This window comes from Formosa algae (assembly GCF_001439665.1).
Classification (GTDB): Bacteria; Bacteroidota; Bacteroidia; order Flavobacteriales; family Flavobacteriaceae; genus Formosa; species Formosa algae.
Window position 1 is genome coordinate 57672 of sequence record NZ_LMAK01000004.1, and the last position, 115343, is coordinate 173014.

The window sequence follows — 115343 nt, forward strand, 5'->3', positions numbered from 1 at the left end:
ATAACATCAAATAAGTATTAATGAATACCCGGAAGATAAAGTGAAGTAACCGTCTCTTCCAAAAAAAACTAAAAAAGTATTATGAAAGTAAAAGGATTAAGGTGGTTTATTATTGGGCTAATATTTTTAGCCTCGGTAATTAACTACATCGACAGAAGTGCACTAGCAGTAATGTGGGGGAATGAAAATCTTCCAGGTTCAATTTCTTACGATTTAGGTTTAACTAAAGAACATTATAGTTACATTCTTAACATCTTCATGGTAGCATATGCTCTAGGACAATTGTTTTCTGGAAAGTTGTTTGACAAAGTTGGAACACGTATAGGTTATGTACTTAGTATTGGTATATGGGGATTATCTTCTTTCTTACACTCTACAGTTAGAGGATTTCTTGGATTAGCATTTTTTAGAAGTACTTTAGGTTTGTCTGAAGCAGGTAACTGGCCAGGAGGAGTTAAAAGTAATGCAGAATGGTTCCCTATTAAAGAACGTGCTATTGCACAAGGTTTGTTTAATGCAGGAGCATCTATAGGTTCTGTAATTGCGCCACCGTTTATCGCAATGCTTTTTGTGGCATACGGATGGAGAACAACTTTTATGGTAGTTGGTTCTTTTGGTATTCTTTGGATTATCCCATGGTTACTTATTAACAAAGCAGGACCAAAGAAACACCCTTGGATTACAGCTGAAGAACAAGAATTTATCTTAGATGGTCAAAGTCAAGCAGACCGTGATGCAGAAGATAATGTAAAAGGATTAAGCTTAACACAAATTTTATCTCACAGAGAAGCGTGGTCTATTGTTGTTGGTCGTTTCTTTTTAGAACCAATCTGGTGGTTATTTGTAGGTTGGATGCCAATTTATCTATTCGATGTTTATGGCTTTAATGTAAAAGAAGTAGGAATGTTTGCTTGGGTACCTTACGTTGGTGCTGCCATTGGTAGTATTGTTGGAGGATATGTATCAGGTCAGATTATTTCTAAAACAAACTCTATAGATAAAGGAAGAAAGTATACCATTTTAATTGGTGGTATAATTATGTTCTTAGGTCTTGTAGCAACCATATTCTTTGGTAATACACCAGAACGTTTTGTTGGTATTGTATTCGTAGTATTATTTGGTTTCCAATTTGCTATTGGTAACGTTCAAACTTTACCAAGTGATTTATTTAGTGGTAAAAACGTAGGATCGTTAGCTGGTTTAGGTGGAATGGTAGGAGTATTTTCTGTTATTATCATGAACTTTATTGTACCAATAGTAGCTAAAGTATCTTATACACCAGTATTTATTGCGATTGCATTATTTGTGCCGCTAGGAATTGGAGCGATTTATTATTTCGCAAAAGAGATTAAATCAGTAGAATAAAAATAAATAAGTTAAATATTAAATAAATTAAAGATGAGTGATTTAAAAGATAAGATTGCTGTTATTACTGGAGCTACAGGTGGAATCGGTTTTGAAGTAGCAAAAAGATTAGGTCAAGACGGTTATACTGTTATTTTAAACGGTATTGAAGATGAAGTAGGTGCAAAACGTATTGAAGAACTTACTGCTGAAGGAATTACTGCTGAATATATCGGATTTGATATGACAAAAGACGAAGCAGTTACTGAAAATATTACTAAAATTGGTGAAAAATATGGGAAAATCGATGTTCTTGTAAACAACACTGGTGGTATTGGTGTAAGAGCTAGATTTGAAGAAATGACAACTGAACAATACAGATTTGTTATGGCTTTAAACTTAGATTCAGTATTCTTTGCTTCAAGAGCAGCTATCCCTTTCCTTAAGAAAAGTGATAACCCAAGCATCATTAACTATACGTCTAATGCAGCTTGGAATGGTGCAGGACCTGGAGCTGGAATCTATTCAGTATCTAAAGGTGGAGTACAATCTATCACTAGAGCTTTAGCTAAAGATTTAGCTGAATACGGAATTAGAGTAAATGCAGTATCTCCTGGTACTATTGATACACCTTTCCACGCTCAAATTAAAGCGACTAAACCAGAAGTTTTTGCTTCTTGGGCTAATAGTGTTTTATTAGGTAGATTAGGTCAGCCAGAAGAAGTTGCTGGTGTGGTTTCTTTCTTAGCTAGTAAAGATGCTTCTTTTATTACAGCTGAAACTATCCAAATTGGTGGTGGTCAAGCTTTAGGTATCTAAACAAATAATAATATTGCTTTTAGTAATATTTCAATGTATTTAGAAGGCCGTTTACGGTCTTCTATTTTTTTATAGTAACTCGTGGTACTACGTGTTACTCCTTATTTAAACTTTAGTGTTTATTGTACTTACCGAGTGTCGAGATTAATCATTTTACTGTGTTTAGTTCCTAATTTAATCTCACAATATAACGTCTGCTTTTAGTAGTTGCTATATGTCTCACTCTTTTAAGTCCTGTAAATGCTAAAGTTTTTTGTTTTAATAAAGATTGTACCTTTATCTATTTCTACTTAAAGGCATTATTTTTATCTTCAACTTTATAAAAATATATTCTAGTTCTCTAGATACATTTTCAATGTTTAGTCATTAAATTTTAATACAACATATGTACGTAATAGCACAAATATTAACAGCTTTGGTTGCTGTAGAACATTTATATATTTTATGGATGGAAATGTTCGCGTGGGAAACTGCAGGGCAGAAAACGTTTAATACGCTCCCAAAAGACTTATTTAAACAGACTACGGTTTTAGCAGCCAATCAAGGATTATACAATGGATTTTTAGCAGCTGGTTTAATTTGGTCTTTCTTTATTTCTGATCCCATTTGGGTGAAGAACATTCGCATTTTCTTTTTAAGTTGTGTTATAATCGCCGGACTTTATGGCGCTAAAACACTGGTAAAGAAAATATTTGTGGTACAAGCCATACCTGCTATTTTAGCTCTAATCTTTGTGTTTCTAGCTTAATATAGCCATTATAAGACATAAAAAAAGCGAGGATTTATCCTCGCTTTTTTTTATAATATATTTATCTAAAATCTATTCTGTTTTAGATTTTCCTTTAAACTTGTAAGTCACACCAAAATTAAGTCCGAAAGACGAATAAGGTACTTTTACAGCAAGCTCTTTAGCATCAGTATTAGTATGAGCTAACTCATCTACATATTCTGTTTTAATATCGTAACCGTCAGGTAAATTATCAATAGTATAAACACCTTCAGCAGCAAGTGTACCATCTGCTAAGAAAAAATCTGTGTTAAATTCTTGAATTTCAGAATCTTTACGTTTTAAACTTATCCCGTAATATTCTGCTTCAACAAATAAGCTAATGCTTTCATTAAGGTCATATTTGTATCCAAGAGCAGCTACAAATCCAAGAGGGAATACACCATGAAAATCTTCAACATAATTTGTTTCAGAATACGAACCGCTAGGTAATCCAATGTATGTCGCTTCAGCATCAGAAAACACTGAAGTACTACTTACAACCGCTTCTGTTTTTCCTCCAACTTTAATTAAAGCACCAAAACGGCCATAAATATTATTTGTAAACTTATAAACTACAGATGCAGATGCACCAAAAGCACGCGCTCTAGCAATGGCATCTACTTGTTGAGTATCAAGATCTACTTTAGAAACTGTTTGATCTGATCCATGTAAATAACCAAAACTTAAATCGGCACCAAAACTATCGTTAAAAAAGTAAGTACCTCTTATCTGGAAGTTTACACCTTCTCCATAACTACCATATGTATTCTTTGTACGAGATGAATTTACTTCTTCTCCTAATTTCATACCGGCACTACTAATAGCATATCCGGTACTTGCTGATATTTGAAATTGTGCATAAGACATCGTACTTAATAGTAGGACTCCTAAAAATAGTATCGTTTTTTTCATAAATTTTGAATTTAGTTTAAAGCAAAAATAGAAATTAAATCATATTACGCAACATTCTTTGAATAATATTTAATTTAAAAGGGGTAAAATTGTAATAAATGCATATTTAGACGATGTGGTGCATTCTTTTTATTAATTAAAAAAATGTACGAAGACCGTTTTTAAATGCTCAATGCATTAAAAGTTTAGTTACTTTTACATAAACAGATTTTTATGTCTAATCGTATTTTTATCTCTCTGCTAAAAAGCATAGATAAACAGTTTATAAAAGTTCTGGCACCAGAGATTGCTCTTAACGATTATGTGTCTATAGATTTGTCTACGTCTAATGAATCTTTGCAATATGTTAACGTCTCTTCTTCCCAAGATTTAAATCAGTATATAAATTTGTACATGGCAGAACATGGTGCGCATATTGCCTATGGTGGTTACATGGAAGTGCGCGATATATATAAACGCAGTACATATTTTAATACAGCTGTTAATACGTCTATCAGGAATATACATATTGGAATGGATTTGTGGTGTAAAGCAGGAACTCCAGTATTAGCGGCTTTAGATGGCGAAGTGCATGGTTTTAAAAATAATATGAATTACGGAGATTATGGCCCTACTATTATTCTGAAACATACAATTTCTGATGTTGTGTTTTATACGTTATATGGCCATTTAAGTTCTGAATCTATTGCTACATTAGAAGTCGGACAACAGGTTAAACAAGGTCATAAAATAGCCGAATTAGGTACTTCTGACGTGAATGGCGATTATCCACCGCATTTGCATTTTCAAATTATACACGATATTCAAGAATATTTTGGAGATTATCCAGGAGTTTGTAGTGAAACCGATTTAGAATTTTACACTGCCAATTGTCCAGATCCTAATTTATTATTGAAAATGTATTAATTCATCTTTAATATGAATACAATACTTGTAAGCAGTACATGGCTAAATAATCATTTAAACGATTCGGATTTAATTGTATTAGATGCTAGCCAAGCGAAGACTGCGACTGGTGAAAAATCGGATTTAGAAAACATCCAAATTCCTGGAGCGCGTATTTTTAATTTAAAAAAAGATTTTAGTTTACAGTCTTCAGATTTACCAAATATGTTACCAGAAGCACGTACATTTGAAGCATCTTGTAGACGTTTAGGTATTAATAAATCGAGTAAAATAGTTGTTTACGATAATTTAGGAGTCTATTATAGTCCTAGAGTTTGGTGGATGTTTAAAACAATGGGGTACGAAAATATAGCTGTGTTAGATGGAGGTTTACCACATTGGGTTAGTAATCGATATAAAACAGAACCTAAAGTTTGTTCACGTTTTAACACAGGTGATTTTACGGCAACGTTAAATAGTAAGCACGTTAAAACCTTCAGTTTTGTAAAACAAAATATAAAAAATCAGGATAGTATACTTATAGATGCCCGATCTGAAAAACGTTTTAAAGGTCTTGCTCCAGAGCCACGAGAAGGGTTAGCTTCTGGACATATTCCAAATGCCATAAATATACCGTTTACAACTGTACTTGACACGGATTGTTTTAAAACAAAAACAGCACTCAAAGCCGTTTTCGCTGCTTATAATATTAAGGATAAACCTTTAGTGTTTAGTTGTGGTTCTGGTGTAACGGCATGTATTGTTTTACTTGGCAGCACTTTGGTTTTAACTCAAGAAACGGCTGTTTATGATGGATCTTGGACGGAGTGGGCACAACATAAAGATTCCGAAATTATCTGCTAAAACAGAAACGTAAATAACGTTTACTTTATTTTTTCAAATTCAAAAGGAATAGTAATCTCTTTATTTGAAACTTCGGCATGAGCTACTGCGCCTTCAGTCCAATACTTAATCAGATTTGGGAACTCTATCTCGGTGTTCTCAAAAGTGAAAGATGTATCATCATGCTGAATATTATTAAATGTAACCCAATCGGCTTCATCAGGTGTTTTAACTTTTAAAATCCATCCTTCAGACGCTTTAATAAATTGCATGTGTTCTTGTTGTATTGTGTCTCCATTATGCATAGTAAAACCAATGCCGTCGTAGTGCGATACGTCTATTTTTTTCCAATGTTCAAAAGTGTCTTTGCCATCTTCTTCATTTAAACGTTTCCATTCTCCTAATAACCAATCAAAATCTTTAGCATCTTCAGCTATCGTTATTGGCGTATCTTCAAGTATTTTGTCTTGCTTTTTACTTTGATTGCATGCGCTCAGGACAACCCCTAAACAAATAATGATAAGTTTTTTCATAAGTTATAGTTGGATTTAAGTTTCTAATTTAAACTAAAAACATGATAATCACCTGATTTTAAGTTGGTTTTACTGTTTGTGTTAGCGTTTACAGTGATGGTGGTTTCTGTGTCTCCAAGGTTATATACTTTTAATGTTCCGTTAATAACTTCGAGATGTAAATCCGATTTTTCAGTAGCTTCTAATATTATCCCATTATGATTCATTTTCTGTATTCCAAAGGCATAACATGCGTCTTTTTGGCTAATAATAGTAGTCTTTTCGCCTTGTTCTCCCCAATCAGCATAGTTTACAATCCAATCTTTTAATGCTATTTCTTTTTGTCTAGGATCTATGCCATTGTTATAACCTTCGTAAGGAAAAATAACGGTTATAAAACTGAAATCTGTTTGCTGTTTTTTAGAAATTACAGTCCATTGTTTACCATTTGCTCCATTACTAATAGCAGTATCTGTTTGGTGTAATTGAAAAATATCTGTACCTACAGCATCTGGAAACGAGGCACGAATTAAATCTGATCCCAATTCTGATGTATAATGTCCTTGCCATACTTGTTTGTAATCATGAGCAGTAGGTGCTTTAAAGTTGTCTTTTACAATCCAAAAGGCATCTTTTAAATAAATGACTTGGCGTGAATAGGTTACATCTTTGTTTTTAAATCCATCATGACTTCCTATAAAAAGATCGAAATTATCATTTGTATTCCACGTGATAACCTTAGGTTTTGGCAACTGTTTAAATTTACCAAATCCGCTACCTCCTTTATTAGAAGTCCATGCTTTTCCTTGTAATTCATCATCAACCAGAGCTACATTTTTAACCATAGAGTTTTTAAAAAGATCGAAATCTTTAAGCGAGTATCTCACTTGGTAGTTTGGTAAAATAACATGTCCGTTAGCCATAGCCTGTATGCCTAGCACATCGCCATGTTGGTGGTCTGGTTTATCGGCATCTACTCCAGCACTTATAATCATCATATTATCTTTAGCATCCCAACCTTGTCTAGATATGTAATAGTGCGTGTCCTCAAAAGCAAGTGAACCATATTCAGGCGCTTCCTTCTCTATGTTTTCTAATTGTTTTACTTGCGTATTGCTTAAAAACCAATACATGCCAGCATCTACTTTATTAGTTGCAAAGTATCCAAATTTCGGATCGTTATATAATAAATAACCAAGCGTTAAGGCTCCTGAAATATCATTGCTTTCTGCCCAAGGGTTATCGGTATCGTCTTGAAGTACTGGAGCACTTTTGTCTGGATACGCAATTTTAGGTAAGGTGGTAAACAGCGATAAGAGTTTGTCTTCCCAAGCCTGATCTACTTTTATACTATTGATTTTTGTAAGTTGATAGGCATAAAAATAGTTGTTAATATCTGCCATATGGTAATGTACAGAACGTTCAAACTGAAATCCGTCTGGGTTTATTTCTTTATCTAAATGTTCACTTAACCTTTGCATAGCACGCTCATACCATTGGTCTGTGCCTTTAAAATCTCTAAGCAAAATGGAAATTGCAGCCAAAGCAGACATCCCTTTTGTTTGATGATTTCCAGCACTAAATTTTGTATTGTTTTCGTATAAATTTTGTCCGTGTTGTAACAGCGTAGCTATGGTTTGTAATTGGTCTGTATCTGTATACGCTGTATCACTTAAAAACATATTATGTATCCACAGCCAATTGGTAATTCGGTATCCGGCTCTATACACTTCGTAAACGCCATTCCCGTCTTTAATAGTCTCGTATTGATTTGCTGCAAGTGCATCATTTAAAGAGTGCATTTGGTTTACAAAATATCTAATGTACTCTGGATTTTTGCCCTCGTTAAAATAGAGTAGGGCAATATCTACCATTTTGTGCTGTCGGGCTAAGTGTCTTAAGGCATAAGCATCTACAGTCTCTCCGTTTTTATAATTAAACGGTAATTTCCATGGGGTTTGAGCTTCAAATTTATTTAGATGATCTAACGCTCTGCTTTTATGATTCTCTTCATTATTATAAATGCTGTTATAATTTTTCAGGCGTTCATCAAAAGATTTATAATCGTAATAAAAGCGTTCAGAAAACTTTGCTCTAAAGTAGTCTGCCAAACGTGCTTCTGTAATAGTACCTTCTTTTTTTAATTGTTTTTTTACTTCAGGTTTTAAGTAGTTCTTAAGCCTGTTTTGCTCTACAACATGTGTGCTAGAAATAGACTGAGACCAAAGATTTGGCATAACAGCTATAAATAATATACAAGCTAAACTGAAGGTGCGAATGGAATTAGAGGCATTAAAAAAAGATTGTGGTTGGGTGTTGTAAATCTTTGTCATGTAGTTGTGTTTTCTGATGTCAATCTGAAATTGTAAATAAAATGTCTTAGTTCCTTCAAATATAAAAAATATGGCGCAGAATAACCGTAAATACGAGGTGTTATCATGTTAGGACTCATGAATTTTTTAAAGACGGTTTTTTAATGATTCAAGTGCTCATAAACTGTATTCTTAAGATTAATTGCGGTTAGTTTTTTTATCTGATAAGTGATTGTATTCAAATTACAATTCTTAAAATTTTAACATTTAGTTAAAGATTTACTAACTCTCGATGAGCTGAAATGGAGCATTTTTGAAAAAAAAAAATATGGTATCAAAAGATAATGGCAGACGTGGGTTTCTAAAAAAAGCCTTAATCGCTACAGGAGGGATTATATTAGCTCCCAATTTTATTAGTTGTAGTGATGACGATATAAACTATGAAAAAGCATATGATGAAGAAGGACTAACAAGCAAAAACTTCGAACAAGGTGTGGCGAGTTTCGATCCGAGTAGTTCTAGTGTTATTATTTGGACGCGTTATGCTACTGCGAATAGCGAGATTATTTGGGAAGTCGCTACAGATTCAGATTTTACGACCATTATTAGAACAGGAACCATTACAACCGAAACTTATAGAGATTTAACAATATCTGTAGAATTAACAGAATTAGACGCAGATCAAAAATTATATTATCGCTTTATAAACAGTACAGATCAGGCTATTTCTGCTATTGGAGAAACGATAACATTGCCAGAAAATGCTTCCGAAGTAAAGCTGGCCGTATGTTCGTGTTCCAACTATCAAGCTGGTTTGTTTACTGCATACGATGCTATGGCAAATTCTGAAGCCGACATAATTGTACACTTAGGTGATTATTTTTATGAATATGAAGCAGGCGGATATGGTGCAACAGATGAAAATGCTTTTTTAAATAGACAGCACGAACCTGCGCATGAAATTTTAACTCTAGATGATTACAGAACACGTTATAAACAGTATAGATCTGATGAATCTTTACAATTAGCGCATCAAAAAAAGCCATTTATATGTATTTGGGACGATCATGAAATTGCCAATGATACCTATAAAGATGGTGCCGAAAATCATGATGAAGCTACAGAAGGTGCATTTGAAACCAGAAAACAAGTTGCACTTCAGGCTTATAGTGAGTTTTTACCGTTCTCTAGATTATCTGAAGATGAAAATGATATCATTTATAGAACCATAAATATCGGAAATCTAGTAAGTTTAATTATGTTAGACACGCGCGTTATTGGTCGTGATAAGCAATTAGATCTAACCGATTATTATACTGCTACAGGATTCGATGCTACAGCATTTCAAACGGCATTAACAGATACTTCGCGTTCATTATTAGGTGTAGAGCAACGCAATTGGGTAATTAATGAAATTCAAGGGAGTGCAGCTAAATGGCAAGTGTTAGGGCAGCAAGTTTTAATGGGGAAAATGTACATTCCTGCAGAACTACTTTTAGCATTTGGAAGTTCTAATTTTACAGAGATTTTAACCGAATTGGTTACCATTAAATCTAGAATGCAAGCCGATGATCCAACACTTACTACAGAAGAAATAACACGTGTGTTAACCGCCATTCCTTATAATTTAGATGCGTGGGATGGTTATCCTGTAGATCGTGAAATTATTTACAATGCTTTAAACGGAAAAAAAATAGTGACGCTAGCTGGAGATACACATAATGCCTGGCACAATATATTAACTTCGGAAGCCGGAACAGAAGTTGGAGTAGAATTAGCAACTTCAGGAATTAGTTCGCCTGGATTTGAAACTTATTTGGGAGAAACCAATGCAGAGCTACTTGCTGGTTTTGAATATGCAATGACTACATTAGTGGACGGATTACAGTATTTTGATGCGTCTAGACGCGGATATTTAATGGCTACATTTACGGCTTCGGAAGTCACTTCTGAATGGGTTTTTGTAGATACCATTTTATCTGATGCTTATGCTACAACTGTTGGGCATACGGCTACGTTTTCTTAATCACAACACTAAACATAAAAAAACCGTTACTAATTACATAGTAACGGTTTTTTTATTTCAAATTGTTATTCTGTAACCTTAAATTCAGATTTTAAGGTTGTAGCAGAGTCACCGCCAACCCAAACATGGAACGTTCCAGGCTCTACTTCCCAAATTTTATTAGCCGTATAAAACTGAAGCATTTCAGCATCAATTGTAAAGGCGATTGTTTTTGTTTCTCCAGCTTCAAACTTTATTTTTTTAAATCCTTTTAATTCTTTTATAGGGCGTGTTACACTAGCGGCTATATCTCTAATATAAAGCTGAATGACTTCTTCTCCATCTACATCACCAGTATTAGTAACCTCAACAGTGAGATTAATTTTACCGTCTTTCGATATTTCTGAAGTATTTAAACTTAAATTATGATAATCGAAACGAGTATAACTTAGTCCATAGCCAAACGGATATAAGGCTGTTTTTGCTGTGTCTGTATAGCCCGAATACGTCACGATTTTGGAGTTATAAGGACGACCTGTGTTTTTATGATTGTAGTATAAAGGTTCTTGCCCTACATGTCTTGGAAATGAAACTGGTAGTTTTCCAGACGGATTATAATCTCCAAATACCACATCTGCAATGGCATGCCCAGATTCAGATCCTAAAAACCAACATTCTAAAATAGATGGGATCTTATCATTTATAGCAGATAAATCCATAGGTCTGCCGTTCATCAAAACAACTACCACATTTTTATTAACCTTATAAACGGCATCAATTAAGTCTTGTTGTCTTCCGAAAAAACTAATGTTTGTCTGACTGCGACCTTCGCCAGATTGATACGCATCTTCTCCAACAGCCAATACGACAATATCTGCTTTTTTAGCAGCTTCTAGAGCGGCATGAATTCCCCAGGTATCTGTATTATTGAATTTTAAGGGGTGAGAAAATTGATTGTCACCAGGCTTTACAGTCGGAATGGTTAATGCCACACCTTTTTCGTAATATATTTTAGTTGACGGACTAACCGCATTTTTAATTCCTTCTAGGAGTGAAACGGCCGAATTATATTCGCCTTTAGCTCTCCAATTTCCTAGTGGTTCGTCTTTTGAATCTGCAAGCGGCCCGATAACTGCAATGCTTTTTACTGTTTTAGAAATTGGTAAAAGCTTGGAATCATTTTTTAATAACACAATAGATTTTTTGGCTACGTCTCTGGCAATTTCTAAATGTTCCGTGGTGTAAATGTCGTTTTTTTCGCGCGTTTCATCACAATATTTATAAGGATCATCAAAAAGACCCAATTCAAATTTTACTCTCAAAACACGTCTTACAGCATCATCAATATGAGCTATAGAAACTTTGCCTTCGTTAACTAGTGTTTCCAAAAAGCCTTCATAACTAAACGATTCCATATCCATGTCACTTCCTGCGTTTAAGGCTAATTCTGCAGCTTGTTTTTTGTCTTCTGCATAGCCGTGCACTTGCATTTCGGCTATAGAACCCCAATCTGAAACGACAAATCCATTCCAATTCCAATTGCCTTTTAATAGATCTCGTTGCAATACTTTATGTCCTGTAGCGGGAATACCATCAATTTCATTAAAGGCATTCATAAATGTGGCTACTCCAGCATTTGCGGCAGCTTTAAAAGGGGGCAGAATGGCATTGTGTAATTCGTGCTCGCCAATGTTAACCGTATTGTATTCTCTACCAGATTCTGCTAAACCATAACCTGCAAAATGCTTTGCACAAGCGGCAATGGTGTGGGGTAACGACAAGTCTTCACCTTGAAACCCTTTAATACGCGCTACACCAATCACGGAATTTAAATAGGTGTCTTCTCCAGCGCCTTCCATAATACGTCCCCAACGGGCATCTCTAGAGATATCTATCATAGGCGCGAAAGTCCAATGTATACCAGAAGCCGCTGTTTCTTTAGCAGCAATGGCTGCCGATTGTTGAATGATATCTAAATCCCAACTCGCACTTTCGCCCAACGGAATAGGGAATATGGTCTTATAACCGTGAATAACATCGTAAGCAAAAATTAATGGAATTTTTAATCGAGAATGTTCCATTACAATTTTTTGTGTTTCACGAGTAGTCGCCACAGAAGTAATATTAAGCATTGAGCCGACTTCTCCTTTTTTAAGTTTTTCTAGTTTATATTGATCACTTTTATTTGCACTAGGTCCGGTCGCATCCCATCTTCCGTTATACTGTACCAATTGCCCAATTTTTTCATTCAGATGCATTAAGGCCAATACTGAATCTACACGCTGTTCTAATTGAGTATTTACTGGGGTTAGAGTTGTTTTTGTTGGTGTTTTATCTTTGCAACCCAAATATAATAAAGAAATTAGTAGTAGTGTTGGAGTAACTAAAAGGTTCAGTTGTTTCATTTAAATCGTTTTAATAGTTGCCAATATTTGTTTGACACCAATTATTATAGTCAGCCTCTAACGCTTTAACCTTATCAGGATATTGTGCAGATAAATCCTTTCGTTCTCCTGGATCTTCCTTAACATTGAAAAGTTTTAGAGCATCATTATCCACTATAGGTTTAATATAAAGTGGCGTTGGTTCTCCCTTCCAGTGGTTTTCATTGGTATTGGTGAGTTTCCAATCGCCTTTGCGTACAGCCCAAGTTTTTTTCCACTTCCAAACCAATATACGGTCTTTTATAGGATGTAATAAACTCTTCCCATCCAAGGTGTTGTCTGTTAATGTTATTCCTGCTGCTTGGGTTATGGTTGGTAAAATATCTGTAGCCGATACATAGGCGTTTTCTACAGTGCCAGGAGCAATTTTATTTGGCCAGCTAAGGGCTAAAGGGACACGAATTCCTCCTTCCCAAAGCGCATATTTCCCACCGGTTAACGGACTATTATTTGCACCTGTTAATGGCGAACCTCCGTTATCTGAAATAAAGATTATCAATGTGTTTTTAATCAAGTCTTCATTTTCAAGAGAAGCTAAAATTCGACCTATATTATCGTCTAAACAATTTAAATTTGCTAGGTAATACCCACGTAAATCTGAAGCAGAAATAGCTCCTGCTCTGGAATATTTATCGTAATAGGCAGCATAACTTCCTGCTTTATGTTTACCATAAGCCATTAAACTATCGGGACTGTAATTTTGAATGGGCTTAACCTTGTATTTGTCTAAATATTTTTGTGGCACTTCGTGTATTAAATGGTGCACAGCATTATACGCTAGCGTCAAGAAAAAGGGGGTGTCTTTGGGAGTTTTAAAATACTGAATAGCTTCATCTGTTAAGATGTCGGTGAGGTAACCGTCTTTATAACTTTTTGTGCCTTCGTTATGCATTAACGGACCAAGTAATGCGCTTGTGCCTTTAGGGTCTGGAGTTTTTTCTTCTATATTTTTTGAAAGTAACCAATAATCATGTGCATGCGCACTAAAGCCTAAAAATTCGTCGTAACCATGTTTTAGCGGATACTCTCTAGTATCGTATTTGTGGAAATTTCGTCCAAGATCGTTTTTACCAATTCTAGCCGTTGTATAGCCTACTTCCTTTAAATATTCTGGAATGGTTTTTACAGTTTCCGGCAATCCTGGTCCCCAACTGGCATGTTTATCCCACCTAAACTGATTTTTACCAGTAAGAATTCCTGCTCTAGAAGGGCTACAAACCGGAGCTGTTGTATACGCTTCTGTGAATATTTGGCCTGAATTTGCAAGTTTACTTATGTTAGGGATTACAACTGTGGTGTCATGATTTTTAAAAGGTTGAAAATCGGCATAACCTTGATCATCTACCACAATCAAAAGAATATTAGGTAAATTGTTTTGAGTTGCTTTTTGAGATCTAAGTGTATTGGAAGCTAAGAGGATTATAATTAAAGAGGCAAAAATTTTAGTCATATGGCGAGAGATGTAAATGCTGAAGCAAGTTTATTTAAACGCGAATTCTATAAACACAGGAAAGTGATCTGAAGGATATTTTAGATTATCGAGAGTGCTAATAACCGCATGTTTCAGTACAGTGATTGATGCGGGTTTAGATGTAAAAATATAATCTATCTTACGCGTTGCCGCTTCGTAAATATTAAAACCGTTAAATGTGCCTTGAGGTCCAAATTTAATTTGTGCAAGTGTCTCGGTATTAGACATGTCTTTAGATAGATTTATAATGGCAGAACTATTTGGCTCAACATTAAAATCTCCCATTAAAAGTACAGGATCGTCATTTGTATTGAGTGCCGCAATTTTATCGTTAATAAGCGTTAATCCTTGAAGTTGAGCTTGGGTGCCTTTATGATCCAAATGCGTATTAAAGATCCATATTTTTTTAGAAGTTAACTTGTCTATAAACAAGCCATAAGTGCAAATTCTGGGGTAGGCAGCATCCCAACCTTTAGACTGTTTTTTAGATGTATTTGATAACCAAAATGTGCCACTTTTTTCAAGATTAAATCGGTTGGTATTATAGAAAATAGCAGAATATTCACCTTGATCTATGCCATCACGACCTTGACCAATACTTTGGTAATTACTTAATGCCTGTTTTAAAAATGACATCTGACTTGGTAAAGCTTCTTGAACCCCTAAAAAATCTGGTGCATAAAATAATATCTGATTGCTTAACAATTGTTTTCTATTTGGCCAAGCGTTTGCACCATCAGAAGCGACATCTAATCTGATGTTATAAGTCATTGCTTTTATGTTTTGTCCGCGACTTTTAGTAAAGCATAGGAGCAGGCATAATGTTATTAAAAGATGTTTCATATTAATAATTGTCTTTTTGATAAACGCGAACATAATCTACAGTCATCTGTTGAGGGAATACACTATTGTCTATGCCTTCTCGACCACCTAACATACCGCCAACAGATACATTTAAGATGAGGTTAAATTTTTGGTCGAATGGCCACTCGGCAGTAGTTTTATGTTCGTTTGTAATTTGATTGTATACGGTGTTGTCTAAAATAAAGTCCATTTTTTCAGGAGTCCATTCTAATGCAAAGACATGAAAGGTATCGTACGGTTTTTCGATGTGAATTTTTTTACCTTTTTCAGTGTTGTTCATGTGGTTGTATGCTTTGGTGTGTATGGTTCCGAAAATAGAGTCCGGATTAAACCCTACATGTTCCATAATATCTATTTCTCCACATTCGGGCCAACTTACTTGGGCTCTGTTTTCTCCCAACATCCATATGGCAGGCCATAAGCCTACTCCTTTAGGTAATTTTGCTTTTACTTCTATACGGCCATATTGCCAAGCGGCAAGCCCCTCCGTTTTTAATCGGGCAGATGTGTATTGTGCTGTGTCTATTTTAGTGATGTATTGTAACCAACTTTTATTTTTAAAAGCGGTGCTTTTGTAATCTTTATTTGCAATTTTCTCTTTGTGGGCTTCAATAATTAAATGACCTTGCTCTACGCGTGCATTTTTTAAACTATCTGTAAAATATTGTGATTCTTGATTACTTAAAAACCCGTAATCGAATGCCCATTTTGTAGAGTCTACTTTGCCTTTTGTATTAAATTCATCACTCCAAACAAGTTTCCATCCCGTTGCTGTTGGATGGTGTTTTAATCGTTTAAAAGCAAGTTCAGGCTCGTCTGTTGTAATATAATCAAAGTGATTTGCAATAAGCCAATCCATGTCTTCAGCCTTATTTACAGTCCATGCATTTAACGTAAGTTGATTTGCTTTTGCACTAGAAATCCATTCCGGTTTATTTTTTAGCTTATACACCAAATAATCCAAACCAGAAATGCCATCTGATTTTAATTCGTCTGGAGCTTTAGATCCATCTAGATATTGTGTTTTAGCTGTTTGATCCAAGGTTCTAATTTCTTTTAAAATATCGTAACTAAAACTGATGTAAGCGAGTATATAGGGGTCTGCTTTGAGTTGTTTTACAAGGTCTACAACCTTTTTAGCAAGTAGTGTATTGCGCCCAGGTATTTTAGACGGTTTTATTTCGCAGACTAAGCCGGTTGTTGTATTATTTGTCATCCCAGCTTCTAAGTATTGTTTTAGCGTAGGTAGGGTTTCTCCGTTTTTCAATTTATATTTAGACAAGTCACTGTAAGTCGTGCTGTCTACAATCAAGTCATTAAATTCGGCATCGTGTGTAACTATTAAAACCTCATCAGAAGTCATTCTTACATCAAATTCGCTTCCAGTACATCCTAATGCTATAGCTTCTTTTAATGATGCTATAGAGTTTTTAGGGAGTCCTTTTGTTTTCCAAGCGCCTCGATGTGCAACTATAGGATTTTCTGCAATTACGAGATTTGCTTGAGGTGTATCTTTAAACTGACAAGCATTTAGACTTAAAATGAAGAGTAGTAAATAGAGGTAGCGCATGTGTTTAAAAGTTGAAATGTTAGTATGGTTTATAAATAGATATAAACCTAAGGCAAGAGACTGCGCTTAGGTTTATGTATGTTAGTTGACAATTTAAGAATTTAATTAATAGCCGTCGTTTTGTGGATATCCACTTCCTAATAGATCTAAGTCTATTTGTGCTATTGGCCAATTTATAAAGTGTGATTGCCAGTTGGTACGCGGATCCTTACCGTCTAAATTTGCAGGGAAATATTCGCCATCACCCGCATAAGTTGTCATCTGAAAATCTAGAATATCTTGTCCCATGCGTTTTAGTGTAAACCAACGCTGACCTTCAAAAGCCAATTCACGAGCACGTTCATCTAAAATGGTTTGTAAATCTACTGTGCTTACCGGAGCAGCTCCAGCACGCGTTCTAATAGCATTAAGATATGGAAGCGGATCTCCAGTAGACCTCAAGATAGCTTCTGCTGCAATTAAATACGTTTCCGCCAATCTGTACACCGTGATGTTACTTCTGTTTAAATACGAATCTGGGTTATCATCTTCTTGAGCAAATTTAATACAAGATGGGTGCATTCTTTGGTAGTAAGTGGTGTAGTTCGTACTCGGATTAGCTAAATCTGTTATGGGTTGGTAATCGTCTACTTCTTCACCAATTCGGTCTCCAGAAGTGTAATAATACTTTAATCTGAAGTATGTATTATCATCTCTAGTGTCATTTGGGTCTTGTGCTAATAAGTCTAACAAATATAAATTTGGTAAGATACGAGCAAACCCTCTTCCGCCTTGTTCTATATTAGCTTCAATTCCAGAAATATTAAAGTATTGTGCTACATAATTGGCATTAATCATGGTGTTGTTTCCGCCTCCTGATAAGTCGTCTTCAGATTGTATTACAAATAACGATTCAGAATTATTTCTATCGCCAGCAAAAACATCTGCCGTTGTAGCTACTAAGCTGTGAGGACTATCTGAACCTTCAATAACATCTAAAGCTTGCGTTTTAGCTTCTGTATAATCGCCTTCCCACATTGCGACTTTAGCTTTTACATGTTTTGCCGTTCCTTTAGTAATGCGACCAAAAGTATCTGTCCATTCTAAATGTTCGATTGCAAAATCTAAATCACTATTTAGAAGCGCGAAAATTTCGTCTTCTGTCGATTTATCATTTACCACATCAAAGGCATTATCTACCGTTACCGTTTCTGTGGTAACGTATATGTTATTATACATTCTGTATAAGTAGAAATACGAGTGGGCTCTAAAAAACTTAGCTTCTGCAATGGCTTGATTTTTTACATCTTCATCTATACCTTCTAAAGCTTCTGCTGCATTAATAATAGATGTCGCTTTGTTGGCTACATTATAAAAATGCTTCCAAAATAAAGACGAGGCCAATTCTGCACCATAATCTACAGATGAAATTGCTCTTTCGTAGCGACCAATTAAACCGGTATATCCAGATCTGCTAAAGGCTAAATCACTTCTAGACGACATTAATACACCACCCATATAATCTTCCGTACTCGTATCGTAACGCCCTCTATTAAGCGTGTATAAACTTACAACTCCAGATTTTAAACCTTCTTCTGTAGTGTAGATGTAATCTGAATCTATTAAGGTGCTTGGTTGTTCTTCTAAATAATCGTCGCAGGATACCGAAATGAACAATATTAGAAGTAGTACACAACTTCCTTTTAATTTTGAATAAAAAATATCTGTATTCATAATGTCTTTTTTTAAAATTTAATTCTTACTCCAAAAGTGAAACTTCTTGAATCTGGATAACCGGTGTCTGCAGTAGAGTAGGTATCTCTAATATTAACTTCTGGGCTATACCCGATGTAATCTGTTTTAGTAAATACATTTGTAGCTGTAACGTAGAATCTCATTTGAGATAAGTTGAGGTGATTGCTAAGTTGATCTGATAACGTATAACCCAAACTCACGGTTCTTAATCTAATGTAAGATGCATCTTTTACAGCCAATGAATTTAAGTACAATGGTGTTGCATCAAAATTGGGTCTTGGGAATTCATCTGATGGATTTTCTGGCGTGTAGTAATCGACCTTTACACCATTCACTTTTCCTTGTAAGGTCCCACCGTTATTATACGTATTTAAAAATGGGTTCACTTTTGTAGCACCTTCTACAGCATAAAAGTCTACAAATAAATCGAAGCCTTTATACGCGAAAGAGGTCGATAGCGATCCGAACCAATCTGGATTAGAATCTGTAAAGACGCGATCTTCTGGCGTAATTTTTCCGTCAGGAACTCCTGTAGCATTACCGTCTGCATCTACACCATTGGTGTCTTTAACACGAATATCTCCAGCACTTAAACTTTCTTGAGACAGCGTAGACTCAGGATTGGCTTGTGGTGCATTTTCAAAATCGTCTCCTTCTTGCCAAATGCCATCAAATTGATAATGATAAATAACGCCTACAGATTGTCCAACGTAATACCCATATGTATCATCACTAAGAATCGGGTTACCATCACCGTCATCATACAATTCTAAAATTTTGTTTTTGTTATTAGACCAATTGGTGGATACCGACCATTTAAAATTGTCTGAATTAATAATATTTGCAGTTAAACTTAACTCGACACCTGTATTTTGCATTTCTCCAGCATTAAAATAGGTGTAGTTATAACCTGTTGTTGATGGTACACCACGTTTTAATAATAAATCGTTTGTTCTTGCATCGTACCAGTTAATATTTCCGGTTAATATATTATTGAATACAGCGAAATCTAATCCGACGTTTGCTGTGGTAATTCTTTCAAATTTTAAATCGGTGTTAGGAAGAATTACTGAAGGAGAATACCCTGAAGCAGACTCACCATCAAAAATGTAATTCTGACCTTCAGCCGTAAATAACGATGTATATGCACGACCTAAATCGTTTACTAAAGACCCGTAACTTACTCTAAGCTTTAGCTCTTGTACAGCATTAGTGTTTTTTAAAAAGTTCTCTTTATGAATTTTCCAAGCAAAAGATGCTGCTGGGTTAAAACTCCATTTATTATCTGCAGAATTTACTGAAGCACCGTCGGCTCTAGCAGTAGCTTCAAAAGTGTATTTGTTTAATAAACCATAACGTGCTCTGGCCATAAAAGAGGCTACATTTTGTTGACTTTTTTCACGTTCTACCGTTATATTTCCAATAGCATCTGTAATACCATTGTAACCTAATGTTTCATTAACAAACCCTTGTCCTTCTGTAAAGGTGCTTGAAAATTTATATTCTTGGGCAGATTGTACTAAAGTGACGTTTAAATTATGGTCTGCGTTAAATAACTTATCGTAAGTTAAAATGTTCTCTACCAAATATGATTCTGTAAGTTGATTTTCAATTCTTGCAATACCATCAACATCGTCTCCAGCAGAGCTCAATGACGATAAATATTGACCACGTTCTGATGTACGTCGTGTTAAATTTGTTTTTAATTGATAAGTTAAATGTTCTGTAATGTTCCAAATAGGCGTGATGTTGATAACGTAATCGTTTCCTTTTTCATCATTATCTTGTTCTCTAAGATTCCATAATGGGTTAACTGTAGAAGATTCTTCACCACTAGGAAACTGAGTAAGATTACCTTCATCATCGTAAGCACTTCCTAAAGGAGATGTTGTAATAACGTTTATGCTAGCTGCTCTTTCTGTATCTTCGTTTAAAAGGTTTAGATCAAAATTCACAGAGAATTTATCACTAATTTTCTGATCTACATTTAAACGCAATGTTTTTCTCGTATAGCTAGAAGTTGGTATCATACCGTCTTCTTTAAAGTAATTTATACTTGCAAATACTTTAGTTAAATCTGTACCGCCAGAGATGCTAAGTGCTTGACTGTTTACAAAGCCATTTCTCATTAATTCATCTTCCCAATCTACAAATTCATTATTGGCGATGTTCTCTAGTTCTACTTCAGAAAATATTTCTTCATCATTTGGGTAAGAATCGTCTGCAATTGTAGATCTTACAGCTTCACGTCTTAATTGCGCAAATTCTTGTCCGCTATACACATCAAAATTACGTTCAATAGATTTAGAAGTAACATAACCATGGTAGTTTACGCTTACTTTACCCGATTCACCACGTTTAGTTGTAATCAATACCACACCGTTTGCTCCTCTAGAACCATAAATGGCTTGAGCAGAAGCATCTTTAAGGAATTCTATAGACTCGATATCGTCTGAGTCGATGTCTTCAATACCACCTTCTCTTATAATACCATCTACCACATAAATGGCACTTACATTTCCTTCTATAGATCCTTGACCTCTAAAAATAATGTCTGATGTTCCTCCAGGTCTTAACGTTCCACCACCAACGTCTACTTGTAAACCCGAAATACGACCTCTAAGCATTTCATTAACATCTGATGTTGGAGATAATGTTGCTTTGTCTAAGTCTGTAATGGCTACAGCATTAACAATATCGCTCTTTTTTTGTGTACCATATCCTACCACAACAACTTCGTCTAAGGTACTTGTATCACTTGCTAATAATATAGTGAGTGTGTTGGCATTTATAGTAACCTCTTGAGTTTTGTATCCCATAAAAGATACGATTAGGATATCTGATTGTTTAGCCCCGTTTATTTTAAAATTTCCATCAAAATCTGTTGAAACACCATTAGAGGTGCCTTTTAGTACAACAGAAGCTCCAGGTAAGGGCATATTATCTTCTGCCGAAAGTACTGTCCCATTGATAGAGGTTTCCGACTGCGAAAACATAACAACAGTTGTAAATAATAACATGAAGAGGGTTATTATTTTAATTTTTTTATTGCATAATTTTAGTTTCATTAGAAAGGTATTTTAGTTTGGACTCAAAAGTATATTTCTAATTTTTTTTTAGGTAAACTTTCAAATTAAGTGTTTGTAAACTTAATTTTTGATGTAAATAATAGTCTGTTTTATATGTGCGAAAAAAATTGGACATGCTACAAAAAAGTGTTGAATTGGATGAGAATTAAGTAAGAAAGGTACACTAACACTGTATACTGGGAAATACAAGTAGTTTTTTAATAACCTCAACAATAACGCGAGTTTTGAGCTGTTGTCGTGGTAATGACGTAGTGAAAAAATACGGCCTAATGTTACTAGAAGTTTAAGATATAGTTAACTAGACTGCTATCTTGTTCTAAGCCTAGTTTTTTTCGTAATCTGTAACGTTTGGTCTCTACACTCCTTAAAGAAATGTTAAGCAATGGTGCCATTTCTTTAGAAGATAAATTGAGTCTTAAATAGGCACAAAAGCGTAAGTCGTTTGGAGTTAAATCGGGATGTACTTTTTTAATCTTTTCTAAGAAATCTTTATCGGCGTTATTGAAGGCTTGTTCGAAAAATGACCAATCTTTAGAGTCGTTTAAATTGTCGTTAATGAGTTTAATTGATTTAGATTCTTCTACCAACTTATTTTTCTTAAGCTCTTTTTTTAATTCTTTTTTAATGCCATTAAGGACTTCATTTTTTTTAATTAAACTCATTGTAGAAATGGCGAGCTCTCTATTTTTACTTTCAATTTTCTGGTTTAATTTTTCGTTTTTCATACTTGTAATTAAACGTTCATTTTCAAGTTCTTTATGTTCATGTAAACGTTTAAAGTATTTTTTATAACTTTTATGAATGCAGTAAGCCAATAAGAAGACTAAAATAATATAACAACCAATAGCAAAGTTAGATAGAAACCACGGACGTTTAATGGTGAAATTATAATGTAAAGTGTTTTGAGACGGTGTATTTCCAACCTTAGCTCTTAATTGTAAGTTATAGTCTCCAAAGGCTAAATTATCGAATGTTAATGTTGTTTTAGACGACCATTCGCTCCATGTGTTGGATCTGCCTTCTAGTTTGTATTGGTATTGTACTTTATTGTAGGAGCTAAAATTTGGGACACTATATTTAAAGCTGATAGAATTATTAACATAATCGAAGTTTCCATCCTCTTTTAAATCTACAGCGATATCGGTGTTATCTAAAGGAAGTAAGGTAATTGCATTTAAACGAATGAGATGTTTGTGTTCGTTGTTTATTTTAGATAGATCTAGAGATAAATATCCATCTGTAATTCCAATAAGATAGTTTTGTTCTGTAGTATGTGCAATATTTTCATAACCAATTTGACCTTTTCTAAGGTAATATGGAATTGCTATTTGGTTTATTTTTAAGGTGTTTGTAAGATGATTTATATCTACATAACTCATGTTATCTTTAGAAAAACCCCATAGTTTTTCAGTATCATCGACCACTAATTTTCCTGAAATGTATTCAGATTGTGTCACTATGGGACTAAGTTCAAGATTCTTTTTAAACGAATTTGTGATGCTATTATAGCCAAAAACACCTGCTTTATCTGCATATAAAATTTTATTTTTAAAACGGATTAAACTCGAGTTTTTATCTGTTTGTAAAGTCGTATCTAAAACTACAGCTGTGGTTTCTGTAAAATCTGTGTCTATTGAAAGTTTGAAGATGCCTTTGTAGCCATGGCTTACCCAAATGGTGTGATTGTCTTGACATTCAAAAAACCGTGCAGAATTATCGAAACCTTCAATTTTATTTCTAAAATGCCATTGATCTCCTTGTTTTTCTAAGACGTTTAAACCATTGTAATTACCTTCTAAGAGTAGGTTTTTACTATGTACTATGGCTTTAAATCCCCAAGTGCCTGGTGTGTTAGATACAAGAATAGCTTGGGCTTTATTAATTACAAAAGTTCCTATATGGTGCCCGCAAAATAAGGTATTATCATGTGTAAATAAATTCCAAACTTGACCAGAAGTCCCCGTTATAAATTTGAAGGACTCTGCACTTTTATTCTTTTTATAAAATAACCCTTGATTTGTTCCCAGATATAAATAATCTTGATACACTAATGCGGTGTATACAGTTCCTATGCGACCTTCGTCGTCATTAAAAACCCGAATTGGAGATTTTATATTTATGCAATTAATCCCAATATCTAAACCTGCCCAAATGTTATGATCTGCATCTTCAAATAGGTTGAGAACGGTATTGTTTGCAAGGCCGTTGTTTCTGTTAATGTTATATTGAATTTCACCCTCTGGAGACACGTATATTAATCCGTTTTTTATAGTCCCTATAACAAAACTTTTATCGCGTAGTTGTAAGCTACTAAGCACGTGCATAGTTTTTAAGGTGTCGTTTGCTGGAACATCCCAAGTGTTTAATTCGTTATGGTGTAAAGTGAAGAACCCTAAAGCTCGGGTTTGTATAAGTAAGCCATTTTTAGAGGCGAATAGGTTTATAATTTTATCTGCTCCAAGTGTCTTTTGGGATAAGATTAATTGAGGTGCTCCCGCTTCAATTTTATATAAACCTTCGTTGTCTACATGGTAATAAATAACATCATCGACATTAAAAACTCTTGAAATCCCATGTTCCGAATTTATAATTGAGGTGTCCTGAGTTTTTGGATTGTAAAAATAGATGCGTTCAAACGTCTGAAAAAGGATCCAATCATCGTAAGTTATAATATTCCAAACGTGTTCGTCTTCAATCATTGGTGCATTAAAAGTAGATGTTAGGGTTTGATATTCTAGAGTTCCAAATGCATTTTTCTCCCAAAACCCGAACTCCATATAACAGCCTGTATATATTCTGTTTTCAATTGCTTTAACCGCTCTAAGTACGGTATTATTAGGCGAAGGATAGAGTGTCCATTCAGCACCATTAAATTCTAAAAGCCCTTCGTTGTTAGCTGCATATATAAATTTGTTAGGCGCTTGCGAAAGCATCCAATTTTGATTTTCAGCATTATAAACTGTTGGAGTAAAGTTTAATATTGGCGGTAATTCTTGTGCCAATACGTATATATGCGAGCTTAAATATAGAATGTAAAGTATAGCGATGGTAAAAAAACGCTTCATGGTTTGTATGCTGAATGTTGAATAAAAAACACCTAAAATAGTCTGTAATAGACAAATAAAATACTTTTAGACTAATTCGCCTAACGCGAAATGTGTAGGTAGGAGAGAAGTGGATTTAAATCGGTATAAACTGTTGTTATCCTCAGATTATCAATGCGATAGTCTATGTTATTATATTATTATCATTATGGTTCTGAAGCGTAAAGAAGATGTAAAGGAGCAAAAAAAACCTCTGCACATGTGGACACATGAGCAGAGGCAAATATAATTTTAATGGGCGTTTATTCCCAAGTTTTAATATTAATATGTTTTGCTTTTAAATCAAACATTAAATTGTAAAGTCCGAAGAATGTACGGTTCATGTAAATAAAATGTTTAGACCCTCGGTTGGCATTTAATTTTTTGAGTTGTGTGTTTTTTGAATATTTTTCACCTAAATCTGCAATTTTACCAAAGAATTCTGCGTTAGAAAAATCGAAAACAGTTTCGTGTAAAGGCTGCGTAAATAAAGTAAGCATTTCATGAAACATGGCTGTAAAGAAAGTAACCTCTTCTTCGCTATCGTCTGTTCTTAAAATTTCAAGTTCGTATAATTTTGCTTGAAACAATTCAGGGTTATTCATGTTGTCTTTTAAGGCCAACTCAAAATACGGAATATAAAAATCGTTTGGAATTTGTTTCATACACCCAAAATCTAAAGCAATAAGGTCACCTTCTTTAGAGACTAAAAAATTTCCAGGATGCGGATCTGCATGCACTTTTCTTAAAATGTGTATCTGGTACATATAAAAGTCCCAAAGCGCTTGTCCGATTTGATTAGAAAGCTCTTGATTGGTATTGTATGCCGTAAATTCAGACAAGTGCTCACCATGCATATAATCCATAGTAATGATACGCTCTGAAGACCATTCTGGATAATATTCCGGAAATTTTAAATGTGGTATGTGTGAACAAGCTTCAGAAACCTCTTGACTTTGCTGGACTTCTAAAATATAGTCGGTTTCTTCAATAAGTTTATTTTCAACCTCTTTAAAATATTTATCAGAGCCTTCACCTTTAATATTGAACATACTCATAGCAATGGGTTTCACCATGGCTAAGTCTGATGTAATACTATCTGCAACTCCTGGATATTGAATTTTTACGGCCAACTTCTTGCCGTCTTTTTCTGCAATATGTACCTGCCCAATACTGGCGGCATTTACAGAATTGGCATCAAAACTATCAAACATGTCTTCTGGCAGTTTACCAAAATATTTTTTGAATGTTTTTAAAACTAAAGGCGGTGATAATGGCGGAACAGAAAACTGCGCTAACGAAAACTTCTCGACATAAGCCTGTGGCATAATGCTTTTTTCCATACTTAACATCTGCGCGACTTTAAGCGCACTTCCTTTAAGCTGTTTTAGTCCGTCGTAAATGTCTGCAGCATTATTTTCGTTGAGTTTGTCTTTAGCTTCAAGCTCTGTTTTGGTGATTTTATCGCCGTAATATTTTATATAATTTACTCCAATTTTAGCTCCTGTAGATACGAGTTTCGAGGCCCTTTCTATTTTAGAGGTTGGAATTTTATGTATTGCTTTCATACGCTTCTTCTATTGCATTTGCATTTTTTCTTTAAATAGAAATTTCCCTAAATCAAATAAACTTTTAAGAGGTGCTACATCTAAAAATTCAAAGCTAGTATTAATGGATTTTTCTATAAATATATCTGTTTTCTCAAAACCTTTGGAGTCGTCTTCCATCCAAAACTTCATAGTTACTAACAGTTGGATCCAAGCACTTTCTTGTAATCCTTTTTCTTGAAACTTGTCTATATTTTGTTGTTTTGTTTCTAAAAGCTCGATATTTAGAGTTGAAATGTAATGGATAAACTCTTGACGTAATTTTACTAAGCATTTTAGGTTTTTTAATTTGTTTTGGTGCTGATTTAAAGCGAACATAACATAACTTCTATTTGCTGTTAAGTTCTCAAAAAAGGTAAAATAAAAGCTTAATAATTTACTTCGCGAGTCGAAAGTCTCATAACTTTCACTGGCGTGAAGTACCGTTAATGTATTTTGAAAAAAGGCTTTAAAGATGTGAGCTTCTAAGGCCTGAAATGATGCGAAAAACTCGTAAAATTTTTGTTCATCAAAGTTATTGACTTTGGCGAATGCATATACTGTTTTTGGTTGCTGACTATGTTCTAAAACATAATCCATATAAAAGTCTATGAGTTGATCTTCTGTAAGAATTTTCTTTTTTGCCATGTTGAAATGCTGTGTTTTAAACGTGATGTTTTTATAAATTTACAACGTAATTCTTTAGAAAGTGAATAGTTAGGTGTGTTTTATAACGATTTTAACGCTTTTAAATTAAGCGGTTAACTTTAGCTTTAGCTTTTTTTGAATTAGTTAGACAAAAGCATAGACAATCAAGCGTTTAACAGGTGTTTAAGAAGCCGTTTTTTCGTGATATAGGTTGAAAAAATGAGAAATATAGGTTGTAATCTTTCCTACAAAACGTGTGAATGTACGTTCGAAAAGGTTAGACAAAAAAAACCGTCTATATTCTTATATAGACGGTTTTTTTACTCTGTAAGAGTGGTATGTAATTGTATTTATTCAGCAAGTTCTGCTTGCTGTGGTTCTTTGGATTTTTTTCCGAATAACGTGTATGCTAAATACCCCAATTGAAGGGCTGCAAACACAAATTTTAATTTTTTACTCTTCATCATAGCTGAAGCGGCTCCTAATAAAACTGTTGGTTTCATAATAATTAGATTTTAGTGTTATTAATACGTTTTCATTTTTTCTTTGCGTTTCCGCAATTGTCGTTCTAAATCGCTTACAGATTCTAATACCGAGTCTGTGAAATTATCGTGACTAGCTTCGGCAAACAATCGTGGTCCTGGTAAACTTAATCTGATGTTACAGATTTTACCAGTCTCGTCTGAAGTTGTATTTTCTGTTTTAAAAAATACATCTGCCCGAATAACCATGTCATATTTCGTTCCTAGTTTCTCTAATTTATCTGTCGTCATTTGTTCTAAAGCATCACTAGTAGCGACATCGTGATATTCAAATATAATTTGCATAATGTTGTTTGTTTTTTAAAGGTTTACTCGTTACAGTTAACCATCCAATTAATTCCATATTCATCTGTGCATCGGCCATAATATCCCCATTCGCGCTCTCTAAAATCGTGGTGTACTTGTCCATTTTCAGACAAAGTTTCAAATACACTTTCTGCTTCGTCTTTAGTGTTTAAGTCTACACTCATGTGTATTTGATTTCCATGATTTATTGGAGTGTCTGGAGATGCATCGTAAGCCATAACATGTATGCCTTTACCTTTAAGTTCTGCATGTTGCAGTTTGTCTAGATAGGTTAATGGGACATCTATTTTACTATCTTTATATGTTTGTTTGTTTATAATTTTTGCGTTAAATACATCACTATAAAAGTTAAGTGCTTGTAAACAATTGCCTTTAAAAGCAAGATAAGCTTGTACATTCATAATATTTGTTTTTTTTGGTTCTGATACTAAGATACTAGCTTTATAAGTGCTGTTTTGACTGTAAGACTTTCATTTTTAGCTCAAATAGCTAGCGTTTATAATTACGACCTAGCGTTTATAATTTTGGTTATTAATGGTGGTGTTCTATGTTGTAATGAATGGGTTTAAATGAACCTGCATTACTGTCTTCTGCAGAGCATGCTGTTAAACAAATTAATAAATCCATTTCGGCACGAAATTTAATATAATCTCCAGCTTTAGAGGTTGGCGGACAAACTGTAATTTTGCCTTCGGTATTAAATTGGACATTCATAAATATATTAAAAGCCGTAGGTATTTGGTCTGTAGTAATGCCGTATGGTTTTAAGTTTTGGTATAAATTGTTTAAGCAACTTGGGTGTTCCCCTTTGTGATTATACATAATTGTAAATGTTTCCTGACTACAAGGCGCAAGTAAAAAATCATTTCGGCCATTAGTGTCTTCAATAATTTTCATCATTTTATTAGAACGATTAGACCATAAATAATTTCCTGTGGTTAGTAATATGGAGGCTTCGAAGTCTAATGATTTACCAGAAGATAATTTTTCATTATGATCCAAACTATTAAAAACGACCATATCGCTTACTTGTTGGCCCAAGGGATCTATAACAGTGAGAATGTCTCCTTTTTTAATAGTGAAAGCTTGTGCACTTTGTTCATTTATAATAGTATTCATAAGTATTGGAATTAGTTGTTTTTATGAAAAGGGCATGTCCATGAGGCGTCTACTTGTCTGCCGCTATATTGTTTTGTTTCCGAGTCTTTTCCAAAGTCTTTTAAAACAGGATTTATATGGCCTTGTAATTTACGGTCTCGTTTTCTAATCCGTTTTTTTACTTTTTTATACGTGCCCATATCTCTTAATTTTTCAAATTGCCAATGTAAATTAAAGACTATAGTAGGGTAAGGACTTTGTCTGGCTAATCGAGAACTGTTAGGGTGTAAACCAACGATGTAAAATGCTTTACCTTTTAAACTAAAGCTGAAATTTGAATCTTCTGGATTGTCACTTACAGAATCGTCCCATTCACAATCATCTAAATTGTATAATTTCTGAAGTGTTTTCCATAAGGCTGTTTCAAATTCAATTTCCGAGTCAAATTGTTGATAAGGAAACACAGCCATAAAAGATTGGAATGTATTAGTATGAAAGTCGTATTGATTTATAAATGAGTCCAAATCATTTAAAATGTTTTTGATAGATTCATCTTCGCTCATCGACTTATAAGTATGTAAATGGTAATCGTTCATCATAAATACTGATTTTGCCATGACACATGGGTGTTTTTTCTTCAGTATAAAATTTCTGTATGCTTTATCTATAGCTGTGTCTGTAATTTCAGCTGATTCTTTTAAGGTGTCCATCTTAATAAAGTTTTAATGTATCAGTTTGTTTATTTTTTAAAAATTTGAAATTAAATGACTTTTGGTGGTTGTTTTTACTCTATTCATATTTTGTTTACCTCATATACAGCATGTTAAGCGTGAGTGTTTTGGTGTGCGATAGCGTTCTAAATTTTTTTAATAGGATCAATCTATTTGCAGATGGAATTATAATTTTAAATCAAATTTAGAACTATGACGCTACTAGAATCCTTTTGGTTAATTTTATCTGTAATTGGTATTTACACCATCATTATTATATTAACACGAGTTTTTGGGTTACGAACATTTGCTAAAATGTCGAGTTTTGATTTCGCATCGACCATAGCAATGGGATCCGTATTAGCCTCTGTTATTTTGAATTCAAATTACTCATTGGTAAAAGGAGCTATTGCTTTAGCAACTATAATTGGTTTTCAAACGCTGTTCTCATTTTTAGTTAGAAAAAGTGGGTTTTTAAAAACACTCTTTACAAATAAACCTCAGATTATTATGTGGAATGGTAAGATTTTACACCGTAAATTAAAAAGCTGTAATGTGAGTGAAGACGATCTTATCGCTAAATTAAGAGAAGCCAATGTGCATGATTTTAGTGATGTAAAAGCGGTTATTTTCGAAAGCACAGGTGATGTTTCAGTTATTCATAATTCCGAACAAAAACCTGTTGAAACCCGAATGTTTCAGGATGTAAACACAAATGATTTATACGTTTAGGTTATTAGGAAAACTTAAGGTTAAGACTAATTTATGTTTTGTTGGTTGTCTCTAGTTTAATATCTTTTATACATATTAAAAACATGACATGGTATATACTAAAAAAGCATCACTTTGGGAGTTTTCTATTTTAGATCTTACCCACAACAGCTATTGGTATCGTGGCGTGTTGTTAAAGGGCGATCACAACCATTTGCGACTTAAAAAACATAGTGCTTTTAGTAATGCCATAACCATATTAAGATCTTATTTTTTTAAAGTATATGCACATCAGGATATTGTAGTTACTTCGGGAACACAAACTATAAAAACACGAACAGATGCTTATGGGCGATTTGAAATTGTGTCGGATGTTAAACCACAAGCAGAGCTTACCATAACCTTATCGAATACAAAATCACCTTTAAAGATTTTACAAGATTATCCGGTTAATTTCCAAGAACCACAACGTACTTTAGATATTATTTCTGATATAGACGATACCGTTTTAGTTTCTAATACTTCAAATATTTTTAAACGCATTAAAACGTTGTTGTTGCTTGTGCCCGAAAAGCGCACTGTTATAGGTTTTACTCAAAACATGTTTAAGGCCTGGCACGACGTTAATCCGCGTTACTTTTATGTGTCTAAAAGCGAGAGTAATTTATTTACACTCTTAACTACGTTTATAACCTATAATACATTGCCTATAGGCATGTTGGTTTTAACACCGTATTTAAATTTTTTTCAGCTCTTAAAAGGTCATAAACCTAAAGATTTTAAGTTAGAGGCTATTCAGTTTTTAATAACACATTCTAGAGGGGAAAATTATGTTTTAGTGGGAGACGATAGTCAAAAAGATATGGTTATTTATACCAAACTAGCAAAAATGTACCCAAACCTTATTCTGAAAATATACATCCGCCAAACTGGAAAAATAAGATCGATAATACAGCAAACCATGTGGAATGAATTAATAGCTACAGGTGTGTCTGCGTCATATGTGGTTCCGGACGAAGCAAGTTCTATTTTAAAAGACATTGAACATTTAAAACAGCATTTAAAATGAAATTATTACTTGTAGTTAACCCTGTATCCGGAGGTGTAGATAAAGACCCATTTTTAAAAGACGCCAAAGCTCTTTGCGATAATTATGGTATAGAAAATCAAGTGTTTAAAACTACAGGAACAGATGATGCCGAAGCCCTCAAAGTAATATTAAACACTTTTAAACCAGATAAAGTTGCTGCTGTTGGAGGTGACGGAACGCTATTATTCTTGGCTATCGTGTTACAGCATAGTAGTATACCTGTTGGTATTATTCCTATGGGATCTGCAAATGGAATGGCTACGGAACTAGAAGTTTCAAAACAACCTATAGAGGCCTTGAAGGAATTGATTATGTCTGAAATTGTTGGAGATTTGGATTTATTGGTCGTTAATAATGAACATTATTGTATTCATCTTGGTGATGTAGGAATAAATGCCAAAATAGTAAAAGGCTATGAAAACGACCACAAAAGAGGCATGTCTACTTATGCTAAATATTTTATAGATGAATTAGGGAAAGTAACTGCGTTTCCTATGACGGTTGAATGTAATGAAAAGACATATGATGCGGAAGGGGTTATGTTATGCATTTGTAATGCTAGAAAATATGGTACGGGTATTCCTATTAATTTAGAAGGAAATCCGATGGACGGTGTATTTGAAATTGTACTTATAAAAGAAATTAATGGAAGTATGTTAATAAATGCAGGCTTATCTAGTTTTAACGAGAATTTTATAAATAGTCAGCATCAAACATCGGTACAAACAAATCAAGCTAAAATTACCTTTAAAACTCCACAATTGTTACAATTGGATGGCGAAGTTATAGGTGAATTTTTGTCTTTTGATGTACGAATTATTAAAGGCGCTGTAAAACTTATTACCACACAAAAAAATCCATACTTAGAGCGTTAAGAATGGATTTGAATTATAAATAGAATGTCTTTTTTTTAATAATATTTTAGAAGGGTTAAGTTTATGCTGGTTCTAAAGTATCTTTTTTTGCGACTTTTGCATTTTCTGCACGCATTTGTTTTACGGTTAGTGTGCTGCCATCGTGACTCCAACCTGGAGGTCCGAAAACATACATAAATTTATGACGCCAATTCTTAGATTTTTTCATGTCTTCCCAAATGTTTTTATATTCATGCGTTAAAATCACATATAAATTATAAGAGTTGGGAGGCGTAGATACACCGTATTCAATATCAATAGACTCGTCTAATTCTTTCCAAGTACCAAAAATTCTATCAAATGTATTTAAAATTCCACCATGATTTTTATCCATATATTCCAAATTCCTAGCATGGTGAACTTGATGCATGGTATGCGTATTTAAAAATTTATCAAAAAAACCAAGCTTCTTTACATACTGTGTATGCAGTTGAAATTGCCATAGAGACTCTATACCTAAACATACCAAAAGCATTTCTGGTGGGAAGCCTATAATTACAATCCAGACGTAAAAAAAGGGTTTGTAAAATAAGGTAAACCAGCCGTTTCTTACAGCTGTACCCAAATTAAAATTATCTGAAGAATGATGCACAATATGTGCTGCCCATAATATTCTTACCATATGGTTTTGTCTGTGAAACCAATAGTAAGTATAATCGTCTAATAACATACAAATGCCCCACACATACCATTCGTAACCAAAAGATTTATATCCCATAATGTTAGTATGTACACCATCTACTATAGGATTAAAAAGGTCGTAAGCAAAATTAAAAACAAGTACTACAGACACCGTTTTAACAAGTGCAGCAAGTACAGCAGATCCAACACCAAGTGATAAACTTGAGATAAAATCTTTCTTATTGTATAATTCTTTATTGTCAAATACTTTACTATAAGACAGCTCCAAGGCTATAAAACCTAGAAAACAAGGAACTCCGTATACTAAAGGGTTAGTAAAATCCATAAATTAAACTTTTGCTGCAATGTAAGATTTATTTTTTTTTAAATTAAATTTGAAGTCATAAGTATGCTCTCGATATTTTAAAGATTTTAGTGCAAGGGCCTGGCTTTAAGTCGGCTTTAAATAATAACATAGACTATAAAAAAATCACTTATATTGTATTAGTTTTAATGACTAATTCAGAGGGAGTATTATTGAAGAATATATAAGACTTTGAAATGAACCAATCCTTTTTTAACTAAAACTGAACTAAAGAGAATTCTCTATTTTAAAATCATGAACATACGATTTGCCGAAACAAAAGATGTAGCTAAGATATTGGATATTGTAAATTACGAAATTCTTAATACTACTGTAATTTACGATTATAAAGAAAGGTCTTACGAGTATCAGCTTAATTGGTTCGAACAGAAAAAACAAGCGAATATGCCAGTTATAGTAGCCGAAATTGATGGCGAAGTGGTTGGTTTTGGATCTTATGGTATTTTTAGACCATGGGAAGCCTATAAATATAGTATAGAACATTCTATATATGTTAGTCGCGAAGCTAGAGCGAAAGGTGTTGGGAAACAGCTTTTAACCGAGTTAATAACTTTAGCAAAAGCAAATGGTTATCATACCATGATCGCAGGCGTAGACGCTTCTAATGCAGGAAGTATAGCGTTTCATAAACAATTTGGTTTTGTAGAAATAGGCATCTTTAAAGCGGTAGGCTACAAATTCGATACGTGGTTAGATTTAAACTTTTTACAGCTTATTTTAAAATAAGTATATTGAATAAGATCACAAAGGTTAAAGACATATAGATTCTAATAAAATGGCTGGAGAAACAAATTTATCCCAATTACTACAGGGAATGACACCTAAACTAAACGATGGAGTATATGTTTTTTCGACCGTAAAAGATTTGAGTAAAATTGATAGGCGTGATACTATTTGCGAATTCAAAGAACAAGAAGGAACCACTATTGTAATAGAGAAACAAAAAGCAGATGCACTTAAATTAAATTACGAATATATCGCGTCTTGGATTACGCTACAAATCCATTCTTCTTTAGATGCTGTTGGACTCACAGCTGTATTTTCTAACGCATTGTCTAAACATAATATCAGTTGTAATGTTATTGCAGGATATTATCACGACCATATTTTTGTGGATGTAAAAGATTCAGATAAGGCTATGAATGTATTGAAACGTTTAAGCAACACTTAATTATAATGTAAAAAAGGAGTTGCTTATTTTGAAACACTATAGTAAATAGATAATACGTCCTTGAAACATGTATTTTTATTACTTCATTTAAAAATTTTATAATACTGTAGTATTTTTCAATCACATGTGAAATTCAAAATTGTAATGCTGATTTTTTAGAAAAATCTAATAGAACAGAATCAGTGGTTAATAGTGTCTTGAATAACAATTGTTTGTCAAATTTTAGTAGTCTTCAAATAGAATAATTTAATAATTGGTCTTATTAATACAGGGCTAAAAGGATGTTATCGTATATAATTAACCAAGGCTATTTGTCAATTTTCCGTTACCTTTAATCAGTAATTATAAGATTTAATAAGCTAAAACATTGGAAAAGTTGAAATTCAATTTTTTTAATATAAAGCAATTAAGTAGCATAGCAGAATGTCAAAACGTTTAATAATTTTAATTATACTTTTTAATTGTTTATCTCTTTCAATAGGATATGCGCAGTTTTCTCCAAGTCTTCAAAATTATACTTTAGCAGAATATAAAGCGGGTAACCAAAATTGGGATATCTCTAGAGCAGACAATGGTAAAGTATATGTGGCTAATAGTAGTGGGTTGTTAGAGTATGATGCTTTACTTTGGAAACTTTATCAATTGCCCAATAAAACAACTGTTCGCTCTGTTTTAACTGTAGATGATATTGTATATACCGGGTCTTACGAAGAGTTTGGATATTGGCAAGAAGATGAATTCGGATTGCTAAAATACCATTCGTTAAGCAATACTATTCTCGATAAAATTTCTCCTAATGAAGAAATCTGGGGAATCGTAAAGTTCAAGGATAAAATAATTTTTCGTTCATTTTTAAACACTTACATATACGACTATAATCAAGTTGTACAGTTAAAGTCAGATTCAATAATTATCTCGTTTAGTGTGATTGAAGACGATTTATACGTAAGTACTTTAAGCGAAGGTGTTTTTTTACTAAAAGAGAATAAGCTGGAGTCTTTTTATTTTAATGATTTACTAGTAGATACTAAAATTATATCTATTAATAAGTATGACGATAAACTGTTATTAATGACGTCTCTAAAAGGAAGTTTCTTTTTAAAGAACGGAACATTAATTCCTACCAATTTTCAGATAAATGAAAAAATCAAACAACATCAACTTAATAATTTTTCTATTCTAAAAAATGGAGAAATGGTGTTTGGCACTATTAAAGATGGTGTTTTTTTAACAGACCATTCGGGGAACTTAAAATTTCATGTTAGTAAAGAAAATGGATTAGTAAATAATACAGTTTTGGGGCAATCTTTAGATAGCTCTGATAATCTTTGGTTGGGATTAGATAACGGAATTTCATATATAGAACTTAATAGTGCGAATTATTTCTTTAACGATGTATCTGGTAAATTAGGAGCCGTTTACGATATTATTACGTTTAAAGATGTTATATATATAGGTACAAATACGGGGCTTTTTAGATTAGATAATAACGATAAGTTAGAATTCGTAGAAGGATCTCAAGGTCAAGTTTGGGATTTAACAATCATAGAAAACGAGTTGTTTTGTGGCCATAATGAAGGTACTTTTTTAGTAGATGGTAATACGTTTACAAAAATATCTAGTTTCACTGGAGGTTGGACCATAAAGAAAGTTCCCGAACGTACAGATACATATATTCAGGGTACATATTCTGGCTTAGTTAAGTTTGAGAAAAAAGAAGGGACTTGGACTGTTAAACATTTTAATAAAGCCATGATCCCTTCACGTTTTTTAGTGTTCGAAAATCCGCATACCGCTTGGGTCGCACATGAAACGAAAGGGATTTATAAAATTCGTTTCGATGACGATTACCAAACCATCCAAAGTGTAGAGAATTATCAGCAAAAAGGTATAAGCTCTAATTATAACATCAGGGTTTATAATATTAAAAATAATATCAGTTATAAAACTAGCGAAGGTTGGCAAAAGTATGAACCTATTATAGATTCCATTATTCCATATGAACTTTTAAATGAAAAGTTAGGCAAGCATAGTTATATTATTTCTGAAGAAGATACCAACTTATTTGCTCTAAAAAATAAAGAAGGCTTCATCGATTTTAAATCATTTTCTAATGATGATGAACAACTTGTCTTGAGCGATGATTTTTTAAAGAATAGATATATTGTAGGTTATGAAAACGTATCTAAAGTAAACGATTCTGTTTATGCATTAAATTTAGATAACGGTTTTATGATGATAAATAGTACCACACCTTCTAATCATATTTTACAAAAACCAAAAATAGAAATTATATCTGTTGGTGGCTTGCCAATAAATTTGTCAAAGATTAAAAATGATGAGGTGCGTTTTAATTTTAATGAAAATATTACTATTGAGTTGTCTTCAGCAAAATCGACTAACCATTTCTTTGAATACAAAATCTCTAATACAGATAATTTATGGTATAAAATAGATGGTAATAAAGTAGAGTTTTCTAGTCTTAAAGACGGAAATTATACCATCTCTTTTAGGGCAGGAGGAAATTCTGGTAATGTTTCACCGTCTCTAGATTTACACTTGAATATATTGCCGCCTTGGTATAGAGATACGTTTGGCTTTTTACTATATCTATTTATTGCAATTCTAATTGTTGTGTTGTTCTACATCTTACAAAATAAAAAAATTGCAAAAGAGCAGCGTCTAATCAAAATTAAATATCAGAAGGAACAACAAAAACTACTACGCGAAAAAACATTAGAAAACGAAAAGCAAATTGTACAGCTTAAGAATGAATCTTTACAAAGAGAAATTAAGCTTAAAAGTAAGCAGCTTGCTAATAATGCTATGGCATTGGTTAAGAAAAATGAAACACTTCAGGATATTAAAAAAGAACTAGTCGTTAATAAAGATGGGTTTAATAGTCCATATTCTTTTAAAAAGCTCTTAAAAAAATTAGATAATTCTATTGTACTAAAAGATGAATGGGAAGTTTTTGAGAATAACTTTAGTCAAGTTCACGATGAGTTTTTTGAAAGATTAAAAGCACAACATCCTAAGCTTACTCCTAAAGATTTAAAGATTTGCGCATACATCAAAATGAATTTGTCTTCTAAAGAAATCGCACCTTTAATGAATATCTCTGCTAGAGGAGTAGAAACGCATAGATATAGATTGAAAAAGAAGTTGAATTTGGAAAATGACATTTCTGTCACCGATTACTTGTTAAATTTTAAATAATACCTATGTTTTTTTATTTAATACGTAATTAACCACTACGCCATTACTACGTCATTTGCCTAATCTCTTAATAACTACAACGTTTTTTTAAAAAGTATAAAGTACGTCAAGTGCGTTTTTTCGATGCTCTTTAACATTTTAAGGGTGTAATGGCGTATTTAAAAAGTAAATGGCTTTTAACTTTATTTAACAATAGATTATAATTTAGTCAAACAAACAAACTGAATATTTAATATTTAATAAAACTAATATGAAAACAAAGATTAGTCTGTTGTTAATGTTATTTTTTTCATTTTCTGCTTTTGCACAAGAAATGGAAGTGAATGGCGTAGTAACAAGTAAAAATGATGGCATTCCTTTACCGGGAGTAAATATTATTGTAAAAGGATCTAGTAATGGGGTCACCACCGATTTTGATGGGAAATACGCTATTAATGTTAATAAGGGCGATGAATTAGAGTTTAGCTACATTGGCTTTAAAACAATTACAATAACCGCAGATGACCAAGCCGTTATTGATGTTTCAATGAATGATGATGTTGAAGCACTAAATGAAGTTGTAGTAATTGGTTATGGTACGCAAAAAAGATCAGATCTTACTGGTGCTGTCTCTAGTATTAAAACAGAAGAACTTCTTAAACAACCAGCTGTTAATGCCACCCAATCTATACAAGGGAAATTATCTGGGGTTAGCATTATTAATACTAATGCTCCAGGAAGTGAGCCGGTAGTAATGATTAGAGGATTAGGAACTGCAGCTTCAGGAACTACACCACTTTACATTGTAGATGGTATACAAGTAAGTGGTATTAGTAACATAAACTCTGCAGATATAGAAAGCATGGATGTTATGAAAGATGCCGCATCGGCAGCTATTTATGGAATGGATGCTGCAAATGGTGTTATTTTTATAACCACTAAAAAAGGTAAACAAGGAAAAGCAAAAATTTCTTTAAGTTCTTATTATGGAGCAACAAGCATGCTTAACCCTGTTAAAATGGCAAATGCTTCAGAATATGTAACATATTATAATGAAGTTCAAACCTCTTTAGGATCTACAGATTTACTTTCAACAGATCAGCCTTATAATACAGATTGGTATGATGAATTAGCACAGGTTGGATTATCTAATAGTAATAATGTTTCAATTTCAGGGGCAAATGATCATATCAACTATTTCTTCAGTTTAAATAATTATAATGAAGATGGTATTCTGGAAGGACAAGATTTAACGCGAAATACATTAAGATCTAACACTACATTCAATCTTTTTGATGATAGAGTTAAGTTTACCCAAAGCATTAGTGCAGCGTTATCAAAAGAAAATCCAAAACCCTCTACAGCTTTTGATGAAGCCTATAAACAAGCTCCAATTGTACCTACATATTACGACAATGGAGGTTTTGGACAGCCAGATTGGGATCCAGCTACAGGTCAAGTCGCATACCAAGGAAGTAGTAGTTTAAATTCTATTGGGAATCCTTTAGCAACGGTTTATTATTATAATCAAAAAGCGCAAACCACAGATTTACAAGGTTCTTTTGATTTGGAAATTAAATTAACAGACTACTTAAAAGCAAATTCTCGCTTTGGTGCTACCAAAACTTATTATAGATCTAGATCTTTTAACGATATTAAATCTCAATATTTAACCTCAAACACGGGGCAAGACGAAGATGATTTTAATGCCTTAAAAGAAGCTAATCCAACAACCACTCAGTATGCAGATAATAGTTTGTCTTATACAACTTCAGAAAGTTATAGATATAACTGGGACAACTATTTAACCTTCGATAAACAAATAGGTGAACACGCTATTAATGTTGTGGCAGGACTAACAAAAGGAAGTAAGAATGATGTGTTTAACACATATCAACTTGCATACGATGTTCCTGAAAAAGAACAATATTGGAACATAAATTTTGCTTCAGATGATTACGATCAGGTTTCAGAACAATACTTTTCAACACCTACTCATCAATTATCATATTATGGAAGACTACAATATAACTTCAGTGAAAAATACTTTATTCAAGCTAATATTCGTAGAGATGGTATAAGCACTTTTAATAATGACAACAATACTGAATATTTTGGAAACTTCCCTTCTTTTAGTGGAGGTTGGGTGTTAACTAAAGAGCCATTTTTAAGTGATATCGAGAATTTAAATTTCTTAAAAATTAGAGTAGGTTGGGGGAAACTAGGTAACTCAGATGTGCCGTTTAATGTTTCAACTTATACAACATCTACTGGAAGTAGTAATGTGAATTATGTTTTCGGAGCAAATCAAGATTTAGTATATGGTGCAGCTTTAGGTGCTTCTATTTACCCCATTTCTTGGGAAATTACCAAAGAAACAAACGTAGGTTTAGATTTTCAAGCCTATAATTCTAGATTATCAGGTAGTTTCAATTACTATAACAGAAATACAGAAAATGCTATTCTAAATGTAACGCCAGTGTATACCTCAGGAGAAGGTTCTAATTATTACGATCACGGCGCTGAGGTGCTTAACAAAGGTTTTGAAGTTGAAATGAATTGGAAAGATAACATTTCTGAAGATTTATCATACAGTGTAGGTTTTGTGTTATCTAACAATAAAAATAATGTAGAGAATGTAAAATCTGCTTACGATGGGCAAACAGGAGGAAGTTTGTCTAACGGACAAATAACTAAAAGGTTAGAAGAAGGCCAGCCAATATATGCTTGGTGGATGTGGGAAGCAGATGGTGTGTGGCAAAACCAAGACGAAATAGATAATAATACACATTATGGTACGCCGTCTCCAGGTTATTTACGTTACAAAGATCAGAACGATGATGGCGTTATAGATGACGATGATAAAAAATTCTTCGGATCTTATATTCCTACTTACAACTTCGGATTTAATCTCGCTGTAAATTATAAAGATTTCGATTTTTCTGTAGACGCTTTTGGAGCAGGAGGAAATAAAATATATAACGGATTAAAAGGGACCACTATAGACGGCGGAGAAAATGTAGCACAAGATACATTTGCAAATAGATGGACCGGAGAAGGATCTACCAATGTAAATCCTGGAGCAAACAAAGACTCTTATGCATCAAGTTATTATTTAGAAGACGGAGATTATTTAAGAATCAACAATATTACATTAGGTTACACTTTACCTAAAATAATAAATCAAGTGTCTAGAATAAGAATTTATGCCTCTGCAAAAAATCCATTCATGTTTACCAAATATTCAGGTTTCACTCCTGAGATTGTTGGTTCAAGTGGATCTACTGGAGCTAGCGGAACATCAGGGATAGAGCTTTCAGCATATCCAAACACAAAAACGTTCTTATTTGGTGTGAACATCGATTTATAAAACTTAAAAAACAATTATCATGAAAATTAATATTAAATATATACAAAGTCTATTTTTTGTTGGATTGCTTTTGTTTACGATATCATGTAGTGAAGATTATTTAGATGTCGATAGTAAAGATTCATTAGAACAAGAAGATTCTGAAACCGTGACACCAGAAGAAATGGTAAATGGGGGTTACGGTATGTTAACAGATTGGGAATATGCATTTTCTTATCTTGGAATAACAGAAATTATATCTGATAATGCAGATAAAGGAAGTTCTTCTACCGATACCGGATCAGATAAAGATGTGTTAGATGCTTTAACATTTACAAGTAGTGCTGGTTCTATTCTGGACATGTGGAATAATTGGTATAAGGCTATAAATAGAGCATCTACAGCTATTGAATATGCAGAAGATTATGGATTAACAGATGAAGATTATAAAGACCGATTAGTTGGTGAAGCTGAATTTTTAAGAGCTTTAAACTATTTCTGGTTGGTAAGATCTTTTGGAGCTGTACCGTTACAAGATATAGATTTAGTAGAAAGACAACCTGTAGCCGATGTTTACGCATATATTGAAGCAGATTTGTTAGATGCTATAGACAAATTACCGCTTAAAACAGAATATGCTTCAGACGATTTAGGACGTGTAACAAAAGGAGCTGCGCAAGCACTTTTATCTAAAGTTTACTTGTATGAAGAAGAATGGCAAAAGGCTTTTGATATGGCCAACAATGTGGTTAATTCGGGAGAATATGGTTTACATTCTAATTATGAAGAATTATGGAGAGCTTCAACAGAAAACGGTATAGAATCTATTTTTGAAGTTCAAGCAAGAGGAGAATCTGTAGCACATGGTGTGCAACAATATTCACAAACTCAAGGTGCTAGAGGTACCGATGGTTGGGGTTGGGGTTATAATATTCCGTCTGAAACACTTGTTAATGCTTTTGAAGCAGAAGGAGATACTGTAAGAATGAATGCCTGTGTTATTTTTGAAGGAGAAACATTATGGGATGGTCGTGAGGTTTTTGAAGTAGAAAACCCAAGATATAATGAAAAAGCATATTCTAGTGCTTCTGCGGGCGCAGATGATGGCGATAAAAACATAAGAATATTACGTTACGCAGAAATATTATTAATTAAAGCTGAAGCTGCAAAATATATTGGCGAAGATGCGGCAACACCTCTAAATCTAGTAAGAAATAGAGTTGGTTTAGCTTCTATAAGCGATCCAACAATCGAGCAAATCTGGAATGAAAGACATTTGGAATTAGCAATGGAACACGATCGCTGGTTCGACCTTGTAAGAACAGGGCAAGCAGAAGAAGCCATGGCTGCCGATGGAAAAACATTTATTGTAGGTAAACACGAATTGTTTCCTATTCCTTATAACCAATTAGTTCAAACCCCAGACATGGAACAAAATCCAGGTTGGGAGTAATATAAAAATTTCAGCTACACTTAATATTTTGGTGTAGCTGAAATGCAATGTAGCGTTTATGAACATGTTATATACTCGTAATTTTTTTTTAATATCTATGGTGTTTTTCTCTCTCTTTGGTTGTAATAATCAAAAAGAAGAGACAGAAATAGCGATAGAAGATACAGTTGTAGAAGACGATGAGGTGTCAGAGGATGCCCTTTTAGATCGTATTCAAGAACAAACCATAAATTATTTTTGGGATGGAGCCGAACCTAATTCAGGTTTAGCGCGTGAGAGAATACATATGGATGACGTCTATCTGGAATCTCCAAAAAACACAGTAACTACTGGAGGAAGCGGCTTTGGATTAATGGCTATTTTAGTAGGAATTGAAAGAGGATTTATATCAAGAGAAGATGCTTTGTTGAGATTCGGAAACATAGTGGATTTTTTAGATCAAGCTGATCGCTTTCATGGAGCTTGGCCACATTGGATTAACGGTGAAACAGGAAAAGTATATCCGTTTAGTGAAAAAGATAATGGAGGAGATTTGGTTGAGACAGCTTTTCTTATCCAAGGGCTGCTAACCGTTTCAGAATATTTTGATGGTGATACTGAAGAAGAAAAAGAACTTATTTCTAAAATCGATACGCTTTACAAAACTGTAGAATGGGATTGGTATACTAAAGACGGCGAAGATGTTTTATACTGGCATTGGTCGCCAGAATATGGTTGGGATATGAATATGCCTGTTCAAGGATATAATGAATGTTTAATTATGTATGTCTTGGCAGCAGCTTCACCTACACATCCTATTAGTAAATCGGTTTACGAACAAGGATGGGCAAGAAACGGAGGCATTGTGTCAAGTAAAACCTACTATGACGAAGATTTAGTGTTAAACTATTTTTACAATGGTACAGATTTAGTTGGACCTTTATTCTGGGCGCATTATTCATACTTAGGTTTAGATCCTAGAAATCTGTCAGATCAATATGCAAATTATTGGATGCTAACACAAAATCAAGCTAAAATACATTATAAATATGCAGTCGATAATCCCCTAAATTTTAAGGGATATGGCGATAGCCTTTGGGGCTTAACCTCTAGTTATTCCGTAAACGGTTATAATAGTCATAGACCCGGAAATGATGTTGGTGTTATTTCTCCAACTGCAGCCTTATCATCTTTTCCATACACTCCAAATGAGAGTATGAATGTTTTAAAAAATATGTATAAAAATCACGACAGCCTTGTGGGAGAATACGGTCCGTACGATGCTTTTAGTTTTGAAGATAATTGGTATACACCAAGATACCTAGCTATCGATCAAGGCCCAATTCCAGTGATGATAGAAAATTATAGAACAGGGTTGTTATGGCGATTATTTATGAAAAATAAGGATGTTCAAAATGGGTTAGATGCACTTGGATTTACCTATTAATAAACAAGTAAAAATTTAAAAAAATGAAGTTTAAGCCCTTTGTAATACTACTGTTTTTAATAATTATAAGACCTTCTTTTATGTATGCACAAGATTTAAAAACGGCTGACGAAGTATTCTTGAAGAAAACACATATTGTAAATACAGATACGCTTAACTACAGAATGCTTTTACCCAAAGATTTTTCTGAAAATAAAATGTATCCGGTCGTATTGTTTCTTCATGGCGCAGGAGAGCGCGGCGACGATAATAAAAAACAATTAGCTAACGGAAGTGATTTGTTTTTAAATGAAACCACAAGAGATTCATTTCCTGCAATCGTTCTTTTTCCACAATGTCCTGAAAATGATTATTGGGCTAAACTAGAAGCAGATCGTTCAACAACACCAATTACGTTTAATTATAAATATAAAGAGACACCTACTAAAGCAATGGCTTTGGTTATGGATTTGATGGATGACATGCTAGAGAAACCCTTCGTAAAAAGCAATCAAATTTATGTGATGGGATTATCTATGGGAGGTATGGGCACATTCGAAATTCTCTACAGAAAACCAGAGATGTTCGCGGCTGCTATTCCTATTTGTGGCGGTGGAAATCCAGAATCTGTAGTGTCTTATGCTAAGTCTATACCATTATGGGCTTTTCACGGCGCAAAAGACGATGTTGTAGATCCAAATTTATCATTAGAAATGGTGTCTGCAATTCTTAAAAATGGCGGATTCCCAAAATTCACACTCTACGATTTTGCAAATCATAACAGTTGGGATCCTGCTTTTGCAGAACCAGAATTATTAACATGGCTTTTCTCTAAATCAAAATAAAATACAATGACAAAACATTTTAGTTTAAAAATAACAAGCATTTTAATTATAGCGATACTCTTTTCGAGCTGTAATTCTAATAGCCATACAGATACGAGTTCTAAAACAAGTATAGCTAACGAAAATCCATTCGAATCTAAAATAGATTCAATTTTGAAATTGATGACTTTAGAGGAAAAATTAGGGCAACTAAACTTACCAACGTCTGGCGATATTACAACAGGAGCCGCAAAAGGTTCTGATGTTGGTGAGCGTATAAAACAAGGTTTAGTTGGAGGGTTATTCAATATTAAAACAGCCGAAAAAATTTATGAAGTTCAGAAAGTTGCTGTAGAACAAAGTAGATTAGGTATTCCTTTAATTTTTGGAATGGACGTAATTCATGGATATAAAACAACGTTTCCTATTCCATTAGGCTTATCGAGTTCTTGGGATATGGAAATGATAGAAAAAACAGCTCGAGTAGCAGCGATTGAAGCGAGTGCAGATGGTATTAACTGGACGTTTTCTCCAATGGTAGATATTTCTAGAGACCCACGTTGGGGACGCGTTTCCGAAGGTAATGGAGAAGATCCTTATTTAGGTAGTGCTATTGCCAGAGCGATGGTTACCGGATATCAGTCAGACGATTTATCTTCAAACAATACATTAATGTCTTGTGTAAAACACTTCGCATTATATGGTGCAGTAGAAGCCGGTAGAGATTACAATACAGTCGATATGAGCCGTATTAGAATGTATAATGAATATTTGGCACCTTATAAAGCCGCTATAGATGCCGGAGTAGGTTCAGTAATGGCATCTTTTAATGAGGTAGATGGTGTGCCAGCAACAGGAAATAAATGGCTACTTACAGATTTGTTAAGAGACGATTGGGGCTTTAATGGGTTTGTGGTTACGGATTACACAGGTATATATGAAATGATAGCTCATGGTGTTGGAGATAAGTATGCCGTTTCTGAGCAAGCATTAAAAGCAGGTGTAGATATGGATATGGCAGGAGATTCGCCTTCAATTCCAGCAGCTTTTGTAAAAACATTAAAAGCGTCTTACGAAAACGGTAAGGTAACAATGGATGAGATTGACACTGCGGTAAAACGTATGTTAACTGCAAAATATCAATTAGGGTTATTTGATGATCCTTACAGATATTGCGATTTTGATCGTGCTAAAACTGAAATATTCACTCCAGAACATAAAGCGTTCGCACGTAAAGTTTCTGCCGAATCTATGGTATTGCTTAAAAATGAAGAGCAATTACTACCGCTTAAAAAATCTGGAACAATTGCTTTAATTGGACCTTTAGCTAAAGCAACAAATAACATGGCTGGAACTTGGAGTGTGGCTACAGACCAAGAACAATCTAACTCTGTGTTTGATGGTTTAAAAGAGGTTATAGGAGATAAAGCAACGATGTTATATGCTAAAGGAAGTAATGTGGATTACGATTTAGAGTTAGAGCAACGCGCAACCATGTTTGGTAAAGATATTCCGCGCGACGGACGTACAGATAAACAATTATTAGAGGAAGCGCTTCAAATTGCAGTAAAGTCTGATGTTATTGTTGCTACGCTTGGAGAGTCTGCAGAATTAAGCGGAGAGAGCAGTAGCAGAACAGATTTAGGTATTCCGCAAGTTCAAAAAGATTTATTAAATGCATTACTAAAAACAGGAAAGCCTGTTGTTTTAGTACTATTTACTGGTAGACCTTTAGTTTTGGTTGAAGAAAATGAAAATGTGCCTGCAATACTTAATGCATGGTTTCCTGGAAGTGAAGCTGGTTTAGCAATTTCAGATGTGTTGTTCGGAGCTGTAAACCCTTCAGGGAAATTAACGGCTACATTTCCACGTAATGTAGGTCAGGTGCCATTATTTTACAATCATAAAAACACAGGAAGACCGCTAGGGAATTCAGAAGGGAAATTCGAGAAATTTAAAAGTAATTATATCGATGTGCGTAACGAGCCTTTATATCCGTTCGGGTACGGTTTAAGCTACACGACCTTCGATTATGCGAATCTTAAATTAGATAAGACGTCTATAAACATGGATGGCGAAATTAATGTGTCTGTAGATGTGACTAATTCTGGAGATTACGACGGAAAAGAAGTTGTGCAGTTGTATATAAGAGATCTTGTCGGTTCTGTAACACGACCTGTAAGAGAACTAAAAGGCTTCCAAAAAGTATTAATTAAGAAAGGAGAAACACAAACTATAACCTTCAAAATTTCTGTTGAAGATTTGAAGTTCTATAATTCAGATTTAGATTATGTGGCAGAACCTGGGCAGTTTCAAGTATTTGTAGGAACAAATTCAGATGCTAAATTGATGCAAGCATTTGAATTGACTAAATAAAAACACCGCAATTAATTGATGGCGATTTTATGCCACACATATTTTTAAGTTTACCCCCTATCCTTATTATTTTGTGTGGCTTTTACTGGTCGGACTACGGTACGATTTCAGGTTACAAATGAAGCTTTCAGCAGGAAAATTGATTCTAAACAGAAGTCGTTAGCAGCTTTTAGAAGACTATCAAGTTATAGTAAAAGCATTTGAACACGCACCAAAAGACAATGTAAATTGTGCGTATACACAGTTTGAAAGATTAAGATGTCAGTATGCCTCATAATCTAAAAACTTAAAAAGATACTAAATTATATATCATGAAAAATTTACTTTTTTTATTCACTATACTATTATTTTTTTCTTGTAATAATGAAAAGAATCAGTATGTAGAACACCCTTCTAATACCAAGGAGAAGGCAGAGATAAATAAAGAGTCTGATACGTATATTAATCCATTAGATATTGATTATACCTACATGGTTTATAATTCAAGTCAGAATAAATCGTACCGTTCAGGTGCAGATCCAGCGGTTATAGAATTCAAAGGTGAGTATTACATGTTCGTTACGCGTTCTTTTGGGTATTGGCATTCTACCGACTTGGTGAATTGGAATTTTATTAAGCCACAACAATGGTTTTTTGAAGGCAGTAATGCGCCAACAGCTTTTAATTACAAAGATTCGTTGGTCTATTTTGCTGGTAATCCTGCTGGTTACGGAAGTATTTTGTACACAGATAATCCAAAAAGTGGAAAATGGGAACCGACAGCATCTATATCTACAGACATTCAAGATTCGGAATTATTTATAGATGACGACGGAGAAACCTATTTGTATTGGGGGTCTTCAAATGTGAATCCGCTAAAGGTGAAAATGTTAAATAAAGACGATCGTTTTTTAGAAACTGGTGTGCGTAAAGAATTGTTTAATCTCGACGAAGAAGCACACGGATGGGAGCGTTTTGGCGAAAACAATTTCCACCCGACTTTAAAGGAAGGTTATATGGAAGGTGCTTCTATGACCAAACACAACGGAAAATATTATTTACAATATGCAGCACCAGGTACACAATTTAATGTGTATGCCGATGGCGTTTATATTGGAGATACACCATTAGGGCCTTTTACATACATGAAAAATAATCCGATGAGTTTTAAACCAGGCGGATTTACTAATGGTGCAGGACACGGAATAACGGTGAAGCAAACCAATGGGCAATATTGGCACTTTGCAACGATGGCGCTGGCTTCTAATTCGCAATGGGAACGCCGTTTATGTATGTTTCCTACCTATTTTGATGCCGATGGATTGATGTATAGTAATACTGCTTATGGAGATTATCCCCGTTTTGGTGCTAGTCATCCTACAAAAGCAGGGCAGCACAATGGTTGGATGTTATTGTCGTATAAAGGAGCTGCAACTGTCTCTTCTTCATTAATGCAGGTTAAGAAATTTACGTCTAATGATGATGCCGTAGAAGTAACAGAATTACCTTTAGAGAAAAATACCGATGGTCAGATAATTTCTAAAGTATTGACAGATGAGGATCCTAAAACATTTTGGGTTGCCGATGCTAATGACGATAAACAATGGATCACAATTAACATGTTAAAACCTGGAAATATCAATGCTTTTCAATTGAATTTTCATGACCACGACTCAGGAATCTATACCCGTACCGAAGGGTTGAAACATCAATTTACTATTGAAACGTCTGAAGATGGCGTTAACTGGCAAACCGTTGTAGATAGAAGTAAAAGTGAAAAGGATACGCCAAACGCTTATATTGTATTAGATGATGCAGTAAAAGCAAAATATGTACGTTATAACAATATAAAAGTGCCTGGGGCAAACTTTGCAATGTCTGAATTTAGAGTCTTTGGATTAGGAGTTGAAGATAAACCAAAGGGGGTCACAGAATTTAAAGTGAAAAGGGAAGACGATCGTAGAGATGTGTCTTTGTCTTGGAATGCTGTAGCAGGCGCTCAAGGCTATAATATCCGTTGGGGAATTGCAGAAGATAAACTCTATCAGTCATGGCAAGTTTACGATACAACTGAACATTTTATGCGTTGTTTAGATCGTGATACGCCATATTATTTTACCATAGAAGCATTTAATGAAAATGGAATTTCAGAAAAAAGTGATATGTTTTTTACAGAATAAATAGAATTAAATCTTGTGATTTTAAAGCTCTAAAACATCATAAACCATCACGGTTTTAGACGCCTTTTTTAATCATTATTTACACAGACAAATAAACTAAAACTAAAAAAATGAAAAAAAGTCTTTTCTTATTATTAATCGCAGCAGTGTCCGCTTTGGGCGGATTATTGTTTGGTTATGATACTGGAGTTATTAATGGCGCACAATTTTATCTTACAGAGTATTTTCAATTAAGCGATGCCTTAAAAGGATGGGTTGTAGGAAGTGCACTCTTAGGATGTTTTGTAGGTGCCATTATTGCGGGGCCTTTAAGTATTAAGATTGGTAGGAAAAAATCTTTAATTATATCGGCTGTGTTTTTTACGCTTTCAGCCTATGGATCTGGTTTACCGGAACTATTCCCTCAAACGGTAAGTATGTTGGTTGTTTTTAGAATTATTGGAGGCTTAGGTATTGGAGTGGCATCAATGAATGCACCCATGTATATCGCAGAAATTGCTCCTTCAAATATTCGTGGCCGTATGGTTACCTATTATCAATTGGCTATTGTTATTGGCTTTTTTGTGGTGTTTTTAGCCACGTACTTTATTGGAAGTGATTTAAGTGTAGCCCAGAATATAGAATTCGGATGGCGACGTATGTTTTGGTCGGAGTTAATTCCAAGTATCTTGTTTTTGATCCTCTTGTTTATAGTGCCCAAAAGTCCGAGATGGTTGGCTTTAAAAGGCAAGGATCAAGATGCCTTAGCAGTTTTGCAGAAAATTAATGGAGATGAACTCGCTTCAGAAGAAATGGCTCATATTAAAGCATCCTTAAATGAGACTAATAATGGTGTTGAGGTGCGTTATTTCTCTAAAGTCATTTTAGGGATTATTGCTATAGGTACAGTGCTTTCAGCTTTACAGCAGTTTACAGGAATTAACGCTGTGCTGTATTATGGTGCAGATATTTTTGAGAAGGCACTTGGTTTTGGAAAAGAAGATGTGCTTTTACAGCAAATATTATTAGCATTTGTGAATTTAGTTTTCACTTTTGTAGCCATGTTTACAGTCGATAAATTTGGAAGAAAACCATTACTTTACATAGGTTCGGTTGGGATGATTATTGGTTTTCTCCTCTTAGGAATCACGTTGCAACAACAAAATGTGGGTGTGTTATCATTAATAGGGGTATTAATTTTTATCGCTTCTTTTGCCTTGTCTATGGGGCCTGTGGTGTGGGTTTTATTAGCAGAAATGTTTCCGAATAAAATAAGAAGTGTGGCGATGTCTGTAGCTGTAGCGACCCAATGGGCTGCTAATTATGTTGTATCACAGTCGTTTCCAATTGTTATGGGAAGTGAAACGAATAATAATGCGACCTGGAATGGTTCCTTGCCTTACTACATATTTATAGCCTTTATTCTAATAATAGTATTTATAACTTATAAGTTTATCCCTGAAACCAAAGGAAAATCTCTTGAAGAGATTGAAGGTTTCTGGAAAGCATAATGTATAAAACTTCAGGCGTATCTGGTCTATGAGGATTAAAACAAAAAAGCTCTAAAAACTAATGATTAGTTTTTAGAGCTTTTTTTGTGGAGTCGGAGAGAATCGAACTCTCGTCCAAACAAGTTACCAAAGGGCTTTCTACACGTTTATTCTTTTCTTGGGTTTTCGTTTATAAGCTGGTTAAAGACAACCCACTTATAACTTATCTTTTTTAGTTTCAAAAACAAGTCAAAGCGCCTCGTTTTCTATATTGACATTTACGATGCCTCAAAATGGAACGCCGTCAATCAAGGCTTTCCGGAGACATAAAGCTTGCACACCTTGTGTGCCTAGGCCAATCCTACTGTGATTCGGATTAAGCAGCTAAAGCGTAGTTATTCTCGCCGTTTAAAAGTGTGATCTAGCCTTTTACGTGTTTCAAAATCATTACACGACGTGCTTACCGTTCAATAAATCTCGCTGTCAAAACCAGTCGACCCCATTGTAGTAAGTATTTTGGCGTTCCCTTCCGGGTCAGGTCTTCCGCTATATCTTTTTAATTTTTATTGAAATTAAAAAGGATGCCGCTTCAACCCTTAACGCTACTAATTTCATCTTGATAGTATAAGAAAAAATTAGGAATGCAAAGCTATTAAAAAATTTGTTTAAACTCGCAATTCCGTGTAATTTAGTGCAAAAGTTATGCCAATACAGTTTGGTGTCAGTACGTAAAAAATCGCTACTATGAAATTTGCTATTATTAAAGAACGTAAATCTCCGTTAGACAGACGTGTAGTGTTTTCTCCAAAGACATTGTTACAAGTAAAACAGCAATTTCCTGTTGCTAAATTTGCAGTCGAGAAATCTAAAATTAGGGTGTTTCCTGACGAAGTTTACAAATTAACAGGGTTTGCAGTCATGAAACATGTCTCAGATTCTGATGTTTTTATTGGTGTAAACGAAGTCTCTGTAGAGTCTTTAATTCCGAATAAATCGTACTTTTTCTTTTCACATACCTTGAAAAAACAACCTTATAATAGAGCATTATTACGAGCTCTATTAGATAAAAATATTACGTTTTACGATCACGAAGCAATTACCGATGCTAAAAATAATCGTTTAATAGGTTTTGGACGTTATGCAGGGATTGTTGGAACTTACAACGGATTTAGAGCTTGGGGTTTAAAATTTGCAACGTACACCTTGCCTCAGGCAAACAGTTTAACAGATTTGAAGGCTTTACAATTTCATCTTAAAAAAATAGACGTTCCAAATATAAAAATTCTTTTAACAGGTCGAGGGAAAGTCGCTTTAGGTGCTATGGAAACTCTAGATCTGCTTAAAATTCCTAAAGTAAGTATAGCAGATTATCTTACTAAAACATTTACAACTCCGGTATATTGTAATATCGATGCTTTAGATTATAATGCTCGCAAGGATGGTAAACTAAAATCTATAAGAGATTTTTTTAAAAATCCGAAGCATTATCAATCTACATTTATGCGCTTTGTTTCGCAGACAGATATGTTAATTAATGGGCATTTTTACGGGAATGATGCGCCTGTTTTATTCTCAAAAGCAGATGCTAAAAGTCCAGATTTTAATATTAAAGTGATTGCAGATATTAGTTGTGATATTAATGGTGCTTTGGCTTCAACAATCCGTACCTCTTCAATAGAGCATCCTCTGTATGGTTATAACCCTCAGACAGAATTAGAAACCGATTTTAAAGATTCAGAAGCTATTGCCGTAATGGCTGTAAATAATTTATCTAGTGAATTATCTTCAGACGCTAGTGTGTGGTTCGGACAAATGTTTTTAAAACATGTTATTCCAGCATTCTTTAACGATGATGCCGATGGTATTTTAGAACGTGCCCGTATGACAGCAGATGGAAAATTAACGCCTCGCTTTGCGTATTTACAGGATTTTGTAGATGGTAAGGAATAAGGCCATAAGTTTTTTGAATGACTTTTAATTATGTAGTTAAAATCATAATTCCTTATAAAAAGATAAAAAGCGAACGGTTATAGTGTTATAAACCGTTCGCTTTTTTATTTCAAAGTATGTTCTTTTGAGTTATGTATTAAATCGTCGATTTAGGTTTCAGTTTAAAAAACGCATACAATGTTATTGCTGATAATACAATCCAAAACACATCGATAAAAAAGATTTGAAATTGATTGTTTTTAAAGCTTGACCACACCCAATTATTAGTCATAATTCCATTAGTAATCGGAACTAAAAATCCGAATATAGATCCTAAAAGTAAGGTGTTCTTATTTGTGAAGTAGTCGTCTTTTTTAATACTATACAAGAGTGTTAAAAGCAACCATCCTATAAAATAGAAACTGTAAATAAAGGCTTTACTTGCATGATCGTTTAGTTTTACGGCAATAAAAGCTAGTGCTGTAATAGGATACATGCTTAAACATATGGCTAGATAAATAGTGACTAACCATGAGTTAAATTGTCTTTTCTTTTCAGAAATGGTTTTCTTATTTCTGGCCACGCCCCAAATCATGACTCCAGATAGAATAACAAAGCATGAAATAATTCCCAATACAAAACTGACTAGTTTTAAAGCCATGCCTCCATAATCGCCATAATGTAATCTGAACATTATATTTTTAACACCATCTAGATATGTGGCACTTTGGTTCGGATCTTTTTTATGAATAAGCGTGTCTGTCTTAACTTTATAAATGGCTTCACCAACGGCGGTATATCTGTCTTTGTATTTTAAATGGCCTTCTATCATGACATGCATATTGGAATCGCCATAATTAAAAACATGTATTTGTGTCGCATCAAAGTTAGGCCATAGGGCTTGTGTTTTATCTACGTAATAATTCAGACTAAAATCGGTATCTAATGGTGAATGTGAGTATTCAAATTCGGGATGAGCATAACCCAAATCCTCATAAAATTTACCAGAATCGCCATTAAAAATAAATAAAACTGTGGGTGCTATTATAATGGCTTTTATCATGAAAAATGCACCTGTAACAGCATATACAAATTGAAAAGGGAGTCCGATAACTCCTAAAGCTGTATGCGCATCGGTCCATAATGTTTTCAGCTTTGCATACGGTCTAAATGTGTAAAAATTCGACACAATTTTACTCCAGTGAACAATAACTCCAGTAATGATGGCGAATAGAAAAAAGAAAGCCACAAAGCCAGCTAGTGTATAGCCAATAGGTTGCATTTGTGCAAAAAAGTGAAGACGATAAAGAAATTCGCCTAAGGTGTAATCTCCAAAATACGTATTCTCTGCATAATTTTTAGTATTTAAAGTGGAATACGGATTTGCTTCAATATTAGGATTTATTATAGTATCTTTTGGAGCAGAAAATGCAACACCTATACGTTGTTCTATAAAATGTTTAGAGAGTTCTATGTCTCTACTTTTTAAATTATAGGTTGCATTTAGTGAATCTAAAGCAACATCAAAATCGATATCGAATGCTTCCGTGTTTTTTACGGTTTGATTGCGTTCCCAGTTTACAATTTCATCTCTAAAAAAGGAAAACGATCCCGCAAAAAATATCACATAAAGGAGTACGCTAATAACGATACCACTTATAGTATGCGTATGAAATAGAATGTTATAAATTCTTTTATCGCTCATAACTTAAACTAACGGATTATAAAGAGTTCCTAAATACATAATGGTAGAAAAAACGGCTGTAAGTAATATAAATACACCCCAAATTTTCCATCCGTTTTTAGCAATAAAAGCGACAACCATAAGTGTGGCCCATAAGATAAATCCAGTAAATGCTGAGGTAATAATTACTGTGGTAGAATCTGTCCAAGTGGTGAGTGCCATATGTAACGACATACTTACTAAATAACCGCCAATTAAACCCGCTGTTATTTTAGCAAAGCGTTGCCACGGAGATGCTGTTAGGTGTTTTTTATTTGCAGGCATATAATAAGGGATTAAGGAATGTGAACTAAATATTCGAATGCAAAACAAAGTGCGATACCAATAAAAAGTAATTTAAAGTTGAATAATTTTAAAGGTGACAAAAGTACAATTAGACTTGCAAACGTCATGAGATAAATAAAAAATAAAAAGATTCCAGCACCTAAACCAAACTCAAATACGGTTAAAACACTTGATACACTAAGTAATGCTATGCCTAATATTTTAGATATAGATTTATGTTGAAGCATGTAGTTCTCGAAACCAAATAGTTTTGGAACATCTATTTTTTCTGATGTTAAATACAGCAAATAGAAGCCTATAATAACTAATAAAATAGCAAATGAAATCATATCTTTTTATAAATAGAAAAACTCTGAAAGCATAACTTACAGAGTTGTTTTTGAATGTGTTTTATTGAATACAGTAGGTTGCGCAATGCCAAATAAATTCGTAATCTTTACCCTTAAATTTGCCAGGAACTTCTTCCTTTTTAGTGGCTTCTAGAATGTATTTGGTTTTCCACGGACGTTTAAAAGTAATATATCCATCTTTATTTGTGGTTACTTTTTTAGTCCAATTATCTGCGATAAACAATTCGGCTTCTGTTTCTGCCAAAGGTTGTCCTTTAAATAACACTTGCAGTTTTACCTCTTCAGAATTATTTGCAACTTCAATAACAGAAATTCCTGTGTCATTTAGGTTATTCGTGTCGGCTACTTTAGATCCGACTTGGATAACAGCAGAAGCATTGTAATGTGTTTTAAAAATACCGAAATCATATTCAGAATAATCAATCACTTCAATATTATCGTTATCTAAAACTATAGTATAAGTACCATTGCTTTTTGGCGTGAATGATGCCACATAACGATCGGTTTTAGCCGTGACGTCTAATTTTGTTTTATTTCCTTTAGCATCAACCGCCCAAAGGGTAAAGGCTTTTACTGCTGGAAAATATTCGCCCTCTACTTGTTCTAAAACGCCATTGGTGTACTCGCCATAAAAAACATGTACCTCTTGTGCTTTTCCTGCTTTTCCTTCAGCATTAGTTTCAATCCATAAGTAATGTGCAAAAGTAGGCGTAACTGCTGTTAATACAAATGCAAGCGTTAATAATAAATGTTTCATAGTGAATGGTGTTTTTAGAATTTATATGCAAAATTAGCTAAAACTGCTCTTGGTTGTTGTGGTGTTAATGTAGACCAACCTGAGTAATACTCTTCGTTAAACATGTTGTTTAATTTTAAACCTACACGGTATCTGTCTGCAGCATAATACACAGAGGCATTTGCAACAATATAACTTGGTACACTAAATACACCAGAAGTATATCCTGAAGCATTTATAATATCGCGTTCACTAGCTCCGTTAAATCCAGCACCAATTCCGAAACCTTTTAAAGTTCCTGTTTCAAAAATATAGTCTGCCCATAGGTTATACACGATATCTGAACCAGCATCTACAGGACGCTCTCCAACAGTTGATGCTGTACTTGCTTTTTCAATTTCACTATCGTTATAGCTAAAACCAGCTCTTACGTTTAATCCGTTTACTGGATTGGCATTAATTTCTAATTCAAATCCTTTACTAGACACTTCACCGTCTTGAACTAAACCAAATGTATCGTCTGGATCTGTCATTAATCTATTACTTACTAAAATGTCGTAATAGTTAATTGTTGCGTTTAAGCGATTGTTGAAGAAATTAGTTTTTATACCAAATTCGATTTGATTGGCTTGTTCTGCTTCGAAGTTTTTAAGTTCTTGACCATCGGTAGAGCTAGGGTCTCCGACTAATTGCGGTGCAATATTTGTAAATCCGTTTTGCCAGTTAGCAAATACAGATAATTTACCTTCTATAGGTTGGTATAGTAAACCAAATTTTGGAGATACAGCAAATTGATCATAATCGTCTGAGTTTGTCGTAATATCACCTTCGTTATCAAATTGATCAAAACGTATACTTGCCATTGCAGATAATTTAGAGGTAATATCTAATACATCAGACACATAAGCGCTATATACACTAGTGCGTGTTTTATAATTATTTATTGAAGCACTAGCTAAAGCCGCATCTACACCAGCTGTTGTTAATGGATATCCTTCTGCTTCTTCACCTGTACTTGGTGTCACAGATCCGTAATATGCATAACTACTTCCGTTATCTATACTTGTTTCAGTATAATAATCTAAACCAGCTACAATTCTATTTCTTAAATTTCCGATTTTAAAATCACCATTGAAATTTTGTTGAATATCTGTAGTTCTTGTTAGTGCATCTTGTTTGTTTAGGTAACGAGAAAATGTTCCAGCACCTGTTAAATCGTATAAGTATGTGTAATACCCTTTAGTAGATGTTACACTTCTAGATACAATGGTTTGTGAGCTCCAAGCATCAGATAACTTGTAATCCATCTCTACTCTGTAGTTTTGAGTTGGATTTTCTAAAGTTAATGCGTTACTAGTGTACGACTTTTTGTAATCGTAACCTAAATCGTCTAAGTCTTCATATTGCATTGCTCCAGCACGACTTAAGAATAACATGGTTGGATTTGTTTTTTCAGACTGAGAAATTTCGCCATAAAAAGAGAACGACAATCTGTTATTTACACGGTAAGATAATGAAGGAGCTACAAAAAATGATTTTTTAAAACCAGCATCTTGGAAACTATCTTCTGTATGGTAAGAGGTGTTTAATCTGAAATAAAGATCTTCATTTGCATCTAAAGCCGTGTTAAAATCTCCAGTAAGGATATTTAATCCGTAAGATCCAGCTGTGTACGATAATTGTCCGCCAGATCCTTCATAAGGTTTTTTAGTGACTACATTTATCAATCCGCCATAAGAGGTTACTGAAGACCCAAACAATGTCGCCGATGGGCCTTTAATCACTTCAATACGCTCAATATTTGCTGCGTTAATGGTTCCGTTTGTTAAACCAGGAACACCATTTACTAACTGAGGTTGAACACTAAATCCGCGAAGCGAATAGTACCCTGCACCGTCTCCACCACGTCCAGTAGATGTCCAAAGTTGCTGAATACCTGTGGCATTATCTAGAGCATCTTCAAAGTTTGTTGCAATTTGAGATTCTAAAATATCTGTAGTTACAGTAGAGTATACTTGAGTGTTTTCTAGATCTTTTAAAGGTAATTTAGAGACGTAAGCAGTTTGTTTTCTAGCAAACATATTACGACGTTTACCGTCTATTACCACTTCAGATAAGATTTCTTGCCCTTCGTATAAAACAATTGCAGGTAAGGTTGCATTACCGTTAGATACTGTAAAAGGCACTTCTTTTGTTTTGTAACCTAAGTACGACACCACAGCGGTATACATACCAGAATCAATAGGATTGATCTCAACTTTAAATTGGCCATCTATATTGGTTTGGCTTCCTGTATTTGTGTATTTAATTAAAATGTTTGCGCCAGCTATAGGCGTGTTTTCTGAGTCTGTTACAGTTCCGTTTACAACTATTTGTTGTGCATTTACAACAAATGATGTTAGGAGAAGTACAGCAAAACTGAATACTATTTTCATTGTTCTTATTTAGACTTAATATTGATAGGGAATAATTTTTTTGACAAATGTATATTAGAGCATTAGAATATCAAAGCTTATTTATAATTAATTAAATAAAAATAAAATGCAGTTAGTAGAAAGCTTGATTTTGAGTGATTAATAGTATATTGAAAACTTAAATTAGATACAAAAAGACAAGTGAACCCAGCAGAAACACACATATTAAATCAGCCAGAACCTTATCAATCCATCATGTTATATGTGCGGAGTGTCATTATGAAAACCTTAGAGGTTGAAGAGAAATACAGTTACAAAATGCCGTTTTACTATTGTCATAAAAAGCCATTTGTGTTTTTAAATGTATTAAAAGGAACCGATTATGTAGATGTGGTATTTATGGATGGTGCTCTTTTAGAAACTAAATTTCCAGAATTACGAGATGATAATAAACGGAAACGTGTGCGTTCTATTCCAATTAAAAATTTAGAAGATTTAGATGAATTACGCTTTGTTGAATTGTTGCAGTATGCTGCGGAGGTGAAAAAAAGTTTAAAAAAGAAGTAATATTCTACAATGTTTTCTTCACAATGTAATTCTGAAACACCATGCCTTTAAAATTTTTTTTCTGCTTTTTTACGATCTCGTAATATTTGTTTTCAAAAAATGGTAATGCTGTAATACTTACATCAGATCTTATTTCAGGAAAGTCTTCAACCATCACTTGCGATTCTATGGTGCGTAATAGGGCAGAAGCTACACCTTGTCTTAAATAGTCTTTATGGACAAATAGACCATCTAAATAATACCCGTTCTTTAAATAGGCAAAACCGACAATCTCGGTATCATTTTCGGCGACTATAAAGTAATGTTCTGCAATACGCTCTAACCATTTACTAGTTTCATTAGCTACAGAAGCCCAAATTTCAATTTGCTTCGCGTTATAATGTTTGGTATTAACCGCTGTAACAGTGTTCCTAAACAATGCTGTAATTTCTGGTAAATCTGCTTCTGTAGCTTGCCTAATGGCTAAATCCATGATTAGTCTACTTTTTTAAATGTTAGTGTAGCATCATCTGGGTTAGATAAGTATAAACGGTTATTTTCAATTTTAAATTGCGTGCTGCGTTCTAAAGCTTTTATAAATTGAGCTTCGTTATTGGCTTGTACACACATTTTTCTAGTGGTTACTATTTTTGTAAACCTAATTTTAGATTGTTCAGAAAATATAGTTCCGTTCATAGTGTTACAACCGGCATAACCCATAAATGTATTGGTACTACTATTTATTTCTAGGTTTGGTAGTTCTTTAACAAACTGGTCTACCTTAACCGTGTCGTTTGCGATGGTTTCTAAAACCCAAATATCGTGTAAACGGTAGTTGGTTATATATTCTCCGCAACCCTGATACGCTATCGTTTTACTATTTCCTGTCTCTTTAAAATCAATAGAAACGGTATAAGGGTTAGTTTTCGCATCGGCATCGGCGCAATCTTCCATGGCAATTTTAATGTTAATATCTGCCATCTCTGTTTTTGAGGTATACACTTTTATATTCGCATCTGCAGCTAAAGCAGGTTGCGAAAGAGGAAAAGTGAAATCTTTATAATCTTCTGTTTTTATAGAAAAAGTAATGATATCTTCAGTTAATTCTAAGATCCAATTATTAGTTAAGCCTGAAGCTTTAAAAAAGGGTTTAGCATTTTGTTGAGTCGTTTGTATAGCCGTTGGAGTTATTACAGGATCTACAAGCTTTATATTATTTGGTGTGGAAAGTGTGACCTCTTTTTTAGTCTCTCCACAACTAAATACAGATATAATAAAAATGGCTAATATGGTGTGCTTTAGTGGTTTCATTATGTAAAAGTAGTAATTATAGTCTAAAAATACCACCTATTGAGAATATGGTTTCACCAAAGAAAAAATGTTGAGAAGCACGATCTTTAGGACTTTCTGTAGTGCGAATGTCTGGTAGGTTTATAAATCCGCCTTTTAAATCGCCTTGAATAAAAAAGTGTTTAAAGAATGTTAGATTTAATCCAGCACTAGCCGAAACCCCATATCCTGCAATATGAAAATCGTCGTAACGATCGAAAGCAAAAACTTTAGCATTGGTTTTTGGGTACAATACACCACCTCCAAGAGATTCTGTTAGTTTCACTTGAAAGACATCTGTATTATTAATTCCGAATAATTGAGAAATATCATCAAACCTAGCTATTTCGGTATGAATATAATTTAGGCCATCGGTATGTTCAAAAGTTAAAAATCCTTTATGTAAATACACCGGATCGTCTTGAAAGTTGTTGTTGTAAAGTGAGCTTTCTTGGTCTTCAGGAATATCTATATATCCATTAGCGCGTACGGTTTGGTCTTGAGTCATCACATATTTCATGTGGTCTAAACTGACCGTGACTGCATATTTATCTGAAATAAAATACCCCAACCTAAAATTAGTTTGTGGTATGGTCATGTTTACCGGATTTATATAATCTACGTGCCACCCTTTAGGTTTATCGTGTGCATCGACATCATACAACGTAAAATTGTAATCGTCTCCAGTAAATGTAATATCAGATTTTGAATACGTGTCTCTGTTTCCTCCCCAGCTTACAAAGAATTTTCCTTTGTTAGAGCTTGTATATTTTAAAGTGTCTATATCTTGGGCACTAGCGTTTAATAAGGGTAATAAGATACCGCCTATTATACATATAATAGTTTGAATTTTCATTAAAAAGTAATCAAGATTAGAAGGCAGTTATGGTTTTTCTAATGGCAACAAGATGCTTTAATAGACCTTCAAGATGATCTAAATGTAGCATGTTAGCGCCATCACTTTTAGCATTAGCCGGGTCGAAATGTGTTTCGATAAATAAACCGTCTACATTATTTACAATACCTGCTCTAGCAATGGTTTCAATCATATCTGGTCTTCCGCCAGTTACACCACTAGTTTGATTAGGCTGTTGTAACGAATGCGTGACATCTAAAACAGTTGGCGCAAATTTTCGCATGGTAGGAATACCTCTAAAATCTACAATCATATCTTGGTAGCCAAACATAGTACCACGATCTGTAACCCAAGCTTTGTCGTTACCTGTATCTTTTACTTTTTGTACAGCATGTTTCATGCTTTCAGGACTCATAAATTGTCCTTTTTTAAGGTTTACAACTTTACCTGTTTCGGCAGCTGCAACCACTAAATCTGTTTGCCTCACTAAAAATGCAGGAATTTGTAACACATCTACATATTCTGCAGCCATAGCAGCATCAGAAATTTCGTGAATATCTGTTACCGTAGGAATGTGAAAGGTGTCTGAAACTTTCTTTAAAATCTTCAGGGCCTTTTCATCACCTATACCTGTAAAACTGTCAATTCTGCTACGATTTGCTTTTTTAAAACTCCCTTTAAAAACGTAAGGAATTTCTAAAGCATCTGTAATAGTTACTATTTTTTCTGCAATACGTAATGCCATATCTTCACCTTCTATAGCACATGGGCCAGAAAGTAAAAAGAAATTGTTAGCATCTATATGTTTTAATTGAGGAACATCTGAAAGGTTCATGCTGTATTAATTTTTTAAGCGACAAAGTTACGCAAAATTAATACGCTATTATATATACAAATACATGAGTTTACTGTTGTTCTATTAAATTATGTCTTAAAATCCATAGGGCCATAATTAAGTTTAAGCCCAATCCTACAGCACTAAACATTACGGTTTGCGATATTTGATGTATTATATTCACCAAATGCAATTTGTTTAATAAAAACATTAAAATTAAATAAGACGACAAGCAAATAAAGGTAATAGATAAGGTAAAATTTAAGGTGTTATTTGGTTTTATAAGTTGCCAGATAAAAGGAATACTACAGAGTAAAATTGGGTAAGCCGATAATCCGTTATACCTATTTATTAAGGTGAACCAACATATAATAACACTAATAAAATAGAGGTATGGAATAGATTTAGTGTATTTGGTAGCTATTGTTTTTGTTTTTAACATTTTGATTTACAATTAAAAAGAATAAAATGAGGAGGATATTCTTTATGATTAAGCATTTTCTTATGTTGAAGATATCAATAGAAAATAATATATCTGGAATTAATAACATTTAATTAACTAATCTATAAAAATATAATGTACCTTTGCGCGCTTAAATAAGGCATCAATTATGGCTAATATTAAAAACATTGCAATTATTGCACACGTAGATCACGGTAAAACGACCTTGGTAGATAAAATCATGTACCACTGTCAATTATTCCGTGAAAACGAAAATACAGGAGACTTAATCCTTGATAATAATGATTTAGAACGTGAAAGAGGAATTACTATTACGTCTAAAAACGTTTCAGTAATCTATAAAGACACAAAAATCAATATTATTGATACTCCTGGTCACGCCGATTTTGGTGGTGAAGTAGAGCGTGTATTAAACATGGCAGATGGTGTGTTATTATTGGTGGATGCTTTTGAAGGGCCAATGCCTCAAACGCGTTTTGTATTACAAAAAGCGATCGACTTAGGTTTAAAGCCTTGTGTTGTTGTAAATAAAGTAGATAAAGAAAACTGTACACCAGAAGAAGTACATGAAAAAGTATTCGACTTAATGTTCGAATTAGGTGCAGAAGAATGGCAATTAGATTTTCCTACAGTTTACGGTTCTGCAAAGAACAATTGGATGAGTGATGATTGGAGAAATCAGACTGAAAACATCGAACCATTATTAGACATGGTAATTGAACACATTCCAGCTCCGAAAATACCTGAAGGAAATACACAAATGTTAATTACATCTTTAGATTTCTCTTCATTTACTGGTCGTATTGCGATTGGTCGTTTAACAAGAGGTGAACTTAAAGTTGGTCAACAAATTTCTTTAGTAAAAAGAGATGGTAGTATTGCTAAAAATAGAATTAAAGAACTTCATATTTTTGAAGGTCTTGGACGTATAAAAGTAGACGAAGTTCAAACAGGAGATATCTGTGCGATTGTTGGTCTTGAAGGTTTTGAAATAGGTGATACTGTTGCTGATTTTGAAAATCCAGAAGGATTAAAAACAATTGCTATCGATGAGCCTACTATGAGTATGTTGTTTACAATTAACGATTCGCCTTTCTTCGGAAAAGACGGAAAGTTTGTAACATCTCGTCATATTAAAGATCGTTTAGAAAAAGAATTAGAAAAGAACTTAGCATTACGTTTAGGTGAAACTGGTAGTGCAGATAAATTCATGGTTTTTGGTCGTGGCGTATTACACTTATCAGTTTTAATTGAAACGATGCGTCGTGAAGGTTACGAATTACAAATTGGACAACCACAAGTTATCATTAGAGAAATTGATGGTGTTAAATGTGAGCCAATTGAAGAATTAATGATCGACCTTCCTGAGAATGTTTCTGGTAGAGCAGTAGAATTCGTTACATTACGTAAAGGAGAAATGTTATCTATGGAAGCTAAAGGAGACCGTATGGTTTGCGAATTTTTAATTCCTTCTCGTGGTATTATTGGTTTACGTAACCAATTATTAACTGCAACAGCTGGTGAGGCTATTATGGCACACCGTTTTAAAGAATACCAACCATTAAAAGGAGCAATTCCTGGACGTGTTTCTGGATCTTTAGTATCTATGGAAAATGGTAAAGCAATTCCTTATTCTATCGATAAATTACAAGATAGAGGTAAGTTTTTCGTTGAGCCTGGAGAAGATATTTACGAAGGACAAGTAATTGGTGAAAACTCTCGTCAAGACGATATGAACATTAACATTACTAAAGCTAAAAAGCAAAGTAACGTACGTTCTTCTGGAGCAGATGATAAAGCTAAAATTGTACCTGCAATTAAATTCTCTTTAGAGGAAGCTTTAGAATATATCCAAAAAGATGAATATGTAGAGGTAACTCCACATTTCTTACGTCTTCGTAAAGTACACTTAACAGAAGTTGAGCGTAAGCGTAATAAAATTATGTAATACTTACAGACTTTTTATAGTTATTGTAAGATTATCAATATATTTAAAGAGGAATCCTTTGTTGGGTTCCTCTTTTTTATGTTAACACAATTTTGAATTTGACTATGGAATTTTTTAATATTTCAATAACGGAGTGGGTAGGTTATATAGCTTCTTTTTTCTTGCTAATCTCTTTTACTATGAAAGATGTTACCAAATTAAGGATCATTAATTCTGTAGGGTGCGCTCTTTTTGTAACCTACGGATTTATGCTGCAAACATCTTGGCCAGTAGTCATTACAAACGGCTCGATTATGTTTATTAATTTCTATTATTTGTTCCTGAAGAAAAAATAAATTTAGCTGAAGATTATTTATTGTTTTTTAATCCTAAGATGCTAAAAAATAAACTGAATAAAATCACTTGAATACCTAGCAGAATTGTAAACACTGCTGGAATTACAATGCGTAAGGTGTTTGTTGGATTCAAATTGCCAAAATCTTTGCTCTTCCAGATAAACACCCCATAATAGCTTAATATACAACCTATAATTAAAATTAAAACTCCCAGTACTAAACCGCGTTCTAAATTAATGTATTTAAATAATTTATCGTAACGGTTACTTTTGGGTAATAAATCATTTTCTACAGCGTATATTTTAGTGAGACAATAAAAAACTAAAAACTGAAATCCAATCAATACAAAACTAGAGGTGTACAATAATGTATGAACGTCTAACACTACGTTTTTTATCTGAATTGGATGTATTATTAGTAGCGTAGAACTTACAATTCCAATAATCATAAGTACTAAAGCTGGGTATAGAAATAACCAATTTGGACTGTAAAGTGATAGAAAACGTAAATGCCTCCAACCATCGCTCCAGGTATTTAAGTGTGGTTTTCTACTTCTGCCATCTGGATGTAGTATTGTTGGAACTTCTGTGATTTTTAACTTTTTAAGTTTAGCTTTTACAATCATTTCAGAGGCGAATTCCATTCCCGATGTTTTTAAATCCATTTTAAGGAAAGCTGCTTTAGTAAATCCTCTTAATCCGCAATGAAAATCGCCAATTTCAATTTTATAAAATAATTTACCAATAAACGATAAGACCGGGTTTCCTAAATATTTATGTAGAAAAGGCATAGCGCCTGTTTTAATCCCGCCTTTAAACCTATTACCTACAACTAAATCATATCCAGCACGTAATTGCACTATAAAAGGAAGTAAGGTTGAAAAATCGTAACTATTGTCTGCATCAGCCATGATAATGTATGTTCCATTAGCGGTCTCAATTCCGCCTTTTAAAGCACTTCCGTAACCTTTTTCTTTAACATGAACAACTTGCGCCTGTAATTGCTCGGCAATCTGGATAGAGCCGTCTGTGCTACCATTATCTGCAATAATAATTTCGCCAGCTATGTTTTCCGCAGTAAAAAATGCTTGCGCTTTCTTGATGCAAATGGCTAAGGTTTCAGCTTCATTTAAACAAGGCATCACTACGGTTAGTTCAATATTCATGATGTTGTTTTGTTTGTTTTAGCTTGGATTAAAATAAAGACGATAAGAAATAGCACCCAATCGTTATTAAATGTAAAGCGTTTAAGTGTATGCATTCCTAGTGAAATTAAAGCAACATTTAAAATGCTAAGTAACGATATAAAAAGTATGATTTTATATGTCATGTCCTTAGTGGTTATGCTTTTTATAGCACTAAAGATTAAGATTATAACTAATAATAAAGCATATTTGGCGTTTCCGAACGCATAAGTGAAGTTTTTAAAGTACAGTTTTAACCAAGGTTTAAAATTATTAAGAACTAGCGGTACACTCATGCTTTTGGTGAGTTGGTCTACTTCAATTAATTTTTCATCATGTGTTTTTAAAGCGTCTGTAAGTTGAAGTCCTATAGGTAAAATGGTATGATTTGCAATTTCTGCATAATGTTCTACATACACAGCAAGTTCGTCTGTATGATCAGGAATTGTATCAAATTCATGAATATTTAAATGTTTTTTTGCTAATTCGGAGTACGTCTGTTTATAAAAATCTTGTTCTGTTTTAGATTCATAAATGGTGTAATCATCTTTATCAGCAACAAAAAACGCAGGTGTTAGTAAATGAATACCTGTCCATGGAGTCGATACAAAATGATGGTGTACAATCTTATGATAGGTTTTATCTGTTATGGTCGTGATAATCGGAAATAAAATAAACACAGCTAAAAGCCATTTGTGTTTAAGTGTTTTCGTCTCGTACCAAAACCAAAGTAAAATACCAATGCCTATAGGAATTAAAAATAAAAACTGACTTCGTGTTTGTATTAAAACTAACAGTATAGGAAGTGCCATTACAATAGGCTTTACTGTAGATGTGAATATACCCTTTAAAAAAAAGCCAATGGTAAAGAGATATAAGGGATATGCGAGTGCTTCAGATAAAAAGACGTTAGCTAATTTATGATTATAAAGATAGGGAACTAATAAAATAAGATTGAGAAGCATCAACCAAATAACATCTAAATTAGCATGTTTTTTTAATGTTGAAATAAAATAGTGAATAGCAGCGACACCCAATATATACTGAATTATTATGGTGGCTATGCTAAATAACGAACCAAATATAAAGCGTAAAATAGATAAAAATAAAGGATAAGTTGCAGACCTGTTTATATACATATTTAAATATCCCTCAGAATCGTTGGACATTGTAATTGGTCTGTTTATTACCACGATAAAGCCTAACAAGAACATAGAAAATATGATGATAAAAAACGATTTTTCAGACAATTTATAGGTCACAATGGCTTGTATTTATGGTATTGTAAATATATGGGAAATGTAAAACGTGTAATAGTAAAACGAAGAATTGTTGGTGTTTTTTTCTGAGTGATTTGTGTACTGAAACTCTTTAATTATTTTTAATAAGAACGAATATATTATTTCATCATCGTATTGTCTATGATTTAAATACTGCATTGTAAGTGTAAATAGGATAAAACTCAACACTAAATATTTATATTCGTAGCAAAATCAATATTCACAATTAAAAGTTATAAAGTCTTAACTTATTTTAAACCTGAACGTATCTAGGTGATAGAAGTTAATGCTAACCATTTTATGTTATGCTATTCAATTCGTTAGATTTTGCAGTCTTTTTACCGATAGTTTTTATACTCTATTGGTTTGTGTGCAATAAGACCTTGAGAATACAGAATGTATTAATTGTAGCCGCAAGTTATTTTTTTTATGGTTGGTGGGATTGGCGTTTTTTATCGCTTATATTTTTTAGTACAACGGTCGATTACTCTATTGGTTTAGCTCTTCATAAAACAGAAAATCCGTTTAAACGTAAACAGTTGCTTTGGGTCAGTATTGTTGTTAACCTTGGTTTACTCGGGGTTTTTAAATACTATAATTTCTTTTTAGAAAATCTCGTTAATGCATTTTCGTTGTTCGGAAGTGATATTGGTTTCACTACTTTACATATTATTTTACCTGTTGGAATCAGTTTTTACACCTTCCAAACTTTAAGTTACACTATTGATATTTATAGAAAACAGCTAGAGCCAACAACACACTTTATCAGTTTTATGGCGTTTGTGAGTTTCTTTCCGCAGTTGGTCGCCGGACCTATAGAACGCGCTAAAAAATTATTACCTCAATTTGAAAGTAAGCGGACTTTCAATTTTGATAACGCCAAAGACGGTTTGAAACAAACACTTTGGGGACTCTTTAAAAAAATGGTTATTGCAGATAATTGCGCGCTTTTTGTCGATGAGTTTTTTGGAAATCACCAAGCCTATTCAGGAAGTACGTTGTTAATTGGTGCTTTCTTTTTTACTATTCAAATTTATTGCGATTTTTCGGGATATTCAGATATTGCGATCGGAGTATCGAGGTTGTTTGGTTTTAATTTATCTAAGAATTTTGCTTTCCCATATTTTGCTAAAAATATAGCAGAATTTTGGCGACGTTGGCACATCTCGTTAACCACGTGGTTTAGGGATTATGTGTATATTCCGCTTGGTGGAAATCAAGGAAATAAAGCTTTTCAAATAAGAAATACCATATTGCTTTTTGTGTTAATAGGGTTTTGGCATGGTGCCGCATGGAAATTTATAGTATATGGTCTTATTAATGCCTTGTATTTTTTGCCTCTAATTATATGGCGACGTAAACCGACAGATAAAAAATCAGCGCAATCCAATCATCTTATTCCAAGTAAAAGTGAGCTGATTGGTATTATAAAAACCTTTACATTTTTAGTTTTAGTACGTGTGTTTTTTAGAGCAGACAATTTACATATTGCAGTAAGTTATCTGAGTACAATTTTTTCGGCATCGTTGTTTACGGTACCCCAATTTGCAAACAGAACAGATGCCATCGTGGTTTTTATATTCATACTAATATTTACAAGTATTGAATGGCTTGGTAAAACAAACGCATATGCAATAGAACACTTAGGAAATACTTGGAAACGTGCATTTAGATGGGGGTTTTATTACGTTTTAATATTCTGTATTTTTTATTTTTATGCGAAGCCACAACAATTTATTTATTTCCAATTCTAGATGAAAAAATTCCTAAAACTATTCTTATTTTTCTGTGTGCCTGTTTTGGTTTTGGGGTGTACTATGGAATATTTGTTACGACATATTCCTAATGAATTTCAAATAAAATCAGATTATTTAAAGACGAATACAGCAGACATAAAAACACTTTTGGTTGGAAGTTCCCATATTCTATATGGAATCAATCCAGAGTTTTTAACCGAAAAAGCACTTAACTATGGAAATATATCTCAGACTATTGATATAGATTACGATATCATTCATCAATATATAAATGAATTACCTGCCTTAGAAACCGTAGTTTTAAGATTGTCTTATACCACACTTTTCGAACAATTAAAAACCGGAGATGAAAGCTGGCGGATTAAAAATTATGCTATCTATACAGGTGTAAATGTAGATGCCGATATAAAACATCATTTTGAAATATTTAGTGTTAAATTCAAGAATAATTTAGAACGCTTGTACACTTATTACATTCTAAAAGAAACTCCAGACTATGTAAATCCATCGGGTTGGGGAACACATAAAGCAGTACACAGTGTCGCAAGATTAGAAACTTTAGGTGAGCTTATAGCTAAGAAACATACAGCGTCACATGATGATTTATATGTCGAAAATCTGGGTTATCTCAAGAAAATTGTAAGCGAATGCAAGGAAAAAAATATTGATTTGTTGTTAGTTACGCTACCTGCTTATGGTAGTTACGTAAATAACTTAGACAGTTTACAATGGAAAAGGACATTAGATAGCGGAAATTTAATGGATAAAACTTATGAAAATTGTGTCTATTTTAATGTTTTAAATACTGAACGTTTTGGGAAACAGTATTTTATCGACGTAGACCATTTAAATGTAGCAGGCGCTGAAAAATTTTCGAAAATAATTGATAGTTTACTTACACAATAAAATGTATTTTTAAATAATGAATCAGTTTAAAGTAGAGCGCTATAACGATACCCATTTTGAGCTTTGGAACACTTTTGTGTCTAAAACCAAAAATGGAACGTTTTTATTTCATAGAGATTTTATGGAGTATCATAAAGATCGTTTTAAAGATTACTCTTTATTGGTGTTTAAAAAGAATAGATTGATTGCGCTTTTACCTGCCAATGTTAAAGATAATGTGTTGTATTCACATCAGGGTTTAACTTATGGCGGATTGTTAATTGAACCTGCTACTAAATTTCAAATGGTTTTCGATTGTTTTAAAACCATCATGCATTGGTTGTCTGTAGCAGGTATTAGTACTTTTAATTTAAAAGTGTTGCCCGCTATATATTCGCCTGTTCCAAACGACGAGTTATTGTACCTTATGTTTGCAATGAATGCTAATTTATACCGAAGAGATTCTTTAGCAGTTATTAATTTACAGTCGCCAGTGGCGTTTTCAAAAAGTAGATTGGAAGGTTGTAAACGTGCCGAAAAACATAAACTAATTATTAAAGAAGAGCATACCTTTGACGCTTTTTGGAACACTATTTTAATTCCTAATTTATCAAATAAACATAAAGCTTCACCTGTACACAGTTTAGAAGAAATAACATATCTTAAATCTAAATTTCCTGAAAACATACGTCAGTTTAATGTTTATCACGACGATCAACTTGTGGCAGGAACCACGGTTTTTGTTACAGATTATGTTGCACATTCACAATATATTTCGGGGAATGCGTCTAAAAATGAATTAGGGAGTTTAGATGTTCTACATGCGCATTTAATTCAAAATGTATTTAATAAACAGTTGTATTTTGATTTTGGAACATCGAATGAGAATGCTGGAAAACAAATTAATACAGGGCTGCAATTCTGGAAAGAAGGTTTTGGGGCACGAACAGGTGTACAAGACTTCTATAGTTTAGAAACAAAGCAATACAAAGCTTTAGAATCTGTTTTAATATGATTAAATTTTTAGACTTACATAAAATAAACGCACGTTTTCATCCGGAGTTTCAGACTAGATTTCAGCAGTTTTTGGATTCTGGATATTATATTTTAGGAAAAGGAGTGTCGACTTTTGAAGAAGAGTTTTCTGCCTTTTGTGGCACTAAGTATGCAGTTGGTGTTGGTAATGGCTTAGATGCAATTACACTTATATTAAAAGGTTATATAGCTTTAGGGAAACTGCAAGAAAACGATGAAGTGTTGGTGCCTGCGAATACATATATTGCTAGCGTGCTAGGCATTCTTCAAGCAGGATTACAACCAGTTTTGGTAGAGCCAGATTTAGATACCTATAATATATGTGTTTCCGATTTAAATACAAAAATAACAACAAAAACCAAAGCCGTTTTAGTGGTGCATTTATATGGTCAATTGGCCAATATGGATGCTGTACAACATGTCGCTAATCAGCATAATTTATTAATTATAGAAGATGCCGCTCAAGCTCACGGCGCAGTATATAAAGATGGCAGAACGGCTGGGAATTTAGGAGACGCTGCAGCATTTAGTTTTTATCCGAGTAAAAATTTAGGAGCTTTAGGAGATGGAGGTGCGGTTACTACAAACCATTTAGACTTAGCGAATACCATTAAAAAGCTCCGTAATTACGGTACAAAATCTAAATATGTAAATGAACTTGCTGGATGTAATTCCAGATTAGACGAAATACAGGCTTTATTTTTAAGTGTTAAATTACACCAACTCAATGCAGATAATGACGTTCGTCGAAAAATTGCAAATCGGTACCTATCAAATATTGAAAATAATAAAATAATATTACCTTTATACACAGGGTCTAAGTCACATGTGTTTCATTTATTTGTTGTGAGAGTAAACAATAGAGACAATTTTACATCCTATTTGCTTAAACATCAAATAGAAACTCTAAATCATTATCCTATCCCTCCACATAAACAAGAAGCTTTATTAGGTTTTAATCATTTAAAGCTCCCAATAACAGAGCAAATCCATAATACAATTGTAAGTTTGCCCATAAGTCCGGTTATGAAAACACATGAAGTGGATTATTTAATTAATGTCTTAAACGCTTATTAATTGAGAAAATTAATAGATTACATAAATAATAATGTTTTAATTAAAGTTGCCTCTTTAAATTCGGCATCTGTGATTACAAAAATCGTGACCGGATTCTTAACGTCCAAAGCGATTGCCATTTTTATTGGTGCAGAAGGTTTGGCTTTAATTGGAAATTTAAGAAACTTAGTGAGTTCTATGCAAGCCTTTGCTGTTTTAGGCATGTATAATGGTATTGTAAAGTATATTGCAGAATTTAAAAATAATACAGTAGAGCTTAGTAAAACCTTATCCACAGCTTTTTATCTGGGTTTTATTTCAACTATAATAGTCGCATTTCTTTGTTATTTTAATGCCGAGTATATAAATACACTCATTTTTCCCACGTATAACGATTACGCTTATGTAATTCGGATTATGGCAATTGCTCTTCCGTTTTACTCTATGAATATGTTTGCGTTTTCTATAATGAACGGGTTTTCTAAATATAAAATGCTGCTAATAATTAATATTATTGGTCAGATTTTAGGCGCTTCAATTACCTTAATTTTAATTTACCAAAACAGAATAGATGGGGCATTAATATCTATTGTGATTGCAGAATCTATTATATTTTTAATCACATTGGTAGGTGTTGTTAATCAGCGTAGTTTAATTCCTTTAATTCGTTCCAGTCAGGTTAATTTTACCAATATTAAAAATCTGAGTTCGTATTCTATAATGGCGCTCTTTTCGGCTTTAATACTACCGCTAGTAGCTATTTCTATTCGGACGTACATTATCGATAATATAGGGTATAAAGATGCTGGATTTTGGGAGGCGATGACTAGGATTTCAAAATATTATTTAATGTTTGTGAGCTCGTTAATGTCACTTTATATTTTACCTCGTTTTTCTGAAATTGACAATAATAAAGAGTTTAGAGAAGAGGTTTTTGGATTCTATAAAACAATTATTCCTGTCTTTGGATTAGGACTATTGGTTATCTTTTTACTCCGAAGATTTATTGTGGCTATTGTCTTTACAGATGAGTTTAAACCTGTAGAAGATCTTTTCTTATGGCAGCTTTTAGGAGATTTTATAAAAGTGCTTTCTATCGTGATTTCTTATCAGTTTTTAGCTAAAAAAATGTTTTGGCATTATATTATTACTGAAGCATTTTCTGTAATGATATTGTATTTAACAAGTATTTATTTCATCGATTTATACGGTGTTAAAGGAGCTACAATTGCGCACTTTGTTACCTATGTGATGTATTATGGTATTATACTGCTTATTTTTAGTTCGTCTTTATTTGGTGTAATAGGAGAAACAGAAATACTTAAAGACAAATATGAAGATGACGAAAATGAAGAAGAAGATTAAGCGTTTTTAACTTTTGTCCATAAGTCTAAATAATGTTTAGCAGAATCTATATAATAATGTTCAGATTCTATAAAACGGCGTGCGTTTTTAGATATTGTTTCTATGGTTTTTGGATTTAAAATAAGCCATTCTAAAGTTTTAACTAAGTATTCTACATTCGGTAATGCATTAATCGCAACGGTGTTTTCTTTAACATTATAATAGCTTAACCAGTCTTGTTCGGCACCCGTAAATACCACTTTTCCTTTTGCCATAGCTTCTAGAGCATTAAACCCTTGGTCGTAGGCATAAACCTGATCTAATACAATATGTGCCTTATTAAAAGTGTTTATGTATTCGTGATATGGTAGGTTTGTAACAGTTAGGATTTCAACTTTGTCTGGATGTTTCTTTTGAATAATTTCTAAAGCCTCAGTAAAGAAATTATTTCCTTTTTTGTAATATTTAGATGCATTTACACCATGAAATATTACAATTTTATTAGAAGAATCGACTTCAGAATATTTTAATGTGTCGGTATTGATAGGGTTAGGGGCAAGCCCTAAGTATTTCGGATTATGTTCTAGCGGAATATGGTAATCTAAATCTGATGCAATTATGCCTTTTACATTTTTGTAGATGTACTGATGTAAATCTTTGTATGCTTTTGTAGAAAATTTTAAGGCGTAATAGTATGATTTTTTTGATTCTCTATTTTCAAAATATGGAGTTAAAATAGAATATTTAAACTTTTTGTTTAAGGCGTAATTTACACTGGTGTAATCGGTGCCACAGGATAATAAAAAGACATTTTTGTTGTGGCTAAAAATATATTCTAATAATTTTTTTTCTACTTTAGGAATGGTTTTAAAAGCATTTTCGTTAATCAGCTGTACCACATCGTAATGGGTTAGCTGTGATGTATAAGATTGGAATTGCTTTTGTATATTACGTGAAACAAGGTCTAATTTAAAAAGTTTAAAGATTACCTGTTTTAAAAATTTAGAACGTCCTGTTTGATAGTACTCTTGTAATTTTATATCGACCGGATAATCTTTAAAATCATCTCCAAATCCAATTATAGTAACATGATGGCCTAATTTTTCTAAACCTTCCTTTAAAGAATTATGAAGTCGGCTGTATTCCCCTATTAATAAGATTTTCATTTAGTATATTTGATCGATTTAAACCATTAAGTATTGCAAAGTAACAATAAAAAGATTTGTATTGTGGCATCCTCTTTAGGAAAAGGTGGAGCAGAACGTTCGTCGGCTCAATTGTCGATTATGTTACAGAATTTGGGTTACGACGTCCATGTTGTAATTGTTTTAAATCACGTTGATTTTGAATTTAAAGGTACACTTTTAAACTTAGGTGTTTTAAAAGATAAGGATGATTCTTCTTTAGGGAGGTTGCAGCGCTTACAAGTTTTTAGAAGGTATTTAAAAACACATAGTTTCGATCTTATTATAGACGGAAGATCTCGGGTGGAAGCACTTCGAGAATTTTTAATATCTAAATGGGTCTATGCCGGAATTCCTGTAGTTTATGTGCTACATTGTTACCAGATTTCTAAAGCCTTTACGCCTTATGCGTGGTTAAATTCTTATTTATATAAAAATGAACATATGGTTGCCGTGTCAGAATCTGCAGCAAAACATTGTAAAAAAGTATTAGGATTACATCATGTGCAATATATATACAATGGCTTTGATTTTGAAACGCTAAATTTAAATGCAAATGCATTACAAGAAAACAATTTAGGTATTGAAAATTATATTATATTCTTTGGAAGAATTCATGAGGAACCTAAAAATTTGAAATTATTATTAAATGCTTACAAACAATCTATTTTAATAGCAAAAAATGTAAAGTTATTAATAGTTGGAGATGGTCCTGATTTAAAAAGCATTCAAGATTATGTAGTGAAATTAAATTTGATAGATCACGTCATATTTAAAGGCTTTACAATAAATCCCTATCCTTATGTGAAGTATGCACGTTTCACCATGTTAACAAGTAGGCATGAGGGGTTTCCAATGGTTATTCCTGAAGCATTAGGATTGGGAACACCTGTAATATCTGTCGACTGTAAATCTGGGCCAAGTGAAGTTATTACAACTGGTGAAAATGGGTTGTTAGTCGAGAACTTTAATGTTAAGGCAATATCTCAAGCAATGAATAGTTTAATTTTAGATGAAACTTTATACCAAACCTGTAAATCTAATGCAAAAGAAAGTGTAGCACGATTTTCGGTTAAAAACATAACAAACGATTGGAAACAACTACTAGACAAAATATTATTTCAACAGTAAACGATTTACAGCGCATAGAAATTCCAAAGATTAAAGATGCACGCGGAAATCTGGCTGTTATTGAAAAAGAATGTATTCCGTTTGAGATTAAGCGCGTTTACTACCTCTACGATGTGCCCAGTGATGCCTTTAGAGGTGGTCATGCTCATAAGACGTTATATCAGTTTTTAATTCCCGTTAGTGGGAGTTTTGAAGTTCGAGTTAAAGACGGTTGTAATGAGCGTTTAATTACCATGAATAAACCAGACAAAGGCTTATTAATAGTACCAGGTATTTGGCGTGAAATTGAAAATTTTTCGTCTGGATCAGTTTGTTTGGTGCTAGCTTCAGCAGAATTTAATGAAGATGATTATATCAGGGATTTTGAAGATTATTTGTCTTTTAAAGGCATATAATAAAGCTTTTGCCCTTTCAAAGATTTTATTTTCAAAAGTGTTTTTAAGAGCCAAGGAGAGCAGTGTAGCAAAATCCTTTTTCCTAAAGGCAAGTTCTTTAAGTCTATAGCTTTCTTATAAAAATAATATGTGGTTTTATAGCCATTTAATCTGCTTAAAATAGCTAAAGAGTATCTGTTTCTGTCAACAAATGCTTTCAAATCGGTATTTAAAGCTTCTTCAATATTATACTTGTCGTATTTTGGTTTTGTATTCGGATTAAAAGAGGTATTTGATAAGCTATCATTAATGTATCTATAATGAACTAACACTTTATTTAAAAATACAACTTGGTAGTGCATACCAATCCGAATCCACATATCAGTGTCCTGACCCGATTTAATAGAAGTGTCATACCAACCGACAGTATCAATAATTTCCTTCTTGAATATCGTGCTAGAGCTAGTTAATAAGGTGTAGCTATTTAAACTACTTTTAAAGTAATCTCTGATTTTTATAATCTCAGAGTCTTTGAAATTGTAAGAGACGGGAACTGTTTTTTTTGTATAAGTGTTTGCAATGGCACAGGCAAATACATTTGCATTAGAATGAGATTTTATCATTTCGACCATTTGTTTTAAATAGTCTGATAACCAAATATCATCACCATCTAGGAGGGCTATGTAATCTGTTTTAGCTTCTTTAATTCCTCGATTTCTAGCTGCAGATGCTCCTAAATTACTTTGGTTAAAGATGCGTATTCTAGGGTCTTTAATTTGATGTAATACATTTAAACTATTGTCCGTTGACCCATCATTAACTACTACGATTTCAAAATTTTTGTAAGATTGATTAATCACAGATTCGAGAGTGGCTTTTAAATGACGCTCTTTATTATATACAGAAATAATAATTGATAATTTAATCATTTTTTTTGTTTAAAACGCATATATAACCAAATCTATAAAAATCAAAAATCCATAATTTAGGTTTGGGAGTAAGTAAATTTTTAAGTAAAAGAGGTTTTAACATCTTAAAGGTAAATATTGTTAAGTTTAATAATTTTACCCTTTCTATTCTAGAATAAAATAATAGAAATTTGTGTTCTTGAGTAGAGATTTTTTTTGCTTTATATAAGATAGTTAAATTAAACATAGCTTGTTCTGTTTTCCTTATAAAAGTAGTAGCATCGTCATCTGGAAAGTGAATAACTGGATTTTCAATCTTAAGAATGTCAATGTTATTTTTTTTTAGACTATTAAATAAAAGAGTGTCTTCACAGCCGTAAGTCTTGATACTTTCGTCAAAAGGATGTTTTTCAAAAACAGATTTTTTAATTAAAAAATTTGAAGAACAAAGAGATCTTGATTCTCTGTGTTTTGTGTAAATCCAACGTAATATATATGGCTTATCTGGAATTGAATCAGTAAATGTCATGCCTCCATTAACAACGTCGTTCAAGGAATTTAAATATTGTTGGATAAAAGTTGTTTTTTTGGGAAATGTGCCAGAATCTATAAAAAGAAGTGAATCAAACTTAGCATTTTTAGCGAGTAAGTTTCTTATAGCACTTCTGCCTATATTTTGAGAAAAGGCTTTATATGTACAGTTTTTAATTTGGTTTATGTCATTATTTATTACATTACAATCAGAATTGGAACCATCGTCATAAACTAAAATTTCAAAATTAATATTACATTCAACACATTGTTTTTTTAGCTCTTTTACTAATGGAACGCTATTGTAATTATATGTTGGAATTAATATAGATAGCATTATTCACTCTTACGTTGTACCACCTCGAAAAGTTGATTGTTATCGCACTTTAAGGTTTTACTTGGGTATTTTAAAAGTAAAGCATAATCGTGAGTAGCCATTAAAATAGTATTTCCATTTTTATTAATATCCTGAAGCACCTTCATAACTTCTAAACTGGTTTGCGGATCTAAATTCCCAGTTGGCTCATCTGCAAGAATTAATTCGGGATCGTTAAGTAAGGCTCGTGCAATGGCCACACGTTGTTGTTCTCCGCCAGAAAGTTCGTGAGGGAATTTAAAGCCTTTGGTTTTCATACCTACTTTCTCTAAGACTTCATCTATACGGGTTTTCATGGCAGATTTGTCTTTCCAACCTGTAGCTTTTAAAACAAAACGTAAATTTTCATTAATATTTCTATCAACTAAAAGTTTAAAATCCTGAAACACTACACCCAATTTGCGTCTTAAAAACGGAATTTCTTTTTCTTTTAATGCTCGCAAATCAAAGTCAACAATACTTCCTTCGCCTTGTGTGAGCTGTAAGTCGCCATACAAAGTTTTCATAAAACTACTCTTTCCCGTACCGGTTTTTCCAATTAGATATACAAAATCGCCTTTGAAAACTTCAACGTTTACATTAGAAAGCACTAGACTTTCGCCTTGAAATATAGAAACATCTTTTAAGTGGAGTACAGTTTGCGGCATAATATCAGATCGATTTTTTAGAGATGTAAATGTATCATTTTATAATAACTTAAAAAATAGAGATAGATTGCTTTTTATTTAAAATATTTTAAAATTTGTAATATAAATGAATAATATTTGAATTAATTTTCGTTAAAGGATAGAGATTAAATTATCTTTGATTTAAATAAAACTTAAGGTTAATGACTAGAAGTAAGATTGTATTATTTTTATTAGCAATTGTGGTGTGTAGTAAGATGCTCGCACAACAAACCGCGATTTATACAAACGATCAGGCCGAATACTTAAAAGCACTGTCTTTATACAATAGTAAACAGTATTTAGCAGCGCAAAATATATTTACGAGCATACAAAAAAAGACTAAGGAAGAAGTGATGCAGTCTGAGTGTGCGTATTATATTGCAAGTGCGGCTATTCGTTTAAATCAGATTAAAGCAGACGATTTGGTTGAAGAATTTGTAGAAGAATTTCCTACAAGTCCTAAACGTAACTCTGCATATATAGACGTTGCAGATTTCTATTTTAAAGGTGGAAAATATGCGCGTGCAAAAAAATGGTACGACCGTGTAGATGAGCGCTCATTAACAGATTTAGAAAAAGACAGATATTATTTCAATAAAGGGTATACGGCATTTGTAACTAAAAATTATAAAAACGCCAGAACGTATTTAAATAAAGTAGAGAATTCTGCTACTTATGGCGCACAAGCGAAATACTATATTGGCTATATGGCTTACCAAAGTGACGATGTTAAGCAAGCAAATCAGTATTTCGATCAGGTTAAAGATCAAGAGAAGTACAAAGAAAAAATGTCTTACTATAAGGCCGATTTAAATTTTAAATTAGGAAATTTTCCACAAGCAATTGCTTTAGCCGAAGAGCAAATTCCGTATAGCAGTAGAGAAGAAGAGTCTGAGTTAAATAAAATTATTGGTGAGAGTTATTTTAACTTGGGACAGTACGATCAGGCTATTCCGTATTTATCTTTATACGAAGGTAAAAGAGGAAAATGGAGTAATACAGATTACTATTTATTAGGATATGCGTATTATAAGCAAGCAGATTACGAGAGTGCTATTTCCGAGTTTAGTAAAATTATTAGTGGCGATAATAGCGTCGCACAAAATGCATACTATCATTTAGGTGAAAGTTATATTCATTTAAATAAAAAAACAGAAGCTTTAAATGCCTTTAGAAATGCTTCTCAAATGGATTTTGAACCTAAAATTCAAGAAGACGCTTACTATAACTATGCTAAAATTAGTTATGAAACCGGTAACCCTTACGAGTCTGTACCTACTGTATTATCTAGTTATTTAACAAAATATCCAGAAACAGCTAATCGTACAGAAATTGAAGGATTATTAGTAGACTCTTATATTACATCTAAAAACTATAAAGAAGCTTTAAAAATATTAGAAGGTAAAAAAGACGCAGCCAGTAAAGAAGCTTACCAAAAAGTAGCTTTTTATAGAGGATTAGAATTATTAGAAGATGAAAATTATAAAGATGCTATTGGTTTTTTCGATAAAGCTGTAAAGTCACAAATAAATCCAGAATACACTGCTCGTGCAAGTTTTTGGAAAGGAGAGTGTAATTATAACCTAAATAATTATAGTGAATCTGTGTTAGACTTTAAAACGTTTAAACAATTTCCAACATCAGATAATGAAGAAAGTCGTGTGGTAGATTATAACTTAGGTTATGCTTATTTTAAACAAAAAGAATACACTCAGGCTACAGAACATTTCAGTGCATTTACTTCTAATTTCACCGAAGATCAGACAAAGCTTAATGATGCATATTTACGTTTAGGCGATAGTTATTTTGTAAGTAGCAATTACGATAGTGCTATTAAAGCCTACGATTCTGCAATAGCGTTAAATAAGATTGAAACAGACTATGCCGCCTTTCAAAAAGCGATTAGTTATGGTTATGTTGGAAACTCCAAAACTAAAGTTTCAGAATTAGAACGTTTTTTAGATGACTATCCAAAATCTAAATTACGAGATGATGCAATGTATGAATTAGGAAATTCGTACACCAAAACAAATCAGAATGATAGAGCCGTGGCTATGTATAATAGATTAGGCTCAGAATATAGAATGAGTTCTTTAGCACCAAAAGCGATGCTTCGTGAAGGATTAATTTTTTATAACGATAATAAAAATGAAGGGGCTTTAGCTATTTTTAAAACTGTAGCTGCAAATTATCCTGGTACGCCAGAAGCTATTCAGGCAGTATCTACAGCGCGTTTAATTTATATAGATATGGGAGAAGTTGATACCTACGCGAGTTGGGTTGAAACTTTAGATTATGTTCGTGTTACAGATGCCGATTTAGATAACTCGACATATGAAGCCGCTGAGAAAAAATATCTTGATAATAATACAGACGAAGCTATTAAACAATTTAACGGCTACTTAAATCAATTTAAAACAGGTCTTCATACCAATCAAGCGCATTTTTATCTTGCTCAATTATATTATAAAAAAGGATTAAAAGCTAACGCAGTGCCACATTATAAATATGTTGTAGATGCTCCAAGAAGTGAATTTTCTGAAGAAGCTTTAATGCGATTGTCTCAAAGTTATTTAGATGGTAAAAACTGGATAGATGCCATTCCTGTCTTAGAACGTTTAGAGACAGAAGCAGCTTTTCCTCAGAACGTCGTTTTTGCACAATCTAACTTAATGAAAGCAAATTATCAGTTAAGTAAGTACAAAAGTGCAGTGAGTTATGCAGATAAAGTATTAGCAAATACATCTATAGATAATAAAATAAAGAGTGATGCTCACATTATTATTGCCAGATCTGCGTTTAGTTCTAACGACTTGGTTTTAGCAAAAGAGGCATACGAAGAAGTAAGTAAAGTGGCTACAGGAGAAACTGCTGCTGAAGCTTTGTTTTATAATGCCTATTTTAAACATAAAGATGGCGAATATGAAGATTCTAATATTGCCGTTCAGCGTTTAGCAAAAGACTACTCAAGCTACAAATATTTTAGTGCAAAAGGTTTAGTTATTATGGCTATGAATTATAAAGAATTAGGAGATGCATTTCAAGCGACATACATTTTAGAAAGTGTGATTGAAAATTTCAAATCTTATAACGATGTTATTTCAGAAGCGAATAAGCAATTAACCGAAATTAAGAAGGAGCAAGCGAAAACCAATTCTTCAGTTCAAACCCAAAACTAAACACGTCATAAATCTACTTATATCATGTATAAGACATTTCAATATATATTAACACCTCTAGTTTTTCTACTTTGTGCGACCGTAATGTATTCGCAAGAGAAAGACACCATACAGACAGATGTTATTAACGTCGTTAAACCTTACACGCCAACAATTTCTGATGCGTTTAAAGTGAAAACGATACCAACAACAGACGATAATGCGACCTCTACAAAGAAACCTGTAGATTATAACATATTATCTGTGCCTGTAGCTTCAACATTTATTCCTACTAAAGGAAAAGCAGCTTTGGTAGAACGTGAAAAACCAGAATTATACTATGAAAATTACTTCACTTTAGGTTATGGATCTTACGGGAATTTAGTTTCAGAATTATACGTGACTAAAGAGTTTAATCGTATTGGTTCTTTTGGAGCTAGATTAACGCAAGAGATGTCGGATGGCGGAATTGACGATAAAATCTTAGATAATTCTTTCACCAATACAAATGTAGAATTAGAATACATTAAAAGACAACGAGACATTACTTGGAGTGTAAAAGGAGGTCTAGAACGCCAGAAATACAATTGGTACGGTATAGAAAATCGCTACGAAAATGCGACGAACGATAATGAACAAGTGGGACATAATTACTACGATTTATATGCTATTGGAGATGTGGCTTTCGATTATACTTATGTAAAATCTGCGAGTGTAACACTTAGACGTTTTTATGATGAATTTGAGTCTGGTGAGAACCATTTAAACTTTAAAGGACGCGTAGACTTGCCTATTGTAGATCAAGAAATAACAACTAACGTAAGATTAGAGTATTTAAACGGGCATGCAGGAGAAAGTTATTTTCAGAGCATAGATGCTCCAGAATATGGGAACTTATTATTTGGAGTGTCTCCAGCGTATCAATTGCGACGAGATAATTTAACTTTAAATATTGGAGCATCTGCATACTATATGTTGGGTATAAATGATACAGAAAGTAATTTATATTTATATCCAAACATTACAGGGTCGTTTAGAATTGTAGACGATGTTGTTATTGCTTATGGAGGACTAACCGGAGATGTTGAGCAAAACTCTTACCGTAAATTTAGTCAGGCAAACCAATTTTTATCGCCTACAATTAGCGTAAGACCTACAGATAATAGTTTTAATGCCTATTTAGGGATGTTAGGAAAGTTTACTAACGATATTGGTTATAACGTTAAATTAGGATACACCTCTGAGAGAGACAAGGCTTTATTTAGAAAAAACGCTTTCCCAGCAAGTGGAACAAGTATGAATGGTTCTCATGTTTACGGTTATGGAAACTCATTTACAGTTGTGTATGATAATATAAAAACCATTCAGGCTTTAGTGGAATTAAATGTTGAGATGAATCGCAACTTGAAAATGGGGCTTAGAGCAGAATACATGAATTACCAAAGCGAATTAGAAGATGAAGCTTGGAATTTACCAAATATTAAGGCGTCTGTTTTTGGTGATTATTTGTCTGATAATAAATGGTTCGCAGGAGCAAAAATATTTTATGTAGGCGAGCGTAAAGATCAAAATGTATTAACCGGAGATAATGTAACAACTCCAGAATCTACTATAAGTATTGATGGTTATGTAGATGTAAATGTTAATGCGGGATATAATATTAGTAACAGGTTTACAGTGTTTTTAAACTTAAACAATGTTACTGGAGATAGTTATGAACGTTGGAGTAATTACAACGTACAAGGCTTTCAAATATTAGGAGGCGCAACTTATAAATTCGATTTTTAAACGAATAACTAACAGTTTAAAAAAGCATTCTTCGGGATGCTTTTTTTGTTTTTATAGTAGCGAGTAGCACTTTTTAAAAGTTAAGTTTCCCGTTTTTTAGTATCTTTATTATGTTAAAAACCATCTAACCAAATTCAACCCTTATGAAATCTGTTTTGTCCCTATGTATAGGTTTACTTATAAATCTAACGGTGTTTTCGCAGTCAGAAGTATACGTTGCAGAAGCAACTCAGTGTCTTAATGTTACAGGAATGTCTGCACATTACGAATCTATTTTCGAAACTTGTTTTAAACAAATGCAGGATCAATATAATAAATTAGATATCCCTTCAGAAACTTGGGCAGAGTTTAAATCTGTAAAACCAGAAGCCTTAGCCAATGTAAATAATAGACTAGTAGCTGTGTATTCAGATTATTTTACGCTTGAAGATGTACAAAAAATGAATGCCTTATACCGTTCCTCTGCAGGACAAACCATGATTAAAAATCCGAATGCATTAACCAAAAAAGATAAAAAGGAAATAGATCGTTTTTATAAATCTGACACTGGAAAAAAAGTGGTAAATTCTCAATCTGGAATGAATGAGAAAATGCAAGTCATATCAGATTTTTGGTGCGGAGAAATGTATAAACAAGTTAACGACAAGTTAGAAGCCAAAGGCTATACTATTCGCTAAGCGTTAGTTTGGCTAAATAATCAAAATGTTCGCCTTCTAGTATGTTTTCGCAGTGTAAACCTACTGTTAGGCAAGCGGTTTTTAAGGTGTTAAAATCTAAATACAACCACGTTAAAGGTGCTTCTTTTTGACCTTTATAACTTAAAAAATAATCAAGTTCGCCATAGTAATTCGCATTGGTATCAATCCATAAACCGCCATCTTCATCTTCGTACATATATTGGATGTCTGAAGAATCAATTAAAATTTGGCCGTTAGGTTTCAGAAGTGATTTTAGATGCGATAAATATTTGGTAACATAGCTTAATTTTTGGAAGATTCCTGTACCATTCATCAGCAATAAAATCGTGTCAAACTGTGCAGTTTCATCTAAGATAGAAGCCACTTTAGCCTTATCTAAACCACGAGCTTTACATACAGCAATAGCGCCCTCAGAAATATCGATAGATTTCACAGCAAATCCCTTGTCTTGAAGGTATAAACTATGTCCGCCAGCACCACAACCAACATCTAACACATGCCCTTTTGCTAACTTTAAAGCCTTTTGTTCCAGTTTAGGCATGTCTTTAAATGTTCTAAATAAATAGGGGAGCGGCAAGGAATCTTCATCAGATATGTTTGTAGATGTGATGAGGTCTTGGGTGTAATTTCCGTTTTGGTAATCTAAAAGTGCTTGTCCTAAAAGGTCTTTCATAATAAGGTGTGTAGATTTTCTTAGTAATCTAAAAAGGATTTATTTCAATTAAATCGTATTTTTGTGTTTATGCAAGACCTATTAAATAATCTGCCTAAAGAGGCCAAAGATAAGCATAACGAGAATACCACCTTTTTTAAAAAACTAAAAAAGAAGCCGCCAAAGCAATTAGATTATATTATGCAAGAATTGCATGAGGCTGAATTTAACCGCACAGATTGTTTGGAGTGTGCAAATTGTTGTAAAACTACAGGACCTTTGTTTACCGATAAAGATGTAGAGCGTATCTCTAAGCATTTTAAGATGAAACCGCAGCGCTTTATTGACCAATTTTTACGTGTAGATGAAGAGAATGATTATGTTTTGCAAAGTGTGCCGTGTACGTTTTTAGGTGCAGATAATTATTGTTCTATTTATGATGTGAGGCCCAAAGCATGTCGTGAATTTCCGCATACAGACAGAAAAAAGTTTCAACAAATTTCAAATCTGACGTTAAAGAATGTAGCCATTTGCCCAGCGGCATTTAATATTGTTGAAGCCATGAAAAAACGCATTAAATAAATTATGAATAAGTTTCTAACATGTATAATATTGTGCCTAACGTTTACCTTGAGTTCTGCGCAAGAGTGGATGACTAATTTAGAGGTTGCAGAACGGCTTGCTCTGGCACAAAATAAAATGTTAGTTGTGGTTTGGGAAGATACCTATTATAACGGTGTTGCTGCGACGGTAAACAATGTTGAGAAACAGGAAGTATTTATAGAAAATATGTTTTCTAAACCCGTTTTAGATAGCTTAATGTGGGAGCATTTTGTTCCAGTTATACTTAGTGAGGATAACTATTCTAGTCTTTTTGAAAAAATAAAAAATAAGAGGTCTGCAAAATATATCAATACATTTAACGATGACAGTTTAAAGATAATGGATGCTAATGGTAACATCTTAAACCTGTCTAACGGGGATTATATTTTAAACCTCTCTGAGTTTATTTATAAGTATAGTATAGATACGTCTTTTTTAAAATCTGAAATACAAAATTATAAAGACGATAACGATTTTTACTCATCGGTTTATTTGGCATCAAAATATATGGATTTTGCCTATTTCTCTTCAAATAGTATTCGTCCCGAACTTGTAGATTTAGCTTTAATTTATTTAGACGAAGCTTCCGATTTTTTTAAAGAAGAAACCTTAGACAATAAGGAAACGTTAAATCAGCGTCTTGAGTTATTAGACATTCAAAAATATATACTTCTAAAAGAACCTAAAAAAGCACTTAGAAAACTGAATAAAATTAAAACATCTGAAGTCGAAAAAGCAAATGTTAATTTACGTTCTTTTTTATATTTAGCGGCTTATACACTCTTACAAGATCAAGTTAATATGGCTATTTGGGAGCCGAAGGTTTTGTTATGGGATAAGAAAAAAATGCAGAGTTTAATGTCTTCACAGTATAATTAAGTGGGGTGAACTATTCGAATCTACAGCACGAATAAGTCAGGTAGTCACTTATGAAGATGCACTATGTTTTAATTCAGTATTAAAATTAATTATACAATATATATTTCTTGCGCATTTTCTTATAGGCATCTAAACCTGTTTTCCAAGATTGTTTAATTTCGGTAACACTTAAATTGCCTTCAATTTGTTTCTGAAGTTTTTTAGATCCTGCTAGCTTGGTAAAAAAAGAATTAAAGAATTCTGTTTTGTTTTCTGTCGCTTGATACGCTTTCATTAAATAAGCTAAATTAAGCTGATGTAATTGTTTTTCTTCGGTTAAATCTACGCCGTAACACACCTTGCCTTCGTGCTTAGGATGCTTTGATCCTGAATTTGGTTTTGGTGTATAACTAAAAGGTTGGTCTTTTAAAAAAGGCGATCCATACACCTGAAATTGTGTGTCTGTTCCACGCCCCGCATTTACATTTGTACCTTCAAAAAAACATAAACTTGGATACAAATTTATTGATTGACTGTTTGGTAAATTAGGCGATGGTTTTATTGGTAACTCATAAAAGGTATCGTGGGTATAATGCTCCATTTCAATGATGGTTAAATCGCACTGTACGCCGTTTAATAACCAATTTTGTCCGTTTATCATTTGTGCGTATTCTCCAATGGTCATACCATGAACAATAGGTACAGGATGCATACCCACAAAGCTTTTGTGTTCCATTTCTAAAATTGGACCATCAATATAATGTCCGTTTGGATTTGGTCTGTCTAAAATAAGAACAGGAATACCATGTTCTGCAGCGGCTTCCATAATATAGTGCAAGGTCGAAATGTAAGTGTAAAATCGTGCGCCAACATCTTGAATATCGAAAATTAAAAGCTCTATGTTTTTAAGCTGATCTGTTGTTGGTTTTTTGTTAGACCCGTAAAGCGAAACTATAGGTAACTTTGTTTTGGTATCTATGCCGTCTTTAACCACTTCTCCCGCATCTGCAGTGCCACGGAAACCGTGTTCAGGCGAAAATACTTTAGTGACCTCTACATTCAATTGCAATAAAGAGTCTACCAAATGGCTAAAAGTGTTGTCAGTTTTAAATATAACCGAAGTCTGATTGGCCACAACACCTATTTTTTTTCCTTCTAAAAGTGGCAGATATACGTCGGTTCTGTTAGCTCCAACAATAATAGTGCTGTCATTTTTTAGAACAACATGGGCTTCATTTAAATTTTTAGGAGACGACATTGCGCGACAACCAAAAGAAATCATGATGAAAACCAATAATAAAACTGTATTTTTGAGGACATTTAAATGCATACCAATAATTTGAATTACGAATTTTTTTTAGCTAAACGCATAATAGGCAGTAAAGCCTATAAAAGTAGTGTTTCGGCACCAATAATAAAAATTGGAATCGCGGCAATTGCAATTGGAATTGTGGTCATGATGATTGCCATTGCAACGGGAATTGGCTTGCAGCAAAAGATTCGCGATAAAGTTGTTGCTTTTAATGGGCACATAACTATTTCTAATTTTGATGGGAATAATTCTCAAGAAAGTGTTGTGCCAATTTCTACACAACAAGATTTTTATCCAGAATTTAAAGACATAGATGGGATTAACCATATACAAGCTGTGGCAACAAAATTTGGAGTGATAAGAACCGCTACAGATTTTGAAGGTGTGGTTGTAAAAGGTGTAGGTAAAGATTTTACTTGGAGATACTTTAAAGACTTTTTAATAGAAGGACGCTTACCAGATTTTACACAAGACAGAAATGAGGATGTTTTAATGTCGCAGTTTATTGCTAATAAAATGGGATTTAAATTAGGCGATAAATTCAATACCTATTTCATTAAAGACGATACCAATAAACCCCCAAGTATAATTACATATTCTATAGTTGGGATTTATAATTCCGGTTTTCAAGAGTTTGATGCGTCTTATATTATTGGAGATATTAGACACATACAGCGATTAAATAAATGGGAAGCCACACAAGTTGGCGATTTTGAAGTGTTTATAGATGATTTTGATCGCGTTCAGGAAATTGGAACCGAAGTTTATAAAAACACACCACCTACATTAAATACACAAACTATAGTTGATAAATTTTACTCCATTTTCGAGTGGATTAAAATTTTCGATAATAATATCTATGCCATTATCGGTATTATGATTCTAGTTGCAGGAATTAATATGATTACTGCCTTATTAGTACTTATTTTAGAACGTACACAAATGATTGGCGTTCTAAAAGCTCTAGGAAGTAATAATTGGAGTGTTAGAAAACTGTTCTTATTTAACGCCTCTTATTTAATTATACTTGGATTGTTTTGGGGGAATGTTATCGGACTTGGATTGTTGTTTGCTCAGAAATATTTGAAACTCTTTCCGTTAGACCCGAGTATTTATTATGTTACCGAAGCTCCCGTCTACATAAATCTTAATTATATTATCGCGTTAAATATTGGGACATTTGTATTGTGTTTAGTGATGCTTTTAGTACCATCTTACATAATTACCAAAATATCTCCGGTAAAAGCGATGCGTTTCGAGTAGGTTTTCAGTGTAATACTATTCATTTTTAAATTTTCAAAGCCTTAGGTTTCTAAGAGCTTTATAAAGTCTATTGCGGTTTTCCCGTAAAGCAAAATTATAATTACTTCTTTTTTCCGTAAAACTCACATTTCTTTAACAAAAATGAATACACTATTTATTTAAATTTAAACGATTGTAAGTAAAATCTTAGGTTGTAAAGAGACTTAGTGTAGTGTTTTGCATATATCTTCAAACGTTTAAATAGTATGAAACATTTATTTTTAATATTAACTGTCTTATGGGGTTCAAATAGTATATCCCAAAATGGACTAGTAACTTATGGGCACAAGCAAAGTATGGGGATGGGAGGGCCTATAGGGATAGATTATAATGCGGCGTTACAATTTAATACAACCTGTTCGCTATATATATTTGCGCAAGATGCTTTAGAAGGCGGATCTGTAAATAAAACAGAAACTATCCGTAAGAATAAAAATAAAGTGTTCGTTAAACAAAAATTTAGCTTGCCCGAAGGGTTTCAATATTATACAGATCGTAAGACACAAACCCTAATGTCTAGAGATTTGGGGCTTGTCTATGTTAAAGAACAAATTCCAGAAATTCATTGGAAAATCTCTGATGACACGAAAACCATAGGTAATTTTAATTGTATAAAAGCTACGGCTGCGTTTCGAGGTAGAGCGTATACGGCGTGGTTTACAACTGAAATTCCACTGCCTTACGGACCATGGAAACTTCAAGGTTTGCCAGGTTTAATTTTGGAAGCTTACGACACAAACAAAGAAGTCTATTTTTATTTTAAGTCTATTAAATATCCGCTGGATACCAAAACCAGCATACAAGCCCCAGATCCGAAAACAGAACAAAAAGATTGGATATCATTTGCAGAGTACAAACAGGGATTAATTGAAGCTCATAACAGAGCAATTGAAAATGGTAGGATGTTTATGGAAGACTTCGATGCAGAAGAAAACGCAGAAGAAAAAACAATGGCAGATTCTTATATAGAGGTGTTTGATGAAAACTAAAACCAAAACCTAAATGGGTAAATTTTTGGTATTATTATTTCTAACAATTTGGGGTAGCCATGTAACAGCGCAAACTATAAAAGTTCAAGGTGTTTTAAGGTCTACTAAAAACGTAGTTATACCCAATACATCAGTGATTATATACCTTAATAATACTATTGTTGCTTTTGGGTATTCTAATGATATTGGAATATACCAAACAGAATTTGATTTAAAAAAATCAGAATCTAAAACATTAAAACTAGTTGCAAACGGTTTAGGATTCGAGCAACAAGAAAAAACAATTGGATTAGGGAAGGATACCGAATTTAAAGTCGATTTTATTTTAAAAGAGAAATTAGAAGACCTTAACGAAGTGGTTTTAGAGGCTTGGGAGAAAATTTCCGTAAAAACAGATACCATTATTTATAAAGTTTCAGCGTTCCAAGATGGTTCGGAACAAGTTCTAGAAGATTTACTCAAAAACATTCCCGGAATTGAAATTGCATCAGATGGGAATATAAAAGTAAATGGTAAAAATATTGATAAATTACTTATTGAGGGTGATGATTTGTTTGATGATAAATATAAGTTACTTACTAAAAACTTAGATGCCAATGTTATCAATGAAGTGGAGGTTCTTAATAATTTTGAAGATAATCCGGTTCTAAAAAGTTTTCAAGATTCTGAAAAAGTCGCACTCAACCTAAAGTTAAAAGCGGAGAAGAAAAACGTATGGTTTGGAAATGTAGATGTGGGATTTGGTGTTGAAAATCATTTTAATAGTAGTGCAAATATAGGATTACTTAAAAAGAAAGTTAAAGTTCTTAATTTAATTAATGGTAATACTATTGGTACTACAGCAACCTCTCAAGTTAAACCTAGCGAAACTATTAATATATCTAGTGCCAACATAGATAAAAAAATAGAAAAGCGGAATACTGAAATTGTAAAAGTAGATAATGTGTCTAGTACGAACTTCTCTAACAATGCAGATGTGTTTAATACCTCGTTTTTAAATTCACTTAGTTTTGTTACCAGTTTATCAGATCACACAAAATTAAGGAGTCATACCTATTTTACATTTGATGAAATAGAAAAACAAAATTTAAATCTTACCGAATATTTCATTTCACCAGAATCTATTACATTTTCAGAACAAAATAATATTAAGATTAAAGATATATCTTTTGCGACAGAATTAGAATTGAAGCATTTCTCTAAAAATGAAACGTATTATACGTACGATTTCGCTTTTGAAAATAACCCAACACAAACTAGAAATCATGTATTGTTTAATACAGAACGGATTTCTCAAGTTCAGGATGATGAAAAGTATAATCTGTTCAATCATTTAAATGTCACTAAAAAATTATCTGACCAAATATTATGGTTAACCTATGGGTATTTGGGCATCAATAAAACAAATCAATCCTTAAGTGTTTTTCCAAATGTTTTGAGTGATGTTTTTAATAATGATGATAATACTCAAATCAATCAAAAAAGCGAAACACCTTTAACATACTATGGTTTAATTTCTGAAATAATTGCAAAGCATAATGCGTCTGAATATGGCGTTGAGTTTTCTGCAACTGTAGATAAAGATGATATTGAAAGCGCATTTAGGTTTGATAATGCGCCTATAATAGATAGTTTAAGTAATAATACAAGCTATAGAAATACAAAATTTGAAGCTACTTTAAAATATAATTATACCATTTCTAAGCTGTTAAAGTTGAGTAGCTCATTACGGTTTTCTCAAAATTATTTAGAGCTGAATACTGCTAAACAACAATTCTTTTTTGTAAACCCGAAAATTAGGTTACACACTAAAAAAACAAAAATCGGAAATTTTGGAGTGAGTTATAATTATAAAAGTGATTTGCCAAATTCCAGATATTTAACCGAAGATTATATATTAAAAAACTACAGAACATTTACTAAAGGTACAGCTGAAATTCAGCAAATAAACAACCATAATTTTGGATTTTATTACACGTTTAATAATTATAAAAAACAGTTTTTAATTAATTCAATGGTTATGCATAGTTTTTCTGATAGGGGATATGGTTTAAACAGTCAGGTTACAGAACAAAGTAATTTTAGTACCTATACGGTTATAGATGGAGGAAGATTTACAAATTATAATTTAAGCATAACAAAATATCTTTCGCCGCTTTCCAGTACTTTAAAAATAAGTACAAATCACAATTGGACAAATACTCCAATTATTATTAATACTATAATAAGTCCAACTATTAATTATTCTGCGAACTATAGGTTACAAGGGACAACCTATTTTAAATTACCAATCAATTTTAAATTCGGATTCCAATATAATTATGCTAAAGGTGAATTCGATTCACAAATAACTACAAATCATTATTACGAAAGCAATGTAGATGCTACTTTAAGATTTTCAGATGTATGGTTATGTAAATTCGAGAATATCTACTATTCAATTAATCATAACACCTATTGGTTCTCTAATTTCAATGTGAATTATACGCCAGAAAATAGTCGGTGGTCATATCGTTTGTCTGCTAATAATCTATTAAATGTTAAGGCGTTTCAGAATGTTTATGTTTCAGAATTTCAAAGAAATGAAACGCGTATTGATATTTTACCTTTGTATGTACTTCTAAATGTAAAATATCGGTTTTAATAAAATTGGTGTTTTATGGAATTAACTATTCTCAATATCACTAATATGGTGTTCTAGGGCTTTTACAGAAATCTGTATTTCCATAATAAGTAATGCTAACGATATAATTAATAAAATTAAGGCGAATCCAAATACCCAAATGGCTATAAATTGCTGATTAATGTAAATTAAAAACATAGTCAGAACGCAAAGTAGCAAACTAGAAATCCCTGCAATTTGCATAGAACGCGTTAAATAAAGGCGTTTTTTTATATTCTTTATTTGTTTAATATAACGTTCGTCTCGTTTTTCTAAATACTTTGCATGCAAATCGCGTACAACAGCAGCATAAGCTAAAAAGCGATTGGTGTAGGCTAACATAATTAAAGATATTGCGGAAAATAATAGGGCTGGAGTCGTTAGCGTTAATTCGTTCATATTAAAGTTTTTTTTACAAATTTAATAACTTCAACGGTCTTAATATAATTAGTAAGAGAAATTTGGAGATTTTGCAACGGAATTCTATCTTTAGCTATGCAAGAAGATTTTTTACATTATTTGTGGAAATATAAAAAGTTCGATACGAGTAAGTTACGAACCGTTCTTGGTGAGTCTATACAGCTGCTTCAAGTTGGGGAGCATAACCTTAACTCTGGTCCAGATTTTTTTAATGCGCAACTTAAAATAGAAGATCAGTTATGGGCTGGGAATGTAGAGATTCATATAAAGTCTTCAGATTGGTATGTGCATCATCACGAAATAGATCCCGCTTACGATAATGTTATTCTTCATGTGGTTTGGGAACACGATATAGATATCTTTAGAAAAGACAATTCAGTCATTCCAACGTTAATATTACAAGATCAGGTCGCCAAAACGGCATTACACGGGTATCATCAATTGTTTTCAAAGTCACAAAAATGGATCAATTGTGAACAAGATTTTGCTTCGGTAGATGATTTTGTACTTCAGAATTGGCTAGAACGTTTATTTTTTGAACGTTTAGAACGTAAATCGAACGCTATTCAGGAGCTTTTATCTACGTCTAAAAACGATTGGGAAGCGGTGCTTTTTAAATTACTCGCTAAAAATTTTGGTTTAAAGGTAAATGCCGATGCTTTTTTTAGTCTAGCAAACGCTATAGATTTTAAAATTATTAGAAAAATTCAGAACAAAGAACAAGAGCTAGAAGCATTACTGTTTGGACAAAGTGGTTTGTTGGAAACAAATGTAGAAGACGAGTATTATAAAACGCTTCAAAAAGACTATCAGTTTTTAAAGCAAAAATTTAGTTTAATTCAGGAACACGTGGTACCACTTCAGTTTTTTAGATTGCGTCCACCTAATTTTCCAACCATAAGATTGTCTCAATTGGCACAAGTTTATGTGAAGAATAATAATTTTTTTTCAAAAATTATTGAAGCAAATACCAAACAGGAATTTTACGATATGTTTAAAGTGACTACTTCAAGTTATTGGAATACGCATTATACATTTCAGAAATCTTCAAAGTTTTTAGTAAAGTCTACTTCTAATAATTTTATTGATTTGTTAATTATAAATACAATTATACCTATAAAATTTAGTTATTCTAAAATTTCTAGTCAGATAAATACCGAAGATTTAATTGCGTTAATAAACGAGTTAGATCCAGAGCACAATACGGTCATTAAAAAGTTCGAATCTTTAAAACCAATTTCCAAATCCGCTTTGCAAACTCAAGGACTAATCCAGTTAAAAAACGAATACTGTAATTATAAAAAATGCTTGCAATGTGCTATAGGAAATACCATTTTAAACCGATTTTAGCTATATTGCGACATGAAATTTTTTTATAAGATTTTACTTTACTTTCAGAAACGCGGTTTTTACGTGTGTCAACGTATCGCAGATCGTATTGGATTAAGAGCTAAAGTGGTAAGAACATCTTTTATATATCTTACTTTCGTGACAGTTGGTTTTGGATTTGCGTTGTATTTATTTTTAGCTTTTTGGATTAGAATAAAGGATATGTTATATACCAAACGTACTTCTGTTTTCGATCTTTAGAGTTTGATTTGTTTCTTTGAGTAAAATATATTTTTTTAAAATAATTTTTTTTAGCAACTTGTAACACTTAACTGGGGTTCCCACCCAAAAATATTAACTAACATAAAACAATTATGAAGAAGTATCTTCTATCAATTACTACCTTATTATTACCCATATTAACTTTCGCACAACAAACTACATCAGAAAAAATTGATGTCATCTTTAAAGAATATACAGGATGGTTTGTAGATGCGATTTTTTATGAAATACCATTTACAGATACATTCCAATTACCTTGGGTGTTAATTGTATTAGTAGGAGGAGCTGTTTACTTTACTATATATTTTAAATTTATAAATTTTACTGGTTTTAGAATTGCTTTAGATGTGGTTCAAGATAAATACCACGATATTGAAAAGCACGGTGCAGATACTTTATATGGTGACGTAACGCCTAATGAAGACGAAAATATTATCGAAACCTTAAGAGATGATAGTGCAGACGGAGAAGTTTCGCACTTTCAGGCTTTAACTGCAGCCTTGTCTGCTACAGTAGGTTTAGGAAATATAGCCGGAGTTGCTGTTGCCTTATCTATTGGTGGGCCAGGAGCAACCTTCTGGATGATTATTGCAGGACTTTTAGGAATGGCTTCTAAATTTGCAGAATGTACATTAGGTGTAAAATACCGTGATGTAGGTGAAGATGGAACGGTTTACGGAGGTCCGATGTACTACTTGAAAAAAGGACTTAAAGAAAAAGGGTTTGGCGGCTTAGGAAAAGTATTAGCTGTTATTTTTGCCATTTTTGTTATTGGTGGTTCTTTTGGTGGTGGTAACATGTTTCAGGCCAACCAAGCAGCTGCTCAGTTTGTGAAATTAGCAGGTATTGAAGGCTCTAACGGAGGTTTATACTTCGGATTAGTTATGGCGGCTATTGTAGCTGTAGTTATTATTGGAGGTATTAAACGTATTGCTTCTGTAACAGAAAAAATTGTACCATTTATGGCTGGTATTTATGTTTTAGCCTCTTTAATTATTTTAGGTGCTAATTACAGTCATATTGGAGATGCCTTTGCTTTAATATACGAAGGTGCTTTTTCTGGTTTAGGAATTGCTGGTGGTTTAGTAGGAGTTATGATTCAAGGGGTACGTCGTGGGGCATTCTCTAATGAAGCTGGTGTAGGTTCTGCTGCTATTGCGCATTCTGCAGTACGTACAATCTATCCTGCGAGTGAAGGTATTGTAGCTTTATTAGAACCTTTTGTAGATACCGTTGTAATTTGTACAATGACTGCTTTAGTAATTATCATTACAAATTTTGATGGGCAATTTATGGAATACGGAGTGCCAATCTCTGAAGGTGTAGAATTAACCGCTACAGCTTTCGATAGTGTAATTCCTCACTTTTCAATTGTATTAACGATTGCTGTAATTTTATTCGCATTCTCTACCATGATTTCTTGGTCGTATTATGGAATGCAAGGTTGGGTTTACCTTTTCGGAAAAGGAAAAATTACAGATTTAGTGTATAAAGTATTATTCTTGTTTTTCGTAGTAGTAGGAGCTTCTATTAGTTTAGGTGCGGTTATCGATTTCTCTGATGCCATGATCTTTGCAATGGTAGTGCCAAACATTATTGGTGTGGTATTGCTTACGCCAGTGGTTAAACGCGAATTAAATAGATATATGACTGCTATCTCTAAGAAAGATGATGCTATAGAAGAAGGTGCTACAGATTATACAGAGCATATGTAATATAAAATAAATGAATAAATTTAAATCCCATATCATGTTTACTAAACAACAGCGATATGGGATTTTTTTATTGCTTTTAATTATCGTTATTCTTCAATATGTGTATCTGTTTTGGGATCATACTTCTGAAGAGATTTCATTACCTTCAGACGAATTGGAGGGGTTTCAACAAAAGATAGATTCTCTTAAACTCATAGAATTAGAAGGTGCTAAACCAAAACTATTCCCTTTTAATCCCAATTATATAACCGATTTTAAAGGTTATAGTTTGGGGATGACGAATGAAGAAATAGATCTTTTACATGCGTATCGTGCTCAAAATAAATGGGTAAATTCTGCTAAAGATTTTCAACAAGTTACTGGGGTTTCAGATTCATTACTTCAACAAATATCACCTTTTTTTAAATTCCCAGAATGGGTGAATCAGAAATCCAATGTGGTAAAATCGTCTTCAAAATCTTCAAATAGAACACTCACTTTTAATGAGAAAACAGATTTAAATACAGCTACCGCTGCACAATTACAAACGGTTTATGGTATAGGAAAAACACGGTCTCTTGGGATTATAAAATTCAGAAATTCTTTTGATGGCGGTTTTATTGCAGACGTTCAGTTAGAAGATGTTTATGGGTTAACTCCAGAAGTAATCGAAAATATTAAATCAAAATTTACAGTAAAGACTCCAAGAACGGTAATTAAGGTAGATTTAAATACAGCGAACGCTAACGATTTAGTAAAAATACAACATATTGATTATCCGTTAGCTAAAGAAATTTTAGATTACAGAACATTGCACGAAGGCTTCACTGATTTAGATGAATTATTGAAAGTAAAGGGTTTTCCGTCTCAGAAATTAGATATAATTAAACTATATTTGGCGATCAATTAGTCCTGTATTCATGGATTAAAATAGAACTTATTATATGTATACAATGTACTTCACCGAGGAGCATGAACTGTTTAGAAAGAGTCTTCAAGATTTTTTAAAAAAAGAAGTTGTTCCTCATATAAATAAATGGGAAGAAACGGGAACCATAGAACGCTTTATTTGGAAAAAATTTGGTGACATGGGGTATTTCGGAATTAATTATCCTGAGGCCTATGGTGGATTAAATTTAGATCTTTTTTATACAGTAATCTTTTTAGAGGAATTACAAAAAATAGACTCTTGTGGTTTTGCAGCTGCAATGTGGGCACATGCCTATTTAGCGATGACGCATCTTGAAAAAGAAGGCGATGAAACCATAAAGCAAAACTATTTGGTTCCGAGTATTACAGGAGATAAAATTGGTTGTCTGTGTATAAGTGAGCCTTCTGCAGGGAGTGATGTTGCAGGTATGCGAACAACAGCTGTAAAAGATGGCGATACTTATGTGTTAAACGGATCGAAAACATTTATTACAAATGGAGTGTATAGCGATTATTTAGTGGTATCTGCTAAAACGAGCCAGGAAGAAGCGCATAAATCTATTAGTATTTTTGTAGTCGATAGAAATACTCCTGGAATTTCTGCAACAAAGTTAAATAAATTAGGTTGGAGAGCTTCAGATACTGCAGAGATTGCTTTTGATAATGTGGTTATTCCAGCAACTCAGTTAATGGGTGAAGAAGGAAAAGGATTTCCATACATTATGCAACATTTCGCTTTAGAGCGTTTAATTATGGGAGTGAATGCACATGCTAGAGCAGAATATGCTTTAGACTATGCACAAAATTACATGAGTGAGCGTATGGCTTTTGGAAAAACTATAGATAAATTCCAAGCGTTACGTCATAGTTTTGCCGATTTATATTCGGATATGACGATTTGTAAAACCTTTAATTACGCTGTAACCTATCAATTAAATAAAGGCGAATACGTCGTAAAAGAAGCCACGATTTCTAAATTAAAATCGACTAAAATGGCAGATGAAGTGATTTATCAATGTCTTCAATTTTTAGGTGGTTATGGATATATGGAAGATTACCCGTTGGCACGTTTGTTACGTGATAGCCGTTTAGGACCAATTGGAGGAGGAACTTCAGAAATCCTTAAAGAAATCATTTCAAAAATGGTTTTAGATAAAAAATATTACAAGCCTGCAACGTAATCGGGTTTGTTAATTTGAGATTTGTATATTAGATATATAACTAATTACAATTTAAAAATTAATATATTAATGGTTAAATTATAAGGTATTGCATATGAATGTCATCAACAAAACACATAGTTTAACCATTTTAGCTTTTCTGTTTGTCGCCTCGATATACGCGCAAACAGAACTAAAAAATAAGATAGTCGATTTCTCGACTATGGTGCCTATAGAAAGTGCAAGTATTTATATTCAGAATACAACAACAGGTACAATAAGTAATGCCGATGGTAAGTTCGTGTTATTGGTGCCTAATGCCATGGAAAACGATACTCTGGTTATCTCGTCTATAGGATATAAGAGTTTTAAAACCGTTGTAAAAGATTTCGATAACACTGAAGAGGTGTATCTTGAAGAAGATGTTGCCTCTCTAGACGAAGTGTTACTAGTAGGCGAGCCGCGTCCTAAAACAGGAAACGATATTGTACTAAAAATGATTAGTAAACTTCCAGAGAATCTTCCCGAATTACCATATTTAGAAAAAGGATTTTTACGCCATAAAGAGGAAAATAAAAAAGAGTTTAAATGGCTTATTGAAAGCGCAATTACGCTTTACGATTCTAGTGCACAATCTCCAGCCTATAGAAACTTAAAAATTAATGTAGACGAGATGCGTAAAAGTTACGACTTACGCGATGTAGATAGTTTATTGGCATACACATCCTACTTAAAGCAAAACGGAAATAGAAACCTTCGCGCACAAAATTTAAAAAGAGATACTATACAAACAGCATCTTTAATTAAAGCGATTAAGTGGAACGATACGAGAACTAACGGACTTAAAAACTTGTTTGGAGGTAAATTGAATTTACTTAGAAATACAACATCTGCAAGAGCATTATTTGGTGAACATGTTTTAGATTATCATCAGTTTGCATTAGATACTGTGTTAGTAGATAATGAAAGAAAAATTTATAAAATTAAAATCGCTGAAGGGAAGGAGTATGTGAATTTAGAAACACCTGGTATTTTTAACGATGGTTATGTTGCCAATGGATGGTTGTATGTGTATTGGGACACTTATGCAGTAAAGAAAATTGAATATGAATTAATTGCAACTTCAGAAGCTCAGAAAAATAGAAGTAAAATATTGTTCGACACCCAAGTGAATCATAAACTGGTAATGACATATATGGAATACGATGGTAAAATGTATCCAAATTATGTGTCTTACGAAACACCTAAACTAGTTAATGTTGGCCCTAAGGTTGTTAATACAGACGATCCGGTAGCTGCACAACGAGCCAAAGACGAGCGGTTTTATAAAACAAAACAAGAAATATTATTTACAGAAATTATATTAGACCCTGAATTGGTGCAGTCTGCACTTCAAAAAGACTGGGATCCAAATATATTTGCTATCAAGCCCTATAATAAAGAGTTTTGGGATAATTATAATACGCTTCTAGAGAGTGAAGAAGACGAAAAGTTAATTCAAGACTTAACAAAAAGGTCAGGCTTGTTTAAGGACTAAATGCTTCTTTTTAAATATTTTATTTTTTTAATAGGATAATTTAAATTAATTTTTAATTTTGCAGCCCGAATGCTAAAAGAGAGGAGGTTAAGGACTATGTTAATAATACCAATTAAAGAAGGAGAAAATATAGATAGAGCGTTAAAGCGTTACAAACGAAAGTTTGATAAGACAGGTACAAGACGTCAATTACAGTCTCGTAAGCAGTTTTTAAAACCTTCAGTGAATAATAGAGCGCTTGTTCAAAAAGCACAATACGTACAAGGATTAAGAGATCAAGAACAAATCTAATCTGTACATTAAGTAATACATGAAAATCCTGCAATAGCAGGATTTTTTTTGCGCTTTATTTAACTATTTCTCATTTTAAACTTACTATATTAGCAATAACACAGATGCTAGCTTATGATTTTTTCTTCCTTTTTAGACTATTTACTGCTCGAGAAAAACTACTCGGCTTTAACTGTAAATGCCTATAAAAAAGATTTACAAGATTGTTTAGACTTTATTACTGCTGAGTATGAGCAAGACACCTTAGTTGATGTAAACTATCCACAACTACGAAGATGGATTGTGAGTTTGGTAGAAAGTGGTCTGTCTAATCGTAGTGTGAACAGAAAATTATCAGCATTAAATTCATATTACAAATTTTTAATGAAGGTCGGAGATCTCGATCAGAATCCATTAGCCAAGCATAAAGCATTAAAAGCAAAAAAGACCATTCAGATTCCGTTTTCAGAAAAAGAAGTGAAATCTGTGTTGGACGATTTTCCCCACGAACACGATTTTGAAGGTTTACGCAATAGATTAATTATAGAGTTATTCTATTCAACAGGTATACGGCGTATTGAACTTGTACAATTACAAGTGGCCGATTTCAATCTTTCTAACCATACCTTAAAAGTATTGGGGAAGCGTAATAAAGAGCGTTTAGTGCCTTTGTTACCTTCTGTAATAGAGGTGATTGTATTGTATTTACAGGCGCGAAAATCCCTAAATCATATTACAGATACGGGCTATATGTTTTTAACCCAAAAAGGCGTTAAAATTTATGAAACACTTGTTTACAGAATAATAAATAACTATTTTAGTTTAGCATCTACAAAAGTAAAAAAGAGCCCGCATATATTAAGGCATTCATTTGCAACTCATTTACTCAATCAAGGTGCAGATTTGAATGCCGTTAAAGAACTTCTAGGGCATTCCAGTCTCGCGTCAACTCAAGTTTATACGCATAATAGCATAGCAGAATTAAAAAAGGTGTATTTAAATACGCATCCAAGAAATAAGAAATAGTACGAAAGGACCTATTGTTTAATATTAAATTTAATAAGTATGAAAGTAAACATTCAATCAGTTAATTTTAACGCAGACCAAAAATTGATAGATTTTGTTCAAAAGCGAATGGATAAATTAGACCAGTTTTACGATAAGGTAATAAGTTCCGATGTTTATTTAAAAGTAGAAAACACTAGCGACAAGGAAAATAAAATTTTTGAAGCCAGAGTAAGTGTTCCCGGCGATAGTTTTATGGTTAAGAAACAATGCAAGTCTTTTGAAGAAGGCGCAGATTGTGCTGCTTCATCCCTAGAAAGACAGTTAAAAAAGCGTAAAGAGAAATTAAAATCATATTTATAATAAAAATATTTGCAAAAATGTTTTGAATAAAAGAATAAATATATACATTTGCAGTCCGTTAGAAATAGCGGACTTTTTTTGTGAAAGAAAAAAGTGTAAAAAGCCGATGTAGCTCAGCTGGCTAGAGCAGCTGATTTGTAATCAGCAGGTCGTGGGTTCGAGTCCCTCCATCGGCTCAATAAAGTGAAAAGTGCAACAGGAAGTTGAAAGTGTAGTGAAAATGCAATTTTAACTGGGACGAGAAGTTTATCCTGAGCATAGTCGAAGGGAGTCCCTCCATCGGCTCAAGTTCTTTTAAAGAGTGAAAAATTTATAATTGGGGAGATACTCAAGCGGCCAACGAGGGCAGACTGTAAATCTGCTGACTACGTCTTCGCAGGTTCGAATCCTGCTCTCCCCACATTATTTTTAGAATGGAAACATTGTGAAAGTGATTATAATTATAAATACAGGAATTAAAATAATGCGAGAGTAGCTCAGTTGGTAGAGCGTCAGCCTTCCAAGCTGAATGTCGCCGGTTCGAACCCGGTCTCTCGCTCAATTTTAAGCCGGTGTAGCTCAGGGGTAGAGCGTTTCCTTGGTAAGGAAGAGGTCACGGGTTCAATTCCCGTCATTGGCTCTATTAAAGACATAAAGTAGAATACACTAATATTATTATATAACTAAGATTAAATTTTAAAACATGGCAAAGGCAACTTTTGATCGTTCCAAACCACACTTAAATATAGGTACAATTGGACACGTAGATCACGGTAAAACAACATTAACTGCTGCTATTACTACTGTACTAGCTGCTGCAGGACTTTCAGAAGTAAAGAACTTCGATCAGATTGACAACGCTCCAGAAGAAAAAGAAAGAGGTATTACTATTAATACATCTCACGTAGAGTATCAAACAGCTAACCGTCACTACGCTCACGTTGACTGTCCAGGTCACGCGGATTACGTAAAGAACATGGTTACTGGTGCTGCTCAAATGGATGGTGCAATTTTAGTAGTTGCTGCAACTGACGGACCAATGCCTCAAACTAGAGAGCATATCTTATTAGGAAAACAAGTAGGTATTCCATCTATTGTTGTTTTTATGAATAAGGTAGATTTAGTTGATGATGAAGAATTATTAGAATTAGTTGAAATGGAAGTTAGAGATTTACTTTCTTTTTATGACTATGATGGTGATAACGGACCTGTAATTGCTGGATCTGCTTTAGGCGGATTAAACGGTGAGCCAAAATGGTCTGAAAAAATCATGGAATTAATGGAAGCTTGTGATACTTGGATTAAAGAACCTTTAAGAGAAGTAGATAAAGATTTCTTAATGCCTATCGAAGATGTATTTTCTATTACAGGTCGTGGTACAGTAGCAACTGGACGTATCGAAACTGGAGTAGCGAAAACTGGAGATCCTGTTGAAATTATTGGTATGGGTGCTGAAAAGTTAACTTCTACTATTACAGGTATCGAAATGTTCCGTCAAATCTTAGATAGAGGTGAGGCTGGAGATAACGCAGGTATCTTATTAAGAGGTATTGCAAAAGAAGATATTAAAAGAGGAATGGTTATTACTAAGCCAGGATCTGTAACACCACACGCTAAATTCAAAGCAGAAGTTTATGTTTTGAAAAAAGAAGAAGGTGGTCGTCACACTCCATTCCACAACAACTACCGTCCACAGTTCTACGTACGTACAACTGATGTAACAGGAACTATTAACTTACCTGAAGGAGTTGAAATGGTAATGCCAGGAGATAACTTAACAATTACTGTTGACTTACACCAAGCAATCGCAATGAATGTTGGTTTACGTTTCGCTATCCGTGAAGGAGGTAGAACTGTAGGTGCAGGACAAGTAACTGAAATTTTAGACTAAATTTAAGTTTAATACAATATAAGTTGAGGTGTTTCAATTATGAAATACCTTGACTTTTATACGGGCGTAGCTCAGTTGGTAGAGCACTGGTCTCCAAAACCAGGTGTCGGGAGTTCGAGTCTCTCCGCCCGTGCTAATAAAGTTTTGAAAAATAATGGCTGGATTTGTAAATTACGTAAAAGAATCATTCGAAGAGTTAAAGCATAATGTAACTTGGCCTACTATGGCAGAAGCACAAAGCTTAACTATTTTGGTTGCTGTGTTTTCTACAGTGTTCTCTTTAGCAATATGGGGAGTAGATACAGTATTCAGCAAGGCTATATCGTATTACTTTCATTTAATCAACTAAAAATATATTTTTATGTCTGAAACAAATGCTAAAAAGTGGTACGTTGTAAGAGCTGTAAGTGGTCAAGAAAATAAAATTAAAGCGTATATCGAGAATGAAATTACTCGTTTAGGCTTGCAAGATTATGTAGATCAAGTACTAGTTCCAACAGAAAAAGTAATTCAAATCCGTAACGGGAAAAAAATACAAAAAGAAAAAGTATATTTTCCTGGTTACATTATGGTTCAAGCAAATTTAACAGGAGAAGTACCTCACATTATTAGATCGGTAACTAACGTTATTGGTTTTTTAGGTGAAACCAAAGGAGGTGATCCTGTACCATTAAGACAATCTGAAGTAAACAGAATGTTAGGTAAGGTAGATGAGTTAACAGTGGATACTGAAACTAATGTTGCAATTCCTTACGATATTGGAGAAACCGTTAAAGTAATAGACGGTCCTTTTAATGGGTTTGATGGTACTATTGAAAAAATTAACGAAGAAAAGCGTAAGCTTGAAGTAATGGTAAAGATTTTTGGAAGAAAAACACCATTAGAGTTAAATTATATGCAAGTAGAGAAAGTATAATAACTGTTACAAGTATACAAGGTGTGTCATACCGCTTCCAACAGTAGAAGCACATCAAAATTAAATTAATAGAAATGGCAAAAGAATTAGGTAAAGTAGTTAAGTTACAAGTTCGGGGAGGTGCAGCGAATCCGTCGCCACCGGTTGGACCCGCTTTAGGAGCTGCAGGTGTTAACATCATGGAGTTCTGTAAGCAATTCAATGCTAGAACGCAAGACAAACAAGGTAAGGTATTACCGGTTGTGATCTCTGTTTACAAAGACAAATCATTTGATTTTGTAATCAAGACACCACCAGCTGCAGTACAATTATTAGAAGCAGCTAAGTTGAAAAAGGGTTCTGGTGAGCCAAACCGAAAAAAAGTAGCTAAAGTTTCTTGGGATCAAATTAAAACTATTGCTGAAGATAAAATGCAAGATTTAAATGCATTTACAATCGAATCAGCTATGAAAATGATCGCAGGTACCGCAAGGTCTATGGGTATAACCGTGACTGGAAACGCGCCAAATTAATCTAGAAAAAGACATTTAAAATGGCAAGATTAACAAAAAAGCAAAAAGAAGCTTTAGCAAAAATAGAAAAAGGAAAACTTTATTCTGTTAATGAAGCATCTTCATTAGTAAAAGACATAACAAATGCAAAGTTTGACGCGTCTGTAGACATCGCTGTTCGTTTAGGAGTAGATCCTAGAAAAGCAAACCAAATGGTAAGAGGTGTAGTATCTTTACCTCATGGTACAGGTAAAGACGTTAAAGTTTTAGCATTAGTTACTCCAGACAAAGAAGCAGAAGCTAAAGAAGCTGGAGCAGATTACGTAGGTTTAGATGAATTTCTTGATAAAATCAAGAGTGGTTGGACAGACGTAGATGTAATTATCACTATGCCAAGTGTAATGGGTAAATTAGGACCATTAGGACGTATATTAGGACCTAGAGGATTAATGCCTAACCCTAAAACTGGTACAGTAACTATGGATATAGCAAAGGCAGTAACTGAAGTAAAAGCTGGTAAAATTGACTTTAAAGTTGATAAAACTGGTATTGTACACGCAGCTATTGGAAAAGCATCTTTTAGTGCAGATCAAATTGCAGGTAACGCAAACGAATTATTACAAACATTAATGAAATTAAAGCCAACTGCGGCAAAAGGAACTTATGTAAAAAGCATCTTCATGTCTTCTACAATGAGTCCTAGTATAGCTGTTGAGCCTAAAATTGGTTAATTAGTTAAAAACTTTTATTATGACAAGAGAAGAAAAATCACAAGTAATTGAAGAACTAACTGCACAATTAGCCGATAATGCAAATATCTACCTAGCAGATATTTCAGGTTTAAATGCAGTGACTACATCAGACTTACGTCGCGCTTGTTTCAAAGCTAATATTAAATTAGCTATTGTTAAAAATACATTACTTGAAAAAGCAATGGAAGCTTCAGATCGTGAATTTGGAGACTTACCAACGGTTTTAAAAGGAAACACTTCAGTGATGTATTCTGAAACTGGAAACGCTCCAGCTAAAGTAATTAAAGCTTTCAGAAAGAAATCAGAAAAGCCTTTATTAAAAGGTGCTTTCATTGAAGAAGCTGTTTACATTGGAGACGACCAATTAGATGCCTTAGTAGATATTAAATCACGTGAAGAGTTGATTGGAGATATCATTGGATTATTACAATCGCCTGCTAAGAACGTTGTATCTGCACTTCAATCAAGTGGAGGGAAACTTTCAGGTATCTTAAAAACATTATCTCAAAAAGAGGGATAGTATTAAATAGTACGCATTATTACACAAATATATTACATTAAAAATTTATTAAAACGATAGAAAATGGCAGATTTAAAAGATTTCGCAGAACAATTAGTTAACTTAACAGTTAAAGAAGTAAACGAGTTAGCTACTATATTAAAAGATGAGTATGGTATTGAGCCTGCTGCTGCTGCTGTAGCTGTTGCTGCTGGACCAGCTGGAGGTGAAGCTGCTGAAGAAAAAACTGAATTTGATGTTATTCTTAAAGCCGCTGGAGGTTCTAAATTAGCTGTAGTAAAGTTAGTTAAAGAATTAACTGGATTAGGTTTAAAAGAAGCTAAAGGATTAGTTGATGACGCACCAAGTCCAATCAAAGAAGGTATTTCTAAAGACGAAGCAGAAGCTTTAAAAGCATCATTAGAAGAGGCAGGAGCTGAGGTTGAGCTTAAGTAAGCTTACTTACCAAACAACATAAAGGTTTAGGTCTGGAGTAGTACTCTAAGACCTAAACCATTTTGCGTATATAATACTTAGATACGCGCACACTATTATTTTTAATCAAAATTTCGTCCATTGATGTTAGTAACACAAGCTGAAAGATTAAATTTCTCGTCTATTGTTAATAGAACAGAGTATCCAGATTTCTTGGATATTCAGATTAAATCCTTCCAGGATTTTTTCCAACTAGAGACCAAATCTGAAGAAAGAGGTAATGAAGGTTTATATAACACCTTCATGGAGAATTTTCCAATAACAGACACTCGTAATCAATTCGTACTAGAATTTTTAGATTACTTTGTTGATCCACCAAGATATTCTTTAGAAGAATGTATTGAAAGAGGGCTTACATACAGCGTTCCGCTTAAAGCAAGGTTAAAATTATACTGTACAGACCCTGAACATGAGGATTTCGAGACCATTGTTCAAGATGTGTATTTAGGTACAATTCCTTACATGACACCTAGTGGTACGTTTTGTATTAACGGTGCAGAGCGTGTTGTAGTTTCTCAATTACACCGTTCTCCTGGAGTATTCTTTGGTCAATCATTCCACGCGAATGGTACAAAGTTATATTCAGCTAGAGTTATCCCTTTTAAAGGATCTTGGATTGAATTTGCTACAGACATTAACAGTGTTATGTATGCATATATCGATCGTAAGAAAAAGTTACCTGTAACCACTTTATTTAGAGCAATTGGTTTTGAACGTGATAAAGATATTCTTGAAATATTTGATCTTGCAGAAGAAATTAAAGTTTCTAAATCTGGGTTAAAGAAATATCAAGGACGTAAATTGGCTGCACGTGTATTGAATACATGGCACGAAGATTTTGTTGATGAAGATACTGGTGAAGTAGTTTCTATTGAACGTAATGAAATTGTATTAGATCGTGATACAGTTTTAGATAAAGATAATATTGAAGAAATTCTTGAAGCTAATGTAAAGACTGTCCTTTTACATAAAGAAAGCGCTGAACAAGGAGATTACGCAATTATCCATAATACGCTTCAAAAAGATCCAACAAACTCTGAAAAAGAAGCTGTCGAGCATATCTACCGTCAATTACGTAATGCAGAGCCGCCAGATGAGGAAACTGCAAGAGGAATTATTGATAAATTATTCTTCTCAGATCAACGTTACTCTTTAGGTGAAGTTGGGCGTTACAGAATGAACAAGAAATTACAGTTAGATATTGGTATGGATAAGCAAGTGCTTACCAAAGAAGATATTATAACCATTATAAAGTATTTAATCGAGCTTATCAATTCTAAAGCAGAGATTGATGATATTGACCACTTATCTAACCGTCGTGTGCGTACAGTAGGTGAACAATTATCTTCTCAGTTTGGTGTTGGTTTAGCACGTATGGCACGTACTATTCGTGAGCGTATGAATGTACGTGATAACGAAGTCTTTACTCCTATAGATTTAATTAATGCGAAGACTTTATCGTCTGTTATTAATTCATTCTTTGGTACAAACCAGTTATCTCAATTTATGGACCAAACCAATCCTCTTGCAGAGATTACGCACAAGCGTCGTCTTTCAGCATTAGGACCAGGAGGTTTATCAAGAGAAAGAGCAGGTTTCGAGGTACGTGACGTTCACTATACACACTACGGTCGTCTTTGTCCGATTGAAACTCCTGAAGGTCCAAACATTGGATTAATTTCTTCACTTTCTGTATATGCAAAAGTGAATTCAATGGGATTCATCGAAACACCTTATAGACCCGTTACAGATGGTGTTGTAGATATCGTTAATCCTCCAGTATATTTAAGTGCTGAAGAGGAAGAAGAAAAATTAATTGCACAGGCCACTGTAAAAATTGATGAAAATGCTAAAATTATTCATGAGAAGGTAATTGCCCGTATGGAAGGTGATTTTCCTGTTATTGAACCAACAGCATTACATTATACAGATGTTGCACCAAACCAAATTTCGTCTATCTCGGCTTCATTAATTCCGTTCTTAGAACATGATGATGCCAACCGTGCATTGATGGGATCTAACATGATGCGTCAGGCAGTACCTTTATTAAGAGTAGATTCTCCAATTGTAGGAACAGGATTAGAACGCCAAGTGGCTAAAGATTCTCGTGTACTTATTAATGCAGAAGGTTCTGGTGTTGTTGAATATGTAGACGCTAACGAAATAACTATCCGTTACGATAGAACAGAAGATGAAGCTTCTGTAAGTTTTGATGCCGAAACAAAAACATATCCTTTAGTTAAGTTTAGAAAAACTAACCAAGGTACATCTATTAACCTTAAACCAATTGTTCGTAAAGGCGATGTGGTTCAAAAAGGTCAAGTACTTTGTCAAGGTTATGCAACTGAAAATGGAGAATTAGCTTTAGGTAGAAACATGAAAGTAGCCTTTATGCCTTGGAAAGGGTATAACTTTGAGGATGCGATTGTGATCTCAGAAAAAGTTGTTCGTGAAGATATCTTTACATCTATCCATATTGATGAGTATTCTTTAGAAGTTCGTGATACAAAATTAGGTAACGAAGAGTTAACTAATGATATCCCTAACGTATCTGAAGAAGCTACCAAAGATTTAGATGAAAATGGTATGATTCGTGTTGGTGCAGAAGTGAAACCTGGTGATATCCTTATTGGAAAAATTACTCCAAAAGGTGAATCTGATCCAACTCCAGAAGAAAAATTATTACGTGCTATTTTTGGTGATAAAGCAGGTGATGTAAAAGATGCATCATTAAAAGCTTCTCCATCATTAAATGGTGTAGTAATAGATAAGAAATTATTTGCTCGTGCGGTAAAAGATAAACGTAAGAGAGCTAAAGATAAAGAAGATATTACGCAATTAGAAGCGATTTATTACGCGAAGTTCGAAGAGCTTAAAGCGATATTAATCGATAAATTATTTGCTTTAGTAGGTGGTAAAACAGCTCAAGGTATCTTTAATGACTTAGGTGAAGAAGTTTTACCAAAAGGTAAGAAATACACACTTAAAATGTTAAACTCTGTTGAGGATTATACACACTTAACATCAGGAGTGTGGACAACAGATGACCATACTAATAAATTAGTTGCTGACTTAATTCACAACTACAAAATTAAAGAAAACGACTTACAAGGATCTTTAAGACGTGAGAAGTTTACAATTTCTGTAGGAGACGAATTACCAGCAGGTATTATTAAATTGGCTAAAGTTTATATCGCTAAAAAACGTAAACTAAAAGTTGGAGATAAAATGGCAGGACGTCACGGTAACAAAGGTATTGTTGCACGTATCGTTCGTCAGGAAGATATGCCTTTCTTAGAAGACGGAACACCAGTAGATATTGTCTTGAATCCACTTGGGGTACCATCTCGTATGAACATTGGTCAGATTTACGAAACTGTACTTGGTTGGGCAGGTCAGAAATTAGGTCAGAAATATGCAACACCAATTTTTGATGGTGCTACTATAGATCAAATTACTGAATTAACCAACAAAGCAGGAGTTCCAGAATTTGGACATACATATTTATATGATGGTGGAACAGGAGATCGTTTTGATCAAAAAGCCACAGTTGGAGTTATTTATATGATTAAGTTAGGTCATATGATTGATGATAAAATGCATGCTCGTTCTATAGGACCTTACTCTTTAATTACACAACAACCATTAGGTGGTAAAGCACAATTTGGTGGACAACGTTTTGGAGAGATGGAAGTATGGGCACTAGAAGCATATGGTGCATCTGCAACTCTTAGAGAAATATTGACAGTGAAATCTGATGATGTTATTGGTAGAGCTAAAACTTACGAAGCAATCGTAAAAGGAGAGCAAATGCCAGAACCTGGATTACCAGAATCTTTCAACGTACTTATGCACGAATTGAAAGGTTTAGGATTAGACATTAGATTAGAGGAATAATATATTGTTCATCAGGTTTGTTTTAAACCTGATGAACTCAGTTTACAAATAATTCGATATCACCATATATTATGGCAAGAAAACAAGATAAGAATACAGTAAAGAGGTTTAATAAAATCTCAATTGGTTTAGCATCACCAGAGTCTATATTAGCAGATTCTAATGGGGAGGTGTTAAAGCCAGAAACTATCAATTATCGAACACATAAACCAGAACGAGATGGTTTATTCTGTGAGCGTATTTTTGGTCCTGTAAAAGACTACGAATGTGCCTGTGGAAAATATAAGCGTATTCGCTACAAAGGTATTGTATGTGACCGTTGTGGTGTAGAAGTAACAGAAAAGAAAGTACGTCGTGATAGAGTAGGACACATTAATCTTGTTGTTCCTGTAGCTCACATATGGTATTTCCGTTCTTTACCAAATAAAATAGGATATTTATTAGGATTACCGTCTAAGAAATTAGATATGATTATCTACTACGAACGCTATGTAGTTATTCAGCCAGGTAATGCTAAAAATGAAGAAGGAGAACCATTACAAAAAATGGACTTCTTAACAGAAGAAGAGTATTTAAATGTTTTAGAAACACTTCCTCAAGATAATCAATATTTAGAAGACACAGACCCAAATAAATTCCTAGCGAAAATGGGTGCTGAGTGTTTAATAGATCTTTTAGCACGTATCGATCTTGATGCTTTATCATATCAATTACGTCACAAAGCAAATACAGAAACATCTAAACAACGTAAAACTGAAGCGTTAAAACGTTTACAAGTTGTTGAAGCGTTACGTGAATCTAACGAACATAGAGAGAACCGTCCAGAATGGATGATTATGAAAGTGGTTCCTGTAATTCCACCAGAATTACGTCCGTTAGTGCCATTAGATGGTGGTCGTTTTGCAACATCAGATTTAAATGATTTATACCGTCGTGTAATTATTCGTAACAACCGTTTAAAACGTCTTGTTGAGATTAAAGCACCAGAAGTTATTTTACGTAACGAAAAACGTATGTTACAGGAATCTGTAGATTCGTTATTCGATAACACACGTAAAGCATCAGCGGTAAAAACAGATTCTAACAGACCTTTAAAATCGTTATCAGATTCATTAAAAGGTAAGCAAGGACGTTTCCGTCAAAACTTATTAGGGAAACGTGTGGATTATTCAGCACGTTCTGTAATTGTTGTAGGACCAGAAATGAGATTGTTCGAATGTGGTTTACCTAAGAACATGGCAGCCGAGCTTTACAAACCTTTCGTAATTAGAAAATTAATTGAAAGAGGTATTGTTAAAACTGTAAAGTCTGCAAAGAAAATTATAGATAAAAAAGAGCCAGTAGTTTGGGATATTTTGGAAAATGTTCTTAAAGGACATCCAATATTACTAAACCGTGCTCCTACATTACACAGATTGGGTATTCAAGCTTTCCAGCCAAAATTAATTGAAGGTAAAGCAATCCAATTACACCCATTAGTATGTACAGCCTTTAACGCCGATTTTGATGGTGACCAGATGGCAGTGCATTTACCATTAGGACCAGAAGCTATTCTTGAAGCGCAAATGTTAATGTTAGCTTCTCACAATATCTTAAACCCTGCAAATGGTTCTCCTGTAACTGTACCTTCTCAGGATATGGTACTTGGTCTATATTATATGACTAAGCTACGTAAATCTACTCCAGAAGTGCCAATTAAAGGGGAAGGCTTAACATTCTATTCTCCGGAAGAAGTAGAAATTGCTTTCAACGAGAAAAGTGTAGACTTAAATGCTAGTATTAAAGTAAGAACTTACGACTTTAATGAAGCTGGAGAAAACGTATTACAAATTATAGAAACTACTGTAGGTCGTGTTTTATTTAACAATAAAGTACCTCATGCAGCTGGATATATAAACCAAGTGTTAACTAAAAAATCGTTAAGAGATATTATTGGTAATATCTTAAGAGTAACTTCTGTTCCTGAAACAGCAGATTTCCTTGACGAAATTAAAACATTAGGTTACAAATTTGCATTCCAAGGTGGACTATCATTTAGTTTAGGTGATATTATTATCCCACCAGAAAAGCAAAGTATGATTGATAAAGCGAATGGCTTAGTTGATGGTATTATGGGTAACTATAACATGGGACTTATAACAAACAACGAACGTTATAACCAAGTTATTGATATCTGGACTTCTACAAATGCTGAATTGACTGAATTGTCAATGAAACGTATTCGCGAAGATCAACAAGGGTTTAACTCGGTATTTATGATGCTTGACTCTGGAGCGCGTGGATCTAAAGAACAGATTCGTCAGCTTACAGGTATGCGTGGATTAATGGCGAAACCTAAAAAATCGAATGCAGGTGGAGGAGAAATTATTGAAAACCCGATTCTTTCTAACTTTAAGGAAGGTCTTTCAATTTTAGAATACTTTATCTCTACTCACGGTGCGCGTAAAGGTCTTGCCGATACGGCTCTTAAAACTGCCGATGCCGGGTATTTAACTCGTCGTTTGGTAGATGTATCTCAAGATGTTATTGTTAACAGTGAAGACTGTGGTACATTAAGAGGTGTTGAAGTTACGGCATTAAAGAAAAATGATGAAATTGTAGAATCTCTTGGAGAACGCGTAATTGGACGTGTATCTTTATACGATGTATACAACCCATTAACTGAAGAATTATTAGCTTCTGAAGGACAATTAATTGATGATGATATCGCAGATAAAATTAATCAATCACCTTTAGATGCTGTAGAAGTACGTTCAGCATTAACTTGTGAAGCTAAAAAAGGTATTTGTGCTAAATGTTACGGTCGTAACTTATCTACCAATAAAATGGTTCAGTTAGGTGAAGCTGTTGGTGTTGTTGCTGCCCAATCTATTGGAGAACCAGGAACACAGTTAACATTACGTACATTCCACGTAGGTGGTATTGCAGGTAACATTTCAGAAGACAATAAACTTATTGTTAAGTTTGATGGAGTTGCAGAAATCGAAGACCTTAAAACAGTTAAAGGTGTAGATGGAGAAGGAAATACAGTAGATATTGTAATTTCTCGTACTTCAGAATTAAAACTTATTGATAAGAAAACAGGAATCACTTTAAGTACAAACAACATTCCTTACGGTTCTACAATCTTTACAGATAATGGAGCAGATCTTAAAAAAGGAGATGTAGTTTGTCAATGGGATCCATATAACGGTGTTATTATTTCTGAATTTGCTGGTAAAGTACGTTACGAAAACATCGAACAAGGGATTACTTATCAAGTAGAAATTGATGAACAAACAGGATTCCAAGAAAAAGTAATTTCTGAATCAAGAAATAAAAAATTAATTCCAACCCTTCACGTAGATGATGCGAAAGGAAACCCTATCCGTTCTTACAACTTACCAGTTGGAGCACACTTAATGATAGATGATGGTGAAAAGATTGGAGTTGGTAAAATTTTAGTAAAAATTCCACGTAAATCTGCAAAAGCAGGGGATATTACAGGAGGTTTACCTCGTGTTACCGAATTATTCGAAGCACGTAACCCTTCTAACCCAGCCGTAGTAAGTGCTATTGATGGTGTTGTTACTTTTGGTAAAATTAAGCGTGGTAACCGTGAAATTATCGTAGAATCTAAATTAGGAGATATTAAGAAATACCTAGTTAAATTATCTAATCAGATCTTAGTACAAGAGAATGATTTCGTAAAAGCTGGTATGCCTCTTTCTGATGGTTCTATTACACCAAACGATATCTTAAACATTAAAGGCCCTTCAGCTGTACAACAATACTTAGTGAACGAAGTTCAAGAAGTATACCGTTTACAAGGGGTGAAAATTAATGATAAGCATTTCGAAGTTGTTGTAAGACAAATGATGCGTAAGGTTCAAATTAAAGACTCTGGAGATACTATCTTCTTAGAAGATCAATTAGCTCATAAAGCAGACTTTATTGAAGAAAATGATAAAATTTTCGGATTAAAAGTTGTGGAAAGTGCTGGTGAATCTACTAATCTTAAAGAAGGTCAATTAATAACACCTTTCACATTAAGAGACGAGAATTCATTATTACGTCGTGAAGATAAAGAACTTGTAACAGCTAGAGATGCACAGCCAGCAACGGCTACGCCAATCTTACAAGGTATTACAAGAGCATCTCTTCAAACAAAATCATTTATCTCTGCAGCATCGTTCCAAGAAACGACTAAGGTTCTTAACGAAGCAGCTGTAGCTGGTAAAATAGATTATCTTGAAGGTCTTAAAGAAAATGTAATTGTAGGACACAAAATTCCAGCTGGTACTGGGATGCGTAAATACGATCATATTATCGTTGGATCTAAAGAAGAGTTTGATGAAATGATGCAAGCTAAAAAACAAGAAGTTAATTTTAATTAATACAAGTAATCCCATGAAAGCGGGATTATTTTACCCCAACGCAGGTTGGGTTTCTTAAAAAATTTTAAATCCTGCACAACGCAATTGTGCAGGATTTTTTATATAAAAACAATAGATATGGCAGACGAAAAAGATCCCTTAAAACACGGACAAATTAATATAGAATTAGACGAAAAAATTGCAGAAGGTACCTATTCTAATTTAGCAATTATAAATCATTCGGTATCCGAATTCGTAGTAGACTTTGTAAGCATTATGCCTGGCACACCTAAGAGTAAGGTTAAATCTAGAATTATATTAACACCACAGCATGCTAAACGCCTTTTAAAGGCTTTAGCTGATAATGTTAATCGTTTTGAAAATGCTCATGGTGAAATTAAAGATTACGAGCAACCACCAATTCCATTAAATTTTGGACCAACCGGAGAGGCTTAATCTATAATTTAAAAGTTTATCTATAATAATATTCTGGTTGCTCTAAATGATTTTTCTCAGCAACCACCAATTCCATTAAGTTTTGTACCAACTGGAGAGGCTTAATCTATAACTTAAAAGTTTATATAGGATAATATTCTGGTTGCTCGAATTATTTTTCTCAGCAACCACCAATTCTATTAAATTTTGGACCAACTGAAGAAGCTTAAAAATTAAAAAGCCCTTTGATAATTTCAAAGGGCTTTTTATATATTATAGACTTACTATTTAATCAAATTCAGATGTTAAATGGAATTTGATACTTGGGTATTTTTGCTCGGTCATTTGTAAAGAGAACTGTGAGTCTGCTAAAAAAACCAATTGGTTTCTTTTATCTTTCGCTAAGAAACGTTGTTTTACACGCAGAAACTCTTTAAACTCGTCGCTTTTCTTATCTTTTGGTTCAAC

At 33.4% G+C, this 115343-nt stretch carries 95 protein-coding genes, 5 tRNA genes and 1 other RNA gene (2 of these 101 cut by a window edge); 62 read left to right on the forward strand and 39 right to left on the reverse strand.

Translation table 11 applies throughout. The annotated features are described in order from the left end of the window. The 4 genes from AST99_RS00805 to AST99_RS00820 form a co-directional block, all read left to right on the forward strand. Nucleotides 1-14, forward strand: the 3' end of a protein-coding gene (locus AST99_RS00805) for a FadR/GntR family transcriptional regulator (RefSeq protein ID WP_057778134.1). The gene continues 694 nt to the left of window position 1, outside the view; 14 of the gene's 708 nt are visible here — the last part of the coding sequence; its start codon lies beyond the left edge, outside the window; the stop codon is at nucleotides 12-14. Between the two features lie 67 nt (nucleotides 15-81). Beyond that, a complete protein-coding gene (locus AST99_RS00810; protein ID WP_057778135.1) occupies nucleotides 82-1365 on the forward strand; it encodes an MFS transporter in 1284 nt (427 codons plus the stop codon). Between the two features lie 33 nt (nucleotides 1366-1398). Further along, on the forward strand, nucleotides 1399-2163 hold the full coding sequence (locus AST99_RS00815) for an SDR family NAD(P)-dependent oxidoreductase (RefSeq protein ID WP_057778138.1): 765 nt from the start codon (nucleotides 1399-1401) through the stop codon (nucleotides 2161-2163). A gap of 385 nt (nucleotides 2164-2548) precedes the next feature. Further along, entirely contained in the window at nucleotides 2549-2911 is a 363-nt protein-coding gene (locus tag AST99_RS00820) for a DUF1304 domain-containing protein (protein ID WP_057778140.1), read from the forward strand. A gap of 72 nt (nucleotides 2912-2983) precedes the next feature. Here the strand turns inward: AST99_RS00820 and AST99_RS00825 are convergent, their stop codons facing one another. Beyond that, nucleotides 2984-3844: an outer membrane beta-barrel protein gene (locus AST99_RS00825; RefSeq protein ID WP_057778142.1), complete on the reverse strand. Its 861-nt coding sequence runs from the start codon at nucleotides 3842-3844 to the stop codon at nucleotides 2984-2986. A 213-nt stretch (nucleotides 3845-4057) separates the two neighbouring features. On the opposite strand from AST99_RS00825, the gene AST99_RS00830 reads away from it, so the two are divergent. Together AST99_RS00830 and AST99_RS00835 are read left to right on the forward strand one after the other, a co-directional pair. Then, nucleotides 4058-4750: a peptidoglycan DD-metalloendopeptidase family protein gene (locus AST99_RS00830; RefSeq protein ID WP_057778145.1), complete on the forward strand. Its 693-nt coding sequence runs from the start codon at nucleotides 4058-4060 to the stop codon at nucleotides 4748-4750. 12 nt (nucleotides 4751-4762) lie between these two features. Beyond that, nucleotides 4763-5593 (forward strand): sulfurtransferase, encoded by an 831-nt coding sequence (locus AST99_RS00835; RefSeq protein WP_057778147.1) that lies wholly within the window; start codon nucleotides 4763-4765, stop codon nucleotides 5591-5593. Between the two features lie 20 nt (nucleotides 5594-5613). Here AST99_RS00835 and AST99_RS00840 read toward each other — a convergent pair whose 3' ends face one another. Both AST99_RS00840 and AST99_RS00845 read right to left on the reverse strand, forming a co-directional pair. Continuing rightward, the gene (locus AST99_RS00840; RefSeq protein ID WP_057778150.1) at nucleotides 5614-6105 is read right to left on the reverse strand and encodes a DUF6265 family protein; all 492 of its coding nucleotides are present in this window, start codon (nucleotides 6103-6105) and stop codon (nucleotides 5614-5616) included. 23 nt (nucleotides 6106-6128) lie between these two features. After that, nucleotides 6129-8417, reverse strand: a complete 2289-nt coding sequence (locus tag AST99_RS00845; protein WP_083495561.1) for a heparinase II/III family protein — start codon at nucleotides 8415-8417, stop codon at nucleotides 6129-6131. Nucleotides 8418-8724: 307 nt separating this feature from the next. Here AST99_RS00845 and AST99_RS00850 point away from each other — a divergent pair, with 307 nt between their 5' ends. Continuing rightward, nucleotides 8725-10422, forward strand: a complete 1698-nt coding sequence (locus tag AST99_RS00850; RefSeq protein WP_057778152.1) for an alkaline phosphatase D family protein — start codon at nucleotides 8725-8727, stop codon at nucleotides 10420-10422. 65 nt (nucleotides 10423-10487) lie between these two features. Here the strand turns inward: AST99_RS00850 and bglX (AST99_RS00855) are convergent, their stop codons facing one another. The 14 genes from bglX (AST99_RS00855) to gntA all read right to left on the reverse strand — a co-directional run bounded on the left by bglX (AST99_RS00855) (nucleotide 10488) and on the right by gntA (nucleotide 29546). Beyond that, a complete protein-coding gene (gene bglX / locus AST99_RS00855) occupies nucleotides 10488-12806 on the reverse strand; it encodes a beta-glucosidase BglX (protein ID WP_057778154.1) in 2319 nt (772 codons plus the stop codon). Between the two features lie 10 nt (nucleotides 12807-12816). Further along, nucleotides 12817-14295, reverse strand: a complete 1479-nt coding sequence (locus AST99_RS00860; protein WP_057778156.1) for a sulfatase family protein — start codon at nucleotides 14293-14295, stop codon at nucleotides 12817-12819. A 30-nt stretch (nucleotides 14296-14325) separates the two neighbouring features. Next, nucleotides 14326-15159, reverse strand: coding sequence for an endonuclease/exonuclease/phosphatase family protein (locus AST99_RS00865; RefSeq protein ID WP_057778158.1), 834 nt, complete (start codon nucleotides 15157-15159; stop codon nucleotides 14326-14328). A 1-nt stretch (nucleotide 15160) separates the two neighbouring features. Next, nucleotides 15161-16750: a glycerophosphodiester phosphodiesterase family protein gene (locus AST99_RS00870; protein ID WP_057778161.1), complete on the reverse strand. Its 1590-nt coding sequence runs from the start codon at nucleotides 16748-16750 to the stop codon at nucleotides 15161-15163. 105 nt (nucleotides 16751-16855) lie between these two features. Further along, nucleotides 16856-18463 carry a RagB/SusD family nutrient uptake outer membrane protein gene (locus AST99_RS00875; protein WP_057778164.1) on the reverse strand — a complete coding sequence of 536 codons (1608 nt, stop codon included), beginning with the start codon at nucleotides 18461-18463 and terminating at the stop codon, nucleotides 16856-16858. Nucleotides 18464-18474: 11 nt separating this feature from the next. Next, nucleotides 18475-21504, reverse strand: a complete 3030-nt coding sequence (locus AST99_RS00880) for a SusC/RagA family TonB-linked outer membrane protein (protein WP_198151364.1) — start codon at nucleotides 21502-21504, stop codon at nucleotides 18475-18477. Between the two features lie 344 nt (nucleotides 21505-21848). Continuing rightward, nucleotides 21849-24638: a helix-turn-helix and ligand-binding sensor domain-containing protein gene (locus AST99_RS00885; RefSeq protein WP_069727776.1), complete on the reverse strand. Its 2790-nt coding sequence runs from the start codon at nucleotides 24636-24638 to the stop codon at nucleotides 21849-21851. 281 nt (nucleotides 24639-24919) lie between these two features. Next, nucleotides 24920-26224: an ABC1 kinase family protein gene (locus AST99_RS00890; RefSeq protein WP_057778170.1), complete on the reverse strand. Its 1305-nt coding sequence runs from the start codon at nucleotides 26222-26224 to the stop codon at nucleotides 24920-24922. 9 nt (nucleotides 26225-26233) lie between these two features. Next, on the reverse strand, nucleotides 26234-26890 hold the full coding sequence (locus tag AST99_RS00895) for a TetR family transcriptional regulator C-terminal domain-containing protein (RefSeq protein ID WP_057778172.1): 657 nt from the start codon (nucleotides 26888-26890) through the stop codon (nucleotides 26234-26236). A gap of 350 nt (nucleotides 26891-27240) precedes the next feature. Next, entirely contained in the window at nucleotides 27241-27393 is a 153-nt protein-coding gene (locus AST99_RS18525; protein ID WP_157486269.1) for a hypothetical protein, read from the reverse strand. 21 nt (nucleotides 27394-27414) lie between these two features. Then, nucleotides 27415-27717, reverse strand: a complete 303-nt coding sequence (gene hpf / locus AST99_RS00900; protein WP_057778174.1) for a ribosome hibernation-promoting factor, HPF/YfiA family — start codon at nucleotides 27715-27717, stop codon at nucleotides 27415-27417. Nucleotides 27718-27740: 23 nt separating this feature from the next. Further along, the gene (locus tag AST99_RS00905) at nucleotides 27741-28139 is read right to left on the reverse strand and encodes a VOC family protein (protein WP_057778176.1); all 399 of its coding nucleotides are present in this window, start codon (nucleotides 28137-28139) and stop codon (nucleotides 27741-27743) included. Nucleotides 28140-28269: 130 nt separating this feature from the next. Continuing rightward, a complete protein-coding gene (locus tag AST99_RS00910; protein ID WP_057778179.1) occupies nucleotides 28270-28857 on the reverse strand; it encodes a DUF1989 domain-containing protein in 588 nt (195 codons plus the stop codon). Between the two features lie 11 nt (nucleotides 28858-28868). Next, nucleotides 28869-29546, reverse strand: a complete 678-nt coding sequence (gene gntA, locus AST99_RS00915) for a guanitoxin biosynthesis heme-dependent pre-guanitoxin N-hydroxylase GntA (RefSeq protein WP_057778180.1) — start codon at nucleotides 29544-29546, stop codon at nucleotides 28869-28871. Nucleotides 29547-29759: 213 nt separating this feature from the next. Here gntA and AST99_RS00920 point away from each other — a divergent pair, with 213 nt between their 5' ends. The 3 genes from AST99_RS00920 (at nucleotide 29760) to AST99_RS00930 (ending at nucleotide 32222) form a co-directional block, all read left to right on the forward strand. Next, nucleotides 29760-30278: a DUF421 domain-containing protein gene (locus AST99_RS00920; RefSeq protein WP_057778182.1), complete on the forward strand. Its 519-nt coding sequence runs from the start codon at nucleotides 29760-29762 to the stop codon at nucleotides 30276-30278. 88 nt (nucleotides 30279-30366) lie between these two features. Then, complete coding sequence (locus tag AST99_RS00925) at nucleotides 30367-31326, forward strand: phosphatase domain-containing protein (RefSeq protein WP_057778184.1); 960 nt, start codon at nucleotides 30367-30369, stop codon at nucleotides 31324-31326. Then, nucleotides 31323-32222 (forward strand): diacylglycerol/lipid kinase family protein, encoded by a 900-nt coding sequence (locus tag AST99_RS00930; RefSeq protein WP_057778186.1) that lies wholly within the window; start codon nucleotides 31323-31325, stop codon nucleotides 32220-32222. The genes AST99_RS00925 and AST99_RS00930 overlap by 4 nt, the downstream gene beginning before the upstream one ends. Nucleotides 32223-32283: 61 nt before the next feature. Here AST99_RS00930 and AST99_RS00935 read toward each other — a convergent pair whose 3' ends face one another. Next, the gene (locus AST99_RS00935; protein WP_057778188.1) at nucleotides 32284-33228 is read right to left on the reverse strand and encodes a sterol desaturase family protein; all 945 of its coding nucleotides are present in this window, start codon (nucleotides 33226-33228) and stop codon (nucleotides 32284-32286) included. 273 nt (nucleotides 33229-33501) lie between these two features. Here AST99_RS00935 and AST99_RS00940 point away from each other — a divergent pair, with 273 nt between their 5' ends. The 10 genes from AST99_RS00940 (at nucleotide 33502) to AST99_RS00985 (ending at nucleotide 50692) form a co-directional block, all read left to right on the forward strand. Beyond that, nucleotides 33502-33993 (forward strand): GNAT family N-acetyltransferase, encoded by a 492-nt coding sequence (locus AST99_RS00940; RefSeq protein ID WP_057778190.1) that lies wholly within the window; start codon nucleotides 33502-33504, stop codon nucleotides 33991-33993. 49 nt (nucleotides 33994-34042) lie between these two features. Continuing rightward, on the forward strand, nucleotides 34043-34438 hold the full coding sequence (locus AST99_RS00945) for an ACT domain-containing protein (protein ID WP_057778192.1): 396 nt from the start codon (nucleotides 34043-34045) through the stop codon (nucleotides 34436-34438). A gap of 423 nt (nucleotides 34439-34861) precedes the next feature. Next, nucleotides 34862-37657, forward strand: coding sequence for a helix-turn-helix and ligand-binding sensor domain-containing protein (locus AST99_RS00950; RefSeq protein ID WP_057778194.1), 2796 nt, complete (start codon nucleotides 34862-34864; stop codon nucleotides 37655-37657). A 250-nt stretch (nucleotides 37658-37907) separates the two neighbouring features. Then, nucleotides 37908-41006, forward strand: a complete 3099-nt coding sequence (locus AST99_RS00955) for a SusC/RagA family TonB-linked outer membrane protein (protein WP_057778196.1) — start codon at nucleotides 37908-37910, stop codon at nucleotides 41004-41006. 19 nt (nucleotides 41007-41025) lie between these two features. After that, nucleotides 41026-42438 (forward strand): RagB/SusD family nutrient uptake outer membrane protein, encoded by a 1413-nt coding sequence (locus AST99_RS00960; protein ID WP_057778198.1) that lies wholly within the window; start codon nucleotides 41026-41028, stop codon nucleotides 42436-42438. A gap of 58 nt (nucleotides 42439-42496) precedes the next feature. Further along, nucleotides 42497-43864, forward strand: a complete 1368-nt coding sequence (locus tag AST99_RS00965; RefSeq protein ID WP_198151366.1) for a glucoamylase family protein — start codon at nucleotides 42497-42499, stop codon at nucleotides 43862-43864. Nucleotides 43865-43887: 23 nt separating this feature from the next. Further along, the gene (locus AST99_RS00970) at nucleotides 43888-44688 is read left to right on the forward strand and encodes a carboxylesterase family protein (RefSeq protein WP_057778203.1); all 801 of its coding nucleotides are present in this window, start codon (nucleotides 43888-43890) and stop codon (nucleotides 44686-44688) included. A 6-nt stretch (nucleotides 44689-44694) separates the two neighbouring features. Beyond that, nucleotides 44695-47043, forward strand: coding sequence for a beta-glucosidase BglX (gene bglX / locus AST99_RS00975; protein ID WP_083495562.1), 2349 nt, complete (start codon nucleotides 44695-44697; stop codon nucleotides 47041-47043). Between the two features lie 311 nt (nucleotides 47044-47354). Next, nucleotides 47355-49202, forward strand: a complete 1848-nt coding sequence (locus AST99_RS00980) for a family 43 glycosylhydrolase (RefSeq protein WP_083495563.1) — start codon at nucleotides 47355-47357, stop codon at nucleotides 49200-49202. 110 nt (nucleotides 49203-49312) lie between these two features. Continuing rightward, on the forward strand, nucleotides 49313-50692 hold the full coding sequence (locus tag AST99_RS00985; protein WP_057778205.1) for a sugar porter family MFS transporter: 1380 nt from the start codon (nucleotides 49313-49315) through the stop codon (nucleotides 50690-50692). 84 nt (nucleotides 50693-50776) lie between these two features. Here AST99_RS00985 and ssrA read toward each other — a convergent pair. Then, nucleotides 50777-51172: a transfer-messenger RNA gene (ssrA, locus tag AST99_RS18340) on the reverse strand. A gap of 243 nt (nucleotides 51173-51415) precedes the next feature. Between ssrA and AST99_RS00990 the strand changes: the two genes are divergently transcribed. Next, on the forward strand, nucleotides 51416-52621 hold the full coding sequence (locus AST99_RS00990; RefSeq protein WP_057778207.1) for an NAD(P)-dependent oxidoreductase: 1206 nt from the start codon (nucleotides 51416-51418) through the stop codon (nucleotides 52619-52621). A gap of 136 nt (nucleotides 52622-52757) precedes the next feature. On the opposite strand, the gene AST99_RS00995 is transcribed toward AST99_RS00990, so the two are convergent. The 5 genes from AST99_RS00995 to AST99_RS01015 all read right to left on the reverse strand — a co-directional run bounded on the left by AST99_RS00995 (nucleotide 52758) and on the right by AST99_RS01015 (nucleotide 58150). After that, nucleotides 52758-54305, reverse strand: coding sequence for a PepSY-associated TM helix domain-containing protein (locus AST99_RS00995; RefSeq protein WP_057778209.1), 1548 nt, complete (start codon nucleotides 54303-54305; stop codon nucleotides 52758-52760). Between the two features lie 3 nt (nucleotides 54306-54308). Beyond that, nucleotides 54309-54608 carry a hypothetical protein gene (locus AST99_RS01000; protein ID WP_057778211.1) on the reverse strand — a complete coding sequence of 100 codons (300 nt, stop codon included), beginning with the start codon at nucleotides 54606-54608 and terminating at the stop codon, nucleotides 54309-54311. An 11-nt stretch (nucleotides 54609-54619) separates the two neighbouring features. Next, the gene (locus tag AST99_RS01005) at nucleotides 54620-54958 is read right to left on the reverse strand and encodes a hypothetical protein (RefSeq protein WP_057778213.1); all 339 of its coding nucleotides are present in this window, start codon (nucleotides 54956-54958) and stop codon (nucleotides 54620-54622) included. 61 nt (nucleotides 54959-55019) lie between these two features. Then, the gene (locus AST99_RS01010) at nucleotides 55020-55736 is read right to left on the reverse strand and encodes a DUF4198 domain-containing protein (protein ID WP_057778214.1); all 717 of its coding nucleotides are present in this window, start codon (nucleotides 55734-55736) and stop codon (nucleotides 55020-55022) included. Between the two features lie 14 nt (nucleotides 55737-55750). Continuing rightward, nucleotides 55751-58150 carry a TonB-dependent receptor gene (locus AST99_RS01015; protein WP_057778216.1) on the reverse strand — a complete coding sequence of 800 codons (2400 nt, stop codon included), beginning with the start codon at nucleotides 58148-58150 and terminating at the stop codon, nucleotides 55751-55753. A gap of 180 nt (nucleotides 58151-58330) precedes the next feature. Between AST99_RS01015 and AST99_RS01020 the strand changes: the two genes are divergently transcribed. Further along, nucleotides 58331-58696, forward strand: a complete 366-nt coding sequence (locus AST99_RS01020) for a DUF1801 domain-containing protein (protein WP_069727777.1) — start codon at nucleotides 58331-58333, stop codon at nucleotides 58694-58696. A gap of 4 nt (nucleotides 58697-58700) precedes the next feature. Here the strand turns inward: AST99_RS01020 and AST99_RS01025 are convergent, their stop codons facing one another. The 5 genes from AST99_RS01025 to AST99_RS01045 form a co-directional block, all read right to left on the reverse strand. Continuing rightward, nucleotides 58701-59168: a GNAT family N-acetyltransferase gene (locus AST99_RS01025; protein WP_057778220.1), complete on the reverse strand. Its 468-nt coding sequence runs from the start codon at nucleotides 59166-59168 to the stop codon at nucleotides 58701-58703. 2 nt (nucleotides 59169-59170) lie between these two features. Then, nucleotides 59171-59986 carry an META domain-containing protein gene (locus tag AST99_RS01030; RefSeq protein WP_057778222.1) on the reverse strand — a complete coding sequence of 272 codons (816 nt, stop codon included), beginning with the start codon at nucleotides 59984-59986 and terminating at the stop codon, nucleotides 59171-59173. Between the two features lie 16 nt (nucleotides 59987-60002). After that, on the reverse strand, nucleotides 60003-60860 hold the full coding sequence (locus tag AST99_RS01035; protein WP_057778225.1) for a hypothetical protein: 858 nt from the start codon (nucleotides 60858-60860) through the stop codon (nucleotides 60003-60005). Nucleotides 60861-60876: 16 nt separating this feature from the next. After that, the gene (gene kdsA, locus AST99_RS01040; RefSeq protein WP_057778227.1) at nucleotides 60877-61695 is read right to left on the reverse strand and encodes a 3-deoxy-8-phosphooctulonate synthase; all 819 of its coding nucleotides are present in this window, start codon (nucleotides 61693-61695) and stop codon (nucleotides 60877-60879) included. A 70-nt stretch (nucleotides 61696-61765) separates the two neighbouring features. Further along, on the reverse strand, nucleotides 61766-62137 hold the full coding sequence (locus AST99_RS01045) for a hypothetical protein (protein WP_057778229.1): 372 nt from the start codon (nucleotides 62135-62137) through the stop codon (nucleotides 61766-61768). Between the two features lie 169 nt (nucleotides 62138-62306). Here AST99_RS01045 and typA point away from each other — a divergent pair, with 169 nt between their 5' ends. Beyond that, nucleotides 62307-64106 carry a translational GTPase TypA gene (gene typA, locus AST99_RS01050; protein ID WP_057778231.1) on the forward strand — a complete coding sequence of 600 codons (1800 nt, stop codon included), beginning with the start codon at nucleotides 62307-62309 and terminating at the stop codon, nucleotides 64104-64106. 348 nt (nucleotides 64107-64454) lie between these two features. On the opposite strand, the gene AST99_RS01055 is transcribed toward typA, so the two are convergent. Then, nucleotides 64455-65606, reverse strand: a complete 1152-nt coding sequence (locus AST99_RS01055) for a glycosyltransferase family 2 protein (RefSeq protein WP_057778233.1) — start codon at nucleotides 65604-65606, stop codon at nucleotides 64455-64457. After that, nucleotides 65603-66793, reverse strand: a complete 1191-nt coding sequence (locus AST99_RS01060; RefSeq protein ID WP_157486270.1) for a hypothetical protein — start codon at nucleotides 66791-66793, stop codon at nucleotides 65603-65605. The genes AST99_RS01055 and AST99_RS01060 overlap by 4 nt, the downstream gene beginning before the upstream one ends. Nucleotides 66794-67287: 494 nt before the next feature. Here AST99_RS01060 and AST99_RS01065 point away from each other — a divergent pair, with 494 nt between their 5' ends. From AST99_RS01065 to AST99_RS01085, 5 genes are read left to right on the forward strand one after another with little or no spacing between them, the layout of a single operon-like run. Next, nucleotides 67288-68658 (forward strand): MBOAT family O-acyltransferase, encoded by a 1371-nt coding sequence (locus AST99_RS01065; RefSeq protein ID WP_307414144.1) that lies wholly within the window; start codon nucleotides 67288-67290, stop codon nucleotides 68656-68658. Continuing rightward, nucleotides 68659-69567, forward strand: coding sequence for a hypothetical protein (locus tag AST99_RS01070; RefSeq protein WP_157486271.1), 909 nt, complete (start codon nucleotides 68659-68661; stop codon nucleotides 69565-69567). Between the two features lie 16 nt (nucleotides 69568-69583). Beyond that, nucleotides 69584-70561 (forward strand): GNAT family N-acetyltransferase, encoded by a 978-nt coding sequence (locus AST99_RS01075; RefSeq protein ID WP_057778240.1) that lies wholly within the window; start codon nucleotides 69584-69586, stop codon nucleotides 70559-70561. Further along, the gene (locus AST99_RS01080; RefSeq protein WP_057778241.1) at nucleotides 70558-71658 is read left to right on the forward strand and encodes a DegT/DnrJ/EryC1/StrS family aminotransferase; all 1101 of its coding nucleotides are present in this window, start codon (nucleotides 70558-70560) and stop codon (nucleotides 71656-71658) included. The genes AST99_RS01075 and AST99_RS01080 overlap by 4 nt, the downstream gene beginning before the upstream one ends. Continuing rightward, the gene (locus AST99_RS01085; RefSeq protein ID WP_057778243.1) at nucleotides 71659-73002 is read left to right on the forward strand and encodes an O-antigen translocase; all 1344 of its coding nucleotides are present in this window, start codon (nucleotides 71659-71661) and stop codon (nucleotides 73000-73002) included. It abuts the gene before it with no gap. On the opposite strand, the gene AST99_RS01090 is transcribed toward AST99_RS01085, so the two are convergent. Then, entirely contained in the window at nucleotides 72999-74147 is a 1149-nt protein-coding gene (locus tag AST99_RS01090) for a glycosyltransferase family protein (protein ID WP_057778245.1), read from the reverse strand. The two genes, AST99_RS01085 and AST99_RS01090, sit on opposite strands and share 4 nt — an antisense overlap. Nucleotides 74148-74180: 33 nt before the next feature. Here AST99_RS01090 and AST99_RS01095 point away from each other — a divergent pair, with 33 nt between their 5' ends. Both AST99_RS01095 and AST99_RS01100 read left to right on the forward strand, forming a co-directional pair. Continuing rightward, the gene (locus AST99_RS01095; RefSeq protein ID WP_069727778.1) at nucleotides 74181-75296 is read left to right on the forward strand and encodes a glycosyltransferase; all 1116 of its coding nucleotides are present in this window, start codon (nucleotides 74181-74183) and stop codon (nucleotides 75294-75296) included. Continuing rightward, nucleotides 75257-75691, forward strand: coding sequence for a sugar 3,4-ketoisomerase (locus AST99_RS01100; RefSeq protein WP_232301560.1), 435 nt, complete (start codon nucleotides 75257-75259; stop codon nucleotides 75689-75691). Before AST99_RS01095 ends, AST99_RS01100 begins: the two co-directional genes overlap by 40 nt. On the opposite strand, the gene AST99_RS01105 is transcribed toward AST99_RS01100, so the two are convergent. The 3 genes from AST99_RS01105 to AST99_RS01115 are packed head-to-tail and all read right to left on the reverse strand — an operon-like array spanning nucleotide 75667 to nucleotide 78132. Beyond that, nucleotides 75667-76599, reverse strand: a complete 933-nt coding sequence (locus tag AST99_RS01105; protein WP_057778249.1) for a glycosyltransferase family 2 protein — start codon at nucleotides 76597-76599, stop codon at nucleotides 75667-75669. The two genes, AST99_RS01100 and AST99_RS01105, sit on opposite strands and share 25 nt — an antisense overlap. Beyond that, a complete protein-coding gene (locus AST99_RS01110; RefSeq protein ID WP_057778251.1) occupies nucleotides 76592-77446 on the reverse strand; it encodes a glycosyltransferase family 2 protein in 855 nt (284 codons plus the stop codon). Before AST99_RS01110 ends, AST99_RS01105 begins: the two co-directional genes overlap by 8 nt. Then, nucleotides 77446-78132, reverse strand: coding sequence for a cell division ATP-binding protein FtsE (locus AST99_RS01115; protein WP_057778253.1), 687 nt, complete (start codon nucleotides 78130-78132; stop codon nucleotides 77446-77448). The genes AST99_RS01110 and AST99_RS01115 overlap by 1 nt, the downstream gene beginning before the upstream one ends. A 182-nt stretch (nucleotides 78133-78314) precedes the next feature. Between AST99_RS01115 and AST99_RS01120 the strand changes: the two genes are divergently transcribed. From AST99_RS01120 to AST99_RS01130, 3 genes are all read left to right on the forward strand, one after another. After that, nucleotides 78315-81332, forward strand: coding sequence for a tetratricopeptide repeat protein (locus AST99_RS01120; RefSeq protein WP_057778255.1), 3018 nt, complete (start codon nucleotides 78315-78317; stop codon nucleotides 81330-81332). A 24-nt stretch (nucleotides 81333-81356) separates the two neighbouring features. Continuing rightward, on the forward strand, nucleotides 81357-83099 hold the full coding sequence (locus AST99_RS01125) for a TonB-dependent receptor (protein ID WP_069727779.1): 1743 nt from the start codon (nucleotides 81357-81359) through the stop codon (nucleotides 83097-83099). A gap of 143 nt (nucleotides 83100-83242) precedes the next feature. Continuing rightward, nucleotides 83243-83776 carry a DUF2059 domain-containing protein gene (locus tag AST99_RS01130; RefSeq protein ID WP_083495565.1) on the forward strand — a complete coding sequence of 178 codons (534 nt, stop codon included), beginning with the start codon at nucleotides 83243-83245 and terminating at the stop codon, nucleotides 83774-83776. On the opposite strand, the gene AST99_RS01135 is transcribed toward AST99_RS01130, so the two are convergent. Then, nucleotides 83766-84470: a class I SAM-dependent methyltransferase gene (locus AST99_RS01135; RefSeq protein WP_057778262.1), complete on the reverse strand. Its 705-nt coding sequence runs from the start codon at nucleotides 84468-84470 to the stop codon at nucleotides 83766-83768. The genes AST99_RS01130 and AST99_RS01135 overlap by 11 nt on opposite strands. A gap of 69 nt (nucleotides 84471-84539) precedes the next feature. Here AST99_RS01135 and AST99_RS01140 point away from each other — a divergent pair, with 69 nt between their 5' ends. Then, nucleotides 84540-85031, forward strand: coding sequence for a YkgJ family cysteine cluster protein (locus AST99_RS01140; RefSeq protein WP_057778264.1), 492 nt, complete (start codon nucleotides 84540-84542; stop codon nucleotides 85029-85031). Nucleotides 85032-85034: 3 nt separating this feature from the next. Continuing rightward, a complete protein-coding gene (locus tag AST99_RS01145; RefSeq protein ID WP_157486272.1) occupies nucleotides 85035-85931 on the forward strand; it encodes a hypothetical protein in 897 nt (298 codons plus the stop codon). Between the two features lie 85 nt (nucleotides 85932-86016). On the opposite strand, the gene AST99_RS01150 is transcribed toward AST99_RS01145, so the two are convergent. After that, nucleotides 86017-87240, reverse strand: coding sequence for an exo-beta-N-acetylmuramidase NamZ family protein (locus AST99_RS01150; protein WP_057778270.1), 1224 nt, complete (start codon nucleotides 87238-87240; stop codon nucleotides 86017-86019). A 9-nt stretch (nucleotides 87241-87249) separates the two neighbouring features. On the opposite strand from AST99_RS01150, the gene AST99_RS01155 reads away from it, so the two are divergent. The 3 genes from AST99_RS01155 to AST99_RS01165 all read left to right on the forward strand — a co-directional run bounded on the left by AST99_RS01155 (nucleotide 87250) and on the right by AST99_RS01165 (nucleotide 92157). Beyond that, the gene (locus AST99_RS01155; RefSeq protein WP_057778367.1) at nucleotides 87250-88485 is read left to right on the forward strand and encodes an ABC transporter permease; all 1236 of its coding nucleotides are present in this window, start codon (nucleotides 87250-87252) and stop codon (nucleotides 88483-88485) included. Nucleotides 88486-88730: 245 nt separating this feature from the next. Further along, on the forward strand, nucleotides 88731-89513 hold the full coding sequence (locus AST99_RS01160) for a GLPGLI family protein (protein ID WP_057778272.1): 783 nt from the start codon (nucleotides 88731-88733) through the stop codon (nucleotides 89511-89513). A 13-nt stretch (nucleotides 89514-89526) separates the two neighbouring features. Further along, on the forward strand, nucleotides 89527-92157 hold the full coding sequence (locus AST99_RS01165) for a hypothetical protein (protein ID WP_057778275.1): 2631 nt from the start codon (nucleotides 89527-89529) through the stop codon (nucleotides 92155-92157). A 21-nt stretch (nucleotides 92158-92178) separates the two neighbouring features. Here AST99_RS01165 and AST99_RS01170 read toward each other — a convergent pair whose 3' ends face one another. Beyond that, nucleotides 92179-92574, reverse strand: coding sequence for a DUF2721 domain-containing protein (locus AST99_RS01170; protein ID WP_057778276.1), 396 nt, complete (start codon nucleotides 92572-92574; stop codon nucleotides 92179-92181). A 96-nt stretch (nucleotides 92575-92670) separates the two neighbouring features. Between AST99_RS01170 and AST99_RS01175 the strand changes: the two genes are divergently transcribed. From AST99_RS01175 to AST99_RS01290, 24 genes are all read left to right on the forward strand, one after another. Next, nucleotides 92671-93945, forward strand: a complete 1275-nt coding sequence (locus AST99_RS01175; protein ID WP_057778278.1) for a DUF2851 family protein — start codon at nucleotides 92671-92673, stop codon at nucleotides 93943-93945. 12 nt (nucleotides 93946-93957) lie between these two features. Next, nucleotides 93958-94185 (forward strand): PspC domain-containing protein, encoded by a 228-nt coding sequence (locus AST99_RS01180; protein WP_057778280.1) that lies wholly within the window; start codon nucleotides 93958-93960, stop codon nucleotides 94183-94185. A gap of 113 nt (nucleotides 94186-94298) precedes the next feature. After that, nucleotides 94299-95921: an alanine/glycine:cation symporter family protein gene (locus AST99_RS01185; RefSeq protein WP_057778282.1), complete on the forward strand. Its 1623-nt coding sequence runs from the start codon at nucleotides 94299-94301 to the stop codon at nucleotides 95919-95921. Nucleotides 95922-95955: 34 nt separating this feature from the next. After that, nucleotides 95956-96810, forward strand: a complete 855-nt coding sequence (locus tag AST99_RS01190; protein ID WP_232301561.1) for a ComEA family DNA-binding protein — start codon at nucleotides 95956-95958, stop codon at nucleotides 96808-96810. A 34-nt stretch (nucleotides 96811-96844) separates the two neighbouring features. Then, on the forward strand, nucleotides 96845-98011 hold the full coding sequence (locus AST99_RS01195; protein WP_057778286.1) for an acyl-CoA dehydrogenase family protein: 1167 nt from the start codon (nucleotides 96845-96847) through the stop codon (nucleotides 98009-98011). A gap of 94 nt (nucleotides 98012-98105) precedes the next feature. Beyond that, the gene (locus AST99_RS01200) at nucleotides 98106-99527 is read left to right on the forward strand and encodes a carboxypeptidase-like regulatory domain-containing protein (RefSeq protein WP_057778288.1); all 1422 of its coding nucleotides are present in this window, start codon (nucleotides 98106-98108) and stop codon (nucleotides 99525-99527) included. A gap of 96 nt (nucleotides 99528-99623) precedes the next feature. Beyond that, complete coding sequence (rpsU, locus tag AST99_RS01205; protein WP_057778289.1) at nucleotides 99624-99818, forward strand: 30S ribosomal protein S21; 195 nt, start codon at nucleotides 99624-99626, stop codon at nucleotides 99816-99818. Between the two features lie 114 nt (nucleotides 99819-99932). Then, nucleotides 99933-100823, forward strand: a complete 891-nt coding sequence (locus tag AST99_RS01210; protein WP_057778292.1) for a tyrosine-type recombinase/integrase — start codon at nucleotides 99933-99935, stop codon at nucleotides 100821-100823. Nucleotides 100824-100862: 39 nt separating this feature from the next. Beyond that, a complete protein-coding gene (gene hpf / locus AST99_RS01215; RefSeq protein ID WP_057778294.1) occupies nucleotides 100863-101165 on the forward strand; it encodes a ribosome hibernation-promoting factor, HPF/YfiA family in 303 nt (100 codons plus the stop codon). A gap of 102 nt (nucleotides 101166-101267) precedes the next feature. Then, a tRNA-Thr gene (locus AST99_RS01220) sits at nucleotides 101268-101341 on the forward strand. 142 nt (nucleotides 101342-101483) lie between these two features. Then, a tRNA-Tyr gene (locus AST99_RS01225) sits at nucleotides 101484-101565 on the forward strand. Nucleotides 101566-101630: 65 nt separating this feature from the next. Next, nucleotides 101631-101703 (forward strand) — tRNA-Gly (locus AST99_RS01230). A 9-nt stretch (nucleotides 101704-101712) separates the two neighbouring features. Beyond that, nucleotides 101713-101784: transfer RNA gene (locus AST99_RS01235), tRNA-Thr, on the forward strand. Between the two features lie 63 nt (nucleotides 101785-101847). After that, entirely contained in the window at nucleotides 101848-103035 is a 1188-nt protein-coding gene (tuf, locus tag AST99_RS01240; RefSeq protein WP_057778296.1) for an elongation factor Tu, read from the forward strand. Nucleotides 103036-103095: 60 nt separating this feature from the next. Beyond that, a tRNA-Trp gene (locus tag AST99_RS01245) sits at nucleotides 103096-103168 on the forward strand. A gap of 21 nt (nucleotides 103169-103189) precedes the next feature. Further along, a complete protein-coding gene (secE, locus tag AST99_RS01250; protein ID WP_057778298.1) occupies nucleotides 103190-103384 on the forward strand; it encodes a preprotein translocase subunit SecE in 195 nt (64 codons plus the stop codon). Nucleotides 103385-103396: 12 nt separating this feature from the next. Then, the gene (nusG, locus tag AST99_RS01255) at nucleotides 103397-103951 is read left to right on the forward strand and encodes a transcription termination/antitermination protein NusG (protein ID WP_057778299.1); all 555 of its coding nucleotides are present in this window, start codon (nucleotides 103397-103399) and stop codon (nucleotides 103949-103951) included. Nucleotides 103952-104025: 74 nt separating this feature from the next. Next, nucleotides 104026-104463: a 50S ribosomal protein L11 gene (gene rplK / locus AST99_RS01260; RefSeq protein ID WP_057778301.1), complete on the forward strand. Its 438-nt coding sequence runs from the start codon at nucleotides 104026-104028 to the stop codon at nucleotides 104461-104463. Between the two features lie 20 nt (nucleotides 104464-104483). Then, on the forward strand, nucleotides 104484-105173 hold the full coding sequence (gene rplA, locus AST99_RS01265; protein ID WP_057778303.1) for a 50S ribosomal protein L1: 690 nt from the start codon (nucleotides 104484-104486) through the stop codon (nucleotides 105171-105173). Nucleotides 105174-105192: 19 nt separating this feature from the next. Beyond that, nucleotides 105193-105714, forward strand: coding sequence for a 50S ribosomal protein L10 (rplJ, locus tag AST99_RS01270; protein WP_057778305.1), 522 nt, complete (start codon nucleotides 105193-105195; stop codon nucleotides 105712-105714). 63 nt (nucleotides 105715-105777) lie between these two features. Continuing rightward, on the forward strand, nucleotides 105778-106149 hold the full coding sequence (gene rplL / locus AST99_RS01275; RefSeq protein ID WP_057778307.1) for a 50S ribosomal protein L7/L12: 372 nt from the start codon (nucleotides 105778-105780) through the stop codon (nucleotides 106147-106149). A 123-nt stretch (nucleotides 106150-106272) separates the two neighbouring features. Beyond that, complete coding sequence (gene rpoB, locus AST99_RS01280; protein WP_057778309.1) at nucleotides 106273-110085, forward strand: DNA-directed RNA polymerase subunit beta; 3813 nt, start codon at nucleotides 106273-106275, stop codon at nucleotides 110083-110085. A 71-nt stretch (nucleotides 110086-110156) separates the two neighbouring features. Continuing rightward, nucleotides 110157-114461, forward strand: coding sequence for a DNA-directed RNA polymerase subunit beta' (rpoC, locus tag AST99_RS01285; RefSeq protein ID WP_057778311.1), 4305 nt, complete (start codon nucleotides 110157-110159; stop codon nucleotides 114459-114461). A gap of 117 nt (nucleotides 114462-114578) precedes the next feature. Continuing rightward, nucleotides 114579-114896, forward strand: coding sequence for a DUF3467 domain-containing protein (locus AST99_RS01290; RefSeq protein ID WP_057778313.1), 318 nt, complete (start codon nucleotides 114579-114581; stop codon nucleotides 114894-114896). A 267-nt stretch (nucleotides 114897-115163) separates the two neighbouring features. Here the strand turns inward: AST99_RS01290 and AST99_RS01295 are convergent, their stop codons facing one another. Next, nucleotides 115164-115343 carry the final stretch of a peptide chain release factor 3 gene (locus tag AST99_RS01295; RefSeq protein WP_057778315.1) on the reverse strand. It continues 1410 nt past the right edge of the window, so 180 of the gene's 1590 nt are visible here — the last part of the coding sequence; its start codon lies off the right edge, out of view — the gene reads right to left on this strand; its stop codon occupies nucleotides 115164-115166.

Bases quoted from the DNA above. Each gene is read 5' to 3' on its own strand.
- AST99_RS00810 (WP_057778135.1), top strand. From the start codon at position 82: ATGAAAGTAAAAGGATTAAGGTGGTTTATTATTGGGCTAATATTTTTA.
- AST99_RS00815 (WP_057778138.1), top strand. From the start codon at position 1,399: ATGAGTGATTTAAAAGATAAGATTGCTGTTATTACTGGAGCTACAGGT.
- AST99_RS00820 (WP_057778140.1), top strand. From the start codon at position 2,549: ATGTACGTAATAGCACAAATATTAACAGCTTTGGTTGCTGTAGAACAT.
- AST99_RS00825 (WP_057778142.1), bottom strand. From the start codon at position 3,844: ATGAAAAAAACGATACTATTTTTAGGAGTCCTACTATTAAGTACGATG.
- AST99_RS00830 (WP_057778145.1), top strand. From the start codon at position 4,058: ATGTCTAATCGTATTTTTATCTCTCTGCTAAAAAGCATAGATAAACAG.
- AST99_RS00835 (WP_057778147.1), top strand. From the start codon at position 4,763: ATGAATACAATACTTGTAAGCAGTACATGGCTAAATAATCATTTAAAC.
- AST99_RS00840 (WP_057778150.1), bottom strand. From the start codon at position 6,105: ATGAAAAAACTTATCATTATTTGTTTAGGGGTTGTCCTGAGCGCATGC.
- AST99_RS00845 (WP_083495561.1), bottom strand. From the start codon at position 8,417: ATGACAAAGATTTACAACACCCAACCACAATCTTTTTTTAATGCCTCT.
- AST99_RS00850 (WP_057778152.1), top strand. From the start codon at position 8,725: ATGGTATCAAAAGATAATGGCAGACGTGGGTTTCTAAAAAAAGCCTTA.
- bglX (WP_057778154.1), bottom strand. From the start codon at position 12,806: ATGAAACAACTGAACCTTTTAGTTACTCCAACACTACTACTAATTTCT.
- AST99_RS00860 (WP_057778156.1), bottom strand. From the start codon at position 14,295: ATGACTAAAATTTTTGCCTCTTTAATTATAATCCTCTTAGCTTCCAAT.
- AST99_RS00865 (WP_057778158.1), bottom strand. From the start codon at position 15,159: ATGAAACATCTTTTAATAACATTATGCCTGCTCCTATGCTTTACTAAA.
- AST99_RS00870 (WP_057778161.1), bottom strand. From the start codon at position 16,750: ATGCGCTACCTCTATTTACTACTCTTCATTTTAAGTCTAAATGCTTGT.
- AST99_RS00875 (WP_057778164.1), bottom strand. From the start codon at position 18,463: ATGAATACAGATATTTTTTATTCAAAATTAAAAGGAAGTTGTGTACTA.
- AST99_RS00880 (WP_198151364.1), bottom strand. From the start codon at position 21,504: ATGTTATTATTTACAACTGTTGTTATGTTTTCGCAGTCGGAAACCTCT.
- AST99_RS00885 (WP_069727776.1), bottom strand. From the start codon at position 24,638: ATGAAGCGTTTTTTTACCATCGCTATACTTTACATTCTATATTTAAGC.
- AST99_RS00890 (WP_057778170.1), bottom strand. From the start codon at position 26,224: ATGAAAGCAATACATAAAATTCCAACCTCTAAAATAGAAAGGGCCTCG.
- AST99_RS00895 (WP_057778172.1), bottom strand. From the start codon at position 26,890: ATGGCAAAAAAGAAAATTCTTACAGAAGATCAACTCATAGACTTTTAT.
- AST99_RS18525 (WP_157486269.1), bottom strand. From the start codon at position 27,393: ATGAAACCAACAGTTTTATTAGGAGCCGCTTCAGCTATGATGAAGAGT.
- hpf (WP_057778174.1), bottom strand. From the start codon at position 27,717: ATGCAAATTATATTTGAATATCACGATGTCGCTACTAGTGATGCTTTA.
- AST99_RS00905 (WP_057778176.1), bottom strand. From the start codon at position 28,139: ATGAATGTACAAGCTTATCTTGCTTTTAAAGGCAATTGTTTACAAGCA.
- AST99_RS00910 (WP_057778179.1), bottom strand. From the start codon at position 28,857: ATGAATACTATTATAAATGAACAAAGTGCACAAGCTTTCACTATTAAA.
- gntA (WP_057778180.1), bottom strand. From the start codon at position 29,546: ATGGACACCTTAAAAGAATCAGCTGAAATTACAGACACAGCTATAGAT.
- AST99_RS00920 (WP_057778182.1), top strand. From the start codon at position 29,760: ATGACGCTACTAGAATCCTTTTGGTTAATTTTATCTGTAATTGGTATT.
- AST99_RS00925 (WP_057778184.1), top strand. From the start codon at position 30,367: ATGGTATATACTAAAAAAGCATCACTTTGGGAGTTTTCTATTTTAGAT.
- AST99_RS00930 (WP_057778186.1), top strand. From the start codon at position 31,323: ATGAAATTATTACTTGTAGTTAACCCTGTATCCGGAGGTGTAGATAAA.
- AST99_RS00935 (WP_057778188.1), bottom strand. From the start codon at position 33,228: ATGGATTTTACTAACCCTTTAGTATACGGAGTTCCTTGTTTTCTAGGT.
- AST99_RS00940 (WP_057778190.1), top strand. From the start codon at position 33,502: ATGAACATACGATTTGCCGAAACAAAAGATGTAGCTAAGATATTGGAT.
- AST99_RS00945 (WP_057778192.1), top strand. From the start codon at position 34,043: ATGGCTGGAGAAACAAATTTATCCCAATTACTACAGGGAATGACACCT.
- AST99_RS00950 (WP_057778194.1), top strand. From the start codon at position 34,862: ATGTCAAAACGTTTAATAATTTTAATTATACTTTTTAATTGTTTATCT.
- AST99_RS00955 (WP_057778196.1), top strand. From the start codon at position 37,908: ATGAAAACAAAGATTAGTCTGTTGTTAATGTTATTTTTTTCATTTTCT.
- AST99_RS00960 (WP_057778198.1), top strand. From the start codon at position 41,026: ATGAAAATTAATATTAAATATATACAAAGTCTATTTTTTGTTGGATTG.
- AST99_RS00965 (WP_198151366.1), top strand. From the start codon at position 42,497: ATGAACATGTTATATACTCGTAATTTTTTTTTAATATCTATGGTGTTT.
- AST99_RS00970 (WP_057778203.1), top strand. From the start codon at position 43,888: ATGAAGTTTAAGCCCTTTGTAATACTACTGTTTTTAATAATTATAAGA.
- bglX (WP_083495562.1), top strand. From the start codon at position 44,695: ATGACAAAACATTTTAGTTTAAAAATAACAAGCATTTTAATTATAGCG.
- AST99_RS00980 (WP_083495563.1), top strand. From the start codon at position 47,355: ATGAAAAATTTACTTTTTTTATTCACTATACTATTATTTTTTTCTTGT.
- AST99_RS00985 (WP_057778205.1), top strand. From the start codon at position 49,313: ATGAAAAAAAGTCTTTTCTTATTATTAATCGCAGCAGTGTCCGCTTTG.
- AST99_RS00990 (WP_057778207.1), top strand. From the start codon at position 51,416: ATGAAATTTGCTATTATTAAAGAACGTAAATCTCCGTTAGACAGACGT.
- AST99_RS00995 (WP_057778209.1), bottom strand. From the start codon at position 54,305: ATGAGCGATAAAAGAATTTATAACATTCTATTTCATACGCATACTATA.
- AST99_RS01000 (WP_057778211.1), bottom strand. From the start codon at position 54,608: ATGCCTGCAAATAAAAAACACCTAACAGCATCTCCGTGGCAACGCTTT.
- AST99_RS01005 (WP_057778213.1), bottom strand. From the start codon at position 54,958: ATGATTTCATTTGCTATTTTATTAGTTATTATAGGCTTCTATTTGCTG.
- AST99_RS01010 (WP_057778214.1), bottom strand. From the start codon at position 55,736: ATGAAACATTTATTATTAACGCTTGCATTTGTATTAACAGCAGTTACG.
- AST99_RS01015 (WP_057778216.1), bottom strand. From the start codon at position 58,150: ATGAAAATAGTATTCAGTTTTGCTGTACTTCTCCTAACATCATTTGTT.
- AST99_RS01025 (WP_057778220.1), bottom strand. From the start codon at position 59,168: ATGGATTTAGCCATTAGGCAAGCTACAGAAGCAGATTTACCAGAAATT.
- AST99_RS01030 (WP_057778222.1), bottom strand. From the start codon at position 59,986: ATGAAACCACTAAAGCACACCATATTAGCCATTTTTATTATATCTGTA.
- AST99_RS01035 (WP_057778225.1), bottom strand. From the start codon at position 60,860: ATGAAAATTCAAACTATTATATGTATAATAGGCGGTATCTTATTACCC.
- kdsA (WP_057778227.1), bottom strand. From the start codon at position 61,695: ATGAACCTTTCAGATGTTCCTCAATTAAAACATATAGATGCTAACAAT.
- AST99_RS01045 (WP_057778229.1), bottom strand. From the start codon at position 62,137: ATGTTAAAAACAAAAACAATAGCTACCAAATACACTAAATCTATTCCA.
- typA (WP_057778231.1), top strand. From the start codon at position 62,307: ATGGCTAATATTAAAAACATTGCAATTATTGCACACGTAGATCACGGT.
- AST99_RS01055 (WP_057778233.1), bottom strand. From the start codon at position 65,606: ATGAATATTGAACTAACCGTAGTGATGCCTTGTTTAAATGAAGCTGAA.
- AST99_RS01060 (WP_157486270.1), bottom strand. From the start codon at position 66,793: ATGTCCAACGATTCTGAGGGATATTTAAATATGTATATAAACAGGTCT.
- AST99_RS01070 (WP_157486271.1), top strand. From the start codon at position 68,659: ATGAAAAAATTCCTAAAACTATTCTTATTTTTCTGTGTGCCTGTTTTG.
- AST99_RS01075 (WP_057778240.1), top strand. From the start codon at position 69,584: ATGAATCAGTTTAAAGTAGAGCGCTATAACGATACCCATTTTGAGCTT.
- AST99_RS01080 (WP_057778241.1), top strand. From the start codon at position 70,558: ATGATTAAATTTTTAGACTTACATAAAATAAACGCACGTTTTCATCCG.
- AST99_RS01090 (WP_057778245.1), bottom strand. From the start codon at position 74,147: ATGAAAATCTTATTAATAGGGGAATACAGCCGACTTCATAATTCTTTA.
- AST99_RS01105 (WP_057778249.1), bottom strand. From the start codon at position 76,599: ATGATTAAATTATCAATTATTATTTCTGTATATAATAAAGAGCGTCAT.
- AST99_RS01110 (WP_057778251.1), bottom strand. From the start codon at position 77,446: ATGCTATCTATATTAATTCCAACATATAATTACAATAGCGTTCCATTA.
- AST99_RS01115 (WP_057778253.1), bottom strand. From the start codon at position 78,132: ATGCCGCAAACTGTACTCCACTTAAAAGATGTTTCTATATTTCAAGGC.
- AST99_RS01120 (WP_057778255.1), top strand. From the start codon at position 78,315: ATGACTAGAAGTAAGATTGTATTATTTTTATTAGCAATTGTGGTGTGT.
- AST99_RS01125 (WP_069727779.1), top strand. From the start codon at position 81,357: ATGTATAAGACATTTCAATATATATTAACACCTCTAGTTTTTCTACTT.
- AST99_RS01130 (WP_083495565.1), top strand. From the start codon at position 83,243: ATGAAATCTGTTTTGTCCCTATGTATAGGTTTACTTATAAATCTAACG.
- AST99_RS01135 (WP_057778262.1), bottom strand. From the start codon at position 84,470: ATGAAAGACCTTTTAGGACAAGCACTTTTAGATTACCAAAACGGAAAT.
- AST99_RS01140 (WP_057778264.1), top strand. From the start codon at position 84,540: ATGCAAGACCTATTAAATAATCTGCCTAAAGAGGCCAAAGATAAGCAT.
- AST99_RS01145 (WP_157486272.1), top strand. From the start codon at position 85,035: ATGAATAAGTTTCTAACATGTATAATATTGTGCCTAACGTTTACCTTG.
- AST99_RS01150 (WP_057778270.1), bottom strand. From the start codon at position 87,240: ATGCATTTAAATGTCCTCAAAAATACAGTTTTATTATTGGTTTTCATC.
- AST99_RS01160 (WP_057778272.1), top strand. From the start codon at position 88,731: ATGAAACATTTATTTTTAATATTAACTGTCTTATGGGGTTCAAATAGT.
- AST99_RS01165 (WP_057778275.1), top strand. From the start codon at position 89,527: ATGGGTAAATTTTTGGTATTATTATTTCTAACAATTTGGGGTAGCCAT.
- AST99_RS01170 (WP_057778276.1), bottom strand. From the start codon at position 92,574: ATGAACGAATTAACGCTAACGACTCCAGCCCTATTATTTTCCGCAATA.
- AST99_RS01175 (WP_057778278.1), top strand. From the start codon at position 92,671: ATGCAAGAAGATTTTTTACATTATTTGTGGAAATATAAAAAGTTCGAT.
- AST99_RS01180 (WP_057778280.1), top strand. From the start codon at position 93,958: ATGAAATTTTTTTATAAGATTTTACTTTACTTTCAGAAACGCGGTTTT.
- AST99_RS01185 (WP_057778282.1), top strand. From the start codon at position 94,299: ATGAAGAAGTATCTTCTATCAATTACTACCTTATTATTACCCATATTA.
- AST99_RS01190 (WP_232301561.1), top strand. From the start codon at position 95,956: ATGTTTACTAAACAACAGCGATATGGGATTTTTTTATTGCTTTTAATT.
- AST99_RS01195 (WP_057778286.1), top strand. From the start codon at position 96,845: ATGTATACAATGTACTTCACCGAGGAGCATGAACTGTTTAGAAAGAGT.
- AST99_RS01200 (WP_057778288.1), top strand. From the start codon at position 98,106: ATGAATGTCATCAACAAAACACATAGTTTAACCATTTTAGCTTTTCTG.
- rpsU (WP_057778289.1), top strand. From the start codon at position 99,624: ATGTTAATAATACCAATTAAAGAAGGAGAAAATATAGATAGAGCGTTA.
- AST99_RS01210 (WP_057778292.1), top strand. From the start codon at position 99,933: ATGATTTTTTCTTCCTTTTTAGACTATTTACTGCTCGAGAAAAACTAC.
- hpf (WP_057778294.1), top strand. From the start codon at position 100,863: ATGAAAGTAAACATTCAATCAGTTAATTTTAACGCAGACCAAAAATTG.
- tuf (WP_057778296.1), top strand. From the start codon at position 101,848: ATGGCAAAGGCAACTTTTGATCGTTCCAAACCACACTTAAATATAGGT.
- secE (WP_057778298.1), top strand. From the start codon at position 103,190: ATGGCTGGATTTGTAAATTACGTAAAAGAATCATTCGAAGAGTTAAAG.
- nusG (WP_057778299.1), top strand. From the start codon at position 103,397: ATGTCTGAAACAAATGCTAAAAAGTGGTACGTTGTAAGAGCTGTAAGT.
- rplK (WP_057778301.1), top strand. From the start codon at position 104,026: ATGGCAAAAGAATTAGGTAAAGTAGTTAAGTTACAAGTTCGGGGAGGT.
- rplA (WP_057778303.1), top strand. From the start codon at position 104,484: ATGGCAAGATTAACAAAAAAGCAAAAAGAAGCTTTAGCAAAAATAGAA.
- rplJ (WP_057778305.1), top strand. From the start codon at position 105,193: ATGACAAGAGAAGAAAAATCACAAGTAATTGAAGAACTAACTGCACAA.
- rplL (WP_057778307.1), top strand. From the start codon at position 105,778: ATGGCAGATTTAAAAGATTTCGCAGAACAATTAGTTAACTTAACAGTT.
- rpoB (WP_057778309.1), top strand. From the start codon at position 106,273: ATGTTAGTAACACAAGCTGAAAGATTAAATTTCTCGTCTATTGTTAAT.
- rpoC (WP_057778311.1), top strand. From the start codon at position 110,157: ATGGCAAGAAAACAAGATAAGAATACAGTAAAGAGGTTTAATAAAATC.
- AST99_RS01290 (WP_057778313.1), top strand. From the start codon at position 114,579: ATGGCAGACGAAAAAGATCCCTTAAAACACGGACAAATTAATATAGAA.